The organism is Streptomyces sp. NPDC058195 (assembly GCF_042883525.1).
Classification (GTDB): domain Bacteria; phylum Actinomycetota; class Actinomycetes; order Streptomycetales; family Streptomycetaceae; genus Streptomyces.
The window spans coordinates 171,657-280,659 of record NZ_JBHVVM010000005.1 but is presented as its reverse complement, the minus strand read 5'-3'; the positions used below and the strand labels follow the sequence as shown (position 1 = coordinate 280,659).

The following is a 109,003-nucleotide window of genomic DNA, read 5'->3' as shown; positions in this document are numbered from 1 at the left end:
GCCGATCGTGCGGTAACGCATGGTGATCCCCTCGTCAACAGCCCGTTCAGATCGGGGCGTTGACCGGGAGTCTGCATGCTGGAGTGCGCTCCAGGTCAAGGCCGCGCAACGGCGGCGGCGCACACAGCCGGGGCCGGGGAGTGTCCGCCGGGCCCATGGGCCCCCGCCGTCCCCGGCCCGTAGCGTCCGCGCATCCCCTCCGCACCGTCCGCCGGGCCGTCCCCCTCCCCGGGCTGTGCCCGATCCCCCACAGGAGGCATCCGTGCGCCCCTCGATCCTGCGACGCCTGCTCGGGCGCGTCGCGTCCATCGCCGCGCTGGCGCTCGTCGCCGCGCTGCTGAGCGTGGCCGGAACCGCGCGACCGGCCACCGCCGCCGGCGGCCTGCAGCAGGTCACCGGCTTCGGCTCCAACCCCGGCAACCTCCAGATGTACGCGTACGTCCCCGACGGGCTGCCCGCCGACGCCCCGCTGGTGGTGGCGCTGCACGGCTGCACCCAGACCGCGAACGCCTACTACACCGGCTCCGGCTGGCCGAAGTACGCCGATCTGTGGGGCTTCGCCGTGGTGTTCCCGCAGACCACGGCCGCCAACAACGCCCTGTCGTGCTTCGGCTGGTTCGACCCGGCCGAGAGCGGAAGGGGCCGGGGCGAGGCCGCCTCGGTGGCGCAGATGGTGGAGTACGCGAAGCAGCGGTACGGCTCGGACGGCCGCCGGGTGTACGTCACCGGCCTGTCGGCGGGCGGCGGCATGGCGGCCGATCTGCTGGCCGCCTACCCGGACGTGTTCGCGGGCGGTTCGATCGCCTCGGGGCTGCCCGCCCAGTGCGCGACCAGCCAGGCGGGCGCGTCCTCCTGCCAGTCGGGCACGGTGCGGCTGACGCCCGCGCAGTGGGGCGACCGGGCCCGCGGCTCCTACCCCGGCTACACGGGCCCCTGGCCCCGGGTCGCCGTCTGGCAGGGCACCGCCGACTACACGGTGAACCCGGCGAACGCCACGGCGCTGCGCGACCAGTGGACGGACGTGTGGGGCATCGGGCAGACCCCCTCGGCCACCGACACCCTGCCCGGCGGCACCACCCGCAGCACGTACGACGACGCCTCGGGCCGCCCCGCGGTGGTGACGTACTCGCTCGCGGGGATGGGCCACGGCCTGCCGGTCGGCCCCGGTCCGGGCACCGAGCAGTGCGGGGCGAGCGGCGCGTACTTCCTGGACACCGTCTGCTCGGCGTACCACACGGGCGTCTTCTGGGGCCTGGACCAGGGCACCCCCGGCGGGGGCGGCGACGGGCTGCCCGCCCCGTCCGGGCTGCGGGTCGCCGGGGTCACCGCGGACAGCGTCTCGCTGGCCTGGGACGCGGTCGGGGGCGCGGCCTCGTACGCGGTCAGCCGCGACGGTACGCGGATCGCCTCGCCCGCCGCGGCCACGTACACCGACACCGGTCTCGCCGCGGGCAGCAGCCACCGCTACACGGTGACGGCGCTCGACGCGGCGGGCACCCCCGGCACCGCGTCGGCCGCGGTGACGGCGACCACCACCGGCACCGCCCCCGCCCGCTGCTTCACCGCCACCAACTACGCGCACGTGGCCGCCGGACGGGCGCGGACCACGGGCGGGCTGGTGTACGCCGAAGGCTCGGGCCAGGCGATGGGGCTGTACAACGTGTTCCTCACCCACACCCTGCGCGAGTCCCCGACGGGGTACTTCACCCTCGCCGACACGGGGTGCGCCGCCTGAGCGTCCGGGATGACGGAGACGGCGTGCGCGCTCCTTCCCCTCCCCGCCCCGGGCGCCACCCGCTCCAGCGAGGTCCCACCACACCGCGCGCACGGCGCGCGGATGAGATCCGACGGGGAACCAGGCCGGATTCCGGCCCAGGGGAATCGACCCGCCGTCCCCACGGGAGCCGGGCGCACTCCCCGCCTCCCCCGCGGGGACGGCGGCCGTTCGTGAGTGAATGAACGGCATGCTCTCCGACTTCACGCACGACCACGACGGCGAACGGCTCAGCGGGGTGTACGGCGGTGAACCGTCCGGGGTCACCGCCGTCCTGCTGCACGGCGCGGGCACCGGCAGCAAGGAGCGACTGCTGCCGCTGGTAAGGGAGTTCGCGTCCCACGGCTGCCGCGCGGTCGCCTTCGACTTCTCCGGACACGGCGAAAGCACGGGGAAGCCCGGCGAGCTGAGTCTGCGTCGGCGGTTCGCGCAGGCGGTGGCGGTGACCGAGGCGTACGCGGGGCCGGACGGGCCGCTGGTCCTGGTGGGATTCAGCATGAGCGGGCAGACGGTGGCGGATCTCGCCCTGCACTACGGGGACCGTGTGGTGGCGCTGGGGCTGTGCGCGCCCGCCGTGTACGCCGACGAGGCGTGGGACGTGCCCTTCGGGGACGGGAACGGCCGCTTCAGCGGGATCATCCGGCGCCCGGACAGCTGGCGGGAGGCGCCCGCGCTCGACGCGCTGCGGGCGTACGGGGGCCGGGCCGTGCTCGCTGTGCCGGGCACGGACGCGGTGATCCCGCCAGCGGTGACCGAGGCCGTCCAGGAGGCGCTGACCGCGCGCTCCCAGTACACCCGGCTCGACCTGCCGGACGCGCCGCACCAGCTGGGCCTGTGGCTCCGCGACCACGGCGACGACCGGCGGGCGTTCGTGTCGGCCGTGCTGGCCGGCCTCGGCGACCGGGGCTGGACGGCGACGCGCCGGTGGGTGGCCAAGCGGCTCGCCCCCGGCCGCGCGGTCACCGGCTCCCGTCTCCTGTCCGGCGGCTGGAGCTCCCAGATGCGCCGCCTCACCCTCGACGACGGCACGGACCTGGTGCAGCGCACCTTCGTGAAGCCCTTCTTCCGCCGTCACGGGCCGGGACTGCTGTCCCGTGAGGCGTCCGTCCTGTCACTGCTCGCCGGACAGGACGGCGTCCCCGCGCCCGGCCTCGTCGCCGTGGACGCCACCGCCGAGCACTGCGACCACCCCACCCTGTTGATGTCCGCGCTGCCGGGCCGCGTCCGCGTCGACGCGGACGGCCTCGACCGGCGCATGGACCTGCTGGCGTCCCAGCTCGTCCGCGTCCACGGCGTCGTACCGCCCGAACGGCCGCGCACCTACCAGGCGTGGACCTCCCCGGAGCGCGTCCGCACCCCGGACGGGCCCCTGTGGGAGCGGGCCGTGGACGTGATCCGCCGCGACCCGCCGCCGTACGAGGGCCGCTTCCTGCACCGCGACTTCCACCCCGGCAACGTGCTCTTCTCCGGCTCCGGGCCCGAGCTGCGGATCACCGGCGTCGTCGACTGGGTCGAGACCTCGTGGGGCCCCGCCGACCTGGACGTGGCGCACTGCTCGACCGCCCTCGCCCTGCTGCACGGACCGGCGTACGGCCTGGACTTCCGCGACCGCTACGAGGCCCTGGGCGGCCACGGCCTCGCCGACGGCCCCGACCACCTGTACTGGCGCCTGCTCGACGCCCTGCACTACTGCCCCGACGCCGCGAAACTGGCCGGCCCCTGGCGCGAGCTGGGCCGGACCGATCTGACGCCCGCGGTACTGACGGCACGGCTGGAGGCGTACGTGGACGGCCTGCTGCGCCGCTACGCCTGACCCGGCCCCGCCTTTCCCCGCCCGGACGACCGCCCCCGCGCACGGCCTCAACCGGCTTCTCTCACCCCCTGGTTGACCGCCATGGGCCCGGGGGGCAGAGCCAGCGCCTCCGCACGAGGGGGCCTTCACATTATCGACATCTCGAAGTGGCGCGTTATCTCTACTTATGCGCCAGCTTTAGGGAGAAAATCGAACACTCTTGTCCCATTTTTGCGGCAGATAGCGCGCCCCTGGTGGCCCATTTCAAGCCATCCAAAGCTAACCCGAATGACCACCAACGGAACCATGTATCCACATTCCTCACACTTTCTACACGATCTAGGGTGCATATCGACCAGCCAGGAGAGGGTTTCACTTCATGCGATTTTCCAGAGGGAAAACTAGACAGACGAACATAAAGAACGTGACTGCTTCGCTTGCCTGCGTGCTGGCACTTGCGCTTGCGCTTCCGCAACACGCGGAGGCGTCCGACAGCGCGCCGGGCGGGGTAGCGCCCGGGAGCAGCCAGTCTCCCGAGCCCCGTTCTCCAGAGCCCCGCGATCCGCGGGCAGCGGCGCCCGCCGAGGCGGCCCGCCACGGCGAACCCGCGGAGGCCCGCTCGCGGCGGGCGGTACCTTCCGCCGCGCGCCACACCGCGCCCGACCGCCCGAGCGCACCACCGACCGTCGCGTCGGCCGACTTCCCCGACGGTGCGGACGGCTGGCCGCAGCAGACGGGAGAGGCCCGCAAGCCCGGCACGTTCGTCCTCGGCGACGGCGGCGTCGACGACATCGCCTCGTACGAGTACTGGACCGAGTGGGCCCCCTCCGTCCGCTCCGTCGTGCCCACCGCCGACCTCGACGGTGACGGGAGGAAGGACGGCGAGATCACACTCGTTCCGCCGTCGGCCGGTCCGCACACGCTGAACGTCCGCAGCCTCGACGCCGCCGGGAACCCGTCGGACCTCACCCACTACCTCTTCTACGCCAACGGCCCCGCCGCCCCGGACGGCCCCGGGGACCTCAACGGCGACGGGATCGCCGACCTCTACGGCGTACGCGCCAACGGCGAGCTGGTGTTCTACCCCGGTGAGGGAGACGGCCGCGTCGGAGCTGGCGTCGGAGCCGGGAGCACCGACTTCGACGGTGCCACCCTCACCCGTCGCGGTGACTGGACCGGGGACGGCTATGAGGACCTGATCGCCGCGCTCCCCGGCGACGGCGCGAAGTCGCTGTACCTGTTCCCCAACAACGGAGCGGGCTTCGCCTGCACGAGCCCCGGCGAACGGGCCGACGAGCAGTCGCCGTCCTGCACCGATGGCGCGCAGCAGCTCCAGGTGTTCGACGAGGGGAACAACCACTGGGCGGCGGCCGACCAGATCCTCGCGGTCGGCGACGTCGACGGACCGCCGGACACCGACGGCGACGGCACGGCGGATGCTCCGGGATTCCCCGACCTCCTGGTCAAGGAGGGCAACAGGCTCTGGCTGTACTTCGGTTCCCCGTCCTCCTACCTCGACATGGAGCGCGACCCGGTCCTGCTCGGTGAGGGCCCCTGGGCCGACTACGACCTCATCGCGCCGGGAGACCGCACCGGGAACGGACACGTGGACCTCATCGCCCGCGACAGGACCACCGGTCAGCTGCGCCTCTTCGAAGGCACGGGGTACTCCGGCGAGGGGCTCGGTTCCGAGACGGCCTCCGTCCTCCTCGGCACCGGCTGGACCCCCGCCGACCGGCCGCTGCTCATGGCCGCCCCGGGGGCGGACGGAGGCGCCGGGGCCGGACTCTGGGCGACCGGGAGCGATGACCGGCTGCGCTTCTACCCGAACATCTCGGGCGGCGGGGTCACCGTGGGCCCCGCGGGCTGGCTGGGTTTCCAGGCGCTGAGCTGATCCGGGCAGCGCGGAACCGGGGAGCCGGCCCGTACCGGAGGCGTTCCGGTACGGGCCGGGCTCGCGCGGCCGGCCTGGGTTCGGACACCCCTTAAGGTCCTGGTCATGGACGTGCATACGGCTACGGGAACCGAGCTGGCCGACATCCCGCCGGGGACGGTGACCCTGACGGACCGCCGGACGCGGCGCAGTTGGGCGGTCGGGCTGGCCCCGTACCGGCTCGCGGCCGTGCCCGTCACCCAGGCCCTGTACGCGGACGTCACCGGCGACCGCCCGAGCGCCGCGCACGGGGACCGGCTGCCCGTCGAGTCCGTGTCCTGGCGGGACGCGGTGCGGTTCTGCAACGCGCTGTCCCTGCGCGAGGGACTGGCCCCCGCCTACCGTCTCCCGGCGGGCGCCGGTGAGGGGCCCGTCGAGTGGGACGAGAGCGCCGGGGGGTACCGGCTGCCCACCGAGGCCGAGTGGGAGCACGCCTGCCGCGCCGGCACGACCGGTCCGCGCCACGGCGAGCTCGACGAGATCGCCTGGTACCGCGACAACGCGCGCGAGCGCATCCACGAGGTGGGCGGCAAGCAGCCCAACGCGTGGGGCCTGCACGACATGCTGGGCAACGTCTGGGACTGGTGCTGGGACGTCTACGACGCCGAGGTGTACGGCGCCTACCGGGTGCTGCGGGGCGGCGGCTGGTTCGACGAGCACTGGAGCTGCCGCGCCTCCGCCCGCCGCCGCAGCCATCCGGCCTTCCGCGTCGACGACGTGGGCTTCCGCCTCGCCCGCTCAGGCGGAGCGTGCCGCCCGGAAGGCGCGGGTGGACGTGACGAGCGCCTTCACCAGGAGCACGTTCAGCACTCCTCCGACCACCGCGTAGCCGAGATCGGAGACGACCTGCCCCACGGCCGGAGGAATCCCGGCGAAAGCCAGCACGGGAGCCACCACGAAAGCGAGAAGCGGTGACGTGAGAACGGAACACGGAAGGGACACCGCGAGGCAGACGAGGAACGTCACGTCCTTGTCGAACATCCCGCTGGCGTGCACCAGTCCGACGGCAGCAACCGCCGCCAGGTAGACCCTGACCATGGTGGTCCTCATGTTCTGCGGATGCCCTCTTCCAGAACGCGGCCGGAGCATGGAGTCCAGAGTACGGGGCACGGAGCAGCGGCCCGCACCGGGTTCGCTCCGGTACGGGCCGCCGCGCGGGCTCCGGTCACGTCCGCCGGGCCGCCCGCCTACTCCTCCGGCGGGAACACCACCTCGTCCGAACCGGTCAGGGTGATCGTGATCGCCTCGACCGGGCAGCCCTCGGCGGCCGTGAGGACCTTCTCGTCGGCGTCGGTCTCCGCGTCCACCGGGCGGGACTGGCGGGCGGTGTCCAGCGCGAAGCGGCCCGGAGCGTGGCTGAGGCACATGCCGGAGCCGATGCAGACGCCCCGGTCGACCTCCACGGACCAGCGGTCCCCCATCACGCCTCCCCGTATCCGGCCGGCAGGTGGATCATCTTGTGCTCGAAGTACTCGCCGTAGCCCTCGGGGCCGAACTCCCGCCCCAGTCCTGAGTTCTTGTACCCGCCGAACGGGCCGAGCATGTCGAGGCTGAAGGTGTTCACGCTGTACGTGCCGGTCCTGACCCGGCGGGCGATGTCGATGCCGTGCTCGGTGTCGGCGGTCCAGACGCTGCCGCTCAGGCCGTACTCGGAGTCGTTGGCGATCCGGACCGCCTCGTCCTCGTCGCCGTACGGCAGCAGGCAGATGACCGGGCCGAAGATCTCCTCGCGGGCGATGCGCATGGAGTTGTCGACGTCCCCGAAGAGGGTCGGCTCGACGTACCAGCCGCGCTCCTGGGAGGCCGGGCGGCCGCCGCCGGTGAGGATCTTGGCCCCCTCGTCCTGCCCGGTCCGGATGTAGTCGAGGGAGCGCTGCTGCTGGCGCCGGGCGACCAGCGGGCCCAGTTCGGTGGCGGGGTCGAGCGGGTCGCCGACCTTCAGCGCGCCCGCCGCGGCGGCGAACGCCTCGGCCGTCTCGTCGTAGCGGGAACGCGGTACGAGGATGCGGGTCTGGGCCACGCACGCCTGGCCGTTGATCATCCAGGCGAAGGGGACGATGCCCGCGACGGCCGCGTCCAGGTCGGCGTCGGGGAGGATCACGGCGGCGGACTTGCCGCCCAGCTCCAGGGTGACCCGGGTGAGGTTGCGGGAGGCGACCTCCATCACCCGGCGCCCCGCGGCCACCGACCCGGTGAACGACACCTTGTCGACGTCCGGGTGCCCGACCAGGTACTCGCTGACCTCCCGGTCGGCGGGCAGGATCGACAGCACCCCTTCCGGCAGCCCGGCGTCCGCGGCGATCCCGGCCAGCAGGTAGGCGTCCAGCGGGGTCTCCGGCGAGACCTTGAGCACGGCGGTGCAGCCGGCCAGCAGGGCGGGCGCGAGCTTGGCGGCGGCGGTGAACTGCGGAACGTTCCACGGCACCACGGCCGCCACCACCCCGACCGGCTCCCGGCGCACCAGCAGCGGCCCGAGCGCCCCGGCCCGCCGCTCCTCGTACGGGAAGGCGCGGGCGACGGTGAGCGCCGAGTCCCACACCATCATCGCGGCGAGCGCCTGCACCATGACGCTCGACGTGTACGGGGTGCCGTTCTGCGCGCTGATGAGCCGGGCGATCTCCTCGTACCGCACGGCGAACGCGTCCTTGATCCGGGTCACCACCGCGATCCGCTCGTCCAGCGTCATCCGCGGCCACGGTCCCTCGTCGAACGCCCGCCGCGCGGCGGCGACGGCCCGGTCCACGTCCGCCTCGCTCGCGTGCGGCACCCGGCCGATGACCTGCTCGGTGTGGGGCGAGACGACCTCGATCACGTCCCGGCCCAGCGGATCGACCAACTCGCCGCCGATGAACAGCTTTCCGTGTTCGACTAGCTCGGTCATGGCCTGCCGCCTCCCGCGAACGGTGCGATAACTGATTACCCGTCAAAACTGATACCAGTTCCAGTTCCAGGAGTCCACGGGCGCGCGCACGGATCGGGGATCCGGAACGTATGCCCGCGAACGAGGCGCCTGGAACGGAAGAGGTCGGCCGACTGGGGCTACTACTGGAACAAGTTCTCGTTACAGTGGGCGGGTTGGACCCGGCAGGCGGTGGGGCAGGGCGGCTGCCGTGGCCCGCCCGGAGAGATGGGGGACCGCATGACGCAGGTGACCGACCACGGCGGGGGCGTGCACAGCATCAAGGTGCCGATCCCGGACAACCCTCTCGGCCATACGCTCGTGCACGTCCTGGAGACCGGCCGGGGGCCGGTGCTGATCGACACCGGCTGGGACGATCCGGAGGCGTGGGACACCCTCGGGGCCGGGCTGGAGGCGGTCGGCACGGGGGTGGCCGAGATCCATGGTGTGGTCATCACCCACCACCACCCCGACCATCACGGGCTCTCCGGCCGGGTGCGGGAGGCGTCCGGGGCATGGATCGCCATGCACGCGGCGGACACCGCGATCGTGCGCCGTACCCACGCGTCCCGGCCCGGCACCTGGATGACGTACCTCGTGGCCAAACTGACCGCGGTCGGGGCGCCCGAGGAGCACCTCGCGCCGTTGCGGGAGGCCGCGGCGCACGGCGGCCGGACGCGTACGCTGCCGGGGCTGCGGGCAGCCGTGCCGGACCGGGAGATCGTGCCGGGCGAACTGCTGGACCTGGCGGGGCGCGCGTTGCGCGCGGTCTGGACCCCGGGGCACACGCCGGGGCACGTCTGCCTGCACCTGGAGGAGGAGCACCCGGGGAACCTGCCGGGCCGGGGGCGGCTCTTCTCCGGCGATCACCTGCTGCCGGGAATCAGCCCGCACATCGGGCTGTACGAGGACCCGGACGACGCCACGGTCACCGACCCCCTCGGCGACTACCTCGACTCGCTGGAGCGCATCGGCAGGCTCGGGGCCGCCGAGGTGCTGCCCGCCCACCAGTACGCCTTCACCGACGCGGCGGGGCGGGTAGGGGAGTTGCTGGCCCATCACGAGGAGCGGCTGACCGGGCTGCTCGGGCTGCTGGCCGAGCCGCTGACGCCGTGGCAGCTGGCCGAGCGGATGGAGTGGAACCGGCCCTGGGAGCGGATTCCGCACGGTTCGCGGAACATCGCGGTCTCCGAGGCCGAGGCGCATCTGCGGCGGCTGGTGAAGCTGGGGCGCGCGGAGGCGGTGCCGGGGAGCGAGCCGGTGGCCTACCTCGCGGTCTGAGCCCCCGGCGCGCTCCCCGGCCGGCCGGGTCCTACTGGCCCACGCGGCCGTCGATGCACTCGCGCAGCAGGTCCGCCTGGCCGCAGTGGCGGGCGTACTCCTCGATGCGGTGCACCAGCAGCTCCCGGACCGAGATCCGGTCCTTGCCGAGCCGTTCACCGAGGTCCGGGTGGGCGGCCAGGGCGGCGTCGGTCGCGGCCTGCTCGCGCTCCAGATCGGCGTAGGCGGCGTCGATCACGGCCGGGTCGGCGACGGCCCCGTCGAAGTCCGCGTCGCGCTTCCCGTACAGCGGGGGCATCGGTTCGCCGTCGCTGATCCAGTTGCGCCAGTCCCGTTCGTCCTTGGCGAGGTGGCGCAGGAGACCGAGCAGCGACAGCGTCGAGGGCGGGACCGAGCGGCGGGCCAGCTGCTCCGCGTCCAGGCCCTCGCACTTCATCCGCAGTGTCAGCCGGTAGTCGTCCAGGTACTGCGCGAGCGTCGCGAGCTCGCCCTCCGGACTCGACCCCTCCTCACTGCGGGGGTCGTCGTCCGGGTCCACCCACATGTCGGGGTAGACGGTCGCCTGGGTCCAGCGTGCGGGTTGATCACTCATGCGCGCCATCGTCGTCCCCGAGGACGTGGGCATGCCAGTGGTTTACGGGACGGAAGGACCCGCTCCCGGGCCGCCCGGTAGAGTGTGCGGGTCGTCATCATGCCCGTTCAGGGGGAAGCCGGTGGAAATCCGGCACTGACCACGCAGCCGTGAGCCGTCCCTCGCCGACGGCGAGTCGGAATGCCCTGTTCCCGGTCGTGACCGGCTCGGACCACCGGACCCCCGGTGGTCGGCACCGTCGAGGTATACGGAGCCGGAGCCTGGTGCCTCAGCGTGCCTGTGCCCGGTCATCCCGCAGGAGAGGCACCGCCCGCCATGACCGTACGCCGCAGCGCAGCAACGCTCGCCGCATCCGCCGCCGTGCTCTGCGCGGCCGCCGCGCCGGCCGCGGTCGCGAAGCCGTCCCCGACGCCCTCGCCGTCCGCCGCCCTGCCCGCCGGGCTGTACGGCACCAAGGACCCCACGTACGACGGGGTGTGGCGGCAGTCACTGTCCTTCCTGGCCCAGAAGCTCGAAGGGGTCACCCCGGCCGCGAAGTCGGTGGAGTGGCTGACCGGCCAGCAGTGCGCCGACGGCTCGTACGCCGCCTACCGCCCCGACACCTCCGTGGCATGCGACGGCAAGACGGTGCGGGACACCAACGCCACCGCCGCCGCCACCCAGGCGCTGGTCGAGATCGGCGGCCACGTGGACGTCGTGAACAACGGGGTGCGCTGGCTGAAGTCGGTGCAGAACGAGGACGGCGGCTGGGGCTACACCGCGGGTGCGCCCAGCGACGCCAACTCCACCTCCCTGGTGATCGGCGCCCTCGCGCGGCAGGGACAGCGGCTCCCCGACATCACGACTCCAAACGGCAAGACCCCCTACGATCCGCTGCTCGCGCTGGCGCTCCCGTGTGACGGCGGCGAGGACGGCGGCGCCTTCGCGTACCAGCCGGACAAGAAGGGGAAGCTCGTCGCGAACGCGGACGCCACCGCGGCCGCCGTGCTCGGCACGATGGGCAAGGCCCTGGCGGTGGGGAACAACGCCGCGGGCAAGGCGCCCGTCTGCCGCCCCGGTGCCGTGCGCACCCCCGAGCAGGCCGCGCAGAACGGCGCCCACTACCTCGTCGGCGCCCTCGCGAAGACCGGCCACCTGGACCTTCCGCCGATGCCCGGCGCCGCCGACACCACCCCGCTGCCCGATGTCGGCAACACCGCGGACGCGGTCGTCGCCCTCTCCGCCTCCGGCCACCAGGACAAGACGGCCAAGCCGGTCGCCTGGCTGAAGAAGAACTCCGCGGACTGGGCCGCGCAGGGCGGCCCGGCCGCCTACGCCCAGCTGATCCTGGCCTCCCACGCGGTCGGCGAGAACGCCCGGGACTTCGGCGGCGTCGACCTGGTCGCCCGGCTGAACGCGGCCGGTCCCGCCCCCGCCTCCGTCGTCACCCCCGACCCGTCCGCCGACACCGGCTACGTCTCCACGGAGAAGGACCGGGTGCACAGCGGCGACGACGTGATCGGCGGCGTGTGGTGGTACATCGGCATCGGCCTGGTCGTCGCGGCGGGCGCGTTCTTCGTGATCAGCGGCCGTCGGAAGAACCAGCAGTCGTGAGGCGCGCGGGAAGCGCCGCCGCGCTGCTGGTCCTCGGCGCCCTGCTGGCCGTGTGCGGCGCGGCACCGGCCCAGGCGGCCGGATACCGCTACTGGTCGTTCTGGGAGGGCTCCGGCTCCGGCTGGGCGTACGCCACCCAGGGCCCGTCGCTGGCGCGGCCCGACGACGGCGAGGTGCAGGGCTTCCGGTTCGCCGTGAGCGAGGACTCCCAGAGCGCCGCGAAGCCGCGCCGCGCCCCCGTCTTCGCGGAGATCTGCGGGGACACCCCGGCCGCCTCCGGCACCAAGCGGATCGCGGTGGTCCTGGACCCGGGCACGGCCTCGGACGCCCCGGGCGGGACGGCCCCGCCCGCGCCGCGCGCCGCGTGCGCGCAGGTCGCCCCCGACGCCAGCGCCGCGGAGGCACTGGCCAAGGTCGCCGAGCCGCTGCGCTACGACAGCAACGGGATGCTCTGCGGCATCGCCGGCTACCCGGCCACGGGCTGCGGCGAGCAGGTCTCCGGCGACGGGAACCCCGCCCCGGCCGGCACGGCCTCCGCGGACCCGTCCGCGGCCCCCTCCTCCGCCGGGACAGCGGCGGGCGGCGGCTCCGGCGGTCCGTCCGCCGGGGTGTACGCCGGGGTCGGCGCCGTGCTCCTCCTCGGCGTCGCCGGGGTCGTCCAGGCCCGCCGCCGCCGCGGATGACCGCCGCCCCGGCCGGCGGCGCGCTGCTGGCGCGCCCCGGTCCGCTGCGTGCCCCCGAGGCGACCCGGAGCAACGCACTGCCCGCCGGGGCGTGGTGGCTGTGGGCGCTGGGCCTGGCCACCGCCGCGTCCCGGACCACCAATCCGCTGCTGCTCGGGCTGCTGGTGGGGGTGGCCGGGTATGTCGTGGCGGTGCGCCGTACGGACGCGCCGTGGGCCCGTTCGTACGGGACGTTCGTGCGGATCGGGCTGTTCGTCATCGGGGTGCGGCTGGTCTTCTCCGCCTTCCTCGGTTCGCCGGTCCCCGGTACGCATGTGCTGTTCACGCTTCCCGAGCTGCCGCTGCCCGGCTGGGCGCAGGGCATCAGGCTCGGCGGCCGGGTCAGTGTGGAGCAGCTGGTGTTCGCCCTGTACGACGGGGCGAAGCTGGCCGCGCTGCTGATCTGTGTCGGTGCGGCGAACTCACTGGCCAACCCGGCCCGGCTGCTGAAGTCCCTGCCGGGCGCGCTGTACGAGGCGGGTGTGGCGGTGGTCGTGGCGATGACGTTCGCGCCGAACATGGTCGCCGACGTACTGCGGCTGCGTACCGCCCGGCGGCTGCGGGGCCGTCCGACCGGGGGCGTCAAGGCGGTCCTCCAGATCGGGCTTCCGGTGCTGGAGGGCGCGCTGGAGCGGTCGGTGGCCCTGGCCGCGTCGATGGACGCGCGCGGGTACGGGCGCACGGCCCAGGTGCCGCCCGCCGTCCGGCACACCACCAGCGTCCTCACGCTCGGCGGGCTGCTGGGGGTGTGCGCCGGTACGTACGGGCTGCTGGCCGCGCAGGGCGCCGTGTACGGGCTGCCGCTGGTGATCGCCGGGCTGGTCGCGGCGATGGCCGGGCTGCGGCTCGGCGGGGCGCGTTCGGTCCGCACCCGCTACCGGCCTGACCGGTGGGGTGTGCGGGCCTGGCTGGTGGCGGGTTCGGGGGCCGTGGTGGCGGTGTCGATGATCTGGGCGGGCACCGTCGACGGGGAGGCGCTGCACCCGGGTGTGGTGCCGCTCGTCGCGCCGGTGCTGCCGTTGTGGCCCGCCGCGGCGGTGCTGATCGGGCTGCTGCCCGCGGTGGTGGCTCCGGTGCCGCCGGTGGTGGGCGGCCCGCGTTCCAAGGAGTTGCGGTGATCCGGTTCGAGCAGGTCTCGGTACGTTACGAAGGGGTGGAGCACCCCACCCTGTCGGGGGTCGATCTGACCGTCCCGGAGGGTGAACTGGTGCTGCTGGTCGGCCCGTCGGGGGTCGGCAAGTCGACACTGCTGGGCGCGGTCTCCGGTCTGGTGCCGCATTTCACCGGCGGCACACTGGGCGGCCGGGTCACGGTCGACGGGCGCGACACCCGGACCCACCGGCCGCGCGAACTCGCCGACCTGGTGGGCACGGTGGGCCAGGACCCGCTGTCCCATTTCGTCACCGACACGGTCGAGGACGAGCTCGCGTACGGCATGGAGTCGCTGGGGCTGGCCCCGGACGTGATGCGGCGCAGGGTCGAGGAGACCCTGGACCTGCTGGGTCTCGCCGAGCTGCGGGACCGGCCGATCTCCACGCTCTCCGGGGGCCAGCAGCAGCGCGTCGCGATCGGTTCGGTGCTCACCCCGCATCCCAGGGTCCTGGTCCTCGACGAGCCGACGTCCGCGCTGGACCCGGCGGCGGCCGAGGAGGTCCTGGCCGTGCTGCAGCGGCTGGTGCACGACCTGGGTACGACGGTCCTGATGGCGGAGCACCGGCTGGAGCGGGTGGTGCAGTACGCGGACCAGGTCGTGCTGCTGCCGTCGCGGGGCGCCGCCCCGGTGATGGGGGCGCCCGCGGACGTGATGGCCCTTTCCCCGGTGCATCCGCCGGTCGTGGCGCTGGGGCGGCTGGCGGGCTGGGAGCCGCTGCCGCTCTCGGTGCGCGACGCGCGGCGCCGGGCGTCGGGGCTGCGGGAGCGGCTCGCGACGGCGGAGCCGCCCCCCTCGGGGCCGGTGGCCGCCGCCGCGCCGTCGCCGCTCGCCGCCCCGCCGGTGCGCCGGGGTGCGCTGGCGCGGCTGCTGGGACGTGCGCGGGCCGGGACCGGGGCCGGTGAGCCGGTCGCGGACACCAGGGCGCGGGTGGACCGGCTCGGGGTGCGGCGCGGCCGGGTCGAGGCGCTGCGCCGGGTGACGCTGGCCGTGGCGCCGGGCGAGACCGTGGCGCTGATGGGCCGTAACGGGGCGGGGAAGTCCACCTTGCTCGCCGCGCTCGTCGGCATGGTCGAGCCCACCACGGGCACCGTCCTGGTCGGCGGCCGGACCCCGCACCGTACCGAGCCGCGCGAGATGGTGCGCCGGGTCGGGCTCGTCCCGCAGGAGCCGCGCGATCTGCTGTACGCGGACACCGTGGGCGCGGAGTGCGCCGCGGCGGACCGGGACGCGGGCGCAGCGGCGGGCAGCTGCCGGGCCCTGGTGTCCGAGCTGCTGCCGGGCGTGGCGGACGGCACCCATCCCCGTGACCTCTCCGAGGGTCAGCGGCTGGCGCTGGCCCTGGCGGTCGTGCTGACCGCGCGGCCCCCGTTGCTGCTGCTGGACGAGCCGACCCGTGGCCTGGACTACGCGGCGAAGGCCCGGCTGGTCGGGGTGCTGCGCGCGCTGGCGGCCGAGGGGCACGCGATCGTGCTGGCCACGCATGACGTGGAGCTGGCGGCGGAGCTGGCGCACCGGGTGGTGATCCTGGCCGACGGGGAGGTCGTCGCGGACGGGGAGACCCGGCAGGTGGTGGTCTCGTCCCCGTCGTTCGCCCCGCAGACCTCGAAGATCCTCGCTCCGCAGGAGTGGCTGACCGTGTCGCAGGTGCGCACCGCGCTGGGAGAACCGTCATGAACACCGCCATGGGCGGGGACCGGGTGCGGCAGGCGCGGCCGGTACGGCTGGGGCCGCGGGCGATCGCGGCGCTCGTCCTGATCAGCGCGATCGGGGTGGCCGCGTTCGGCTGGCCGCTGCTGGCCGGGCCCGGCGTCGGGCCCGCGCACGCGCAGGACGCGCCGTGGCTGTTCGCCGCGCTGCTGCCGCTGCTGATCGGCGTGGTGGTGGCGATGATCGCCGACTCGGGTCTGGACGCCAAGGCGGTGGCGATGCTGGGGGTGCTGGCCGCCGTCGGGGCGGCGCTGCGTCCGCTGGGGGCGGGCACGGCGGGGCTGGAGCCGATGTTCTTCCTGATGGTGCTGAGCGGACGGGTGCTCGGGCCGGGCTTCGGCTTCGTCCTGGGGTCGGTGACGATGTTCGCCTCGGCGCTGCTCACCGGCGGGGTGGGGCCGTGGATGCCGTTCCAGATGCTGTCGATGGGCTGGTTCTCGATGGGCGCGGGACTGCTGCCGGGCGCGGACCGGCTGCGCGGGCGGGCCGAGTCGCTGCTGCTGGCGGGGTACGGGTTCGTGGCGTCGTTCGCGTACGGCACGGTGATGAACCTGTTCGGCTGGGTGACGGTGCCTCCGGCCGGGTCGGGGGTCTCGTTCGTCGCGGGCGATCCGCTGGCGGAGAACCTGGTCCGCTTCCTGGCGTACTGCCTGGCGACCTCCCTCGGCTGGGACCTGGGCCGGGCGGTGCTGACGGCGGTGCTGACGCTGGCCGTCGGCCCGGCGCTGCTGAAGGCGCTGCGGCGGGCGACCCGGCGGGCGAACTTCGAGGCCCAGGTCACATTCGACGCCCCCGGCGCGTGAGGGCCCCCACAGGACCTTCGTCCTCCACGACCGGGGCTAGTAGCCGCCACCGGAGCGGTCGGCCCCGTCGCGTACCGGCCGTGACCTGCGACGAGTCCCCGGGGGCCGGGCGGGCGGGCACCGGGTCGTGCGGCCCCGGGTGCGAGGCGGGCTCGTAACAGGGGTCGTTGCTTTGCCCGGACGGCATCGCTATCACTGGATGAGTCGCCGGGTACCGCAGGGTCCGCCCCACGGACCGCGGTCGGCGAAGCCCGGTCCACCCGCACGATCCGGACCGGTCCGCGACTCCCCCGTTCCCGACGTTAGGTCTCTCTGTGTCGTTCGCCCGTAACCTCCTCGCCAAGCCCCGCAACGCCCGTCGCAAGTCCGCCGTCGCCGGTGCCTCCGTGCTCCTCGGCGCCACCGGTCTGGCCCTCGGGGTCACCCCGGCCATGGCCGCGCCGGCCTCCGTCGCGACAGGCGCGCAGGCCACGGCGCAGGCGATGATCGGTGACGCCGCGCAGTTCCAGTGCTTCAGCAACATCGTCCAGCACGAGAGCGGCTGGAACCACACCGCGACCAACGCCTCCTCCGGCGCCTACGGCCTGGTGCAGGCCCTGCCCGGCTCGAAGATGGCCTCGGCCGGTGCCGACTGGCAGACCAACCCCACGACCCAGATCAAGTGGGGCCTGGACTACATGAAGTCCCGCTACGGCAGCCCGTGCGCCGCCTGGGCGTTCTGGCAGACCAACCACTGGTACTGAGCCGGCTCCTCCGCTCTTCCCCGCACCCCGCACCGGGGCCCGATCCGGGCCCGGTGCGGGGTGCGGCCTTTTCGCGGGCGGCCAGAACCCCCGGCGTGCTGGGGCTGGGAGCTCGCCGGTCCGAAGCCAGCGGGGTGACGCCGCTCATCGCGCTCCGCATCATCCGGGACCGCCCCGGCCGGTACGTCGTCGGCGCGCTGCTCGTCCTGGCCGGGCTGGTCGCGCCGTTCACCGTCCGCCGTTCATCGTCCGCCGTCCGCCGGGTCCAGCACCCCCGGACGTACCCCCCGCGCGGACGCGACCGTGCCCGGCCGGTCTCCGCCCGCCCGACTCATAAGGCCGATTCATAGCACCAGTGCTATCGCACTGGTCCATTCGAGCGCTTTTCGCTCATCCCTCCGTTCCCCCGGGTCGGCGGCGCGTTGTCCCTCTCGTGGAACCACGAGACTTCTGGGAGCGGAACAGCGTTCTGGCGGAAGCGTTCTGCGCCAGTGACGAGCGCATGCGCCGGGCGCAGGCGCTGCTGGACGAGATGCGGGCGGAGCGGAGCAGGACACTGGCCGCGTTCGCTGTCGCCGTCGGCGACGACGGATCGACCGCGGACCTGATGGGGCTGAACGAGCGCGAAGTGCGATTAGCGCGACGCGAGGTCGGCCGCAGCAAGGCGCGCTCGTTCGCCGAGAAGCTGCTGAGCCGGTCCCCCGCTGCGGCCCCTTCCCCGAGCGGGCCCGCCGCCGCGCCGGACCGCGGTGCGCCGCGCCCCGCCGATCCCTCGCCCGCCCCCGCGTCGGCCGTTGCTCCCCTGCCCGTGGTTCCTCCGATGCCGGCCGCTCCCCCGGCGGCGGCCGGCACCTCGGCACTGGACCCCGTTCCGGCTCCCGCTCCGGCCCACACCCACGTCCCCGTCCCTCTGCCACCCCAGGCTTCCCAGACGGCACAGACACCGCACACAGCGCACGCGGCGCAGACACCGCAGCCGACGCAGGGCGAGCTGGCGAACGCCGCCGTCTGGTCGTCGAGCATGGACTCCGTGCTGCTGTGGAGCTGGGAGTCCGGCCTCGACCTGCACACCGTGGCCGCCGAACTCGGCCTGGACGTACGCACCCTGCTGATGCGGGTGCAGGAGCTGGCCAATGACGGTCTGCTCACGCTCGCGACGCCGGTCGCCGAGGTCGGCCGGTCCGGGCGGCACCGCCGCCACCACCACGAGGAGGGATACGCGGCGCTGTTCAGCCCCACCGCCACCTTTCCCACCCATGTGCCGTACTGACGTCCACCGGCCGGCCGTTCAGCGGCGCGCCGCCAGGGCGTCGAACCAGCGCACGATCTGCGGCCCCGACGTCATGTACGTACCGTTGTGGCTGGTGGCCCCCTGGTCGATCACCCGAGCCTCGGCGCCCCGGGCGGCGAGGTCGGCGGCGCAGTGGCGGGCGTTGGCGATCACCACGTCGGTGTCCCCGGAGGAGGAGTAGAGCCGGACGGGGACCGCGGGCCGCCAGGCGCAGTTGCCGTCCTGGGCGCGGGCGGCCTCCAGCAGGCCCCCGGTGGGGTGCTGGAGCCTGCGGTAGAAGTCGTCGGTGAGCAGTTCCCTCACCGTCGCGGGCAGTGCCGGGATGATCTCCTCCTCGGTGTGCTCGCCGTCGAAGAGCTGGTCGACGACGGTCGCGTACGGCTCGCGGAACGCCTCGGCGGGGTCCTGGTAGACGGGGTGCAGCCGGCTCTGCGCGGTGAGGTAGTACGCCAGGTAGAAGACGCCGCTGGTGTCGTTGATCCCGCCGTCGAAGAGGGCGGGGGTCTCCGCGTGCTCGATGTCGTAGGGGCCCGATACGGGGGCCAGTGCCCGGAGCCGGAAGTGCCGGTCCGCGCCGTTGGCGAGCGCACGGCCCAGGGCCATCGCGACCTGGCCGCCCTGGGAGAAGCCGCTGGCGTACACCTCACCGGTGAGCGGCCTCTTCAGCCTTCCGGCGGCGGTGCGGGCGGCGCGCAGCATGTCGACGGAGGCGGTGACGGCCGACGCGGTGTCCATGTACGGATGACGCCCGGGGCCCTGTCCGAGGCCCAGATAGTCGGGGGCGGCGACGGCCCGGCCCGCCGACGCGTGGAGATACGGGGCGATGCGGCCGAAGTCCTCGCCGACGGAGGGCGCGTAGTCGCGGTGGGCCATGGTGCCGTGGGTGTCGGAGACCAGGTCGAGCCGGCGGGGCCCGCCCGTGGGCAGGACGAGCAGGCCGGTCGCGGTGGTGGGGGCGCCCTGCGGGGTGACGGTGCGGTAGGTGAGGCGGTAGCCGCGCAGGCCGTGGCGGACGGTGCCGGTGTCCATCCCGGCCTGGGCGAGGAAGCGGACGACGTCCGCGCGGCCGAGGCTGGCCACCGGGGTGACGCCCAGGAGGGTGCCCCTGCCGTCCGTGCCGTACGGGCTCGATGCCGCCGGTGCCCCGGCGGGCTGCTGCGCGACGGCGGGTGCGGTGCCCAGGGCGGCGAGGAGCAGGGCCGCGGCGGCGGCGACGGTCCGGTGGGCGGCGCGTCGCCGTCCGCGCCGCGCGGGCCGGGTGCTGTGTACCGCGTGGCTGATGTCGTTGTCCATGGCGTCGACGCTATGCGGGGGCGGGCCGCGCGGACATCGGCGTGGGCCCCCGCCCCGGGGTGTACCTGGCACCACCCCGGGGCGGGGGAAAGGCCCGTCCTCATCAGAGCCGCTGGATGATCGTCCCGGTCGCCAGCGCGCCGCCCGCGCACATCGTGATCAGCGCGAACTCCTTGTCCCGGCGCTCCAGTTCGTGCAGCGCGGTGGTGATGAGCCGGGCTCCGGTGGCGCCCACCGGGTGACCGAGCGCGATGGCGCCGCCGTTGACGTTGACCTTTTCGAGATCCTGCTCGAAGACCTGCGCCCAGCTCAGCACCACCGAGGCGAAGGCCTCGTTGATCTCGACGAGGTCGATGTCCTTGAGCGACATGCCCGCCTTGCCGAGCACCGCGCGGGTCGCGTCGATCGGGCCGTCGAGGTGGAAGTGCGGGTCCGAGCCGACCAGGGCCTGGGCGACGATCCGGGCGCGCGGCTTGAGCTTGAGTGCCCGTGCCATCCGCTTGGAGGCCCACATGATCGCGCAGGCGCCGTCGGAGATCTGCGAGGAGTTGCCCGCGGTGTGGACGGCGGTGGGCATGACCGGCTTGAGCCGCCCGAGCCCCTCCATGGTGGTGTCGCGCAGCCCCTCGTCCCGGTCGACCAGGCGCCACATGCCCTGCCCGGCCGCCTGTTCTTCCTCGGTGGTCGGCACCTGGACGGCGTACGTCTCCCGTTTGAAGCGTTCCTCGGCCCAGGCGACAGCGGCCCGCTCCTGCGAGATCAGCCCGAACGAGTCGACGTTCTCCCTGGTCAGCCCGCGCTTACGGGCGATGCGCTCGGCGGCCTCGAACTGGTTGGGCAGGTCCACGTTCCACTCGTCGGGCCAGGGCTTGCCCGGTCCGTGCTTGGAACCGCTGCCCAGCGGCACCCGCGACATGGCTTCGACGCCGCAGCTGATGCCGACGTCGATGACCCCGGCCGCGACCATGTTGGCCACCATGTGGGAGGCCTGCTGCGAGGAACCGCACTGGCAGTCCACGGTGGTGGCGGCGGTCTCGTACGGAAGGCCCACGGCGAGCCAGGCGTTACGGGCCGGGTTCATGGACTGTTCCCCGGCGTGGGTGACCGTGCCGCCGACGATCTGCTCGACGCAGTCGGCGTGGATGCCGGTACGGCCGAGGAGTTCTCGGTAGGTCTCACCCAGCAGGTAGCCGGGGTGCAGATTGGCGAGCGCGCCTGCGCGCTTTCCGATGGGGGTGCGTACGGCTTCGACGATGACGGGTTCCGCGGCCATGAGCTCGTCCTCTCCTCGCACTTCCGCAGGGGCGTCCCGGCGCCCGCGGGTGGAACGCGTTCTAGTTCTGCAAGCAGTCTTATGAGGCTTACCCGCGGTACGCAAGAGTGCTGCACCGACCTCGCGCCCGCTCCGCCCCGGTCTCACCGAGTCTTCACGCAACAGAACGGACCGCCGCTCTTGCCAGTTGTAGAACTCGTTACTACCTTTCCGTCAACTTCTGATGGGTCGTCAGGCAGCGTCCGGACGGCTCTCGGACCGACCAGGAGCTGCCGATGCCCTGCCCCCATCTGCCCGAAGGGTTCGACTTCACCGATCCCGATCTGCTCCAATCCCGCGTGCCACACCCGGAGTTCACACAGATGCGGCAGACCGCGCCGGTCTGGTGGTGCACCCAGCCGACCGGTATCTCCGGTTTCGACGACGCGGGCTACTGGGTCGTCACCCGGCACGCGGACGTCAAATACGTCTCCACCCACCCGGAGTTGTTCTCCTCGCACATCAATACGGCGGTCATCCGCTTCAACGAATCGATCAGCCGGGACCAGATCGACGTCCAGAAACTGATCATGCTGAACATGGACCCGCCCGAGCACACCCGGGTCCGGCAGATCGTCCAGCGCGGATTCACCCCCCGGGCGGTGCGCTCCCTGGAGCAGGCGCTGCGTGACCGGGCCCGTTCCATCGTCGACACCGCGCTCGCCTCCGCCGCCTCCGACGGGTCCTTCGACTTCGTCACCAACATCGCCGTCGAACTGCCGCTCCAGGCCATCGCGGAACTCATCGGCGTACCGCAGGAGGACCGGTCCAAGATCTTCGACTGGTCGAACAAGATGGCCGCGTACGACGACCCCGAGTACGCGATCACCGAGGAGGTCGGCACCGAGGCGGCCATGGAAATAGTGTCGTACGCGATGAACCTGGCAGCCGCCCGCAAGGAGTGCCCGGCCAAGGACATCGTCTCCCAGCTCGTCGCGGCGGAGGGCGAGGGCAACCTCTCCTCCGACGAGTTCGGCTTCTTCGTGATCCTGCTCGCCGTCGCGGGCAACGAGACCACCCGCAACGCCATCAGCCACGGCATGCACGCCTTCCTGACCCACCCCGACCAGTGGGAGCTGTACAAGCGGGAGCGCCCGGCGACGACCGCCGAGGAGATCGTCCGCTGGGCGACCCCGGTGGTCTCCTTCCAGCGGACCGCCACCCAGGACACCGAACTGGGCGGGCAGCTGATCAAGAAGGGCGACCGGGTCGGGCTGTTCTACTCCTCCGCCAACAACGACCCCGACGTCTTCGACCGCCCGGAGGACTTCGACATCTCCCGCGACCCCAATCCGCACCTCGGGTTCGGCGGTGGCGGTCCGCACTTCTGCCTCGGCAAGTCCCTCGCCGTGATGGAGATCAACCTGATCTTCAACGCGATCGCGGACGTGCTGCCGGACCTGCGGCTGGTCGGTGAACCACGGCGGCTGCGCTCGGCCTGGCTCAACGGGATCAAGCAGCTCCAGGTCAGCACCGGCCCCGCGGGAGGCTGAGGCGCGAAGGCGCGGCCCGGCGCACGGTGCAACCCCGTGCGCCGGGCGCTGGGATCCGCTCAGGCCGTCTCAGCCCACGCCCGCGTGGTGCAACCCCGTGCGCCGGGCGCCGGGCGGCGCGAGGATCATGGCGGGCATGTCCGCCCTGCTCACCGCCTTCACCCCGATCTGGATACTCACCGCGGTCGGCTACGGGGTCGGCCGCGGCGGGTTGCTCGGGCCAGGGGCGGAGGCGGTGCTCGGCCGGTTCGTCTTCCATGTGGCCATGCCCGCCGCCCTGTTCACCATGGTGTCGGGGGCGCGGCCGGGCGCCTTCGCCAACCCGTCGATGGCGGCCTTCGCGGCGGGCACCGCGCTGGTCTGCGGTCTCGGATTCCAGCTGACCGGGCGGCTGTTCGGGCGGGGCAGGGCGGACCGGGCGATCGGCGGCATGGTGTCGGGGTACGTGAACTCGGCCAATCTCGGTATTCCGGTGGCCGTCCAGGTGCTCGGGGACGCCTCGTTCGTCGCGCAGATCATCCTGTTCCAGGTGCTGCTGGTCTCGCCGGTGATCCTGACGCTGCTGGACTCCGGGACACGGGCCGGGGGCGGGACGGGGGCTGGGGCCATCGGGACTGGGACCGGAGCCGGGACCGGGGCGGAGTCCGGGATGCGGGGCCAGAGGTCCGTCGCACTGCGGCGGATGCTGACGATGCCGGTCCGCAACCCCGTCATCCTCGCCTCGCTGCTGGGACTGGCCGTCAGCACGCTCGGGCTGCGGCTGCCGCGCGCCCTCGCTCACTCCTGCGAGCTGCTCGGCTCCGCCGCCGTACCGACGGCGCTGGTCGCGCTGGGGCTCTCCCTGCACACCCGCCCGGCTGCCGGGATCCCCGCGGGCCGCTCCGGTCCGGTGCGGGCCGAGGTCGTGGTGACCGTGGCCCTCAAGACCGTGCTCCAGCCGCTGATCGCCTTCGCCGTCGGCGGCCCCCTGCTGGGGCTGCCGGAACCCCAGCTGCTCGCCGTGGTGCTCTGCTCGGCACTGCCGACCGCCCAGAACGCCTTCATCTACGCCCAGCAGTACGGGCTGGACACCCGGGTGGCCCGCGACGCCGTGGTGGCCTCGACCGTGGTCTCCATGGCCACGCTCTCGCTGGCCACCTGGGCGGTGGGGGCGTTCGGGACCTGAGCCGCCCGGAACCCGGGCCGCTACCGGCCTGAGCCGTTCGAGTGGCGGACCGGGGACGGCGGGCGGATGCTGGTCGGGCGGCGATCCACGCCGGAGGGGTGCCAGGACGATGTGCTCGTCCCGGCGCCCCTCCGGCCATCCCCTGGCCGTTGGGCCCTTCCCCCGTCCTTCCGCGTTCCCGGCCCGCTCGGGTCCGGGCCCGGATCAGCGGATCCTGCTGCGTACCGTTCCGTCCGGTGGCCTCGGTACCGGTACGGTCGCCGCCGGACGCGCCCGGTCGTCCCACGGCCGCGCCGCACCGGGCACGACCGCCGGGTCCGGCCGCCGCGCCCAGCCCAGCAGCCGGGCCAGCGCGAAGCCGAGCCCCACCACAGCGGCCCCGCCCACCGCGTCCAGCACCCAGTGGTTGGCGGTGGCGACGATCGCGCAGGCCGTGACGAGGGGGTGCAGCAGCCCCAGCGCCTTCATCCACGCCCTCGGCGCCAGCAGCACGGCCACCACCCCGCACCACAGCGACCAGCCGAAGTGCAGGGACGGCATCGCCGCGTACTGATTGGTCACGGCGGTCAGGCCGCCGTAGTCGGGCCGCGCGAAGTCCTGGACGCCGTGGACCGTGTCGACGAAGCCGAAGCCAGGCATCAGGCGCGGCGGGGCCAGCGGGTAGAGCCAGAAGCCGACGAGCGCGAACAGGGTGGCGAAGCCGATGGTGCTGCGGGCCCAGCGGTAGTCCGCGGGGCGCCGGGCGTACAGCACCCCGAGGATCGCCAGCGGCACGATGAAGTGGAACGTCGTGTAGTAGAAGCCGAAGAAGTCCCGCAGCCGGTCAAGGCCGGCCACGGCGCGGTTGGCCCCGTGCTCGATGCCGATGTGCAGCCACTGCTCCAGGGCGTGGATCTGCCGTCCGTGCCGCTCGGCGCTATCGCGCCCGGCCGTCGCCGCGAGCCTGACCTGGGCGTACACCGAGTAGACGACTCTGATCAGAAGGAGTTCGAGCAGCAGGCTGGGCCGGCTCAGCACCCGCCGCCGACGGGCCGGGGCCGCGTACACCGGAGGAAGCGGATCGTGCCAGTACGGCGAGGCGCGCGGCAGGAACGGCACGGCGCAGGCCGCGGCGAGCGCCGCGATCAGCGGCACGTTGTCGCGTACCGGGAGGAGCGCCCCGATGTCCGGCAGCAGCATCGTCCCCGGCAGGGTGAGCACCAGCACCACGACCACCGGCCAGACCCGCCGGTCACCGGCCCGTTTCCCGGCCCGGCCGACCGCCGCGAGCAGCAGCCACAACAGCTGGTACGGCCAGGTGGTCGGCGAGACGGCGACGGCCACGCATCCGGTCACGGCCACGGCGAGGAGCAGCTGCCCGTCCTTCGCGTACCGCACGGCGCGGCGCAGCCCGAGGACGCAGACGGCGACGGCGAGGAGCAGCAGGAGTGCCACCTGCGCCGGGCCCGTGACGCCGAACCGGAGCAGCGCGCCGTGCAGCGACTGGTTGGCGAGGCCCGCCGCGTCGCCGCCGAGCCCGGCGCCCGCGACATGGCGCACCCAGTACGCCCACGAGTCGTCCGGCAGCACGGCCCAGGCCAGCGCCGTGCAGCCGGCGAACGTGACGCCGCCGGTCACCGCCGCCCGCCGCCGCCCGGTGAGGCCGAGCAGCACGGCGAAGAGCACCACGGTGGGCTGGAGCGCGGCGGCCGCCCCGATCAGTGCGCCCGGGGCGCGCTCGCCCCGGACCACGAGGCAGCCCAGCAGCACCAGAAGGACCGGCACGACGCTGGCCTGCCCCAGGTGCAGCGCGGTGCGGACCGGCAGCGAGACCATCAGCAGGCTGATCGCGACGGGCGCGGCGAGCAGCGCGGTGCGGCGGGAGACCGGCCCCGGCAGCGCACGCGCGGCGACGACGCCCAGCGCGACGACGAGCAGCAGGGAACCGAAGGTCCAGACGACGCCCAGGTTCTGCTCCGCGGCGCGGGCCAGCGGCCTCAGCACCAGACCCGCGAACGGGGTGCCGGTGAACCGCCCGCCGTCGTACAGCGAGCCCGTCACGCGCAGCACGCCGCCGGGGCCGACCCAGGTCTCCAGTCCGGTGAACCGCTGCCCCGGCGGACGGCCCAGCGCCGCCGCCATCTGCCGTGCGGCCAGCACGGCCACCACCAGCCAGAGCGCGGCCCGGACCGCCCCCGTCCCGCTTCCGTTCCCCGCTGCCGCGTTCCCGCGCACCCTGCGCTCCGCATTCGCCACGCCGCGCCGAACCTTCCGCCGTTCCGGTGCCCGCCGCTCGATCCGGGCATCGGTGAAACCTTCGCATTGCGCAACGAGTCGTAAGCAATCCACCCTCTCTTCACTTGACCGACATCACGCACTGATCAGACATGAAGCCGAAAAGCGCTCGAACGTACGGATGTGTCGGCCTGCCGGGACGGCCGCCCCAGGCCGCGCGAAAGCCGCGGAGAGGCCACGGAGAGGCGGTACGGCAGCCGTGCGGCCCTCCTGCGGCAGCTCTACGGCAGTCGCGCGACGGCCCCTGCCGGATGTCCGTGCGGAACCGGAATATGAGTTCCCACGTCCTCCCCCGTGTTTGTCGATACCTCGATCAATCACGGTCGATCGGGGCCGGTCACGGGGGAAGCGGGCGTTCCATGCGGCGCACAGGAGTGAAACGGGGTGTCCGGGGTGACGGACGGGGCGAGGTCCGGGGCAACGTCCCTGACGATGTCCGGGACGGCGCCAGGGACGGCGCCCGGAGCGGCGGGCGACCTGGTGTCCGGGGCGGCAGACGCGGGTGGCCGGTGCGGCTGCTGTCGCTGCTGCTGATCCTGGTCTCCCTGCAACTCGGCTCGCTGATCAGTCCCGCGTACGCCTGTGGCTGCGGAGCGATGGTCCCGAGCCGCCAGACCCGGGTCGCGGTCGGCCAGGAGACTTCGGTGGTCAGCTGGGACGGGCGGACGGAGCAGATCGTCATGCGGCTCACGGTGCGCGGGAACGCCCCCGAGGCGGCCTGGATCATGCCGGTGCCGCACCGCGCGAGCGTGGAGCTCGGCGACCCCGCGGTCTTCTCCGAGCTCTCGGCCCTCACCACGCCGACCCGGGTGACCAGGCACTACTTCTGGCCGCGGTCCCACGACTGGCCGTTCGGCGGCAGTGGCGGGGACTCGGCCGCCGCACCCCTGCCCGGGGCACCGTCGGTCGAGGTCGTGGGGCGTGAGCGGCTCGGGCCCTTCGACGTGGCACGGCTGGCCGCGAACGACCCGCAGGCCCTCCAGACGTGGCTGGCGGACAACGGCTTCGAACTGCCCGACCGGCTGACGACGGCCCTGAAGCCGTACGTCGACCAGAAGTGGGAGTACGTCGCGGTCCGCCTCGCGCCCCAGGACGGCGCCAACCCGCTCCGCGGCACGCTCGACCCGCTCCGGCTGCGCTTCGCGAGCGACCGCCTGATCTACCCGATGCGGCTGTCGAAGCTCGCCGCGAACCCGCAGGAGCTGGGACTGTACGTCCTCGCCGCCCACCGGATGGAGCCGCGCGGCCCGATCGGCGGCAAGGCCCCGAAGGTGACGTACGCGGGCCGGATCGACACCCGGCCGGCGTCCGGGGGCACGGACGCGCTCGCCGGGCTGACGGGCGGCGGCCCGGTCTTCCTCACCGCGATCGAGCAGTCGTTCCCGCGCCCGGAGCTGATCAACGGCGATCACGAACTGCGCGCGGCCGACGCCGACACCCCGTACCGGACCGAGCTGTACACGGACCGGCTGCTGACCGTGGGCACCATGCCCGCCTGGGTGCTGACCCTGCTCGCGGCGGCGGCTGCGGCCGTGGGGGCGGTAGCGGCCCTGGTGCCGCGGGCCCGGCGAAGGGCGGCGGCGGTTCCCGGGACGCCGTAAAACCGTTGGCCGTGCGGGAGGGGGCCTTGTCACCATGCCCGGTATGACCTGGACGGTGGCCCCCGAACGCTTCGACTCCCCCGACGCCGCGCTGCTGCGCCGCGACTACTACGACGAGGTCGCCAGCCGTTACTGGGGACGGCCCGCCACGGCCGGGGAGATCGAGGAAGGGCTCGCCGACGACGGGGCCGACCTGCTCACCGGCCCCACGGGGCGGTTCGTGGTCGGCCGCCACGGCGGGAAGGCGGCGGCCTGTGCCGGACTGCTGGTGGTGGACGCGGACACCGCGGAGCTGACCCGGGTCTACGTACGGCCGGAGCACCGGGGCACGGGCGGCGGCGGGCTGCTCCTGGCCGCGCTGGAGGAGGCGGCGCGCGCCTTCGGCGTCCGCACTCTGCGGCTCGACACCCGCCACGACCTGGTGGAGGCACGGGGGCTCTACGCCAAGCACGGCTACCGGGAGGTCCCGGCGTTCCACCGGCGGCAGTTCGCGGAGCACTGGTTCGCCAAGGAGCTGCCCGCCGGGGAACTGACCGCACCAGGCGTCTGAGCGGACCCGGCCGGGGCCCAGCCAGGTACGACCGGGGCCCAGCCGGGTACGAGCAGACCTGCGGGGTACGAGCGGACCAGCCGGGTACGGCTGGGCTCGGGCCGGTCGTAGCGGCGGCCTGGCTCAGACCGGGCCCCGGTCGGGCTCGGGCCTTCCTCTGGCCGCGTGGTCACGTACCGGGCCGGGGCTGTACGGGCGTTCCGCGCTCGATCCGCACATCTCGGTGGTCAGCTCCTCCACGAGTCTGACCAGGTCGGTCGGCCGGTCCGGCCCCCACCAGTCGCCCAGCAGCTCGGCCATGGCCTCCTCCCGGGCCTCCGCGAGCTTCGCGACGGCCCGCGCACCGTCCTCGGTGAGCACCAGTTGCACGCCCTCGCGCCGGGCCAGTCCGCGTTCCTCCAGCTGCCGGGCCGCGTCGGTGACCGCCCGCAGCGGCACCGGGGTGGTCTCGGCGAGCATCGCCGGCTCGACCGTCCCGTGCCGCCGGATGCGCAGCAGCATCCAGCTCGCGGCGGGCAGCAGGTCGTACCCCGCCCGCTCGGTGATCCGTACGTAGATCTCGCGGCGCCCGGCCCGGGTCGCGAGTACGGACAGGGCGCGCGCGCACTCGTCGTACGAGGACCGCTCGACCGGGTTCGACGCCAGCGTCTCGGTGACCTCCGGAGCCGTCACCGAGCCGCGCAGCTTGTCCTCCTTGAGGAACCAGGCGAAGGCGAAGGCGACCAGCACGACGGGTGCCGCGTACAGGAACACGTCCGTGATCGACGTCGAGTACGCGTGGAGCACCGCGGGCCGCAGCGTGGGCGGCAGCTGTCCGATGGCGCGTGGGTCGGAGGCCAGCCCCTCCACCCCGGCGCCGGGCGGCAGCGGATGTCCGGCGAGCGCGTCGGTGAGCTTCTCGGTGAGCCGACTGGTGAAGATGGTGCCGAAGACGGCGACGCCGAACGAGGCGCCGATCGACCGGAAGAAGGTGGCCCCGGACGTGGCGACGCCGAGGTCCTTGTACGCGACGGCGTTCTGCACCACCAGCACCAGCACCTGCATCACCAGGCCGAGCCCGGCGCCGAAGACGAAGAAGTAGCCGCTCATCACCCAGGTGCTGGTGGTCTCGGTGAGCCGGTGCAGCAGCAGGAGACCGATGGCGGTGAGGCCGGTGCCCGCGATCGGGAAGACCTTCCAGCGGCCCGTACGGCTGACGATCCAACCGGACACGGTCGAGGTGAGGAGCAGCCCCAGCACCATCGGCAGCATGTGCACACCGGACATCGTCGGCGTGATCGAGTGCACCACCTGGAGGAAGGTCGGCAGATAGGTCATCGCGCCGAACATCGCGAAGCCGACGACGAAGCTGATGACGGCGACGAGCGTGAAGGTCCTGATCCGGAAGAGCTTCAGCGGGATGACCGGCTCGACGGCCCGCCGCTCGGCGTACACGAAGGCGGTCAGCAGCAGCACGCTCAGCACGGAGAGGGCGACGATCTGCGCCGAGCCCCAGGCCCAGGTGGTGCCGCCGAGCGAGGCGACGAGCACCATGCAGGTGGCGGCGGAGGCGATGAGGAAGGTGCCGAGGTAGTCGATGGTGTGCTTCTCGCTGCGGACCGGGATGTGCAGCACGGCGGCGATCACCAGGAGCGCCACGACACCGATCGGCAGATTGATGTAGAAGACCCATCGCCAGGTCAGGTGCTCGGTGAACAGGCCGCCCAGAAGCGGCCCGAGAACGCTCGTCGCGCCGAAGACCGCCCCGAACATGCCCTGGTACTTACCCCGTTCGCGTGGTGGCACGATATCGCCGACGATCGCCATCGAGAGCACCATGAGCCCGCCGCCGCCGAGCCCCTGGAGCGCCCGGAAGCCGATGAGCTGCGGCATGTTCTGCGCGATCCCGCAGAGCGCCGAGCCGATGAGGAAGATGACGATGGCGGCCTGGAAGAGCTTCTTGCGGCCGTACAGGTCTCCGAGCTTGCCCCAGAGCGGGGTCGCGGCCGTCGACGCCAGCAGATAGGCCGTGACCACCCAGGACAGGTGCTCAAGGCCACCGAGGTCGCTGACGATGGTCGGCAGCGCGGTGGAGACGATGGTCTGGTCGAGTGCCGCCAGCAGCATGCCGAGAAGCAGTGCCCCGATGGCCACGAGCACGGACCGCCGGGAGCGCTCCGCACCGGGGGCCGGGGCAGGGACGCTCACATTCTGGGCCATGGACACCTCCTCGGGTCCGCTACATCCCTATCCTGTCCTTTCCGTACGGTTATGGCCTGCTGAGCGGGTACGCACCGGAAGCGGGCTGCATAATCGCAGGGCTATCAAGGGGAGGGGCCACCATGACCGGACGTATCTGCCCGGAATGCGGTACGGACGACGGACCCGGCGGTACGCCCGGGGGCGGGCCGGAAGCACGGACCGGGGACCGGCCCGGAGCCCGGTCCGGGTGCGCCTGCGGACGGCCGCTCGCCGGACAGCAGGCCGCCGGACGGCCGGGTGGCACGGGGTGGCGGTACGACGCCGAGCGGCGCCGGGCCGAGCGGGCCGAACGGGAGGCCGCCGAGGACTTCGACCCGCTGCGGATCCGGCCCTACGTGAACCTGGGGAACGACATGGCTCCGGGCGGGGCCGACGGACAGGGGCGGGGGCAGGGGCGTCCGGCAAAGGCGGCGGAGCCGCCGGGCGCGGATGACCCGGCCACGACGATGCCGCTCCGCCTCGGCCCGGCGACGGCGGGCCCGCTGCCGGACGCCGCACCGACCGTCGCCGTCCCCGCGTTCGGCACCCCTGACGCCTCGGGCTCCTTCGGCCGCGTCGGCGCCTCCGGCACTTCTGGTTCCTCCGGTTCTACTGGTTCCTCTGGTCCCCCCGGTTCCTCCGGCCCCTCTGGTTCCTCCGGTTCCTCCGGTTCCTCCGGCCGCGCGGCTGTCACGGCCGTCATGGCGGTCACTCCGTCACCTCTCGACGCGTCCGAGCCGTCGCGTCGCCGACGCCCCTTCACGGCCGCCGCGATGGGGGTGGCACTGATCGCCGTGGTGGGCACGGCGGCGTTCGCGACCGGGCTGCTCAGCGGCGGCGACGCCGGGGACGCGCAACTTCCGCAGGCGCTGCCCAGTACGGCGGCCGGCCTCCCCGGCACGGACGTCCGCGCCACGGACCCGGCACCGGCCTCCAGCCCGGCCGCGGCCTCCCCCTCGGCCCCCGCCTCGCCGTCCGCGTCCGCCTCGGCCTCCACGTCCGCCACGGCACCCGCGTCACCGTCACCCTCCGCGCCCGTCACCCCGTCCCGGACGGCGGCCCACACCCCCTCGGCGCCCGCCAGCGGCCCGGCGTCGGAGCCGCCGCCCGCCTCCCTGGCCGGGCCCGCGCTGCGCCCCGGGGACCAGGGACCTGCGGTGGCCGAACTCCAGCGGCGGCTGACGGAGATCTGGCTCTACCACGGGCCCGACGACGGCGACTACTCGCGCCAGGTCGAGCGCGCGGTACTCGTCTACCAGTCGTACAAGTCCATCAAGGGCGACCCGGCGGGGGTGTACGGAGCCCACACGCGCAGCGCCCTGGAGGCGGAGACATCGGGCCACTGACCTTCCGGGCGGAAGGAAGAGGGATTGGCTTTCTCGGACGGCTCTTTGTATCGTGATGAAACAAAGTAGCCTCCGCCCGCCATCCCTGACCGGCGGGCGAGGCTGCTTGTTCCCCTTCTCCCGCGTTCTGGAGCCCGCCCATGCCGGCCACCGTCCTCACCGCCCGCGCCCTCCTCCTGGACATGGACGGCACCCTGGTGAACTCCGACGCCGTGGTGGAGCGCTGCTGGCGGCGCTGGGCGCTGCGCCAGGGCCTGGACCCGGAGGCCGCGCTCAAGGTCGTCCACGGTCGGCAGGGGTACGCCACCATGGCGGTGCTCCTCCCGGACCGCCCGATGGAGCAGAACCACGCGGACAACCGGGCCATGCTCGCCGAGGAGACCGCCGACACCGAGGGCGTCGTCCCGATCGGCGGCGCCGCCGCCTTCATCGACGCGATCGGCGACCTCCCGCACGCCCTGGTCACCTCGGCCGACGAAGCGCTGGCCCGGACCCGGCTCGCCGCGTCGGGCCTGCCCCTGCCGGAGGTCCGCGTCACCGCCGAGAGCGTCGGCGCCAGCAAGCCCGATCCGGAGGGCTTCCTCAAGGGCGCGGCCGAGCTGGGCTTCGCCCCGGCGGACTGCATCGTCTTCGAGGACTCGGAGGCGGGCATCGCCGCGGGCCGGGCGGCGGGCATGCGGGTGGTGGGCGTAGGCCCGCGCGCCGCCGCGCTCTCCCCCGACGCCCACGTGGCGGACCTGACGCAGATCCGGGTGGAGGCGGCGCCCGACGGCTCGATCCACCTGCACATCGCCGCGCGTTAGAGCCGGTCGCCACACCGCCCCGGTCCCGTACGCGGCGGACCTCGCGCAGGACGACGGGCATCGCCTCACCTCCGGTGCAGCCGCCCCCGCGCCACCAGTTCGAGCACCACCGTCACGGCCACCGCCTGTACGGCCATCAGCGCCACCAGCACGAACAGCTGTACGGCGCCCGCCTGCACCGGCGAGGCGCCGCCCAGCAGCATGCCCACGAAGGCGCCGGGCAAGGTCACCAGCCCGACCGTCCGGGTCTGATCGAGCCCCGGGAGCAACGCGTCCGCCGCCGCCGGACGGGCGATCTCCATCCGCGCTTCCCGGTCGAGCAGCCCGAGCGCCATCGCCGCCTCCACCTCCCCGCGACGGGTCGTCAGCTCGTCCAGCGCGCGCCTTCCGCCGAGCACGGTCGCGGTCAGCGCACCGCCGATGAGAATGCCGGCCACCGGAATCAGCGCGATGCCCCGGGGCGAGAGAAGCCCGGTGACCAGGAGCAGCGCGACCACCGGCGCGACCCCCGCCGCGATCGGCAGCGCCGCCCACCACCAGGAGCCGTTGCGTGTGACCCGGCGGCCCGCGGTCCACGCGGCCACGGCGTACATCAGCGCCACGAACGCCAGCGTCGGCGGCAGCGAACCGACCACCCAGCCGAGGAGCAGCGAGACCGCGGCGAGCTGAACGGCCGCCCGCAGCCCTGCCAGCAGGATCTCGCGGGACCGCCCGAGCGAGGCCAGCGCGGCGACCCCGGCCGCCGCCACGAGCAGCGCGGCGAGCACGACCCCGAGGGTGACGCCGACCGGTAGCAGCACGCCGCAACTGTAGGGCCGGGAACGTCCGGAGCACCCTCACGAACCGGCCGTCCGCATCGGTGAACTGCCGTCACGTCAGCACGTACGCCCGCGCAGATGTGGACGTACGCCCCCACGCCCCAGGCTTGTCGGCCAGAACTCTTGATTGTGTCGTGCTCATGTCGTCACTCTGTTACCTGGCGCCCACCCCACGGAAACCCGGCGCCGTCACGATGGCCGGGCCTCATGGATCGCCCGTCCACGTTCCCCCCACATCAAGGGAGTTCGCATGTCAGGTGTCTACGCGCGTCGTATCGCCGCCGTCACCGCGTCCGTCGCCATGGCCGCGACCGCCGCCCTGTTCACCGCGCCCACCGCCCAGGCGGCCATGCCCACGCCGGTGTCCGCCGCGACGGCCCGCACCTACCTGAGCCAGCTGACCGTCTCCGCCGAGGGCTCGCTGGACGGTTACAGCCGTGACAAGTTCCCGCACTGGATCACCCAGTCCGGTACCTGCAACACCCGCGAGGTCGTCCTGAAGCGCGACGGCACGAACGTGGAGACCAACACCAGCTGTGCCGCCGTCAGCGGCAGTTGGTACTCGGAGTACGACGGCGAGACCTGGACCGCCGCCTCCGACCTGGACATCGACCACATGGTGCCGCTCGCCGAGGCCTGGCGGTCGGGCGCCAGCGGCTGGACGAACGCCCAGCGACAGGCGTACGCCAATGACCTGACGCGCCCGCAGCTCATCGCGGTCACGGACAACGTCAACCAGTCCAAGGGCGACAAGGACCCGGCCAAGTGGATGCCGCCGCGGGCCGCGTACGCATGCACGTACGTGCGGGCCTGGGTGCACGTGAAGCACTACTACGACCTGACGGTCGACTCGGCCGAGAAGAGCGCCCTGCAGTCCCTCCTGAGCGGCTGCTGAACCACCCCGCACCCCCTGCTCCGCCCGCCACCGCCCCCTCGCGCAGGCCCGTGCGAGGGGGCGCACGCGTACCTCCGGGCGCGCCACGGCCACTCCCGCGTTCACCTGCCCCGCGTACCGCGGCCACCCCCGCATCACGCCGCGGTCATCTATGCATTTTCGGCCGAGTACGGCCACCCACCGGCCGGTACGCGTCCACCCCGCACCCCCTCCGCCGACGGCACTGGTTCCCCGGCACCCCGGAAGGCCCGCCGGGGTCACGCCTCCCCCTCCTCGCCCCCGCCTCCTCCGGCCCGCGCCCCGCCGCGGGGAGCGCCACCGCCATTGGTCCACCCCGCCGGGACGGGGGAGCCGCCCTCTTCCACCTCTTCCACCTCTTCCACCGGGCCGCACTCCCGCCGGAGGGGCACCGCGCCACCCCAGTGGTACAGAACCGGTGGATCATCACCCGGCGACCGCGCGGGCGTCGCTCACCGCTCCGCCCGCATGGCCGGAAAGCTGCGCCGCCATTGGTTCAGGCCAAGCCGAGGTGGAGAGGTTCGCAGATGGCAGGGGGTCCAGAACGAAGGGTGCCCGATTTACGCGAGACATTTTTCGGTCAGCCGCCATAAATGTTGAACTTGCAAGCATTGGTGAGGTTTCCCTAATCTGAGGCGCCCGATCGGTTCACGTCCCCACTAGACCGAAGGAGCCTCCCCCCATGCAGACCCATTTGCGCCAGGCTCAGCCCTACGCCCTCGGCCTCTTCCGGATCGTCATAGGCCTGCTCTTCGCCTGCCACGGTGCCGCCTCGCTCTTCGGCATCCTCGGCGGCGCCATGAACGGTGGCTCCATACCCGTCGGCACCTGGCCCGGCTGGTACGCGGCGGCCATCCAGCTCGTCGGCGGCACCCTGGTGGCGCTCGGACTCGGCACCCGCGTCGCCGCGCTGGTCTGCTCCGGCTCCATGGCGTACGCCTACTTCACCGTCCACCAGCCCGAGGCGCTGTTCCCGCTCCAGAACGGCGGCGAGCCATCGGCCGTCTTCTGCTGGACGTTCCTCCTGCTGGTCTTCACCGGCTCCGGCGCGCTCGCCCTGGACGGACTGTTCAGCCGGACCGGCTCGGCCCGGGACAAGGACCGCGCCTCCGAGCAGGCGCCCTCCGTCGCGGTCTGACCGCACCGCCCCGGCATGACCCGGACCTCACGTGCACCTGGCCGGTCACACCCCGTCCGCACATCCGCCCGGAAGCAAAGCTTCCCATTCCGGGTGTACGTGAGGTTCCCAACATCATTCGTATTTATAGATCACCGGATGAACCGCGGGCGTACGCTGTACAGCTGACCCTGCCGCCCCTGCCGCTCCCCCGCGACGTCGCGGCGATGTTCCGAATCGGGGAGTAGAAGGTGCTTGAGAGTCTGGGCGCGCTGACCAGTAGTCCATGGATCTATGCCGTGGTCGCGCTGTCGGTACTCCTGGATGTCTTCCTCCCCCTGCTGCCCAGCGGCGTGCTGGTGATCACCGCCGCCACGGCTGCCGCCGCCGGTTCGACGACCGTCGCGGGAGCGGGCGCCCCGCAGGCGACGGAGGTCCCCTCGCTCCTCGCGCTGATCCTCTGCGCGGCCACCGCCTCGGTGCTCGGCGACCTCGTCGCGTACCGGCTGGCCTGGCGCGGCGGGGAGCGCCTGGACCGGGCCATCGCCCGCTCCCGCCGCCTCACCTCCGCGCAGGAACACCTCGGTGCCGCCCTCGCCCGGGGCGGAGGCATCCTCGTCGTCATCGCCCGGTTCGCCCCGGCCGGGCGCTCGGTGGTCTCGCTGGGCGCGGGCGCCGCACACCGCAAGGTCAAGGAATTCCTGCCGTGGTCCGCCCTGGCGGGCGTGGCCTGGGCGGGCTACAGCGTGGGCCTCGGCTACTTCGGCGGCCAGTGGCTCGGCGCGACCTGGGTGGCCACGGCCATATCCGTCCTCGCCCTGTTCATGGCGGGTGCCCTGGCCGCGTACTTCATGCGCCGCCCGGCGGCGGAAGCCGCAGCCGCGGCGGCCACTACGGCGTCCTGACCGCGCCCCGGACCTCCAGGCCGTCCAGCAGTCTGGCGGTCGCCTCGGCGATCTCGGTGACGGCCCGGTCGAACACCTCCTGATTGTGCGCGGCCGGGGCCCGGAAGCCGGACACCTTGCGTACGAACTGCAGGGCGGCGGCCCGGATCTCCTCCTCGGTGGCCTCTTCGGGGAGGGCGGGCGGACGCAGAGTCTTGATGCTTCGGCACATGCCCCCAGTGTGAACCGCCCCACTGACAGCCGCCCCGCCCCGCCGCGGCCCCTCCTGCCCTACTGCGAGGGAAGCCGGGTCACCTCCGCGACCTTGCAGGTCATCCTGCCCGGGACCTTCGCCAGCCCCTGGGCCTTCTCCACCGACTTCTTCCCCGCCGCAAGGTCCGGCGCCGTAGCGAGCCCGGAGGTCCGGCGCGTACCGTCCCCGTCCACGAACTCCACGGTGACGATGTACGACGCCTGGTCGTCGGACCGGTTCACGATCTCCACGTCCGCGTCCGGCCACTCGGTCAGCGAATCGACCTGGCACCGGGTGATCCGGACATCGTCCTCGGCATCCACGCCACCGAGCGGCGGCAGCTCCGTGGGCGTCCCGGAGGCCTCCCCCGGCACCTCGCTGCGCGTGACCTCCACGTCCGCCGGCTTCAGCCCGCCCGAAGAACTGCCCCTGCTGCTCAGCACCGCGATCGCCACACCGACGGCCAGCAGGACAACCACCCCACCGACCACGGACAACGAAACAATCAGCCCGGTGCGCGACTTCCCCGGCGGCTGCGCGGAGCCGTACGACATGTGTCCCCCCTGGAACAGCACTGACGTGAACAAACACGTATGACCCGCACACGCTACGGTGCGCACCCACCACGAACCGAACGGCCCCTCCCAGTCCCGCCCCGGCCGCCACCGGTTCAATCCGGCGGCACCAGATCACGGATTCAGCATCTGCTCGTCGGAAGCCCTGCGCGGTCCGGCCATGAAGTCCGCCGCACGCCTGTCAGCCGCGTGCTTCTGCTCTATCGATACCCGCAACTCCTCAGGAGTCGGCCACGGTGAGCGCCGGTGGATCATGCGGTGACAATTAGCGCATATCAGGGCCAGGTCGCTGAGCTTGGTCGTCCCTTCCCCTGCTACGTGAAGCGGAAGGACGTGATGGCATTCGATGTACCCGGCTCCGCGGTCCCCGTAGACCCTCTCGAAGTCAAAACCGCACGCCTCGCATGCGAGCCGCCCACCACGCTGGAGAACCGAGGTGATCTTCTTCGTGCGCAGGTTTTTGTTCCGTTCACGCGCCCTGTGCCAGCGCAGGAGCAATCGCCCTTCGGGTGCGCTGTAGTCGTCGAACTCCTCATCCTCCGTCGGTGCCAGGCCCTGTAGCTCGCCTGCTGCCAGACCGTGGCGGATGAGTCGTGCAGCCTCGGTCATCTCTTGCGGCCGGGCAAGGAACTCGTTCAGCACCGCAACGTCCAGAGCGCCACCGTTCGTGGGCTTCCCCAGGTATGCCGGGTGACGGGTAGCAATGTCGAACGTCTTGCGAGCGACGCCATTGGCATTGCGGAACTTCTCGTTGCGCTCCGCTTCAGCGTGAATGGGCAGCATCTGGAGCAACTCAGACAGCTCAGCAACTCGGCTGTCCTGGGCGTCCAGCCCCTTCCAGTTGTTGCCCATCACCAGGTGACAGGCCAGGATGATCTCATCACGGGCCCAGTCCGGGTTCTTGATCGCCTTGACCTGGAACCCGGCCCGCTTCAGCCAAGCCACCGCGTGATCCTTACCCCCGCTGAACTCACCTGGTGTGAGGGCCCGCCCTTGATCCCCCTGGTGCGCCACCCCGGCGACCGCCTTGGAGTCGTATTCCCGCCCTTCGTGCACTAGGACGTAGGACCGCGCCACCCCAAAGCCGTACTTCGCCAGGAAGGCATCACGCCCCAATGCGTCGTACTCAGTCAAAGTCTTGAGCACAGAATCTCGTGTGATCGCTCCTCTACGCATGCCCGAAGCGTACGGCCGGACACTGACAGCACCGAGGGGAATACCGACCGTGCAGCCCACACCTGCTCAGCGCGGGGCCAGAAGGTGAACATGAAGAAACCCCAGGTCCAATGAGCCCCGACCTGGGGTTTCTCTCCGTACTGGTGGGCGCGGACGGTTTCGAACCGCCGACATCTGCTTTGTAAGAACGGATCTAATCTTTGCCTGACCTGCAACGACTCAGAGATTAGAGATCATTTAGGAGAGATTTAGGAGACGAGGTCTACTCCCACACCGTCGCCCACCCGAGCGACCGCATCGCGCTCTCGTAGATCTCCTGAAGCCCTTCCAGCCTATCGCGCCGCATGTCCGGAGTCGGGTGCTGATACACCGCCTTGATGCCCGGCCGCCGATGCCCAGCCTGCTCGAAGGCCAACGCCGCCTTCACACCGATCTGCTCCTGGTACGTGTCGTGCGTGTGCCGGAGCGCCCGCATCGTCAACCCCTTCATGATGGGCTCGACAGCGGGCTTCGCCGCTCGCCCGCGCACCTTCGTCACAGCCTTCCGCCCGTCCGCGCAGGGACGCATCACCTGCCGGCCGAAGTTGCCACGGCGCCAGTGATCGCCCCCGCGGGGCGTGAACAGGAACTCACCCTTCGTCCGCGCCGCGTGGGCCACAAGTAGCTCGGCGAGGAAGGGCGGCAAGTCGATCTGCCGACGCGACTCACGAGTCTTCACCGGCTCCAAGTCCAGCACCATGCCCAGCCGTTCCCCGGCCGGGCCGCGCTTGGCGTACTCCGCGACCTCTTCGGCCACCACGAGGGTGGGGCAGGTGTAACCGGACTCGACGCGCGCGCTCAGCGACGACGGGCGGAGCGCCAGGCTCTCGCCCCAGCGAACACCGGTGAACGCGGTCGTCAGGATGTGCATGCCGTCGAGCGGCCCGGCCCGTCGAGCGATGCGGAGCACCACGTCGGGCGGTGCCCAGAGTTCGGTCTCTTCTCTCGTGGCCTGCTCGGCCTTCGCCGCGGCCGTGCGGGAGCGGCGCCGACCGAAGAGCGGGTTGACGGGGATCATCCCTTTGTCGACCGCACCTGTGAGGATCTGCGACATCAGCGTCAGACAGTGCGTGGCCGTGACGTCGTCGCAGGCCAACCCATTCGCCCACTGCTCTGCGTCGAACCACGTGATGCTCCGGATCGGGGCGTGCTCCCACTTCGGCAGGATGTGCGCCTCCAGGCGGGCCCAACGTGTCGTCACCGTGCGGCCGCGTGGCGACTTCGCCTCCATCCACTCCCGCGCCCAGGTACCAAACGCGGTCTGTGCCAGGGCCGGGTCAGTCCACCGACCGGCCCGGATCGCAGCCTCCTGCTGCTCGCCGTACTCCTCGGCCAACCGCTTGGTCGGGAACCCCGGCTCGGTCCCCTTGCCGCCGTCCGGCTTCTTGTAGCAGGACCGCCACGTGAACTGCTTGGTCTTCTGCCCGCCACGGACCTTGTAGACCTTCTCCGCGTACGCCATGCCCGCCCCTCAGCCCGCGAGCCGGAGCGGGCACGGCCCGGCGGTGGCGAGGCGCTCGCCGCCGACCGCCGCAAGCGCGATGTCGACGGCAGTCCGGCCCGCGGCGGTCAGTCGGCCGCCGCGGGTCAGGGTGGGGCCCGCGTACACCAGGGTGTGCCCTGCCGTCCGATCTACCCAGGTGAGGACGCCGTCCGGGAGGCCGGTGGCGAGGTGTACGTGGACGCACATGGTCTGCTCTTCTCCCCGTTGGTGTGCCGTCGTGGTGCGGGTAGCGATCAGCCCCAGCCGAGGTCCCCGTTCGGTGTGGTCGTGGGGCTGGGTGTCGGGCTGCTCTTGGGGCCGGTGACACCCCATCCGAGGTCGTCGGTGGTGGTGGGTGCCGGGGGCGGGGCGGCGGCCTCGTCGGCAGAGGCGGCGGCGGCCGGGATGGACAGTGCTGCGGCTGCGACGATCGCGGCGGCTGCGATACGGATTCTCATGGGGGGTGCCCTTCACGCGAGAGTGATTCGAACGCACGATCGAGTAACGCGCGGTGACCATATCGTCACATGTGATTGACGCGTGAACAAAGTGCTGAGGCATGCCAGAATCGGCACCCGCGTGAACCGGCATCATCAACCAACGGGGGTTGTACGAATGTTGAGTAAAAACCTGGGCGCCGCCGAGGTATCCGCGTACCAGGCGATCGCCTCCGGGGAGCACCCCGAGCCGTGCCTCGCCACCGACCGACTCACGGCCCTTGGCCTGGTCGAGCGCCGTGCACACGATGGCGAGTGGGTGGCGCACGACCCCCGCTCGATCGCTCACGGGCTGATGGGCTCCGCCCTCACGGAGCTGCGTGACCTCGTTGACCGCATCCATCACATCCCCGCCCTGGAGTCGCTCGCGGAGGACTACGACCCGCACCGGATGTACGGCGGCCCGGCCTCCGAGTACCTCCCGACCAGGGACGCGATGAACGGACGCATCGGCGACGTCGCGGCCGGGGCGTCCACATCCATCCTCACGGCCCAGCCCGGGGCACCGGCCGACCGTGACCCGCGCGTCGTCGCCCTTGGTGCGCAACGGGTCGTCGACACGCTGGAGGCCGGTGCCGAGGTGCGCTCCCTGTACACCAGCGCCGCGGTGAGCCACGGCCAGACGGCCGCGTACGTGCGGCAGATCGTGGACGCTGGCGCCCAGGTGCGGACGCTGTCCGGGACGTTCCCCCGGATGATGATCGTGGACTCGAAACATCTGTTCGTGGACAACCACGTCGTCGCCGGAGCCGACGGCAACGCGGGCTGGCACGTAACCGACCGCGGGTGTGCGGCCTGGGCTGAGAGCGTCTTCGACGCGCTGTGGGACCGGGCCGCGCGGTGGAGTGCTGCGGGTGCCCGGCCGGGCACGGTGACGACGGGGCGGCAGCGGCAGATCCTGGTGGAGCTGGAGGCTGGGTACACCAAGCAGCAGGCAGCGAAGCGGCTCGGGCTCGGGGAGCGCACGGTGACCGGGGAGTTGTCCTCGCTGCGGACGGAGCTCGGGATGCGGACGCTGTATCAGGTTATGGTGTGGTGGGCGACGTCCCGTGATCGCGATCTGCCGTAGCACCTGACCCCCTGCTCAGATCCTGCCGAGGGTGCACCCTGCCGTACAAGATCAAAAAATGCTGCTACATAGCTGCTGACATCAGCTTATGCGGGCCGAAGTGTTTGTCGAGTGCCGCACCATGATCATCCGACCTGGCTCGACGACGAGCGCCGCCGCCTCGGCGACCGGATACGCACCCGACGGATGTGGTGCAACCTCACCCAGGAGAAACTCGCCGACCGGGCCGGGATCTCCCGCGACACGGTGCAGAGGATCGAGCACGCCACCAACAACCCGAGACTGAGCGATCTGTTGCGGATCGCCCGTGCCCTCGACACCCCGCTCGCCGACCTCCTGCGGGAGTAGCCCCGGCCGGCCGACGGGAGACGGTGCGACCGGGGCGGTCAGTGACGCTGCCACGCAGGTTCCAGCGACCGTAGGTAATCGCGGTACTCCCTCACCCACGCGAAGAACTCATCTTCGTCAGCGTCCGCCCGGACCATCAACGCCTGGTGGAACTCCCACGCGTCGGCGCTGATCTCATACGAGCACCCGGAACACAGGTACCAACCCCTGCGCGACGGGCTCAGCTGTCCAGGACAGCGAGGGCAACTCATTGGTCTCCGTGTATCCGGGCTGCGTGTTGCCGCAGCCCCAGCATGTCCACCAGCCGCCGACGTTTTGGCTCATCTGGCCGCCGCATTTGCCACACTGCATAGTGCCTCCTGCTCGTACGGGTGGGCGGTACTCCGCCTCGGCCGCGGTCCTGCCAGGGAATGAGCGGCTGAGGCGGGGCTATTGGGTGTTGCTGCAACAGGGGCCAGCCCACGCCTCTACATCGAGGACGTGGGCGCCCTGCCGGATAGGGATGACGCCAACTCGGACGGAGCCGGTGGTGAGGAGGCGCCTGCACCAGATGCAGGCCCGTCCGGTGGCCTGGTCCCACGTCAGCGTCTCTGGGGCGGGGAGCGAGCGGCCGGTCACTGCGGTCCTTCCGTGCACTGCTCGCACTGGCATGCCGGGTAGTCGTGGGAGGTGGGGATGGTCTTCACCGGGGCAACCTCGGCCTTGGGCTTCACGACGCGCGTGCACCCGTACTGGTCGACCTCGTACACCTTGATAGTCATCACGGGTAAACCCCCCGTCGCGGTCAGCGAGATGCGTCAGACCGTAGGGACCTGGTGTGCGCGCACACCAGCCATGTGCAGATCTGTGCGCACAACTACTCTCCCGGGGGAAACTGGTGCGATGTCCCCTTGACCGCGCTCTCGCCATACCCGACGGTGTTGCACACAACTGCACAACCCCGAATCGGAGGCACCACATGTCGTTACAGTTCATCGGAATCGACCCGCAGACTGGCGACGAAGAGAGCCCCACTGTGTGGGTCGACCAGGATAAGAAAGAGCTTGTCTTTCAGGGATGGAAGCCAGGCCCCGAGCTCGAAGCCGAGTGCGCCGCCCTCGAACTCCCCGGGCACGCCATAGGAATCCCGGACACCGAGGCCGTCGTCCGCATCCCCGCCAGGATGGTGGACATGATCAGGGAGGCGTGCGATGCCGTCGAACGTGCCGACCAGGTTCGCTGACCTGCTGGCCCATTGTGAACGATCCGCCGTCCACCTGGAGATGCGGGATGTCTACGCCGTCGACAAAGAGAAGGGCCCGTTCGCCGAGTGGCGGAGCGGCTTCCGTCACGACCCGGCAGACCGTGCATCCTGGTGGCGGCCGTGGCTTGACCTGGTCTCCGACACCGTGGGCCGCGGCGTCGTCATGCGCCGCGCCCGCATCGTGTCCGAGCCTGTCAGCGAGTACATCCAGTACGAGCACTCCGGCACCTTCACGAATATCGCAGCTGGCGAACAGGTGCGGTGGCTGCCCCGCCGCCGCGCCTCCGACATCGCCCTGCCCGGCAACGACTTCTGGCTGTTCGATGACTGCCTCGTGCGATGGAACCACTTCGCTGGCGACGGCTCGTCACAGGGCCCGGAGCCGACCGCCGACCCGGCAGCGGTGAAGCTGTGCAGTGAGGCGTTCGAAGCTGTGTGGGACCGAGGCGTACCTCACGACCAGTACGAGATCCGCTGACGGCTGCACCCGGACAGGCCAGCACATGACCGCATCGCCCTCCTCCTCGGCCCAGACCGCGCGCGAAGTCGTCGCAGGACGGCTGCGTGACCTCCGTAAGGGAGCCGGGCTCACGGTCACCGAGCTGGCCGCCGGATGCGGCTGGCACCACTCCAAAACGTCCCGCATCGAGAACGCCCGTACCGCCCCCTCCGCAGGCGACATCCGCCGCTGGTGCCGGGCTGCTGGTGCGGAAGGGCTCGCCGAGGACCTCGTCGCTCAGTCGCTGCACGCCGAGTCGATGTACACCGAGTGGCGGCACCAGGTTCGCCACGGGCTCAAGCAGCTCCAGAACAGCTCCGTTGCCTTCTTCCGGCAGACCGAGTTGTTCCGTATCTACTCCTCCTCGCTCGTCCCCGGCCTGCTCCAGACCGAGGGGTACGCGGCAGCCGTACTCAAGATGAGCGCCCGCTTCCGCGACTTGCCCGTTGACGACAGCGCCGAAGCCGCTCGCGCCCGCGTTGACCGCTCCCGCGTCATCCACGAGCGAGGCCACCGCTTCGTCCTCCTCATTGAGGAGGCAGTACTGCACTACCGGATCGGCGACGCCGATGCCATGGCCGCCCAGCTCGGCTACCTCCTCACCGCCGGGGCCCTGCCCGCCGTCTCACTCGGCATCATCCCGACCACCGCGAGCCGCACGCAGTGGCCTCGCGAGACGTTCCACGTCTACGACAACTCGCTCGTCTCCGTCGAGCTGGTATCGGCCCGGATTCGCATCACCCAGCCCAGCGAGATTGCCGTGTACACGAAGGCTTTCGAGGAACTACGCCAGACCGGGGTGTACGGCGCGGCAGCACGAGGCCTGATAGTGAAGGCAATCGACGCGCTGGACGACGCCCGGTCCCGCAGGTAGTCAGGGCCTAGTCATACGATTCCACCCGTGGCGATCGAACTGAGTGACGAGCTGATCGAGCTAGAACGGGCGGCCTGGGCCGAGCAGCAGCAGAACCGGCTGACAGTGGAGACCGCACAGGCCGTGCAGGCGGCGATCACCGCGCACGCCGAAGCGACCGGACAGTCCCGGTACGAGGTTGAGCGGGCGCTGAAAATCGCCGTCCGGCACCCGGCCGAGGGCGACGACAGCTGACCCTCAGCGGCTACGCGTCCGCGGCGATATGCCCGTGCCCGTCGCACGTCATGCACTCGATGACCGGCTGATCCGGCTGGCACAACGGCCCGTCGCACTCGTGCGCGTACGGGTTGGCGACGGTCCGTGTGCCGTGGCTACAAGAGGTCACGGACCAAGCGGATCACGCTCACACACGTCGAGACCACTGATATGACTACCCGCCATCCAGATGCCCGGTCCTTGGCCATGATGCGTCACCCTTCTGCCTGCTCCGTGAGCGCCAGCTAGACCGCTGACGTTCTCTGACACCGGAGTTATGTGGGGGTGAGGCGGGTTTCTTGCACGCAGTTCGGAAAAAATGCATCGGAACACAGAACGTCCCCCTCCCGCATCTGCGGGAGGGGGACGTTCTGTACGTAGATCCCGGCTGCGCCAGGAGCCTGACGGGCACGAAGAGTGAAGCGCTATCCAGAGCGTTACTACATGCCCCGATTTTCCCTCCATCGAGTGACGCCCTAGCTGAACGGCGACCAGCGGACGACCATTGTCGTTGATTTGACTGGAGCGCAGCAGCGCTTCACGGTTGCGTCACCTCTCGCCCATCCGCCAGCCAAAGCAATCGAGCGAGAGGTGACGCCTCACAGAGGAGTCAGCAGTGGAACTCTCCCCTGCGGGCCAGGATGAGCGTCCTGGCCGCAATCGACCGGCATCGATCGACCGCAGTCTTCACTCAACCACCGACGTCGTGTTGGCGGCGATGGGCGGAGCGGCCTTTGCGATGCTCGTCATCGTCCGCACCGCAGATGTATGGCAGTCCATCGCGCAGGCGGTAGCGCTTACTGCGGGCCTGCGATTGGCGCTCAGCACCTCACCGGCGGCCGCGCGGGTATGGGACAAGATCCGCCGGTTCATGCGCTCGTAGCCTCCGCTTCACCGTAGCTCGGTCCCCCCTGACTACCTCGGGGTACTTGGCGTGCACGGTAATTCAACGGCAGCAGTGAAATCAGGTTCCCTGAATTGTGATCCCGTCACCCATTTGGGTGGCGGGATTTTAGTTTCCTGATGCGTCAACGTGGGATGAAAATGCCTTTGGCATATGCGAACTGCTCCAGCTGATATTTCGGTGGTGGGCTCGCCAGACGGGCCAGCCGCAAGGTCATGACCTGCGGCGGTCCGGCGGGAGGCCAACCACGCTCCGGCTGCTCGGCGCAGGATCTGGGGCACTCGGCGTAGTCCGACGGCACACCAGGGCATCCGAATCACCTGGTGGTGGCTGGAGCGAGTAGCCAGCCGGGCATGTTTGCCCGTCGCGGCCGTCCCGCCCGGCCGTGCCGTCCTTCCCCGCGGGCCCGGCTGGTCCGACGGGTCCGGCCGGGCCCGGCACGGTGGAGTCGACGCCGTCCCTCCCGTCCGCACCAGCCGGTCCGGTCGGGCCCGGCGACGCCGACGGCCCGGCGGGTCCGCGCTCGCCACGGGCGCCGGTCGGTCCCGGCGGGCCCGGGATCTGCACTGGGACCGCGGCCCGCTCCGGCAGGTCGTCGACTGCCTGCTCGGGGTCCGGGGCGGCCGGTACGTCCCCGCGGGCCCGGATCTGCGACCGGAGCGTACGGACGTCCGTAGCCAGCGTCGAGACTGCGGCGCCGCGGCGGTCGGCCTCTGCCGCCATCCGGTCCGCGCGCTGCTCGGCGGCGTTGATGCGGAGGAACGCCAGCGCCAGGCCACCGCCGAGGAAGAGCAGACCAGCGACGACCCAGAGCAGGGCCCGGCGGCGGTAGAACAGCCGCTCGGTGCGCGTCACGGCGTCCCCCCCAGCTGCGTCACGAGCAGGCGCAGCCGCGCGCTCTCCGCCCGCTCGGCCGCGAGGTCGCTGCGCAGCGTCGCCAGCTCGGATCGCAGTTCGGTCCGTTCCTCCTGGAGCTGGTCGGTCAGGCTGTTGTAGCCGGTCAATGCTCCGCCCTCCCGGGCCGCTCGCGTGGCGCCCCGGGAGCCGTAGATGGCGGCTGCGGCTGCCACCGGGCTGGCCAGCAGTGCGCCGAGCGCGGTGAGCATCGCAGCATCCATCAGGCCCCCTCGTGGCGCTGTGCGGGCAGGTCAGGCGCCCCGGGCGGCGGACGCCGGGTCAGCGGTAGCGGACAGGGTGGACGCGGTGCCCGCGCGGCCGAGCCGACCAGCCACCCAGCCCTTCGCGGAGGACAGAAGCAGCGCGGCCGGGGCCGCCCACCACACCGGCAGGTCCGCCAGCTCGACGGCGACCAGGCCGAGCGCGGCCTGCGCCCCGGTCCACCCGGCCCGCTCGGCGAGGTCCAGCAGCAGAGGCGTGCTCGCCATCGTTCAGCCCTCTCGGGTGTTGATGTTGACGTCGATGACGGCGCGCTCAATCGCTGTCTCCACCGCGGCGACGATCGTCGCGGTGTCGGCGCCGCTGCCGAGCTGCCCGGCGAGTGTGGTGATCGCGGCGGTCTGCGCGGCCATCCGCTTGTCCATCGAACGGATGCGGGCCTGCATGTCCTTGAGGATGGACTGCGCCTGCCACGTCGGGTTCGTCGAGTGGTCCGCCGCGTCGGCCGGGCCGCCGATCGCGTCGGTCTTCCACACCGCGTCGAAGATGTCGCGCTTGGTCATTCCGGCCACGGGGTCCTCCGTACTCGGGGTGGTGGGGTTGGGGGTGTTGCTGCTGGGGTTCCAGCTGGCGGGGTGGGCCAGGCGCTCGGCCACGTCGGCCCGCAGCTGCGCCATGCTGAAGCCGCGGGGGTCGACCTTGTCGCTCGACCACTCCAGGTGGCCGATCACGGACCGGGCCGACCAGCCGTGCGCCCGGCACAAGGCGGCCTGCACCCGGACGATCGCGTCGTACTGCGCAGCGGGCCACGGGTCCTTGCCGTCGCCGAGGTTCTCGCACTCCCAGCCGTAGAACCGGGCGTTGCCGTCGACCCCGTTCGCGTTGCCCTTCGTGGGCGGGGTCGGGCGGGTGCCGTACGACTCCGCGGTGACCTGCGCGAGCACGGCCGGGTCACCGCCCCCAGCGTGGTTGGTGCGGCCCCAGCCGACCATGTGCACCCGGCCGTCCTTCGCGATCATCCCGTGGCACAGCGGACCCGGCAGGGACGCGTACCCGTCGCGCACGATGCGCACGGTGGCCGCGGTGCCGGACGAGACGGTGTGGTGCACGATCGATCCGTTGACCGGACCCCACGGGCCCTTCGAGTTCCGGTTGTGGGTGCGCCAGTTCCCGACCTCGACGACGCGCACACCCTCGGCGCGGAGAGCAGCGAGGACGGCGGCGGCGGACAGGGGTACGGCCATGTGGCCTCCAGACATGGGAAGGCCCCGGCTGTGACAGCCGGGGCCGGGATGGACAGGTCAGGGGGTGTGCGTGATCGTCGTCGAGGTGGCGCTGCGCTGGTTGGTCCAGCGCTTCTCCACTGCCACGTAGTACGTCGGGTACGCGGCGGCCAGCCGGGCGCTCAGGACCGCGGCGATCGAGGTGATGTCCTGATCGGTCAGCACGTCGGCCATGTAGCCCGGCACCGGGAGGGTGATCTGCGGGCCGTCCATGTCGGTGTCCGAGGTGGCGGCGACGACGCGGAGGGTGAAGTCGTCGCCGCTCGAACCGGAGTAGGTGGGGCGGGTGAGCGCCATGGGTGCCTCCTGGGCATGAAGAAGCCCCGGCCGCGGGCGCGGCCGGGGCGAATGAGGGTGTGCCCCCGCGCCATGGCGGGGGTACCTTGATCAGGCGGTGGTGACGTCCTGGGTGGTGATGGTGGCCGGGACCTGAAGGCCGGGCAGGGCCGCCCGTATCCCGGCGATGGCCGCCTCCAAGAGGGCCTGTCGGTCGGCCGAGCTCAGATCGCCGTAGACCGGCTGGCCAGACGTGATGCTGATCATCACCGTGGCCTTCACCTTGTCCGGGTCCGAGCCGCCGTACGGGCGGAGCTCGGCGCTGACGGGGATGGACATGCGGTTCTTCCTTTCGATCACCTCGCCCGTGCGGCGAGGAAGCTTGAGGCCTAGACCAGGGCGAGGGCCATGACCGGCACGTCGTGGTCCGTGAGCACTCCGGCCGCCGACTGGTCGAGCGACGGCGGGGTGGTGGTCTGAGCTGGGAGGTACCAGGCCCGCGCGAACGGCGCCCCCAGGAAAAAGTTCGCCGCGGCTACGGGTGCTTCGTTCTGCACGTGGTAGAACGCGTAGTCGGTCGCGGCCCCGGTGGTGAGTACCCAGGTGATCCAGTACCGGCCGGGCGGCAGGGTCACGGTCGACGGCATCGCGATCGCGGTCGCGCCGATGTGGCTGCTGATCATCTGCGGCGGGCTGCCCGCCGTTTGCCCGGCGGCGGCCAGCGCGACGGGGGCTCCGGTTGCGGTGACGTTCGTTCCGTCTTCGCGGTAGATCCCAGCGGCGAACCGAGCGGACGGGACACCGCCGTACCCACGGGCGAACATCACCACCGAGTTGACGTTGGTCGGCTCGGTGATGTTGATCCCGCACACGTACAGCCGCTGCGGCGCCAGGTACTTCGTGCTCGGGTTGGCGACCGTGGCCGGGTCGCACGTCCACGCGGCGAACCCGAGGCTCTGCGGGGTCCAGGTGTTCTGCGGGGAGCTGCCTACGGTGACGGTTCGGCCGTCGCCCTGGAGGACGCGGAGTCGGCCGGCTTGCGCGTAGGCGACCACTCCGGCGGCCGGGGTGGTCGTCGGGACAACGGACGCGTTCTGCATGCCGAGCACGTACGTGCCGCCACCAAATGGCGCCGACGTGGGGCCGATGCCGAGGTTGTAGAGGGTGTTCGCCGTGGCGTCGCTGTAGATGCTGCCGCTCGGCAGCACAGAGAACCGCTGGCCGCCCGTTGGCGCCCCGTAGACGGTGAGCGGGGGGTTCGTACCTCCGCCCCGGATGATGGTCCAGACGCCGTTCAGGGTGCCGACCGTGGGCCAGCCGCCCGTTCCGGCCGGGCCGCGGATGTTCGCCTTCAACGACCACATGGTGGTGCCGTATGAGTACAGGTCACCGGTGCTGGTGTTCAGGTAGATGTCGCCCCGTACCGGGGTGATCCCGGTGGCCTCATCGGGTGAGGACGCGCCGAAGAGCCAGTGTGCCCCGGGGTTGCCCGGTTCGCCCTTGCCGCCGCTGTGCGCGTACAGCCAGGCACGGCGCCCGTCATCGGCCCCGGCGTCCGCCCACATCCCGAACACCCCATCCGGGCCAGAGAAGCCCGGGAGCTGGCCGCGGTCGTCGGATGTCACCGAGGTGACCGGGGTGCCGCCGAGGTCGAGCAGGTCTGTGTACTGGGTGCCGTCGACCGGGGAATCCCAGAACGTCACCAGCCGGTTCGGGGTCACCATCCAGATGCCGTCTGCCGGGGCCACGATGAAGTCTGAGACGCCGCGCCCGAACTCGAAGCGTGCCATGTCAGTTCACCACCCAACTCACAATGGACCCGAGTACGTTCTGGTTGGTGTTGACGCCGGGGTGCTGCGTGAGCCACACCTGCCCCGGCCGGTCCGATGCTTTCGAAAAAATGGTGACCCTTCCGATCTGCGAGCCGGTGATCCAGACGATGCCGTACTGGTCGCGGGTGGGGTGCCGGTACGCGGCCGGAACGAGCATCGGTAGACGGCTCTCCGTCTGCGCGCCCAGGTTCCCGGCTGCCCGGGTGCAGGACCCCAGCCGGAAATGCACGCTCCCCGACTGCGCCTCGATCACTGCCTGCGTGCCTGCGGTCCAGGCCGTGACCGCGGAGTCGACGGATACCGGGGCAGCCGGGTCGTAGATGGCACGCCACGCCGAGCCGTCCCACAGCCGTACCCGGCCGGAGTCCGTCTCGTAGGCCATCTCTCCGACTGCCGGTATGGGGTTGAGGTGGGAGGACAGGCCGGGGCGGACTCGGGCCCCCACGTACAGTTCGGAGCGGATCACGGACACGGACGTGGCCCCGGCCGGAACGGTGACCCCGGCGAGCAGAATCTCCCACACACCGGTGTCGCCCGGGTTCTGGGTGAGCGGCGGAGTCGCGGGAGTGCCCTGTTTGACGACCGCGCGCACCGTCCACGTCGTGCGGTCCAGGCGGAGTACCACCCGGTCGGTGCGCGCCACTGTCCCGGTGTTCGGGGCGATGTTGAGGGTGTCGCCGGTTGTGCCGGATGTCCAGGCGTGCCCGCGGACCGACGCGGTCACCCCGGCCCGGATGGTGACGGTGAGCCCGACACCTGCGGTCGCTACCGCTGGGGCGGCCGGAGAGCCGTATACCCCGTCGCCGGAGAAATGCGCGGCCAGTTGCTCGTACTCGGCATCGGTCACCGCCCGCGCGTTGTGGGCCGGTGACGGCCAGGAGTCCTGTGCCATCTGTGCTACCTCGTTTCCAGTCGGCCCAGGCGGCGGGCCAGATCGCGTACGGTCCGCACCGTGGCGGACGTGGTGGTGCGGTCGTTGTTGCCGATCACGGACGTGACCAGTTCGCCGGTCTCGGGCGTGGCCTCCAGCCGGATCGTCTGCACGATGTCGGCGACCTCCAGCCCGGTCGGAAGCACGACGGTGACGCGGTCGCCGAGCTCGTAGTCACGACCGGCCCGCAGGTCGTCGGTATCGACCGTCACCGTGGCCAAGCTGGCTTGGGGGTTGTCGTCGCCGAGCGCGAGCGTCCCGGCCTGCGTCAGCTCACCGCCGGTGTCGTCGAGCACGCCGGTCCGGTCCACCAGGCGCTCGACCCGGTACCAGTCCGCCGCCGCCCCGCTGGCCACCTCGACGTAGACGCGGACGTTCGGCGGGGTCGCCGCCGAGCTGGGGTCGCCACCGCCCTGCACCAGTTCAGACGTGGCGAGCGGCGCCCCCATGGTGAACGAGACACTGCGCAGGTTGCCGAGCCCGGCAGAGAAACGGGCCGTCCTGGTGCGGTCAACCGGCCGGTACACCCCGAACCGAATCTCGGTGCCAACCTGCCGGGTCCGGAACCCGAGCCCGTCGATCGCCGCGGCGGTGCGGCATGCGTCGAGCAGGGGCTCGAACCGTGTGCGCAGCGATCGGGCACCACCGACGCCCGCCACGTCGTCGAGCATCAGGCGCTCGATGCGGCGGGCCGCCACCGCGCCGGGCCCGCAGTTCTCGTTCACCAGCGCGCGGATGACGGCTTCGGCGTTCTGGTTGGTGAACGTCCGGGCCCGGTCGGTGACGGTGTCCTGCGCCGTGAACGCCTTCCCGGGTTCGGGGTAGGTGAGGTATCCGGCGACCCGCGCGAGGTCGTCGGAGAACGTCACCGTGACGCTGCCCCCGGCGTTCTGCGCCAGGTCCCAGGTGTAGTCCTGCGGTTGCTCCATCGGGCCCGCGCACCACACCTGCCCGTCCCGGATCACTACGAGCCGGTGGCCGGGCTGGAGCAGCTGCATGTACTCGGGCCGGGCCGGGAGGGACACCGACCCGGACGCGGGGGCGTTGTGGTTCAGATCGCACGTGAGCCGCGTCCACCCGTCGAGCGGATCGCCGACGACGCGCAGGTTGCGATCGGTCACCAGAAAATGAATCGTCATGCGGTCTCGTACCTCGGCTGAAAGATCAGGTCGACGGCCGACCCTGTCTCGGCGCCGTCGAGCTGGAACACGACCGGGGTCTGTCCTGGTGGGATGCCCCACAGGGTGGCGGTCGGCCAGTTCAGCCCGCTGATCAGGTTCTCCCCGGTGCCGGAGCGGACGCGCAACGGGTCGGTCGAGACCGTCACGGTCTCGCCTGCGAGGAGCGGGCCGTGAACGGTGTCGGCCATGGTCAGAGTGAAGGACTCGCCGGTGGTCTCCTGGGTGAACGTGATGGCCGACGCGGGCCCAGTGATGGTCCACTCCGGCCACACGTCGGTGTCGCCGGGGTTGGTGACCGTGGTCGCGCCGAGCACCTGCCCGGACGACAGGGACGGGTACGGCACCAGGAAATCCACCTGGGCGCCGGTCTCGCGGTGCACGGTCACGGCGGCGGCATCGACCCAGTACGGGTCCTCGCACCACAGGGTGAGCACCGCGCTGTCCCAGGTGATGCCGGTGGCGTGCTGGCCGCGTCCGTCCCATCCGTCCGAGTAGTGCACGGCGATGCGCCGCGTCGACCCGCTCGGCCGGGTCACCTCCAGCACCCCGGGGCCCTCCCGCAGCGTCCGCGTGAACGCCCGTGCCAGCCGCCGCCAAGTCGCCGTGAACTGCCCGTGGTCGCTCCCCTTGACGAGTACGGGCCACACGATCGTGCGGGGCTGCGGCTGCACGTGGCGCAGCCGAGCCCCGCCCCGAGGATGCGGGTCCGACGTCAGCTCGTACGGAACCGCACCCATCCCGGACACCCCGTCCGCGAGGGTGTACCAGTCCGCCGTCAGGTCGGTCATCGGCCACCTGGTCCCGGTCGGGTCCACGTAGGTGACCGTCGCGAACCCGACCTCGGGGATCTCCACCGGCGGCCCGCCGGGCTCCTCGGGGACGTCGGCCCGTGCCGCGATCAGGGGCATTTACCTCGGCCTCCCTATCCGCTCGCGCGCTTCTTCCTGCCGCTGGATCAGCCGCAGGTCCTGCACGTCGATCACGCTGCTGCGGGGGTAGATGTTGTAGGTGACCGGCGGCCGGTCGGCGGCGGGCGCCGCGGCGGCTCCTTGCGCTGCGGGCAGGCCGGGCCGGGCGGCCCGACCCACCGGCAGCTTCCCGGCGTTCAGGTTGTCCATGAACGCCACGCCGTACCGGGCGACGGCGGCGGCCTTCACCATGTACTCGCCGGTCGAGCCCCACACCGGCACGGAGTCGGACGTCGATGTACCCGGGCCCTGGACCAGTCCGCCGCTGGCCAGCGCGATACCGCGTTCCTTCATCCCCGCCACGAATGCGCCAGAGCCGGGCAGGGCCTTGATCTGCTTGGCGTACATCGGCGCCAGGTGCGCGAGCATCGGCCAGGACACCCCGGCCGCCACCACGTCCTCGACCGTGGCGTTCTTCTTCCCGGACAGAGCGCCCATCAGCTGCGCCGCCGCGGTCAGTTCCTCGGTCGACAACAGCCCGGCATTCGCCTTGAGCGCGGCGTTCGCCTTCTTCGCACCCGAACCCGATTTCACCGCGGCGGCAGCAACCGCCATCGCTTCGGCGTCGCCCTGCGCCGCGAGCTGCGTCGCCAGGTCCCCGTACCCGCTGCTTGCCAGCTTGACCAAGTCGTCCTGGAACTTCTTGCTGGTGCTGGTCGTGGTGGTCAGCTGCCGGGTGTAGTCGGCGAGCGTGGCCGCCGCCGTTGGACCCAGCTTCCGCAGGTTCGCAACGATGCTGTTGAACTGCTTCGTGCTCGCCTTCGCGAGAGCCGCGACAAGCGCCATGCCCGACTCGCCCATGCCGCGCAGCGTCTCCTCCACGTCGGCCCCGGCCTTGCCGCCGATCTTCTGTAGGTTGCGCTCCCACGCAGCGCTCTTCTTCACCGCGTCGTCCAGGTTTTTGCCGTACCCGGTGAGGCTGAACCCGGACGGCGCCCGCGTGCCGGACTTGAGCCCAAGGGCCCGGTCTGCGGCGTTCACCACCGCCCGTGCATCGGCCACCGCCCGCCGGGTCGCCGCCGTCGATTGCTTCGCCTGAGCGCGCAGCGCATCGTTCAGCTGCGCCCACGCGTCCCGCAGGCGCTGCATGTCCTGGTCGTACCAGCTGCTCACCGTGGACGTGCCGATCTGCGCAGTGCTCGGCTGGTAGGCGAACCCGCCGGACGCGAACCGTCCGACCGGGCCGCCGGACGCCAGGCGCTGCGCGTTGATCGCGTCGAGCAGGGGCAGACCGTACCGGTCAACCGCCGACGCCCGCACGACGTACTCGCCGTTGGAGAGCATCGCGGGGATGGAGTCGGACGTCGATGTGCCAGGACCGTTCACCTGCCCGCCCCCGGCCCGGAACACGTACTTGCCCGCGTACGGGCCCGGGGTCGGGTTGGTGTACCGGCTCTGGACCGTGATGTACGCCGTCGCGCTCTTCCCGTCGAAGGACGCCAATCGTCCTTCGGCTTCGGCGATCTTCCGTTTCAGGTCGGCGATCTCGCCCTTGATCCGGGCAGTCTTCGACGACGGGGCCGACGCCAGCCGGTCCCGAGCGTCGGCCAACTTGGCTTTCAGGTCGTCGATGTCACCGCGCAGGAACGCGGTCTTGTCCGGGGTCTGGAGAATCTGATCAGCCAGGGCACGGGCTTGCGCCCGCGTGAGTCCCATCTGCTGCGCGTTGGCGATGAGCTGCTGCCGCCCGCGCTCGTAGATCCCGGACACCTCGGACCAGGACGCACCCGAGTCCCGGGCGGATGCCGCAGCTTCGTCCGTTTTGGCCGCAAGGTCGGAGAGTGCACTCGCCGCGGTGCGGGCCTTCTCCGTGCCGAGGTCGAGCTGCCCGCCGGACATGCTCAACGCGCCCGCGTTCTCCTGCGCGGCCTTCGTTGCGGCATCGATCGCTGCTTCGAACCCGATCATCCCGGAGAGGCCGCTGCGGTGTACGTCGTTCAGGGCCTTGATGCTCTCGCGCAGCCCATCAGCGGATCGCTTCTGCGCGTCGAGCTTGGCCTGCACCTCCTGCGACTGCTGCCCGAACAGGCCCATGCTCTCGGCGGCCAGCTGCTGTTCGAGCGCCTGCCCCTTGAGCGCGGTCGCGTACTTGTCCATCTGCCCGCGGATCTCCGCGCTGGACAGTCCCTGCTTCTCCAGACTCGCCACGATGCGGTCCAGGGCGGCGGCGGCAAGGTCGGCTTGGCCCCGCGAAACCATGTCGGCCAACGACTGGTCCAGGGCCTGAACGTCGCTTTTGGCGTTCTTCACCGGCGTGGAGTCCATGCCGATCAGCGACGTAAGACTCTGCTGGACCTGGTCCCAGCCTTCCGGGTCGATGGCCAGCTGCATCGCGTCCGCCAGCCCCGACAGGTCCCGGCCCCACGCCTGCAACGCCTCGCCGGACACGGCACCGGTACGGGCCAGCGTCGCGAGCGAGATGTTCAGCTTGTCGACGTCCGGGGCGCTGGTCTGGCTCTTCGAGCTGATCGCGTCGAGACCGACCAGCAGCAGCCCGAGCCCCGTACCAGCCATCGCCAGCTTGGCGCCGCGGGACAGTCCGCCGATCGCGGCCGTCATCCCGCTCAGCACACCGGGCGCACCGGCCGCCGCCGCCCGCAGCGCCACCACCTGCGTCCCGAGCGCGAGCAGCGCCGCCCGCGCGGCACCCGTGCCCACGGCGGCCAGGCGCACGGCCTTGATCGCGATGGCCACCTGTAGCAGCGTCGCGATCGCGTCGGGCGGTACGGCGGAGGCCACGCTCGCCAACGCGTTGACGACGTCGAGCATGCCGACACCGACGTCTGCCCCGGCCTCCAGTACGTTGAGGAGAGCATCGCCGATCTGCTCCAGCGTGTCCCAGACGGCGGGGCCCTGCTGGCGGGCGTAGTCCATCCAGCTGTTCAACCGGCTGTTGTCCAGCTCTCCAGCCTGCGCCCGCGCCAGGAACACCGTCAGGGAGTCGACGCCGTGGCGCATGGTCCGCTCGGTGAACTCGGTGAAGCGGGCGTTCAGGGCGTCGAATCCGGGCGTCGAAATGGCGCCGCCGAGCAGCGTCACGAGCCGGTCGAACTGGCTGCCCGCTCCCTTGGCGAGACCGGTGGTCCGGGGCAGCAGCGCGTTCGCGATGGCCAGGCTCTTGGTCACCGGGGCCATGACGTCGTCCGACACGGAGTCGGACCACTCCTGGTACCCGTCGCGCAGCAGCCCGAACGCAACGGCGGCCTGCCGGGTCGCGGGCGGCAGGGACGCTAGTTTCCGCTGGTACGCGACCTGCGCGGCGGCGGCCTCCTGCGACGCTGCGCCCGACTCCTCCACCGCGTCCTGGTACGCCGTCTGTGCCTCGGCGGCGGCGGCGATGGCGCCGATCTGCGGGCCGAGCGCGAGCGCGTACGCGCCCGCTGCGACCGTCACCGCACCAAGCTGCCCGGCGAGCACGGTCGCCGAGCTGGCGAGTCCTGCCACGGCCGGGATCGCTGCCGGGGCCAGGCTGATCAGGGACGCACGCAGCGACTCCCCGAGCCGGTGGCTCTCGTCGCGCAGGTTCGCGAGGGAATCCCGCGTCGCGGACGATGAGTCCCGCAGACGGCGAGCCGCTTCGTCGGCGGCGAGGAACCGGCCGCGCAGGTCCCGCAACTGCCCGTCCGCGTCAGCCGTCACCCCGGACAGCCGCAGCCGCAGCCGGTCCGCGCTGTCGGCGGTGCCGTTCAGGACACGGGACAGCTCATCACGACCGGCCAGTGTGAAGGTGAGACGCTGCGCCACGGTCACCCCCTATGGTCTGCTGGTGCTACTGGGCGGCCCGTAGGTGCTGGTCGATCCAGGCCACCGCCGACGCCAGCTCATCCGGCGACAGACGGTGGATCTCCCACGGGCGGATGTGCAGGTAGTGCGCGAGGAGCCACCGGTACTCGGTGATCAGTCCTCGGAGACTGTCCGGTCGGGTACCAGGTGGCCTTTTCCCACGGCGTCGAGCGCCCGCTCGACGTCGGCCGGGTCCGCGGCCAGCTTCCGCAGGTGCGGAAGCATCGAGTCGATCGCGGAATCTTCGTTCTTTGCCAGGGCCTCGGCGAGGATGTTCGACAGGACTTCGTCGATCTCGGTCCGCTCGATGCGCGCCGTCAGCCGACGCCGCCACCCGGGGACATCGAACGACGCGAACGCCAGGGTCTTCTCGGTGCGGCGGCGGTACGCCCACAGGACGGCGCGCATCGCGGTGGGGTCCTGCCCGCGCAGCCGGTCCTCAATCGCCCGCCACGGCACATCGCCCATGGCTTCCTCGATCGCGGCGGCTTCGATCGCCGACAGGTCGTCGGTCGTCACCCGCTCCGCGGTGCCGTCGTCCTGCGTGTACGTGATGATCACGGTGGTGTTCTCCTCTACTCCAGGTCTCTGCGCACGTCGCGCAGAACCCGCTCGATCTCGGCCCGCATCCGCGGGGTACCTGCCTGCACGGTGCGCGACCACCAACCGGACGGCCGCGCCCACTGCGTCGCCCACCGGCGCCGGTGCCCGAACACCGGGTGACGCACCCGGCCGTTCTCGATGACCCAGGGCATGTTCCGCAGGTCCGGGGGCAGCCGGGCCCGGTCCATCCACACCCGGGCCCCGGGCTGCGCACCCTGCCGGACACTGATACGGATACCCCGGGCGAGCGTCGCCCGGAGCGGCCGGGTCGTCGGCGACGGGCCGCCCCGGCCACTGCGCCCCGAGCCCGGGAGCTGCACGGTTCGGATGGCCTGTTGCAGGTCCCGGTGCAGGGGCTCGGCCGCCCGCCGGGTCCGGCGGGCCAGGTTCTGCCGCAGCCTCGGGCCACCGGCCGCGCGCAGCCGCCGGGACAGTGTCACCAGCTGCCCCGTGCCCAGAATCTGTACCGAGCCCGCCATCAGATCAGCCGCCTGCCGCCGGGATCGTGACGTTCTCCGCGGGCTCCGCAGTGATGGCGACCTGCACCATGATCTGCGCGGCCGAGTCCAGCTCACGCACCTTCGCCTGCGAGGTGATCGTCACGGGGTACACGTCCATCGTCTGTGTGGGCACGTCACCCTCGTCCATCCACACGATGAACCCGGTCGACTCCCGGACCAGGAGCGACCGCACGTCGTCGCCGTCGCGCGAGGCCCAGAACGTCAGCGAACTGTCGGCGGCGGTGATCGCGCCGCCCACCACCGGCGTGAACCGGGAACCGAGCGCCGGAGTTGCAACGGTCTCGCTGGTGGTCTGCCAGCCCGCCATGGCGCCGGTCTCGCCCTCCAGCGCCGTACCCGCGTCCAGCTCACCCCTGGTCGGGGCCGCCTTGCTCGCGATCGTCGGCACCCACAGAACCCGCGTCACGCCACGGCGGTAGTACCGCACCGACGCGTTGATGGGAGTCGCCATATCAGTTCTTCTCCTCGCTGCTACGCCGACGGCCCTGCGCCGCGGCGATAGTTCTGCCGGGCTGGCCATCCACGACCTGCCACCCCGATCGCTCGTACTGAGGCACGGAGATCTCCGCCACCTCGATCTCCTGCTCCACTCCGGCGTGCCGCATCCGCACCATGACCTGCTCCGTTCTCTACGTGAATCCCCGGCCGGCCACTGTCAGCAGCAGTACCGCCGTCGCGCCCCGGTCCGACTGGTCCTGTACCAGCTGCGTCGCCACGATCGCGGCCTCCACCGACCGCAGACCCACGGTCGGATCGGCGCGCAGCCACTCCTCGACCCGGGCGGCGATCTTGTACGCCCGCCGCCGGGCGGCCGGTATGTCGGTGTCGCCGCGCTGCGCGATCGCTGCGACGGTGACCTGCCATTCCTCCTCGCGGCCGGTGCCGAGGTCGGACCAGCCGCCCACGGACTGCGCCGCCTGGAAATCGCCCTGGGGGTCGCCGTCGAACCCGACGATCAGCCAGTCTCGGATGTTGTCGTTGGTGACCTCGGGCCCGTCCGACACCCGCACCTCTGCCAGGCCCGGATCTGCCATGCCGAGCTGCACCAGGCGGTCAATGACCTCGGGTACTCGTGATCCCATCTACGCCACTCCTGGCGGCAGTCGGTCCGGCTCCAACAGATGCAGGGCCCGGTTCGGGACGGCGTAGCCGAGCCCCGGTATGGGCTCGGTGACGCTGTAGTCCTGGCCACCACCGGCCAGGCCCCCGCGGGCGCCGCGCTGCGTGAGCCAGAGGTGTTCGAGGATGATCCGGGCCCCGGCGGAGACGTTCTCCGTGACGGCGGTACGCCCGGCCCGGTAGGTGATGCGCAGCCGTCCGGCCATCCGCCCGCCGTCGAGCCGGAACAACTCCCCGGTGGCCGGGTCGACGGACAGTCCGTCGACCGGGTAGGCCGAGGCCCCGGACGCCACCGAGTCGACCGCGGTCACGGCGATGACGGGGGTGCGCAGCAGCACGACGGCGGCAGCGTCCCGAACGTCGTGTTGCTCGACGAACGTCCGGGGGACGACCGGCCCGACGTAGTACTCCACCGCCCGGGTGGTGGCCGCGTTCCAGAACTGCACCTCGGCGTCATCCCGGGTGCTGGTGAGGTTGAGGTGTTGCCGGGCGTCGGCCAGCGACAGGATCGCGGCCGGGGTTTCGTCCTGGACGTCGAGCACGTCGACCGACGCGGCGGCCGGGCCGGTGAACTGCCAGCGGACCGTGTGCCGACCGGCCGCCGTGGTGACGTAGTCGGCCTGGTAGCGGCCGGGCTCCGATTCGACGGCGGCCGGGGTGGCGGTGGTGCCGTCCGGCAGGGTGACCGTCACGGTCGCGGTGGCGGCGGTGGTGAGGGTGCCGCCCGGGTCGCGGCACTCCCCGGTCAGGCGCGCGGTCGCGCCGAGCGCGTACGGCACGGCGCCCGCCTACTTCGTGGAGCGGCTGCCGCGCGGGCGCCGCTTCGGTGTGCCGTCGTCGACCAGGGACAGGCTGCGCGGTTCGCCGGGCTCGGCCGTGGCCTGCTCGACCTGCGGGCGCCGTGCGGCCAGGTGGTCATCCACGGACTCGAACGCGGACTCGCGGCCGGTCACGATCGGGTCGTTGTCATCGAGCAGCTGTCCCGCCCGTACGACGCGCGGCACGCCACCGTCGTAGGCCGAGAACGAGCGTATGCACCGCAGTGCCATGGGGTTCTCCTCTCCGGACGACGGTGGCCCCACCCCAGTGGTGCAGGGGTGAGGCCACCGTGGTGATCAGGTCAGACGCTGGTCGCGACGTTGAGCATCCGGAACGCGGAGTCGAGCACCGAGTCAGCGCCGACTCGGTACCAGGCGTACCAGCCGCGCTGCCCGGTCGGGCGTCGGTTCGCGCCGACCAGGTGCGGCAGGAACTCGATCGACATGCCGATGCGGTCCGCGATGACGTAGTTCTGGAAGTCGCCGTAGATCGCGATGCGGTTGTCACCGGCGGTGGCCGGGTCGAACCCGGACGCCATGGCCTCGGCCTCCAGCGCCGGACGGCCGACCAGCTGCGGCGGCACGTCCGCGCCGATCCGCTCCCACAGGTCCGCACCGCCCTGGGTGTCGAACTGCCTGATCAGGTTGTAGATGCTGCGGTTCGCCAGCCACGACGCTCCGGCACGGTGCCGGGCGGGCAGGGCCCCGTCCATCGCGTAGATGTCCGCGGCGCTGAACGTCTCCGCCGTCGCCGGGCCCATCTCGGCCGCGGTACCGGCCAGCGCGGTCACGATGCCGGTCGGCTGCCCGGTGCCCGTGCCGGAGATGAACGCCCCGGCCTCCAACGAGTCTTTACCGAACGCAAGGAGGCGGCCGACCTCGGTCGTGACGTTCTCGGCGTCGTCCATCGCCTCGATGCTGATCGGCACGAACCCGTCAGCCTTGTGTACGGCGATCGACGGCTGCCCGAACTCGGAGGCGTTGTCTCCGGCCTCGGTGCCCTCGGCGGCCCACCGCCACTGCACGGCACCGGCGGAGACGCCATGCCACACATCGCCGGTGGCGACCACCTGCCGGGCCACCTGGCGGATCTGGTTCCGCGAACCGTCGCTGGTGATGATGACGGTCGGGTCGAGCTGGAACGGCACCAGGTAGCCGCCCTGGTTGTCCGTGAGAGTCATCGCCCGTTCGAGCGCGCGCTGCTCGTCCGGGCTGACCATGTGCGAGCGGCCGGACGCCAGCTTGGACCAGGCGCGCATGTACTCCGGCGAGGACGTCGCCAGGGCCTGCCGCGCGATGCTGCCGCGCTTGTCGTCCCACCGCTCGATGATGTCCGTCGCAGCGCTGCGGATGCGGTCGTTCGTCCCGGCCATCTTCTCGATGGCGCAGAGCGCGCGGGCCCGCAGCTCCTGGCCGACCTGCTCGGGGGAGCGGTCGAAGGAGCGCATCTCGCCGAGGTCCCAAGGGTTTCGGAACCGGCGGTCCTCCACGCTGTCGGGGTTCAGGATCGGGTCCAGGTCGTAGGCGCTGCCCGAGCTGGACGGGGTGCCCCGCTCGACGGAGAGCGCGGCCGGGCGCCGCTCGGTGGCCTGCGTCGCCGACCGGACCCGCTCCAGCGCGGAGCGGCGCTCCAGCTGGCGGCGGTGGTCGTCGACCTCGGCGAACTCTCTGGTCAGCTCGTCGAACTGCTGCTCGTCCTCGGCGGTGAGGGTGTCGCGCTTCTCCAGGTCTTCGAGCTGGGCGCGGATGTCGCGCAGACGGATGACCGCCTGGCCGTGCGAGAGCTGAAGTGCCTTGGGCATCAGCTGGTCTCCTTCGTGGTGTCGATGGACGCCAGTACGCCGTCCATCAGCGCACCGATTTCGGCGAGCTGCGGGCGCATGCGTTCTGTGCGCGGGGAGGGTGACGGGTGCCCATCGGCGGGCGGCGCGTCGGTGGTGCGGTCGGCGTCCGGGTGCCCTGGGGCGAGCGGCGCGGACGGGGCCAGGCTGCGCACGGCGGCCGGGCCCTGGTCGGTGGTGGGGTAGAGGAGCGCGGCCGCGACCTCGCGGCGCAGCTCCGGATCGTCGGGTACCTGCGCGGTGGTGGCCGCATCGCGGGCAAGGGACGCGCGGATGCGGCGGGTCATCTCGCCGTCGCGGGTCAGACCGTCCGCCATGTCCCGGGCCCGGACGGACACGCTGGTGCCGCCGTACGCCGGGAAGACAACCGGCCCCAACTCGCGCATACGAACTTCGATCAACTCCCGCTGGAGCGGGCCCCGGTCGCCCGGCATCCACAGCAGCTCGCCAACCTCTTCCGGCTTGACGACCTTCCCGGCGGCGTCGCGCCACTCCTCGCGAACGACCTCGAACCGGAACGACATGCCGTTCACGGTCTGCTCGGCGATCGCGTCGCGGATCGGCTGCATCAGCCAGTTGTCCGTGATGCGTCCCTCGATGAACAGACCCTGCTCGTCCTCCCGCAAGGTGGTGATCGAGCCGATGGGGATGCTGCCGATCAGGGGGTGACGGCCGTGGTCGAACTGCATGACCGGGGCGTTCTCGCGAATGGTCTTGCGGAACGCACCCCGGCGGATTGTCTCGGTGAACGTTCCTTCCCACGAGTTGATCTCGGTGGCCTCACCGAAGGTGGCGGCGTACCCGGACAGGGTGCGGCCGTCGTCCTCGCCGGTGTCGTCCTCGGCTCGGGCCAGAGTGAAGGGCGCGGACCGCTCCAGGTCCCGCGCCACAGCGGTCATGGTGGGCATCAGGAACCCTCCTCGGTAGGAACTGAGAGCGCGCGCCCGGCAGCCTCGCCGGGGCGTTGGAGCTGGACGGAGAACAGACCGGTGTGCACCAGCAGGGACCAGTCCGACGCGGTCACGGCGGCCATGACGGACTCCGGGGTGTACCCGGCGTCGACCAGCGTGCGGATCGTGCGGGACTGCACGCCCTGGATCTCGGCGGCGTCCCGGGCGTCCTCGCGGAGGAACGGCACGTCGCGGGCGTCGTACCAGAGCCGCACGGCCCCGGACGTGCCGCCGCCGGGCGGCCGGACCAGGTGGCCGAAGGACCCGGCGGCGTTCTGCCACAGCGGGTGAATCGTGCCGTCCGCAAACCGCCTACGGGCCTGCCCGTAGTTCGAGTAGGTGGCGGCCTTCAAGCCCTCGGACAACCCGACGATGATCGGGGGCACTCCGGCCGCCGCAGCGATCCGGGTCTCGCCCGCACCCTGCACCGAGCTGAAATCCAGCTGCTTGAAGTCGGAGCCGACGACCGTCACATCTGCGCCGCCGCCCAAGTAGAGCGTCTTGTACGCGTTCTCCACGCCCCGGTGCGAACTCTCCATCCGGGCCTTGAACTTCGCGAACGCCTCGGGCGACACCTCACGGGCCAAGCGCACGACCATATTCGGCGTGGCCGCGTTCTCCATGAACTTCTTCTTGTGCGCGGCCATCAGGTTATCGTTCTGCGTCTCCCGGATGACCGGAGTCAGCCACGACATGCCCCGGTACGTGGCAAGCGGGTCCGGGACCGGCGCGAAGTGCACCACCTCGTCCGCAAGGAGCGGCACCGGGTCCTCGCCGGGCTCCTGGTAGACGAACCCGACCTTCCGCCAGCCCAGGTTCCCGCCGCGGTACTCGCGCCGCTCCAGCACGATGGACACCCAGTCGGGCCGCAGTCGCACCAGCTCGTCACCGGCCCGCGTCCAGTAGCTGTTGCCGGTCAGGTCGGCGTCCTGGATGACGCGCGAGAGCAGGTCCTGTGTCGTCCCGCCCGCCCACGGCTGCTCCAGCACCCGCAGGTCCAGTGATCCGAACATCTCAGACGGGGTGCCGTTGTTGAGGCGCTGCCAGATGAACCGCGGCGCGGAGAACACCATCTGGCGGGCGACCATGCACGCCCACACCACGGGGTTCGTCGCGAACAGGTTCGCGTACCCGGGTAGGTCCCCCGGGGCCCGCTCAGCAGCCTGTCCAGGCTGCGTCTGCGTGATCCCCAGCGCCGACCACCCGCCGTACCCCAACGTCTGCTGGAGCGCGGCCGCGTAGTCGTCGATGGTGCCGAGCGCGCGCTCCTCCGTACGGCGGCGGGCCTGCCACAGGTTCGTCACGGGCCACCTCCATCACCGGGGTCGCCTACGTCCATCAGGACCAGGCAGTACGTCACGAGCAGCACGCCAGCCGCCATGAGCGCGGCCGAGAGGTCGACCGCGAGTCCGACCCCGGTGGTGAACAGTCCGCCGCCCGCGATGACGCCCGTGCGGGCGAGAGCGGCGCGTGTCAGCCGAAGTCGATCCACGGCTCCACCTCCTCGTCTGGTTCTTCGATCTCGGTGTGGAGTCCCCAGCGGGCGAGCGTCACGGCGACCAGGGGCGTGATGTCGACGCCGACCGTGCGGCGCGACCACGCCCACGCCTCGCCAAGATCCCGTTTCCGTGCGCCCGCCAGCGCGGTCGCCAGCGGTGCTTGGTCCAGGTGCACGAGCTGCCCGGACGCCACAGCGTCGTAGAGCTGGCCCGTCGCCTGCGCGATCTCCCGGACCCTCGGCGACACCACCGGGGCCAGGAGCAGTTCGTCATCCGCGTCGCCCCAGGACTCGTCCACGTCGGGCCGCAGTGCCCGTTTCAGGTCGTCCAGGAGCGACCCGGCCGGGCTGCCCGCATCGACAACCCAGCAGCGCGGGTTCCACTTCTCCGTCAGCTCCCGGGCACGCTCCGCCACCCATCCGGTGCCGGGGCGGTTGTCGATGACCTCCACGTGCACGGACTCGCCGTTGTACCCGGCCGCGCAGATGCTGGCGTGCGTCCGCTCCGGGGTGACGTCGATGGCGAACACGACCGGGTCCGACATGCTGCTGTCGCCGTCCGCCAGGGCCCGCCAGGCGTCCTCGGCGATGACCTGCCACGTGTCGGTTCCGTCGCTCGGGTACGTCCCGACGCCCAGCCGTTCCCGCTCGAAAATCCCGCCGCTGCCCATCGACAACCGCTCGTTACGCACGTGCTCGCTGCTGATGCGGATGCCGAGCGCCGGGTTCGCGACGGCCCACGCCTGCGGGTCGTCGGCGCTGGCGTGCTCGGTGCAGCCGGGGCCGCACTCGTCCCGGTGAAGGTCCGCCGACCACTCGAAGTAGGCCAGGCTCGGGTCAGGTTCGCCGGACTCCACGGCGGCCATGGCGCGGGCCCGCAGTCGGCCGAGCTGCATCGACGGCGCCCCGATGCCCGCGCTCCCGAGGTACCAGAGCTGCGGGTTCGGCACGGCGGACATCGTGGGCATGAGCGCGCCCATGGCGTCGTCGCCGAGGATCATCGCTTCGTCGAGAATGTTGCAGTCGCCGGTGAAGCCGCGGCCGGAGCCGCCGGACCGGGCCAGGAAACGGAGGATCTGCCCGGTGACCAGCTCAATCGCTTCTTCGCCAGTGGTGCGCCTGACTCGCAGGACGCGTTTCCGCAGGTCAGGGCACCCCATGACCAGCTGTTCAATCCGGCGGAACGCGACGATGCTGGTCTTGAATTCGTGGGCGCTGTGCAGGATCAGCTTTTCGCCGAGGAGGAACAGCCCGGCCAGCTGGCGGGCCTCGATGATGCCACCCTTGCCGTTCTGCCTCGGGACGTTCACCGCGACCTCGAACGCGGCCCACTTGCCGTCTGCCCGCTCGGACAGGCCCATGTCGAGTACGTGTTGCTGCCACGGGTCCAGGTCCAGCCCGGCGAGCGCGGCCAGCTCTACGGCCTCTTGCCCGGAGGACGAAAGCCGGGTCGGCGGCACGGTCGTGATCCGGGGCCGCTGTGAGCCGAGGAGCGGGGCGTCAGGCGCCGCGGCGGGCGGCCCGCCGTGCGGCGAGGTCATCGAGCGCGTCTCCCTCCACGGCGGGTGGCGCGAGCGCGCGCAGTTTCGTGAGGACCCCGGCGAGCTTGTCGGCGACGACGGCCTGTGAGGTCGGGGCGTCTCCGGCGTCGATGGCGTCGAGCGCGGCGGCGAGCTTGAGGGCAACGGCGGCGAGGCCCGGGGCGGTGGCCAGCACGCCGAGTTCGTCGAGTTCGGCCCGCACGTCGTCAGCGATCACCACCGCACCCCCGTCACTCTGCGTTACGTCACTATGGGTAGCGGCTCAACTTGCAGCGATCCGTCAGATCGGTGCGAGTTCGTCTTTAGATTCGGTCGCGCAAAAAAACGGGCGACAAGGGCTTTTGGGTCGCCCGCTTCCCGGTTTTCACGATGGGGTCGGGCCCCCCTCCCCTGCCGGGTGGCGGGGTGCATCGCTGCTGGTCAGAGCGTGATCGCTGCGGTGCGTGGCGCGTGGTGGCGGTGGGGTCCGGGTGATGGTCGGCTGGTGGTGGGCCCGGTCTCGCGGGGCCCGGTCGCCCAGGGTGGCCGTGTGGGGTGGTCGCTACCAGTTACGGGATGCCTGGCGCCCGGCTGCGCGGCCGATCGGCGCGCGCTTCGCGTGCTGCGTGTACCAACGGGTCGCTACGGCGAGTAGTCCAGGTGACCGCATGTCCCGGACGCGCTGGAGTACGACGTCGCGGCCGGGGTCCACGGTGACGATCTCGGCGCGGTGTCGGCGGTAGCGGGCGAGCCATCGCGCGCTCGGCATCGTGTGGATCAGGTAGACGTCGGTCTCTCCGGTGTGCTTGAACGCTTCGTCGATGGCGGCGTAGCGGGCTCGGTGCGCAACCTGGACCGCGATGGTGTCTTGGCTCCATGCGGGGGCGCCGGGGCCGGTGAGGGCCTGCGTGATGCGGTCCAGGTCTATGACGATGTCGGTCGCGCGGGCGCGGGCGGTGATCCAGGAGGATTTACCCGCGGCAGGCGGGCCGGTGACGACGTACAGCACGGCGTCGTCACCACCTTCGTGAGTGTCGGGTGACGGTGGCGGTGGTGCTGCGGTTGCCCCGTGCGCTGTTGCAGCTGCGGTGTGCGCTGCGAGCGTTGGCGGGGTCGAGCAGTGCGCCGCCGCGTGAGATCGGTACGACATGGTCGAGCGTGAAGCTGAGCGGATGCCGAGCGTCAATGCCGGGCGGGATGTCGTGGCCGCAGATCCAGCAGGGGTCACCGCGGCGGCGCAGTTCGGCGACGAGTCGGCGGTAGGGGCGTCCGTTGCGGGGGTTACCGGCCACGGGTGCCCCCTTCTTACATGTCGTCGCCGAGGACGTTGCGGCGGGCGGCGTTGGACCGGCGGTTGAGAGCGTTGCTCATCCGTACGGCGGTGATGGTGGCGAGGATGCCGAGGATGGCCCAGAGGATCTGCGCGCCCGTTCCGACGTATGCAACGTCGCGGACCGCTCCGCAGATGATCGCGCCGCCGATGGCTCCGGAGAGCCACGCGAACCAGATGCGCAGCTTCTCGGTTCTCACGGCGGACTGCACGTCACGGTATTCACTCATCTGTCTCCCCAGGACTGGCCGGTGGGGGGAAGTGTGTCATGCCCGCGGAGAGGAGGTGACGGGCTCGGGCCGGTCGATTTCGGTGATGGGTCGGCGCATGGGCGTCACCCTTGCTGCTGCGGTGGCCTGGTATGCGAAGCGCCCGCCACTCTGGAGGTGACGGGGCGCTCTCGTTAAATCGGAATCGGTAGCAGCAGGCAACGTCAGGGGCAGAGGGTCTTGCGCAGAGCGGCGTTCAGCTGCTTTCCCTGCTCATCCGTGAGCGGTCTGGTGTCATTCCCGAACCGCTGCGCTGCTGCCCAATCCAGCTTCTTGCCACCGCCCTTGAGCGAGGCGCACTGGTTGCGCCCGGCGTCAATGGCCTTCTGCTCGTCCACGATGATCTGCGGGTCCACCGCGGCGATCGCGTCTAGGTAGGCATCGCGGTCGGCGCCGACCGGGGCGGGCGGGATGCCCGCGGCGCGCTCGGCGGCGGCGTGGTCGACGGTCGTCGCTTCCGGCGCGGGCGTCTTGATGCCTTCCTCCGCCGAGCAGGCACTCAGCGCGAGCAGCGCGACGGCGGCGATCAGGATACGGGCGGGTCTCACGGTGGCACTCTCCGTACGTAGGTCTGTGCTCTGTGAGACAGGCGAGGAGAGTGAACGGTTGTGGCGACCTCTCGCACGTGGAACGGGGTGCATGGGGAACGCGAAGACCCGCCGCGTCGGGCGGGTCTGCATTTGTCCGGGCATGCCTGACGTGCGGTCAGTCTGGACGATCTCTGCCCAGGATGCAACTACTGGTGCAGTGGACGTGGCGAGGACCACCCCACCCTCTCGATACCACCTTGCCCTAACGGGCCACTTGGGCAGTTGTCGGCAACCAGAGGTTCCGGGCGAAGTGGGTGACGGCATGATGGTCTTGTGGAAATCGCGAAACTGGTTCTGGAGTACGTCAAGGTCCTCGCGTGGCCGCTTACGGCACTTGGGCTGGTGTGGGCCCTGCGCACCCAGATCAAGGATGCGTTCGGGAGACTTACCAGGGTTGAAACCCCGGCCGGAACTGCCGAGTTTGCGCAGGACGTGCGAGATGTTCGCGACGAGGCAGAGGAGTTGGCTCATGCCAGCACTATTGACGAGCCGAAGACGTCTTCGGCAGCAGTGCCTGCACCTGCCAGTCCGCCCGATGCCGAGTCTGGGTCCGGGCCCGGACCCGAAGCTGAAGCTGAAGCTGAAGGAACCTCAAGGGTGCTCCCTGCTGATCAGAATTCGGGGCAACCGGAGCACCCGCATTCCCCAAATGCGCTAACTCAATGGTTGGCGGAGGAGACGCGCAGAAACGGACCCGGGGCTCTACAACTCATGCTGGATTATCTCACGCAGGCACGCGTAAACAGTACGGCGGCTTACCGCGTCTCACACGATGACCCTTTCCATGAAGCGATGGTTGCGGCGCCCGCGTCACCTGTGGGTGCTGTGATCACTGCGTGGACGACGTTGGAGTTCCTGTGCCTGGACCTGTTGCGTGAACGTGGGCAACAGGAGCCCGAACGGGTTCACACCCCTGCCGATCGCCTGATGCAGGAACTTAGGAGGCTGGGGCTTGGGGAAGGGGTCTTGGACGTCTTCCGCCAGTTGCGCGAACTACGTAATCAGGCAGTGCACAAACCGAAAGCAGTAACGACCTATGCTGCTCAGGATTTCGTGCGTAGTTGCCGAAATGTCGCAGCGGCGGTGCGGCAGCTCAGCCAAGACTTGTCCCGTAAGTGATGGTCGAGGCAGGTGGGTTATGACTGGCCCGGATTCGGCTGCGGCGAAGGTCCAGTGGCAGGATAGCGGCTTCGACCATCTTGAGAGGCCATCCTCGTGCCGACGCCTGCCGACTACCTCGCACTGGCACGTGCCGAGAGAGACAGCTTTGTCCTGCAGCGTCTCGCGAAATGTCCGTACCCTTTTGTCTGGCAAGCCCTGGCCACCAATCCCCACACGCCGCCCGAGGCCCTCCAGGAACTGAGCGCGGCCCGCGACAGCGTCTGGAACGACAACAAGCTTCTTCGCCTGCTCGCAGACCATCACAGTGCGAACCCTGTCGTTCTTCGAGCTGTCCTCGAAGCCGTTGCAGCGAAGCTCGACGAGGGCGAGCGGCCCTACGCCGCCGTACTCGCTCTCGCCGACCGGCTGGAGCTTGAGGTGGATGAGGTAAGGAGGCTCGGAACCCTTCGTGGCGCCTCTGCTCGTCTACGCCATCTGCTTGACCTTCGGCTGAGCGCCCGCATCTGAGGTGCCCCCTCTGACCGCGGGTGAGATGATCTTGTTGTGGCTGGTGTGATCACGGCGTCTGAGCCGTCCTGGATAGCCCCATTCACCGGGCTGAGCCCGCGTTCGTTCGGCAAGCTGGTGAACGCTCTGCGTCGCGAAGGTGCAGATCCGGTCCGCAAGGGCCGCCCGTGGTCTCTTTCCCTGGAGGACCGGGTGCTGCTCGTGGCGGCCTACTGGCGCACGAACTTGACGATGCGCCAACTCGCACCGCTCTTCGGCGTTTTGAAGTCCGCGGCCGACCGCATCATCGACCACCTCGGCCCGTCTCTCGCGCTGCAGCCCCGCAAGCGGTTCGCCAAGGACACCGTGCTCATCGTGGACGGCACCCTGGTGCCCACCCGCGACCACACCATCGCCGAGCAGTCCAAGAACTACCGACACTCCACCAACCACCAGGTCGTCATCGACGCCGACACCCGGCTCGTCGTGGTGGTCGGTCGGCCCCTGCCAGGCAACCGCAACGACTGCAAGGCATGGGAGGAGTCCGGCGCGAAGGCCGCCGTCGGCAAGACCATGACCATCGCCGACGGCGGCTATCCGGGCACAGGACTCGTGATGCCCCACCGCCGCCGCAAAGGCGAAGAACTGCCCGCCTGGAAACAGGCCCACAACACGTCCCACAAACAGGTCCGCGCCCGCGTCGAGCACGTCCTCGCCCGCATGAAGACCTGGAAAATCCTCCGCGACTGCCGCCTCAAAGGCGCCGACGTCCACCACGCCATGCTCGGCATCGCCCGCCTCCACAACCTCAACCTCGCCGGACAGGCGAGCAGCCGGACTGGCCAACAACCACGTCCACACCCAACCGGAGATCATTTACGGGACAACCCTTAGATGTCCGTGACACGGTGATGCCCCACCCAGAGGATGTTCGGGCGGGGCCTCAGGTCCGTAGCAGCGCCGCACCTATGAGGCGCGAATCGGACACGTCCACGGTAGGGGCGGGGTCCGACACTGGGGGCGGTTCAGCTCGGCACCGGGTCGGTGGCGCTCGGGTAGTAGTCGGCGAATGCGCCAGCATGCGCCACGAGTTGCTCGGAGATGGCTCGTAGTTCGGAGTGCCAGCGCCGGGCCGTCACGTCGTCGGTCGGGGTATATGCCGGCCTGGCCGCGTCGAGGGCCTGAGCTGCGGCGCTCAGCTGGCGCATGGCCTTCTCGGTCTGCGCCGCCCTGCGCGCCAAGCGCTCGGACATCGGCTCAACGGGCTCCAGGGGTGCCAAGAGATCGCGGCGGACGGTGTCCTTGCTGATGCCGAGCTGCGCCGCGATCTGCCGATTGGATGCTCCGGTCTGCGCCAGCTGGCGCACGCGGGCGCGTCGGTGCGCCACGGCGGTCATGCGGCGAGCTGCCCGGCGAAGTATCGGCCGCAACGGGAGCAGATGAGGTGCGGGAGGGCGCCGTCGCCGCCGTGGAGGAGGATGCGACCCCCGCACGCGCACGGGACATCGACCGCTGTGGTTAGACGGGTGAGTTGGAGTGCCCGGTCGATGCGGTTCAGGGCGTCTCGTGCGGTGTCGGCGACGAGCAGGTGGGCGCGGCCGGGGAGCGGCCGGAACGGGCCGCCCGCGCCGGTGACACGGCCGTAGAGCCAGAGGGCGGTGTACTGCGGGTCTGGCCGGGTGCCGGTCCATCGCCACCGTCGGGGGTCGCGCGTGCTGCGGAGCCGGGCCAGTTCGTTACCGGCGGGGGTGATCTGCACTATCTCGGCGACGGCGTCGGCGGTGTCGAGCAGCAGGTCGTGGACGGCGGTCATGGTGTCGAGGATGTCGATGCGGAGCGGGGCCGGGGATTCGCCGGTGCCGGAGCCGTCGCGGGCGCCGCGCTGGGGGGTGTCGTCGAGGCCGCGGTCGCGAAGGTGGGTGGTCATGCGGGCGGCGGGGGGCCAGGTGTCGCCGGTTTGGGTGGTGAGGGCGTCGGTGAGTGCGGGCCAGGTGGTGATGACGGTGTGCAGGTCGCGGGCGGCGGTCACGGTGGCTCCTGTCGGTTGGGGTGGTGGGGGCCGGGCGGGGTCAGGTGGTGTGCGGCCCGTCGAGGGCAGCGCGGACGCGGGCGACGGCGTCGCGGCGACCTGCCATGGCGGCGGGGTTGAGTCGGGTCTCGGAGTTGAGAGCGTGCAGCTCGGCCCGTACGCGGGCGACGGCGGCCTCGGCACCCTGGTACCGGTCTGCGAGTTGGTCGTCGGTGAGGTCGTCGAGGCGGATGCGGTCGCTCATCGGCCCGGCTCCTCGGTCACGGCGGTGGCGGGCTGGTGGGCGCGTTCGGCTGTGCGCCACCAGGCGGCCCAGGTGGCGTCGTCCCAGTCGTCACTGTTGTCGCTCGCAGCGCGAAGCAGGGCAGCGTCGGCGGCGGGTGTGGTGGTCATCGGGTCCTCCTGGTGGTGGGTACGGTGGGTGGGCGCCCGCCCGGCTACGACCCGGGCGGGCGTACTGCTGGTCACGCGGGGATGCCGTCGGGCTCGTCGCCGAAGAGGCTGAGTCGGCCGGCGAGTACGCGGTTGGACCACAGCACCTCGGTCCGCCCCTTCGCGGTGGTCGCGTTGCCGGTCATGGTCTGCTCGTCGGCGCGGTGCCAGCCGTCGTAGAGCTCGTTGTAGAGCGGGCTGGCGTAGCCGGAGAGGACGACCGCGGCCTTGCAGTCGTGGAGCGCGGCCGCGAGCTCGCGGTGCGAAGCCTCGTCCTTCATCTCGATGCGGTAGTTCGACCATGGGCGGGTCGTGCCGAGGTACGGCGGGTCGACGTACAGCAGCACGTCCTCCTGCTGCCCGTACTTCGTGATCAGGTCAAGTGCGGGCAGCGACTCCAGCGAGATGCGGCGCAGGCGCTCAGCTGCGGCGGCGAGCCGGTCGACGTAGGCGGCCGTGTAGCCGGGCATGGACGTGGCCGAACCTGCGGGGTCGACGTAGTGCCGCCACCCGGTGTTGCGGAGCGTGCCGGACCGGCCCTGCGCAAGGCGGCACCAGATGCGGCGGGCCAGTTCCAGTTCATCGGCTGCCGGTTCGTGTGCGGCCGCAAGTTCGTCCCTGCTGTGCGGGGTGAGGGCGCATGCCCGGATGAGGTCGGCGGGCCGGTCACGCAGGACCCGCCAGAACGTCATGAGTTCACCGTCGAGGTCGTTGACGGTTTCCATCGGCGACGGGGACTTGGCCAGCAGGACGGACAGGCCGCCGCAGTACGGCTCGACGTAGTGCTGGTGCGGGGGCAGGACGGACACGATCCAAGGGGCGGTGCGGCCCTTCGCGCCGAAGTACGGGACGGGGCTTTTCATCAGTGGCCGTCCTCGTTCTGCATGGCGTCGTAGCAGCCGACGCACATGTCGATGACGCCGCCGTTCTCGGGCCCCATGTCGACGGTCACGAGGGTGTTCTCGTCGTCGCAGGTGCACGGGTTCGGGGTGTCAGCCTGGCGCGGGTGGCCGTCGGCTTCGTCGAGCTCGATGGCGTTCATGTCGGGGTGGTAGGTCATGGCGTTCTCTCCTTCGTGGTGGTCACAGGGACCAGAGGGTGGTGGTGGACGAGTGGGAGTTCGGCTTGTCCGTCGATGTGGTGGTCGGGTCGCGGGGTGGGGATTTGGGGTGTTGTGCGGGCGCCTGCGGCCTTGGCGCAGATGGGGCCGATGCCTCGGGCCCGCCATCGTTCGGAGCGCAGGAGGCGCCCGCAGACGCGGCACGTGGCGGTCATGGGGTCTCGTCGAGGTCGGGGCGGATCTCGTAGCCGGATGACAGGAGGTACTGCCCGATGCGGTCGACGAGTCCCTCGGGGGTCTGCTGCTCGGCCGGGGTGGTGGTGCGGTAGTCGTCGGTGGCGGCGGCCATGACGGCGACTGCGGCCAGCGGGATCGGCATCACGTGCGGGCCTCCAGTTCGGCGATGCGGGCTTCGAGGGCGGCGATGCGGGCGTTGGCGTTGTCCTCGGCGGGCAGTGACCGGTTCGCGGAGCAGGTGCACCAGGTGAGGAGTCGGGCGGTGGCGGGGGTGCCTTGGTTGGTGGCGGTGCCCATGCAGCCGGGCATGACGTCGTCGTCGAGGTCGGGGCAGCGGTGGCAGTTCGGCGGGCATCGGTGGCTCATGCGGCGCGACCTTGCTGTTGGGCGGCGCGGTCGGTGCGGGAGGGGTGGGGTGCGGCGAGGCGGTGGCGGCGGTGGTCGCGGGCGGGGCGGCTGCAGGGCTGGCCGGTCGCGGCGCGGCAGGTTTCGACGGGGCAGTCGACGCCGAGGGCGTCGGGTCGTCCTTCGCGGATGACGGCGATGCGTGCTTCGGCGGCGGGCCGGTAGGGGGCGAGGGCGTCGCGGACGGTCGGCGGCATGTAGCTGCCGAGGGCGGCCATGCGGCGCTCGACCTCGGCGGCGGCGGGCCCGGTGGTGAGGGCGTGGTGCTCGACGGGTGCCTGCTGGCCGGTGGCGACGGCGCGGCGGTGTGCGGCGAGCGCGTGCCGGTAGGCGGTTGCGTCGTCGGGGTCGACGGGCGGGGCGGGGTCGACGTCGCGGGCCATGCGGTCGCGGACGGTGGCGGCCCACTGGGTGGCGATGTCGGCGGGGAGGATCGGCCACGTGCTCTTGGCGTAGTGCCGGTGGGCGGCGGTGACGGCGAAGTCGTACGGGACGTCGGCAAGGATCCCGGCCCACATGAGGGCCTGGGCGCGGCGTTCGGTCCGGTCGTCGCGCTTCACGCGGGGGTCGGCGAGGGCGATCTCGGCGATGAGCTGGGGGATCTGCTCGGTCTCCATCAGGCGCCTCCCATCTTTCTCTGGCGCAGTTCGTCAGCGATTGCGGCCATGTCGTCGAGGTACTCGGTGGTCTTGCTGGGGGGCCCGGCGGTGAGAGAGCGGGGGCCGGTGTACTGCGGGGCGTCCTGGAGGCCGGTCCAGCCGGGGAGGAAGTATCGGGCGGAGTAGGGCGTGGTCTTCGCGGCTTGCCAGACGCGGGCGGCGTGGTCGACGAGGGCGGGGACACCAACGCGTCGTACGGCGTCGCGGAGGTCGATCCACTCGGTGGCGCCGAGGCCCCAGGAGACGCGCATCTGGCGGGCGCCCATCGCGTCGATGAGGGGCTGGACTTCTCCTCTTCCGCTGACGGTGGCCACGGCGGTGCCGGGCGTGCTCACGGAGGGGGTAGGGGGAGGAGGTACTTCCGTAGGAAGTACCTGGCTAGGCGTGGTAGAGGCTTGGGCAGGCGTAGCACCGTCAGCGGGCGTGCGGTGTGACAGACCCTCCTGACCTGCTACGGAGTCTGAAAACCCGGTCTGATTCTGAACCGGATCCGTGTCGTTCTCGGAGCCGATTGCATCCTGAATGTTGTTCGATTCCGGATCGGATCCGGTGCGCTTTCGGCTCGCCCGGCTCTTCGCGGCCCTCTCCGCGGCGCTCTTCTTGTTCGCCTCGTGCTGGGCCTTGGTCGTGTTCCGCCCGCCCTCGAAGAAGTCGTGGATCATGTAGCCGCTGGCAGGCTGCGGGCATCTGGTGCAGGCGTGTCCGGCCTCGTGCCACAGCCCGGCTTCGATCAGCTTTTGCACCTGGGCCGGGGTGCCCTTGAAGGGCTTCACGATGTCCTTCGGGACGAAGCCTTCAAGCAGGTGCTGGGCGGAGTAGGAGCCGCACCGCAGCCACAGACCGAGCGCAGCGTTCCCGGCCCGCATGAACTTCGGGTGGGAGTGCGCTGAGTCGTCGATCTTGAACCAGGGCATGTGCGGCTTCTTCCGGTCGAGTTGCGGTGGTGCGGGTGGTGGCCCGGGGCGCGGTGGCCCCGGGCCGGGTGGGTCAGGCGGCAGCGCGGCGCTTCCCGGTGAGCTTCTGGTTGTGGGCGGTGTTCGCTTCCCGGCACGCGTCGTCGACGGGCTCGTGGCGACGGATGTGCCGCTCGTACGCGCCGCGGGTGCCGCACGGGGCGAGGCGCCGCCCGCCGCCGCTGGGCATGGCCCGGCTGCGGGTGGTCTTGTCCTCTTCCCACCGTTCCTTCGGCGTCAGCCCGGCCCGGATTCCGTACCGCGACTCCTTGCCGGAGCCGGATTCCTCGCGGGCGACGGCGTCCCGGCACTGGGTGAGGACGGGGCAGTCGCGGCAGATCGCGATGGCGCGTTCACGGTCGGCGCGGGCGCCACCATCGACGAACCACAGTTCCGGGTCCATGCCGATGCGGGTGCAGGCGGCGCGGGTGCGCCACGTGTCCGACGGTTCGAGGGTTTCGGGTGCGTAGGTCACTGGCCCTCCTTGGTGGTTCCGCAGCGGGTGCACTGCCAGGCGGTGGTGGGGCCCGCCCCTGCCTGGTCGCAACAGGCAGGGACGGGGGTGTGGCGGGTGGTGAGGTGGGCGCAGACGGTGGTGTCGCAGACGAGCCATCGGGTGCCGTCCGTGACGCCGGTCGGGCTGAACGTGGCCGGGGTCGGGGTCGGGCGGCGGCGGAAGAAGTGGCGGAGGTTCACTGCTCGGCCCCCGATCCGGGCTGCGCGGTGGTCGGCCAGCCAGCCGAGTCGCCGGGCGCCGCGTTGGTGATCTCGTCGACCGTCACCCTCGGGGCCGGGAACTCCTCGTCGGCGGTGACCTCGCCACGCTGGATCGACTGGTAGATGACCTGGAGCTGGCCGAGGTCGATGTCGGTCCACTTCGCGGACGGGCGGCCGAGCTTGGTCTCGATCTGGTCAGCGGTAATTCCGATGCCGTCGAACGCGGCAACGCAGTCGGCGATGCGCTGCGAGCGGGGAACGTCACCGGTCCCGTTGGCGAGGGTCTTGGTGCAGGCGGACTTGGCCTGCTCGATGTACCAGACCGGCAGAACCGTGAAGATCATTTCGCGGAGGCGGCGAGCCCCGTTGTTTGCGTTGTTCTCGTATACGTCGCGGAAGTCGGCGAGCTTCTGCGCCCTGCCGTTTGCCCACCGGGCGTGAGGCACGATGAACGTGGTCGACGAGCGTTCGTTCGACTCCATATCCCAGGCCCACGCCTGCATTTCCGACTCGCCGTACTCCTCGTCGCGACGCAGCTCGGCGACTCCGAACTGGATGTTGCCCCAGCACCGGGCCAGCTCCTTCGCGAGCTGGATGGTCTCGCCCGACACGTTCGAAGTGCCGCGGGGGAAGCGGAAGAACGCCCGCTGTGCCAGCTCCTGCTGGGCGCAGGCCGTCCGCATCTTCGCGATGGCCACCGCCTCGTCGCGGGGGAACTGGCGGGCCACCAGAACGGCGGCCTGGACCTCGGCGACGGCGCGGGACTGCTCGACGGCAGTGCCCTGCCCGACCCGGGCCGGGGCCGCGACCGGGGTCATGCGCTCGATCTGCTGGTAGCTCACAGGTACTCCTCTTCATCCCGCCGCTCGGCGTACGGGGGCAGGGACAGGTACTCGATGTCGTCGGAGTAGCCGGGCCAGCGGCCGGACTCCGTGCACTCGGCGAAGGTGTTGATCGCGCGGCGGTTCTTCGCCGCGGCGATCCGGAGAGCGGCCATGTCCGGCTCGAACACGGTGATCAGGTACGGGGCTGTCTTCTCTTGGCAGACGAAGACGAACGCGGTGTGCTCGTCGCCGATCCCGAGGGCGCGCGCACCAGCCCGGTACCAGTCGGCCTGCTGGTGGTAGCCGTACTCGTCGACCGCGCGGGCCAGGGCACTGGGCTCGGCGCTGCGGCAGGTCTTGTAGTCGGGGATGATCAGGCGGCCGTTACGCGGATCGGGCATCCAGTCGAACCGGGCCCGCCGCATCACATCGGTCTGCCGATCGCGCCAGAACAGCGACGTTTCGGGGCGCCCCGAACCCGGCGCGAACAGGGCGGAGGCGACGGGGTGTCGGCGGATCGCGTCGGCCATCGCCTGCACCTGGTCGTACTCGTCGGCCAGCAGCGGCACCCCGCCCGCGGCACGGATCGCGTCACGCTCCTCGCGGGCCGCTTTCGTCCGCCAGTCCGGCGCTTCGACGGCGACCAGCTCGGGGCCGTCGCCGAGGACGAGCCGGTGCGCGGCGTTCCCCATGTCGAACGTCCGCTTCGGCGGCCGGGGGTTGTCCTGCTCGTGCCGGAACAGGGCCGGGCACGACGGCGGCAACAGGCGGCGGGCGCCGGACGACGACAGCGAGGCACGGTCCGCGTGGTACTGGTCCATCGGGAGGTTGGGGTAGATGCCGGGGTCGATCCCGGCGGCCGGGGCCGAAGCCCCGGCCAGCGCGGTGATGGTCATGCGGTGGCTCCGGTGGTGTGGAGGAGGGCGGCCAGCAGCAGCCCGGTGGCGGGGAGGGCGAGGATGAGGGCGCAGGACGCCCCGGCCGCGGGCGCGGTGTCGAAGGACGCGCGGTCCTGCAACTCCCGCCGGGACCGGCCGATGCCGTCGGCGGGCGGGCGGGTCCAGGTACCGGCGAACACGCTCGGGCGGTCGCTCACTGGGCACCGCCCTGCTCGCGGGCCTGCTGGAGGGTGTGCCGGGCGTCCTCAAGGCGAGCCAACCGGGCGGCGGCAGCGGTCTTGTTGGCCAGGCGGCGGAGCAGCGCGGCGGCCCAATTGGCGCCCCTGTTGGCCTCGGAGGTGCCGAGTCCCCGGGAGTTGACGATGACGTCGGCGGCCTCGCGCAGTACCTCGGCGTCGTGCGCGGCGATCAGCCGCTCAGCCTCCGCCCGGTCCTCGCCTGCCACTCGCAGCACGGCGTACAGCTCGTCGCGGGCGTTCACGCCACACCGCCGATCGGGTCGACGTGGGTGAGGTGGATCCCGCCGGACTCGCCCTCGACGGACACCACGGCGGCGCCGTGGCCGAGCGTCCACGCCCGGGATCGGGTCACCGTGTCGAGCGGCTCGTCGTCGCGGGTGCCGGGGTACGCGATGACCGGCGTGCCGACCGGGTAGCGCTCGTTCCACTCGTCGGCCGTCATCGACGGCGCCTTCGGGCAGCCGTCCGCATGCCGCTCGAACCGGGCCGGGCAGCCGCACGTGCGGACCGGGTCCTCGTCTTCGTCGTCGTGGGTAAGCACCCAGCGCTTCGCCTTCAGGTCCCACTCGATGTGCTCGTCGCTGAAGGGCGCGGAGATGTGCCCGTCCGGCTCGACGTGGAAGATCACATCTGCGTCGACCAGGGCATTCAGCCCGGCCACTGCCCGCTCCCACGGGGACAGGGCCTCCGGCGGGGTGGGGCCGCCCGCAGGGGCACCGGCGGCCATGCGCTTCTTGAACTCGCAGACAGCGCAGGGCTGGCCGAGCGTGTAGCCCGCACCACACGCCTGGCACGTCTGGATCGGAGCGGGCGTCAGCGCCTCCAGCTCGGCGCCCCGGGCCCGCAGCTGGCTCTCGATCAGGGATGCTCCGCGAACGACCCGGCGGTAGTCCTCCTCGGCCAGCGCGGCGGTGAACTTCAACCGCGCCACCTGGGCCCGGAGTTCACGCCGCCCGCGACGCGCCGACTCCAGCGCCAACCGCAGCCGGGCGCCGTCCTGTTCCTCCTCGTGCCGGTCCAGAAACGCCCCGGTCAGGTCGTTGGACAGCTGGTTCACCTCAGCGGCCAACGTCAACGCGATCTCGTGCAGTGACCGTTCCGTGCCGCTGTCGTACGTGGCGGTCGACCAGGTCGACGTGCGCTCGCCGTATTGCCGCAGCCGGATCAGCGCCGTGTTCGGCGTCATCGGGGCGCTCATGCCGCCACCGCCGACATCGCCTGGTACGCGGCGACCTCGACCTCGTCGCCGTATCCGGTGAGACGGACCAGCACGTCGTCAACGACCCCGTCGACCGTCACCCACGACGAGCCCTTGTGGCTCCGGGCGTCCAGCTCGGACAGGTTCAGGCCCAGCGCCTCCCGCCACGCAGTGAACGCGTCGAGGCTGTCGTGGAGCGAGATCTCCAGCACGGTCGGGTAGACCGGCGTGACGTGGAACGACGCGGCGGGAAGGCGCTGCATCGTGGCGTGCAGGTGCGCGAGGAGCAGGATCGGGGATCCCTGCCGCTGCAACGTAAGATCGGTGTTCACGGTGACCTCTTCTTTCTGATGGGTTGAGGTGTGCCGAGGGGTCGCCGGACCGGGCTAGGGTCTGTGCGGCCCCGCTGTACGTGATGGGTCAGGCGGCGGGGCCCTGGAAGGGCGTGATCTCCCCAAGGGCCGACGTGCGCCGGACGTCCTCGCGGGTGAGCGTGATCCGACCACCGTCGCGGTGCGCGAAGATCTCGCGGGCGTAGGCCAATTCCTTGATCTTGCGAGCGGACCACGGGAGCCACCCCATCGCCGCAATCTGCTCGGGGGAGTAGCGCTTCAGCTCGTCGTCGAGGTCGACAGGCACCTCGATGGCCTCGGCGGTCACGGGTTCTCCTTCGGCTATGGCTTCGGTCGGCACCCCGAGGGCACCGGCGAGCGCGTCGGCCCGGTCCGCCTCGATAGCGTCGACCTCCGCTCTCTCCAGCCGGGAGAGGTAGCGGCGATCTATGCCAGTGACGTCCTGGAGACTCCGGAGGCTCAAATTATGCGCCTTGCGGAGGGCTCTGAATGCGGGTCCGTGCGGTCTCACGGCTTAAACATTAGGCCCTATGGCACACCTAGGCAACCCCTGATGCCTACTTTCTGAGCCCTATCTGGCGTCGGTGTAGGCACCAGGGAGTCAGGAGGGCGTACTGGTGAGCCAGATCATGCGCCTCACTCCGGGGCATATGCCTACTTATATGCAGGTCAAAGACTTAAAGCTGAGCTATCGGTAGGCCCAACCGATGGGGCATGATGCTCACCATGGATTGGGTACGCCTGGGCACGGCCCTCAAGGCCGCGCGCACCACACATGAGCCGCGGCTGACGCAGGACGATGTCCAGCGAGCCCTCGACGTCTCGCGCGCCACCGTCCAGAACATTGAGCGCGGCAAGCCGTTCAGCAAAGCCACCCCGACGCACCGCGCGTACGGACGCCTTGTTGGTTGGACAGAGGAGAGCGTGGACCGCGTCCTCGGCGGCGGCGACCCGACCTTGGAGGCCGACTCCCAGCCCCCGGCCCAGCCGGAGCCGAGCGCCCCTGTTCCTGACGGCCTTCCCCTCCGCGTTGCCGAGGAACTGGCGGCCGGTCCGCTGCTGGACACGATGGTGATCCGGCTTCCCGGCGGCGGACAGGCTGTGGTGGTCGCCCGCGGCAAGGAGGGCGGGTCGCCCGAGGAGATCCAGGCCGCACTCGAAGCATGGCGGGCGGCGCAGCCCCGCCTTCAGGAGATCGAGGTGCGCGCGGCAACGGACGAGCCGCCGGAGTCTGCCGCATAGCCTGAACGCGAAGAAGCGGCCCACCCCCATCAGGGGGTGGGCCGCTTCGTTGTCTCGAAATCCGTCCTCTGACCTGCGCGGTTGCCCTGGTCTCATAGGAGAGATTTAGGAGACGTCACGCCGTACCGGGTGGGTAGTCATCACGTACTCAGCACGTGGCCAAAGTGTAGGCATGACGAAACCCCAGGTCGGGAAGCTGTCGACCTGGGGTTTCTCTCCGTACTGGTGGGCGCGGACGGTTTCGAACCGCCGACATCTGCTTTGTAAGAGCAGCGCTCTACCCCTGAGCTACGCACCCGTGGATGAGGCAACAGCGTACATGGACTGCGGGCCCTGGTCACAAACGGTATCCGGCCCGGAGGAGAGAGGGCATGGGCGTGCGGGGGATATCCCCACCCTCGTACGGTGGCCCGCCTGATTCTGCTGGAGCGAGGGCGCTCGTACGGTGAGGCGTGCGCCGTCGGAGGCGTGCGTCGTCCGAGCCTGGGGGAAAGATCATCATGGCAGCCCGCACCCGTACTCTCGCCGCTTCCGGTGGCGCCGTGCTCATGGTTCTGATGCTGGCCGGGTGCGGGAGTACGGATGTGAGCGAGGCGCCCACCGAGCACAAGTCGTTCGCGCTGAGCGGGAAGACGCTGACCATTCACGCTCGGGCGTCGTCGCTGGAGCTCGTACCGGCCGATGTCCCGAAGGTCGAGGTGACGCGTCAGGTCGACGGCTGGGTGATGTTCGGGGACGGGCCCGAGCCGCAGTGGGAGATGCGGGACGACACCTTGTCGCTCCGGGTGAGCTGCGATGCCCTGATCAGCGACTGCGCCGCGGCGCACCGGGTGAAGGTGCCTCGCGGGGTGGCGGTGGTGGTCGACGGGGACAACGGAAAGGTCACCGCCACCGGCTTCAGTACGCCGCTCACGCTGCGCGCCGACAACGGCACGCTGTCCGTCCGGAACTCCACCGGGCCGCTCGACCTGACCAGCGACAACGGCGACATCCTCACCGAGGGGGTGTCGGCCGCGTCCGTGTCGGCGCGGAGCGACAACGGCAGGATCCGGCTGCGGTTCGCGACCGCCCCGGACCGGGTGGAGACCGTGAGCGACAACGGCTCGACCACCATCGAGCTGCCGCCCGGTTCCGTGAAGTACGCCGTGGACGCCGTCGCCCGCAACGGGCGCACCTCGGTGGACGTGCCGCGGGCCGAGGGGGGCGAGGCCAGTGGCCATGTGGTGAAGGCCCGCAGCGACAACGGCCAAGTCACCGTCCGAAGCGCGAACTAACCGGCCCGTGTGTTCGTCCTTACCTGGTGGGAGAATGTACCGGGCAGGGCTGAGCAGCACGGGAGAGGGATGTGACGGCGACAGACGCGCGGCCGCGGGCGAGAGCGGGCGGGGGCTCCGCCGTCGGCGATGTCCTCGCGTTGGTGCTGTTGCCAGTGCCGCTGCTGGCTGCCGCGCTGCCCGCCGCCTTCGCCGGTGGTGGTACGAGACGCTGGTTCGGCGGGCGCGGGGAGAGCCAGCGCGCCGAGGCACAGGCCGCCAAGGACGCCGCCGCCTCGGCCTTCTACGAGCTCGACACCGCCCAGCGCGACCTGCGGATCTCGATCGAGACGATCACCGCGGTGGACAGCTCGCCCGCCGCACGCAGGGTCGTGGACGAGTTCGCCGCCCTGGGCCAGCGGATCGACGAGGCCAGCCGCACGTACATCACCGCGGTCGACGCGCACGATCTGGACCGGGACGACCTGGAGTCCTCGGCCGCCGCCCGCGCGCGGGCCGAGCTGACCGGGGCCAAGGACGAGCTGATCCGGGTCAAGGCCGAGCTGGACCGGTTCGCGCAGGGGCTCGGCCCGCTGCTGGGCAGTGCGGAGACGCAGCTCGCCCGGCTCGCGCCCGCCGTGGAGCGGGCCCGGCAGGCGCTGCTCGGCGCGAGCAACGCGCTCGACGCGGCGCGCGCCTCCGGGCTGCGGGCGGACGATCTCGCCGCCCGGCTGGCGGCCCTCGCCCCCGAGCTGACCAAGCTCAACGAGGGCGCCGGACGGCACGGCGTCCCGGAGACCCTCCAGCGGGCCGACCGGGTGCTGCGCGATGCCGAGACGGTGAAGGCCGAGGCGGAGAAGCTGCCCGAGCGGGCCGCCGAGATAGATCACCGGCTGGTGTCGCTGCGCACGCGCGCCGAGGCGCTGACGACCCGGGCGGGCTCGGTGGAGCCGGTGCTGAGCGAGTTGCGGCGCCGTTTCACGGCCGCGTGCTGGCAGGACCTCCAGCCGGTTCCGGAGCAGGCGGCGGTCAATGTGCGGCAGGCCGAGGAGAAGCTGAAGGAGGCCGCCAAGGCGCGCGACGAGCAGCGGTGGGCGGACGCGACGTCCCGGCTGAGCACGGTCCGCGCCCTGCTGAACGCCACGGACGAGGCGGTGTCAGCGGCCGGTGACCGGCTGCACCGGCTGGACGCGGTGGCCAAGGACCCGCAGCAGGAGATCCAGCGGACCCGGTTCGCGGTCCGGGACGCCCAGCGTCTGGCGATGGAGGGCCGCAGTACGCCCGATCCGCGCCACGCCCGTCCGCTGGACGACGCGGTGGCCCGGCTGGACCGCGCCGTCGCCGCGCTCGACGGGCGGCACCCCGACTACTGGCACTTCCTGACCGAGACCGAAGCGGTGCGGCAGACGGCCGCGCGGGTGGTCTCCGGGATTCGAGAGGAGCGCGGCGCGGGCCGGGGCTGAAGTCCTGCCCCTCCGTGCACGACGTACCTCATGCGCGGGAGCCCTCCACGTACAAAGCTCCGCCGCGTACAGGAGCCCTCCGCGTACGAGGCTCCTCCATGCGCGAGGCTCCTCCTTGCGCGAAACTCCGCCATGCGCTGGAGCCCTCCACGTACAAAGCTCCGCCGTGCACGGGAATCCTCCATGTGCGGTGGTACGGGCGCGGGCGGATGCTGGGGATACGGGTGGAAGGAGGCTGCGCGATGGCCACCCACCACGTACCGCACATCAGGGGACGGCACTCCCCTCACCGCCGCACGGCCGCCCGGCTCGACCGGCATCTGCCGGTCGATCACCGGCTCAACCGCGTCTACCGGGTCGGGGCGGGGCTGATGGGGCTGGTGCTGCTGGCGTTCGGGGCCCTGGGGCTGATGAACAGGATCGGCTTCTTCAGCACCGGCGGGGCCACCGTCGCGGGCCTCAACACCAACGGCGCGCTGAGCGTCCTCTCCCTCTGCGTCGGTCTGCTGCTGTTCGCCGGGATGGTGATCGGCGGCAATGTCGCCTCGACGCTCAACATGGTTCTGGGCATCGCCTTCGTCCTCAGCGGATTCGTGAACCTCGCGCTGCTGGGGACCGCGTACAACTTCCTCGCCTTTCAACTCCAGAACGTGCTGTTCAGCTTCGTGGTCGGGCTGATGCTGATGGTCTTCGGGATGTACGGGCGGATCAGCGGCGGCCTTCCGCACGACAATCCGTACTGGCGGGCCCGCCATCCCGAGGAAGCCGAACGGGAGCTGCGACTCCGCCGGAAGGAGGACCGGCCGCCGATGCCGGTCGTCCGCCGGCCGCCTTGAGCCACCGCTAATCTGAGGGCATGCCTCGATACGAATTCCGCTGCCGCTCCTGCGGGGACACGTTCGAACTGAGCCGTCCGATGGCCCAGTCCTCCGATCCGGCCTCCTGCCCCGCCGGTCACGCCGACACCGTGAAGCTGCTCTCCACCGTGGCCGTCGGCGGCTCGTCCGCCAAGTCCGCGCCCGCCGCCCCGGCGGGCGGAGGCGGCGGAGGCTGCTGCGGGGGCGGCTGCTGCGGCTGATCAACCGTTACGGCTGCTGCGGCTGGCCAACCGTTACGTCTGCTACGGCTGACCGGCTGCTGGTGCCGCTGCTGAGCAGGGCGGGCGTTACCGCTTGCGGGAGAGCGTCAGGCCGTCGGACACGGTCAGCAGCACGCTGTCCATCCGCGTATCGGCGGCCACGTGGTCGTTGAACTCCTTGATCGCTGCCGCCGCGCCGGTCGCCTCCGGGTCGGTCACGCGGCCGTGGAAGAGCACGTTGTCCGAGACGATCAGGCCGCCCTGCCGCATCCGGGGCACCAGCTCCTCCCAGTACGGGATGTAGTTGCCCTTGTCCGCGTCCAGGTAGGCGAAGTCGATGTGCGGCTCGTCCGGCATCGCCCTCAAGGTGTCGAGCGCGGGGGCGATGCGCAGGTCGATCCGGTCCGCGACGCCCGCCTTCTGCCACGCCTCCCTGCCGTACGCGGTCCACTCCTCGGAGACGTCGCAGGCGATCAGGCGGCCGTCGGCGGGCAGCGCCTGCGCCATCGACAGCGCGGAGAACCCGGTGAACGTCCCGACCTCCACGATGTGCCGGGCGCCGGTCAGCCGGACGAGGAAGGCCAGCAGCGGCCCCTGCTCCTCGGCCGACTGCATCCCGGCGTGCTCGGGCAACCGCGCGTAGGTGGTCTTCACCAGCTCGCGCTGCACCGCGTCGAGCGGAGGGTTGTGCGCCAGCATGTACGCGTACAGCTCGTCCGTGATCTTCGTTTCGTTGCCCTTGGTCATGCGGTGCTCCTGGTACGTCCGGCGACCGGCGCGGTCACGTCCGGTATCAGGACGATCTTTCCACCGCGCGGTGCCCGTGTCCGGACGACGGGGCAGGGCGGTCCCTCCCCACGCGGTGTCCGGACCACGGGTCAGGACGGTCTTCCCTCGTGGGCCGCGCGGAGGAAGGCCCGGAGGATCTCCTCGCCCGCCGCGACGCCCTGGGCCGCCGTCACCTCGGTGTGCGGGGCGCGCCAGTCCGCATCGGCCAGTTCGCCGTGGGCCGGGCGCCAGGCGCGGTCGGCGGCGAGCAGCAGATCGGCGTCGAGGAGGCTGTCGCCCGCGGCGAGGGTGAGTGTGGCGCCGGTGCGCCGGGCGACCTCCTCCATGGCGGCGCTCTTGGTGAGCGGGCCGGGTACGGCGTAGATCTTGCGGCCCTGGAGAGAGACCGTCCAGCCCCGGGCCCCCGCCCACGCGCCCAGCTCCTCGGCCCAGCCTCCGGGCAGCAGCGAGCGCTCCACCACGAGATAGGCGAAGAGGTCCTCGGCGACCCGTTCCTTGAGCAGCCAGGCGGGGTCGGCCGTGGCCAGCAGGTGGGCGCGGACCTCCGCGAGCGGGGCGCACTCCTCGGCGATCTGGCGGGTCACCCGCCGCTGCCAGCCGGCGTCGGACTCGCCGTCGACCAGCAGGTGTCCCCCGTTGGCGCAGATCGCGAACCGGGGCGCCGGGCCGGGCAGCCGGATACGCCGGTACTGCTCGCGGGTTCGGGTGGTCGTGGGGACGAAGACGGTGGTGCGGGCCAGCTCGGCGAGGAGCGTCGCGGCCGTCTCCGTCAGGTACGAGAGCGGCTTGTGGTCGTACACCTCCACGCAGAGCAGCCGGGGGGCCTCGGCGTCCGGCCCGGTGAGCCGGAGCGCCGCGGCGGAGTAGACCAGGGTGCGGTCGAGGTCGCTGGCGACCAGCGTCACGGGGGCGGCGGCGGCTGCCGCGGGAACAGGAGTCTGGGCGGCGGCGGGAGCCTCGGGCGTGGTCACTTCGTGTCCACCGTCCGGCCGTCCGCGCCCGTCGCACCCCGGGTGTACTTCGGGTGGATCAGGCCGACACAGCTGTACGGGAGGCCGTCGACCTCCTCCACCGGTACGTCCCGCTGTTCGGCCAGCATGCGGATGTGTTCGAGGTCCGCGCCCGCGTCGCGCCGGGTCAGGATCTTCCAGGGGACGCGGCGCAGCAGCACCCGGGTGGTCTCGCCGACGCCCGGCTTGACCAGGTTCACGTCATGGATGCCGTACTCCTCGCTGATCCGCTCCACCGCGGCCCAGCCCTCCCAGGTGGGCGCCCGGTCGGCCGCGAGCAGGTCCTTGGCCTCGGCGTCCACCGCGTCGGCGACCGCGTCGAAGTGCGCGGCGACGGTGTCGAGGAAGAGGCCGGACACGTCGGCGTCCGCCAGCTCACGGTAGAACTTCGCGCCGTGGAAGTCCTCGGGGCCGACCAGGTCCGCGCGGAGCACGGTCCGCGAGATGAGCCCGGAGACGGTGGAGTTGAGGCAGGCGGACGGGATGAGGAAGTCCTCCCGGGTGCCGTACGTGCGGACGCAGCCGCCGGGGTCGGCCAGCACCGCGATCTCCGGGTTGAAGCCCTCGAACCCGCCGAGCGCCGCGGAGAGTTCCCGCGTGATCGCGCCCTTTCCGGTCCAGCCGTCCACGAAGACGATGTCCGCCGGGTCGTGGTGGGCGGCCAGCCATCGCAGGGCGTTGGCGTCGATGCCGCGGCCGCGCACGATGGAGACGGCGTAGTGGGGCAGCTCGATGCCGTGCCGCCGCTGGGCCCAGCGGCGCATCAGTACGCCGACGGGCGTACCGGCGCGGGCCAGCGAGACCAGGACCGGACGGGGGCCGCGCTCGGCGAGGACCGTCTCGGTGACGGTGCCGACAGCGCGGGCGATCCGGGCGGCCGACAGCTCCAGCGCCGCCCGGAACAGTTCCTGGTACGCGGCGGAGGGCTGGTACTCGACGGGCAGCGATTCGGCGTAGTGGGCGCCGCCGCTCTGTATCGCCTCCTCGCGCTCCTCGGTGGGCGCCTCCAGCTCGGTGTCCGAGAGGTCCTGGAGCAGCCAGCCGACCTCCTGTGGCGCGTAGGAGGAGAAGGCGGGGCCGCGGAGGGGCTCGGGCAGCATGGGGGCTTCCTGCCGTTCGGGGAGGTGCGTACGGGGGTGCGGGACGTACGAGGGGACGTACGAGGGGACGACCGCGAGCAGTACGTGTGCGGTGTGCGCGGCGAGCTGTGCCAACAGGCCGCCGGGAGCGTGAAGTTCAGGGGTGTCGGCGACGGAGTCGACGACGAGCAGCACGGCGTCGAAACCGGCGCCCGCGACGTTGTACGCGTACCGGTCTCCGGGCCCGTCGTCCGGGTCGTCGTGGGCCGGGAAGACCAGCCGGGTCCGTATCGCGTAGCCCGGGTCGTCCACGGCGAGGACGGGGGAACGCGTGGTGGTGGAGTAGCGCACCTCTGCGTCGGTGAGCTGCTCCAGGGCCGTGCCCAGGCGCAGGGGGGCGTACATCAGCTCCTCGAAGCCGAGGACCAGGACGCGCCGGGCGCCTCCCAGCTGTCCGGCGAGGCGGGCGGCCATGGTGGGGAGGGCGTCCTCCAGGACCGCCCGGTGGCCGGGGGTGAAGCCGTGCCGCCCGCCGTCGGGCACCCCGGCGGGCCACCGGAGGTCCACCCGGGTGCAGGGGCGGGGGGCCGGGGCGCCCGGCGCCGGTTCGTGCGCGGAGGGGGGCCCGGGTATCTGCTCATGCGCGGCGACCAGGGCCTGGCCCTTCTCCAGGACGCCCTCCGGAAGGGTGACCGTGCCCGAGCCGTACGCCACGAGGTCGACCCGGGCGCCGATCTCCTCGGCGAACACGGCCAGCCTGTCCCGGTCGGCCGGGGAGCGCATGTCCATCAGGGCGACGATCGTGTAGCGGTCGCGCGGGTACCGCTCGTGCAGGGCGCGGATGGTGTTGAGCACGGTGTTGCCGGTGGAGAACTCGTCGTCGACCAGGACCAGCGGGGCGCCGGAGACATGCCTCCCGGTGTCCGCCCCGCCGCGGCCGCCGGTCAGCAGCCCGGGGTCCTCCGGGAGCAGCAGGTGCGAGGTGGCGTGCGAGTGGGACTCCTCGAAGCCTCCCGCCCGTGCCACGCCCGCCACGGGGCGGCGCGTCGAGTGGAGGTACGGTGCCACGCCCAGACCGTCGGCGACCGCGTGGCCGAGGGCGGTGGCGGTCTCCGCGTAACCGAGCACGACGGCCCGGCCGGCCTCGGTCTCGCCGAGGAGAGCGCGCACCCGGCGGCCCAGCTCGAATCCGGTGCGGTAGACCACGGAGGGCTTCTGCGGGACGTGCTTGCCGAGCACGTTCGACACCAGCAGGTGGGCGCGCTTGGGGTTACGGCGCAGGGCGAGGCCCAGCAGGGCGCGCAGTTCCCCGTCGCCCTCGGGCCTGCCGTCCCCCGCGAGCTCCACACCCAGTCGCTCCGCCACCCAGCTGCCCGACCACACCACGTCCGCCGCACCCTTCCCTTCACCTGTACCTGCGCCTGCGCCCGCGCCTGTGCCCGTACCTGTACCCGTGCCCGTACCTGCGCCCGTGCCCGTACCTGCGCCCGCGGCTGTCTTCCGTTCCTCCGCCGTCCGTCCCTCCGCCGTCCGTTCCGGCGTTCCGGCCGCCCGCTGCGCGCTCACTCGGCGACGCTCGCGGACAGCAGTTCCACGAATCCGACATCCGGCCCGGCCACCCCGAAGACCTCGGCCCGCAGCAGGGTCCGCTCGGCCCAGGCCCGGTGCGGCTTCACCTCGTTCATCTTGTTCGTGTAAGCGGAGCGCATGACGCCACCGCCGCCGCGCTCCGGGCGCAGGATGTCCTCGGCGTCGCTGAACTCCTCGTGGCTGACCACGGACAGAGCGTGCACGGGTGCGACGTGCGAGGGGTGGATGCAGGTCTTGCCGAGCAGGCCATTGGCCCGGTCCAGCTCGATCTCGCGCAGCAGGCCGTCCAGGTCGTGCTCGATCAGCGTGGTGCGCAGTTCCTCGGCCCGGCCCTCCAGGAAGGGGCTCTGGCGGAGCTGGGGTTTGAACATGCGCTCCTGGAGCCGGAAGTACTCCCAGACCGGCCCGGTGATGGTGAATCCGGTGCCGTCCGCGCGGCCCAGCACATTGACCACGTCGGCGATCACCGCACCGACGATCTGCACGTCGTACGCGGTCATGTCGGGCGCCCTGCGCAGTCCGTACGCCGAGCAGAAGTCGGTGACGCCGAGCCGGAGCGCGAGCACCCGGTCGCGGTACGTGTCGACCGTGCGGGCTATGCCGCGGAGCGCGTCCCGCCGGGTCTCCAGGTGGAGCAGTTCAGGCGATTCGAGCACGGGCATCGCGAACAGCCGGCGCCCGCTGTCCTTCTCCGCCTCGGCGAGCGCCTCCATAAAGGGGACGCCACGCTCTTCGGTGAACTTCGGAAGTACGAAACCGGACAACATTCGGACAGTGGCGCCGAGCCGACGCACCAGGTCGCCGATCTGCCCCGGCTCCCGGACCCGGATGAAGAGCAGCGGCACCTCGGCGCCGCGGGCGTCGAGGTCGGCGAACTGCCGGACCAGATTCCCCTCGGCGCCGACGACCTCGGAGTCATCGATCGAATCCTCCAGGCAGAGCACCATCGAGACGACACCGCGACCAGCCTGCTTGATGATGTCGTCGGCGAGCCTCGGCCGGGTGGCGGGGCTGTACAGCGTCGCCCCCAGGGCAGCCGAGAGGACCCGGGCCGGTGAGTCCGGGCCGAACTCGCACGGCTCCCGGAAGAACAGCCGCCTCTTCACCGCGGGCGCAATGTGCCCGAAATGTCGCATGTAACTCCCCCGAACTGCCTGACTGACCGAAGAATGCATGGCCGGTAATAGTACGTATGGGCGAGTGTCAAGAGTTCCCCATGTGCATGAACTGCGGGCAACTCGACCATTTCCCGATGGGTCGCCGCGTGCCGGAACCAGTACTTCCGAAAGATCATCGGGAGAATCGCTACGACCCCCGCGTTGTCCGCGCGGGCCGCCAGCAGGCAGGATGACGGGCATGACGCACGCGATGGTGAAGGGCTCGAACGTCCCTCTGGACACCCTGGCCGTACGGGCCGTGCTGTGCTGGACCCCGGGCACCGGAGTGCCGGACGTGGATGTCTCGGCCCTGCTGCTCGGATCCGGCGGACGCGTGCGCTCGGACGAGGACTTCGTCTTCTACAACCAGCCCCGCCACCCCTCCGGCCTGGTACGGCACCTGCCGAAGCGGAGCGTCACCGACGGGCTCACCGACACCGTGGAAGCCGAACTGGGCGGGCTCGACCCCTCGGTCGAGCAGGTGGTCGTCGCCGCCTCCTCGGACGGCGGCACCTTCGCCCAGGTGCACGACCTGCGCATCCTGCTGTACGACGCCACGGCGCCCGGCGCGGAGCCGCTCGCGGTCTTCGACGTACGGCCGGAGACCGGCGAGGAGACGGCCATCATCTGCGGCGAGCTCTACCGGCGCGGCGATGGCTGGAAATTCCGCGCGGTGGCACAGGGCTACCCGACCGGGCTGATCGGACTGGCGACCGACTTCGGCATCTCGGTCGACGAGACCTCGCCCGAGCCCGACCCGGCGCAGGCACAGGCACAGACCACTCCCGCTCCCGTCTCCCCGGCCGTGCCGGTACCGGCGCCCGCCGTCCCGCCCGCACCTGGCTTCCCCCCGGCCACGGCCCCGGGGCCCGACGCGCAGGCCACGGTCCAGCACCGGCAGCCCGCGTACGGCTACCCTCAGCCGGCCCCCGCCCAGCCCTCGTACGGCTACCCCCAGTCCGCCGCGGCCCAGCCGTCCTATGGCTACCCGCAGCCGGCCGCGGCCGCCGCGCCCGCCCCGGACCCGAATTTCGCCCTGCCGCCGATGGGCCCGCAGTTCGTACGGTCCTGAGGACGGCGGCGGCTGCGCGTACGACAGCCCCGCGAGCGGCGGCTCCGCGAGCGGCCGGGCTCAGGTGCGGGACTTGTAGCCGCGGCCCCACTGCATGCCGTAGCCGTACATCCGGTCCAGCTCCGACTGGAACCCGTACACGAACTTCACCTCGCGCCGCACGACCAGGTCGTCCTTGACGTTCTGCACCGTGAACACGGCGCAGGAACGGGCCTCCGGGGCGTCCTCGTCGAGCTCTATCTCGATGCGGGGCCCGTTGCCCGGGTAGAGCGTCACCTTGGCGTGCGTCCGGTCGAAGGCCGGTGTCTGGTCGTAGATGTAGACGAAGAAGAGCAGCCGTTTGATCTGGTCGCGCTGGTCGAGATTGACGTAGACGGTCTCACCCGAGGGCGCGCCGAAGCGGTCGTCCCCGCTGAGCCGGATGTACGGCGGGCCGTGCAGGTCGCCCAGGAGATTGCCGAGCGGCTGGACGACGCCCCTGGAGCCGTCCTTCAGCTCGTACATGCAGCCCAGGTCCAGGTCGACGTTGACCATGCCCTGGGTGTGGGCCTGGACCACGTCCGGCTTGAAGAACTCCATCGGCCGCAGCAGCCGGCCGCTCTGCCGCGACCGGCCCATGATGTCCGAGGTCCGCATCTGCCAGGACAGGTTGACCCGCAGATTGCCGGTCAGCGCGCCTTGCTTGCCGAGCGAGACCGTGGCGTGCCGCCGGGAGAGCACGATGGAACTCGTCGCCGCGCTGCCCGACTCGAACTGTGCCTGCCGCCGCGGCCGCAGGTTGTCCCAGAACGCCATCCCAACCCCCATATGTAGAAGAACGCCCGGACCCCTGGCCGCCCCGGGTCCGGTCCCCGAACGCCCGCATCACTGCGGGGCGGCCGCGGGGCCGGGTCCGGATGCCTCCGGAGAACCCTTGCCTCACGAACCGCCCCGCAGAAGAGCGTTCCTCAATCCCTACCGGGTCACACCCCGGACGGGACTTCCGCCTTGGAACCGGCGTCATCCCCGCCGCCCTCGGCCGCCAGCGCCTTGTTCCGCCGGACCGAGGACCAGAAGGACAGAGCGATCAGGAGGACACCGACGGAGCCGGTGATGAGCTCGTGGATCTGGTACTGGATGGTGATGAGCAGGATCGCGGCCAGCGCGCCGATGGCGTAGTGGGCGCCGTGCTCCAGGTAGACGTAGTCGTCGAGGGTGCCCTGGCGGACCAGGTAGACCGTGAGCGACCGGACGTACATGGCGCCGATACCGAGGCCGAGCGCCATGAGCACGATCTCGTTGGTGACGGCGAAGGCACCGATGACACCGTCGAACGAGAAGGAGGCGTCGAGCACTTCCAGGTAGAGGAACATGAAGAACGCGGCCTTGCCCGCGAGCGCGACAGAGGAAACCTTCTTTCCGCTTCGCTTGGCGGCTTCCTCGGCCTCGTGCTCGCGCTCTTCTTCCTCTTCCAGCCGGTTCTCGAAGAAGCCGGAGAGACCACCGACGATGAGGTACGTGATCAGACCGGCGACACCGGCGAGCAGGACCGTCTCCGTCTTGTCCGCGTGGCCACCGCCGTGCTGGTGCGCGTTGCCCGCGACGGTCAGGGCCGAGATGAGCAGCACGATGAGCGCGATGCAGACCGACAGCATGTCGACCTTGCCGAGCTTGGCGAGCGGACGCTCGATCCAGCGCAGCCACTGGATGTCACGGTCCTCGAAAATGAAGTCGAGGAAGATCATCAGAAGGAACATGCCACCGAACGCGGCGATCGCCGGGTGCGCGTCGGTGACGAGCTCCTGATAGCGCTCGGGCTGGTTGAACGAAAGATCGACGGCCTCGATCGGACCGATCTTCGCGGTGATGGCCACGATCACGACGGGGAAGACCAGTCGCATACCGAAGACCGCGATGAGCACACCGATCGTGAGGAAGATCTTCTGCCAGAAGGCATTCATCTTCTTCAGGATTCCGGCGTTGACCACCGCGTTGTCGAAGGACAGCGAGATCTCCAGAACGGAAAGGATCGCTACCACCCCGAAGGCCTGCCACCCCCCGTAGAACACAGCTGCGACCAGGCCGAGCGCGGTAACCGCGAACGACCAGCCAAAGGTTTTCAAAAGCACTGGCTACCCCATCGTGTATGTAACGGGTCTCCCCCGCGCCGTACGCGGCTTTACGAAACGTTGACCCCGAAGTCTAGAGCGATACCGCGAAGGCCTGACGCGTACCCCTGTCCAACTGCACGGAACTTCCACTCGCCGTTGTACCGGTAGAGCTCTCCGAAGATCATCGCCGTTTCCGTCGAGGCGTCCTCGGTGAGGTCGTATCGCGCGAGTTCCTGGCCGTCCGCCTGGTTCACCACGCGGATGAACGCATTGCTGACCTGGCCGAAGGTCTGGCCCCGGCCGTCGGCCTCGTGAATGGAGACCGGAAAAATGATCTTGTCGCAGTGCGCGGGGACCTGGTCGAGGTGGACGATGACCGACTCGTCGTCGCCGTCGCCCTCGCCCGTCAGGTTGTCGCCGGTGTGCTCGACGGAGCCCTCGGGGCTCGTGAGGTTGTTGTAGAACACGAACCACTCGTCGCCGAGGACCCGGCCCGACTGGCACAGCAGTGCGCTGGCGTCGAGGTCGAAGTCGGCGCCGGTGGTGGATCGTGCGTCCCAGCCGAGCCCGACCAGCACCTGGGTGAGGTTGGGTGCGGCCTTGGAGAGGGAGACGTTGCCTCCCTTGGCGAGCGTGACGCCCATGGTGTGTCCTCCCCGGATCAATGAACCGTCTGCTGGGCCCGTCGGAGCCGCACAGAGCCCCCGAGCCGCCTGTTGAGCGCGTCCGGCGCCGCACAGAGGTGCGGCGCCGGACGGGTGGTACGTACGGGGGGTGACGCGGGCCACAGGCCGACGGCCCGGCCCGGTCACACCCAGGATCCCCTGCCCGGCCGGGGCCGGAGGAATCTCGGTCAGACGTTGACGCCGAAGTCCTGCGCGATGCCGCGCAGCCCCGAGGCGTACCCCTGACCGATGGCGCGGAACTTCCACTCCGTCCCGTGGCGGTACAGCTCGCCGAAGACCATGGCGGTCTCCGTCGAGGCGTCCTCGCTCAGGTCGTAGCGGGCCAGCTCGCTGTTGTCCGCCTGGTTCACCACGCGGATGTACGCGTTGCGCACCTGCCCGAAGCTCTGCTGACGGGTCTCGGCCTCATAGATCGAGACCGGGAAGACGATCTTGTCGACATCGCCCGGGACCGTGGCCAGGTTCACCTTGATGACCTCGTCGTCGCCCTCGCCCTCACCGGTGAGGTTGTCACCGGTGTGCTCGACGGAGCCGTCGGGGCTCTTCAGGTTGTTGAAGAAGACGAAGTTCCCGTCGCCGCTGACCTTGCCCTGGTCGTTCGTCAGCAGGGCGCTGGCGTCCAGGTCGAAGTCGCCACCGGTGGTGGTGCGAGCGTCCCAGCCGAGACCGACGATGACCGCCGTCAGGTTGGGCGCGGCCTTGGTCAGCGAGACGTTGCCGCCCTTGCTGAGGCTGACTCCCACGAGTCCTCCCATTGGTTTCTTGGGGGCCGGCGGACCGCCGGCGCCTCCACTTGCGTTGGCATCCGAATCAACGACTGGATCCTAGTGACCGGTTCCCGCCCGAGCAGGCTTTTCGCCGGGTCCACCACGGATCGTCCGGTGCCGGATCAGAGTGCGCCGAGCGCCTTGACGTAGTCGTTGAGGTCGCGCGCGTCCGGCAGACCGTTCACGACGGTCCAGCGCACCACGCCCTCCTTGTCGATGATGAAGGTGCCGCGCACGGCGCAGCCCTTGTCCTCGTCGAAGACGCCGTACGCCCGCGAGGTCTCTCCGTGCGGCCAGAAGTCCGAGACCAGCGGGTACTCCAGGCCCTCCTGCTCGGCGAAGACGCGCAGGGTGTGGATGGAGTCGTTGGAGACGGCGAGCAGCTGCGTGTCGTCGTTCTCGAACTTCGGCAGCTCGTCGCGGAGCGCGCAGAGCTCACCCGTGCAGACGCCCGTGAAGGCGAACGGGTAGAACAGCAGCACCACGTTCTTCTCGCCGCGGAAGTCCGACAGCCGCACGGTCCGGCCGTGGTTGTCCTTCAGCTCGAAATCCGGGGCCTTGGTGCCGACCTCGATCGCCATGAAAAGCGTCCCTTCGCTACGTTCACCGGGCTGGACCGTCCGGGTGGCTCCCACCCTACGCAGAGTCCGCGCCGGTCCGTGCGGCGCTCCCGAAGCCCGCGCCCCGGGCCCCGGACGGTCCTGGCCCGGACCCCGTGGCGGGCACACGAAGGCCCCCGGGCGGCTCATGTGCCACCCGGGGGCCTGCGGGACGAATAACGCGCCGGGAGCGTCTCTCAGCGCTTGGCCCGTGCCGTCTTCGGCGTCGCCAGACGGCTGCCCGTCCAGTCCTTGCCCGCGTTGATGCTCTTGGTCTGGGCGAGACCGGCCGTCTGGGCGGCCTCGTTGATGTCGCTCGGCTCGACGTATCCGTCACGGCCGGTCTTCGGCGTCATCAGCCAGACCGTGCCGCCGTCCTCGATCAGACCAATGGCATCCACCAGCGCGTCCGTAAGGTCGCCGTCCTCGTCACGGAACCACAGCAGTACGACGTCAGCGACGTCGTCGTAGTCCTCGTCGGCGAGTTCCTGGCCGATTGTGGCCTCGATGGCTTCACGGAGTTCCTGCTCGACGTCGTCGTCGTAGCCGATCTCCTGGACCACCTGTCCGGGCTCGAACCCCAGGCGTGCTGCCAGGCTGGTCCGCTCCTCCGCGTGGTCCGCGGTCGCGCTCACGGGTTGCCTCCTGATCATGTTTCGGAAAATGCTTCAGCCACGCGCGTGCGCGGGGCATTGGCCGTAGTCCACACGGGAGTGGCGGATCGCGCAAGTACCCGGCGTGCGAGACCGCCTAAACGGTGACGTTCCCTGCCACGTCTCCGCACTGTCGGCAGATCCCCTCCGGGGTCCGGCGCTACCGTCCACACCCTTTACGTCCTTCCACAGCTTATGCCGTTTCGGTCCGCCATTCGGAGTCGAACATCCTTTGGGAACGCTTGGACGGCTTGGGCGTATGGTTGCGCTTTGGGCCGTACCATCCCCTCGCGCCGGACGCGAAGCGCCGCAACACGGCGGTTACCCCTCGGTAGAGATGACGTTTGCGTCCTCGCGGTACACGATGGTGACGGCGTACTAGCACGGCCCGTAGTACCAGCAGCACGGCCCCGTAGGCACCACCGAACAGCGAAGGAACAGCGTGGCTTCCGGCTCCGATCGCAACCCGATCATCATTGGCGGCCTGCCGAGCCAGGTCCCGGACTTCGATCCCGAAGAGACCCAGGAATGGCTCGACTCGCTCGATGCCGCAGTCGACGAGCGGGGCCGCGAGCGGGCCCGTTACCTGATGCTCCGGCTCATCGAGCGCGCGCGGGAGAAGCGTGTCGCCGTGCCGGAGATGCGCAGCACGGACTACGTGAACACGATCGCCACGAAGGACGAGCCGTTCTTCCCCGGTGACGAGGAGATCGAGCGCAAGGTCCTCAACGCGACCCGCTGGAACGCGGCCGTGATGGTCTCGCGCGCCCAGCGTCCGGGCATCGGCGTCGGCGGCCACATCGCCACCTTCGCCTCCTCGGCCTCGCTGTACGACGTGGGCTTCAACCACTTCTTCCGGGGCAAGGACGACGGTCTGGGCGGCGACCAGATCTTCTTCCAGGGCCACGCCTCGCCGGGCATCTACGCCCGCGCCTATCTGCTCGACCGGCTCAGCGAGGCGCAGCTCGACGGCTTCCGCCAGGAGAAGTCGAAGGCGCCCAACGGCCTGTCCAGCTATCCGCACCCGCGGCTGATGCCGGACTTCTGGGAGTTCCCGACCGTCTCGATGGGCCTCGGCCCGCTCGGCGCGATCTACCAGGCCCGGATGAACCGCTACATGGAGGCGCGCGGTATCGCCGACACCTCCCAGTCCCACGTGTGGGCGTATCTGGGCGACGGCGAGATGGACGAGCCGGAGTCGCTCGGACAGCTCTCCCTGGCCGCCCGCGAGGGGCTGGACAACCTCACCTTCGTCGTCAACTGCAACCTCCAGCGGCTCGACGGACCGGTACGCGGCAACGGCAAGATCATCCAGGAGCTGGAGTCGCAGTTCCGGGGCGCCGGATGGAACGTCATCAAGCTGGTCTGGGACCGCTCCTGGGATCCGCTGCTCGCGCAGGACCGCACGGGCATCCTGGTCAACAAGCTGAACACCACGCCGGACGGCCAGTTCCAGACCTACGCCACCGAGTCGGGCGCGTACATCCGCGACCACTTCTTCGGGGACGACCCGCGGCTGCGCGAGATGGTCAAGGACATGTCCGACGACCAGATCCTGCACCTGGGCCGCGGCGGTCACGACCACAAGAAGGTCTACGCGGCCTACGCGGCGGCCAAGGCCCACAAGGGCCAGCCGACGGTGATCCTGGCGCAGACGGTCAAGGGCTGGACCCTGGGGCCGAACTTCGAGGGCCGCAACGCGACCCATCAGATGAAGAAGCTCACGGTCGAGGACCTGAAGCGGTTCCGCGACCGGCTGCACATCCCGATCACGGACAAGGATCTGGAGGACGGCCTCCCGCCGTACTACCACCCGGGCCGCGACTCGGAGGAGATCCAGTACATGCACGACCGCCGCAAGGGCCTGGGCGGTTACGTCCCGACCCGTGTGGTGCGCGCGAAGCCGCTGGCCCTGCCCGGGGACAAGACGTACGCGACCGCGAAGAAGGGCACCGGCCAGCAGTCGATCGCCACCACCATGGCGTTCGTCCGCATCCTGAAGGACCTCATGCGGGACAAGGAGATCGGCAAGCGTTTCGTGCTGATCGCGCCCGACGAGTACCGCACCTTCGGCATGGACGCCTTCTTCCCGAGCGCGAAGATCTACAACCCGCTGGGCCAGCAGTACGAGTCGGTGGACCGCGATCTGCTGCTCACGTACAAGGAGTCGCCGACCGGGCAGATGCTGCACGACGGCATTTCGGAGGCGGGCTGCACGGCGTCGCTGATCGCCGCGGGTTCGGCGTACGCCACGCACGGCGAGCCGCTGATCCCGGTGTACGTCTTCTACTCGATGTTCGGTTTCCAGCGCACCGGCGACCAGTTCTGGCAGATGGCCGACCAGCTCGCGCGCGGTTTCGTGCTGGGCGCGACCGCCGGACGCACGACGCTGACCGGTGAGGGGCTCCAGCACGCGGACGGCCACTCGCAGCTGCTCGCCTCGACCAACCCGGCCTGTGTCGCCTACGACCCGGCGTTCGGCTACGAGATCGCGCACATCGTCAAGGACGGTCTGCGCCGGATGTACGGCGAGGCCAGCGAGGACGTCTTCTACTACCTCACTGTCTACAACGAGCCGATCCAGCACCCGGCCGAGCCCGAGAACGTGGACGTCGAGGGCATCCTCAAGGGCGTCTACCGCTACCGGGCGGCCGACCGGGGCGAGATCCCGGCCCAGATCATGGCGTCCGGCGTGGCGGTCCCGTGGGCGATCGAGGCGCAGCGCATCCTCGCCGACGAGTGGAACGTCCGGGCGGACGTCTGGTCGGCGACCTCCTGGAACGAGCTGCGCCGCGAGGCCGTCGAGGTGGAGCGGTACAACCTGCTGCACCCGGAGGAGGAGCAGCGCGTCCCGTACGTGACGCGGAAGCTCTCCACTTCCCAGGGCCCGTTCGTGGCGGTGTCGGACTGGATGCGTTCGGTGCCGGACCAGATCGCGCGCTGGGTGCCCGGCGCGTACCAGTCGCTGGGTGCGGACGGCTTCGGCTTCGCGGACACGCGCGGCGCGGCCCGCCGGTTCTTCCACATCGACGCGCAGTCGATCGTCCTCGCGGTGCTCACCGAGCTCGCGAAGGAGAACCGGATCGACCGCTCGCTGCTGAAGCAGGCGCTCGACCGGTACGAGCTGCTGGATGTCGCGGCGGCGGACCCGGGCGCGGCGGGCGGCGACGCGTAGGCGGGCACGTACGCGTGTACGCGGAGGGCGGTGGGGCCGGGCGGCCTCACCGCCCTCCGCGTTTCCGGGCGGTCTCCCCGCCCCGCCCGGTCAGCTCTCCCAGATCTTGAAGGCCCTGACCTGGTAGGGGGAGCGGGGCACCCAGGTGCCGCCGCCCGGGTAGGTATCGAACTCGCCGGTCTCGGCGCACTCCGCCGACTGGTACGTGGTGACCGGGCGGCCGGTGCGGTTGGCGAGCGCCTGGACGCGGCTGCCCTTCGGCAGCGGTACGCAGCTCTCGATGTCGGTCGAGGCGAGTTCGTGGGTGCGGCGGGTGCCGGTGAAGTCCGGTGCGTCCCAGAGGCAGAGCTGCCCGGCGCCGCAGCCCCCGAGCGGGGCGGGCGGTGCGGAGTGGGCGGCGCTCTGCGGGAGCAGGGCGGCGGCGGCCAGCGAAGCGGCTGCCAGGACACCGGCGAATGCGGTCTTGCGCATGGAAGACGACCCCCGTGGTCGGTTGCGAATCGGTTGTCCGCACCCTGACCTGCGGCGCGGTGCCCGGGGAAGGGGGTCTGGAGCACACCACCCTGATAGGCGACAGCCCCGCCAGAAGCTCCGGCGGGGCTGTCGTACGCGGGGTGTTGACGGTCAGATGTGTCCGGCGCCCGCGCCCGCTTCGGCGTTCTCCCCGCGCTTGGTGAAGGTGGCGACCACCGCGGCGAGGACCGCGACGCCACCGGCGACCATGAACGCGGTGCTCATGCCCGACACGAAGGTGTCATGGGCGACACCCGCGATCTTGCCCGCGATCTCCGCCGGGACGTCCCCGCCAACTGGCGGAATGCCGACTTCCACGGCCGAGGACGCCTGGTCCAGCTGGTCCGGGGCGAGCGGCGGAAGCTGCGCCGCCGTCCAGTTGTCGGCGAGCTTGGAGTCGACCTGGGAGGCCATGACCGCGCCGAGCACCGCCGTGCCGAGGCTGCCGCCGACCTGCATGGCGGACTGCTGGAGGCCGCCCGCGACGCCGGAGAGCTCCAGCGGGGCGTTGCCGACGATGACCTCGGTGGCGCCGACCATCACAGGTGCGAGACCGAGGCCGAGCAGACCGAACCAGATGGACATGGTGAGGGTGCCGGTGCCGATCTCCAGCTGTGACATGCCGAACATGGCGGTGGCCGTGCACACCATGCCGCCGACCAGCGGAACCCGCGGGCCGAACTTGGTGATCATGGCACCCGCGATCGGCGAGGCGACGATCATCATGCCGGTCAGCGGCAGCAGGTGCAGACCGCTGTCAACAGGGCTCAGGCCGTGCACGTTCTGCAGGTAGAAGGTGACGAAGAAGAGCCCTCCCATGAACGCGAAGGCCATGAGCACCATCAGGACCACGCCCGCGGAGAGCGGCACGGACCGGAACATGGAGAGCGGGATCAGCGGCTCGCGGACGTTCTTCTGGGAGAACGCGAAGACCACGAACAGGGCGACGGCGGCGCCCAGGAAGCCGAGCGTCTTGTAGTCGCCCCAGCCCCACTCGGAGCCCTTGATGAGCGCCCAGATCAGGCAGAACATCGCCTGCGAGAGCAGCACGATGCCGCCGATGTCGAAGGAGCGCGGCGCGTTCTCGGCGCGGTGGTCCTTGAGGATCACCAGACCCAGCAGCAGTGCGATCACACCGACCGGCACGTTGATGAAGAAGACGGACTGCCAGCTGACGTGCTCGACGAGTACGCCGCCGAGGATCGGGCCGCCCGCGGTGGAGGCGCCGATCACCATGCCCCAGATGCCGATCGCCATGTTCAGCTTCTCGGCCGGGAAGGTGGCGCGCAGCAGGCCGAGCGCGGCGGGCATCAGCAGAGCGCCGAAGAGGCCCTGGAGCACCCGGAACGTGATCACCAGGGCGGCGCTGTGGGACAGCCCGATGGCCCCGGAGGCCGCGGCGAAGCCCACGACACCTATGAGGAAGGTCTGCCGGTGGCCGAAGCGGTCACCGAGCTTGCCCGCGGTGATCAGGGAGACCGCGAGGGCGAGCATGTAGCCGTTGGTGATCCACTGGACGTCCGCGAGCGAGGCGTTCAGGTCCTGCTGGATGGCGGGGTTGGCGATCGCGACGATCGTGCCGTCGAGCGCGACCATCATCACGCCGATGGCCACGGAGAAGAGCGTCAGCCAAGGGTGGCCGCGCAGCCCCTTGGCAGGTCCGGGAGCGGCGGCCTCGCGCGGCTCCCGCGACGCCTTGTCGACGGTGGTCTGACTAGTCATACGAAGGACAGTAGTGACAGTCGCTGACAGTTGACAAACCATTTCACAAGTCGGTAACTGTCACGTAGCTCACAGGTACGCTGAGCTGGACAAAGCAGGAGAAAGAAGGCCAGTGAAGTGACCGATGGGCAGCGGGTCGCGCATCCGACCGGGCCGCGCGGGGGAACGTCCCCCCGGCTCCGCGAGGAAACGGTCCCCGGGCTGCGTGAGCGGAAGAAGCGACGCACCCGGGACGCCCTGCTGCACACCGCGCTCGACCTCTTCACCACCCAGGGGTACGACGAGACCACCGTCGACGAGATCGTCGAGGCCGTCGAGGTCTCCCAGCGGACCTTCTTCCGCTACTTCGCGGGCAAGGAGGAGGCCGCCTTCGCCCTTCAGGACATGGTGGAGTCGCACTTCCTCGCGGAGCTGCGCCGCCGCCCCGCGGCGGAGGCCCCGTTCGACGCCCTGCGCCGGGCGGCGCTCAGCGTCTGGGACCGGATCGGTGAGACCTTCGAAGAGATCTTCACCGTCGAGCTCCACATGCGGATGTACCGGATGATCGAGTCGACGCCCTCACTGCTCGCCGCCCATCTGCGGCGGTGCAGCGCGCTGGAGAACCAGATCGCCCTGCTGATCGCCGACCGCGAGGGACTCGACGTGAACGAGGACCCGCGCCCCCGGGTCGCCGTCGCCGCGTTCTGCGGGGTGATGCGGGTGACCGGTCAGCTGTGGGTCCAGGGCCGCGACTGCGACGTGGACTCGCTGCGCGACCTGACCGAGGCGTATCTGGACCGGCTCGGACCGGCGCTGGCCGGCGACTGGCGGGCGGCGCACGGACCGGAGGCCGGCACGCGACCCGCGTGACGCCTTGACCCCGCGCGGCACCTCCAGCCCGCGTGACGCCTTCACCCCCGCGCGGCACCTCCAGCCCGCGTACCGACGGGCGCCGCCTGTCCCGCGCCGGAGCCGTCGCCCCGCTCCGCCACTCCGTCCGGACGTCCGCCCGGCACATGCCGACCCGGGTGTGCCGAACGTCTCGGCGGCGGGCATGGCCGACGTCACAACACCCCTGCGCCGAGGGCGACATGCGGCGCGGCCGAGGCAATCCGCGCACCTCAGCGTACGAGTGACGACCACACAGGGTGAAAAGCGGGGGATGGAATTCCTCGCAGCCGAGTGATGTGCGTCACCCTCTTCACGGCTGCCGTCACGCGTCTCCTAATGTGGGCCGGAGTGACTTCCTTCGACTCCTCCCCGACCCTCACCGCGTGGCGCGCGCTGCTCGCCGTGGCGGTCGTGTTCGTCATGCTGGCGACCACCGGCTGGACCGCCGTCCGCCATCAACGCTCCGACGAGCCGCGCACCGTCGCACTCGCCGCCTGGGCGCGGGGCAGGGTGGCCGGTCACGCGCTGCCGGACGCCGACGCGCCCTCGTACCGGCTGGCCCGTTTCTTCGCCTCGCTCAGCGCCGCACAGCGCACCGCGCTCGCCGACACGTACCCCTTGGTCGTGGGCAACCTGAACGGTGCCCCCGTCACCCTGCGCTACCGGGCCAACCGGCTGGCCGTGTCACAGGCGCGCGGGGTCGAACAGCGGCGTACACACGACGCCCGGCTCTCCCCGGACGGCCGCGCCCAGGCCGCCCGCCGGATGCAGCGCTTCGATTCGATGCTCGCCCAGGGCCGCCGCTTCCTGGCTTTCGACCCGTCCGGCAGGGGCCGCGCCGCCGAGGTCTTCGGCGACCTCGACCGGGCCGACCGGATCTCGGTGATCGTCCCCGGCGTGGACACCGATCTGCTGACCCTGGAGCGGCCCGCGCCCAAGGTGAACGCCGCCCCGGTCGGCATGGCGAAGTCGCTGTACGCGGCGGAGCGCGCCGCCGGTCCCGGTACGCGTACCGCCGTCATCGCCTGGGCCGACTACACCACGCCCGCCGGTATCGGCATGGACGCCGCCCTGGGCAACCTCGCCGCCCGCGGCGCGCTGCGGCTGAACGCGCTGCTGGGCGCGTTGCCCGGCGCCGCACCCGTCTCGCTGTTCTGCCACAGCTACGGCTCGGTCCTGTGCGGGGTCGCCGCGCACGAACTGCCCGCCAGGGTCCGCGACATCGCGGTGGCCGGCAGCCCCGGCATGCGGGTGGAGAGCGCCGCGCAGCTGCGGACCGGGGCCAGGGTCTGGGCGATGCGGGACCGCGACGACTGGATCGAGGACGTACCGAATCTGGAGTTCGGCGGTCTCGGCCACGGGGCCGACCCCGTCGATCCCGGCTTCGGAGCACGGATCGTCTCGGCGGGTGACGCGATCGGGCACAGTGGCTATTTCGTGCCGGGTACCGAGAGCCTGGACAACTTCGCCGCGATCGGTGTGGGCGCCTACGCAACGGTGAGCTGCGCGGCTTCCGGCAGCGACTGCCGCGAGCGGATCGCCGAGGACCAGGGAGTCTGACGGAATCGGGGGTTCAGGGCAGACCGCCGGAGCCCGGGTGGTTTCTAGGGGGGACATGCAAGGCAAGTGCCGCATACGATGAGGCACATGGGTGATGTGCTGGCCGGAATTCATGCCACCTGGGAGTTCGAGACCGACTCCGTGCTCATCCGCTTCGAACGGGGAATCCGCACTCCCAGGCTCTTGCAGAGTCTGCGGGAACGACGCGTACCGCATGCGGCGCTGTCGTCGGTGACGCTGACCCCGGGCAAGCGCGGCACGGTGGTCCTGCGTGCCGTGCCCAGACCCGGCGCCGACCCTCTGATCGAGGCCGCCGCCGGGCAGCTGAAGGACGGCTGCGACCCGTACCGCCTGGTGCTTCCCGGCGACCGCGGCACACTCGCCGAGTACTACGCGGACGAGCTGCGCGCCCGGCTCGGTCCCGACGCGGCGGAGCCCGCCGACCGCTTCCTGGTCACCGCGCCCGAGCCGCCCCTGCACTTCAAGGCGTACGACGGCCGGGCCGGGTTCGACGGGCAGCGGGTCTCCTTCCGCTGGTTCTGGACGGGCGCCTCGTCGGCGAAGTGGAAGGCCGGGGACCAGACCTTCGCGGTCACCGAACTGAGCGGCGTGGAGTGGCGGCTGCCCGAGGGGCTGGACGGCTACCTGCGGCTGCTGCCGAGGGGAGGGGAACCGCTGCGGGCCGATCAGGACCCGGCGGCGGTCGTCTTCAGCCTCGGTTACGGGGCGGTGCACGAGTCGCTGCCGTTCGCCGCGGCGGTCCTGGAATCGGTGCGCAGGAACCATTCAGCAGTGCCGGTGCCCGCCACCGTCCTGGTGGGCGCGGCACGCCGTGACCCCGCCGACATCGCGGAACGCATCCGGCACCTCGGGGAGCTGCACCGGGCCGGACTGGTGACGGACGACGAGTTCAGCGCCAAGAAGGCACAGTTGCTCGCCGAGCTGTAGCGCTCTTCCCCGCGAGAAGCCCGGCCGGTGGCGCCCCGCACGGGAAGGCGGGCCGGTCATACTCCCGTACGAGTGGCCGGGCGGCGAACCGGAACCGGGGTATGACGCGTCCGGGCAGGCCCACTGCCTAGGCTCGTGCGGCCATGACCACTTCCCTGCCCACGCCCCAGCCGTCACAGCCCGCCGCCGACGGGCTGATGAGCGCCGCCCGCCGCAATCTGCGCGAGACCGCCCACGGACTCGCCCATCCCTCGCACCCCTCGGTCCCGCCGTTCGCGGGCGCGCGCAAGCGGTGGCGGCGGCTGGTCCCGTACGTGATCGTGTTCGCGCTCACGGCGCTCTTCCTGCCGGTCACGATCACCGTGCTGACCAATCAGTACGGGGTGGACGACTGGCCCGCGGGTCTGCTGGCCGTGGTCCAGACGCTGCCGCTGCTGATGCTGGCGCACCGCCCCCTCCAGGCCTGGTGGATCATTCTTCCCGCCGATGTCCTCGGGGCGTTGGTCCTGCTCATGTACGCGCAGCCCCCGCAGGACATCTGGCCGTGGCCACCGCCCACACTGTTCTGCCTCCTCTTCCTGCTGCTGGCGGTGGCGCTGCGCGAGACCCGGCGCACCACCATCGCCGTGTGGGCGCTGACCGCCGCGGCCGGTCTGGTCCTGCACCTCTCCGTCACGGAGCGCAGCAACGGCAGCGCGGGGCTGGTCGCGGCCTTCGGCGCGATCGTGACGGTGATCGGTGCGGTGGTACGGGAACGGGGCGTGGCACAGCGCAGACTGGCGGAGCAGGAGACCATCAGCGAGGCCGAGCGGGCGCAGCGGACGCTGCTGGAGGAGCGCACCCGGATCGCCCGCGAGCTGCACGACGTGGTCGCGCACCACATGTCGGTGATCACGGTCCAGGCGGACTCCGCGCCGTACCGGATCAACGGGCTGTCGCGGGAGGCCCGTGAGGAGTTCGAGGCGATCGCGGCCAGTGCCCGGGAGTCGCTCACGGAGATGCGGCGGCTGCTGACGGTGCTGCGCAGCGAGGATGCACAGGGCGAGCGGGCGCCGCAGCCGGGCCTCGACCGGGTGCAGCAGTTGGTGGAGGCGACGGTACGCGCGGGGCTGCCGGTGGAGCTGTCGCTGGCCGCCGGGCTGCCGGACCTTCCGCAGGCGGTGGATCTTTCGGCGTACCGCATCGTGCAGGAGGCGCTGGCCAATGTGATCCGGCACGCGCCGGGGGCGCGGACCGGGGTGTCGGTCACGTCGGACGGTGCGCATCTGACGGTGCTGGTGGTCAACGACCCTGCGGAACAGCCCCGTTCGCCGCTGGAGCCGGAGGCTTCCGGGACCGGGCACGGGCTCGTCGGGATGCGGGAGCGCGTACGGTTGACGGGCGGCACGCTGGACACCGGGCCGCTGCCGGACGGGGGATTCCGGGTGGCCGCGCGGCTGCCACTGTCCCCTGTCACGCCCACCGCCCCCGCCACCGCCGCCGCCCCGGAGGACTCGTGACCATCCGCGTGATCATCGTCGACGACCAGGCCATGGTGCGGGCGGGGTTCGCGGCTCTGCTCGCCGCGCAGAGCGACATCGACGTGGCCGGGGAGGCGCCGGACGGACGCCGCGCCGTCGAGGTCAGCCGGGCCACCCTGCCGGACGTGGTCCTGATGGACGTCCGGATGCCCGAGATGGACGGCCTGGCGGCGGCCCGCGAGCTGCTGAACCCGCCGCCCGGGGTGGCGCACCGGCCGAAGGTCCTGATGCTCACGACCTTCGACGTGGACGACTACGTGTACGAGGCGCTGCGCGCCGGGGCGTCCGGCTTCCTGCTGAAGGACGCGCCGCCCGCCGACCTGATCGCCGCGGTGCGGGTGGTCGCGGCGGGTGAAGCGCTGCTGGCGCCCTCGGTGACCCGCCGCCTGATCGCGGACTTCGCCCGGCAGGGGCCGTCCGGCGCCACCCGGAGCGGCCAGGCGCTGCGGCTGAACGGGCTGACCCCGCGGGAGACCGAGGTGCTGGAGCTGATCGCGCGGGGGCTGTCCAACCAGGAGATCGCGGGGAAGCTGATCCTGGCCGAGCAGACGGTGAAGACGCACATCGGCCGGGTGCTGGCCAAACTGGACCTGCGCGACCGGGCGCAGGCGGTGATCTTCGCGTACGAGGCGGGAGTGGTGGTCCCGGGCGAGGCCTGAGCCCCCTGGAGTCCCTGGAGCTGCATGAGCTGCATGAGCTGCATGAGCTGCATGAGCTGCTTGAGACCCTCGCACCGCATGCGCGCGGACAGTGTCGCCGCGCCGCGCACCCGGGCCCGGGTGTGGCCGCCCAGGTACGCAGCGGGCCGGGTCGACCGGGTGGCGGACGTCGAGGTGGCGGGAGTGGGCCACGGCCCGGACCCGGCCGCCCCGGAGTTCGGCGCGCGCCGCGTCCCGGCCGAGGACGCCCACGGGCACACCGGCTGCTTCGCTCCGGGCCCGGACTCGCTCCGCGCCTTCGCCGCGGTCACCGAGGGAACGGCACGGTGAGCACGACCGGCTATTCGCGCGCGGTGGCCGTGTTGCTCATGTCCGGGTAGCGGTCGCCCGCCACCTGGCCGGCGATCGGCTCCAGCAGGGCCAGCTCCCCGGCGCTCAGGACGAGCCGGGTGGCGGCGACGTTCTCCAGCAGCCTGCTGCTCCTGCGGGTGCCCGGGATCGGCACCACGGTCAGGTGGTGCACCTGGGCCCGCTGCTGCACCCAGGCGAGGGCCACCTGCGCGGCCGACGCCCCGTGCGCGGCGGCGATCTTGTGGACGGGCTCCAGCAGGGCGGCGTTCTTGCGCGCGTTGTCGCCGGTGAAGCGGGGCTGGTACGCGCGGAAGTCGCCGTCCGGCAGTTCCTTGGCCGCGTCGGTGAACGCCCCGGTCAAAAAGCCCCGGCCGAGCGGCGAGTACGGCACGAGCGCCACCCCGAGCTCGGCGGCGGCCGGTACGGCACTGCGCTCCGCGTCCCGGCTGAACAGGGACCACTCCGACTGGAGTGCCGCGATCGGGTGCACCGCGTGTGCCTCGCGCAGTTCGGCGCCGGTCACCTCGCTCAGCCCGAGGTGCTTGACCTTGCCCTGCTGGACCAGCTCGGCCATCGCGCCGACGGACTCGGCGAACGGGACGGCCGGGTCACGGCGGTGCATGTAGTAGAGGTCGATGACATCGGTGCCCAGCCGCCGCAGGCTGGCCTCGACGGCCTGGCGGATGTACGCGGGGTCGTTGCGCACCCCCCGGTAGTGCGGGTCGTCGTCCCGGCGCTCGATGGCGAACTTCGTGGCGAGGGTGATCTCGTCCCGGTGCGCGCTGGCGAACGGGGCGAGGAAGGTCTCGTTGGCGCCGCTGCCGTAGATGTCGGCGGTGTCGAAGAGGGTGACCCCCGCCGCCAGCGCCGTCTCCAGCGTCTCGCGGGCGGACCGTTCGTCGGTGGGTCCGTAGAACTCGCTCATGCCCATGCAGCCGAGCCCCTGCACGCCGACCCGCGGGCCGCCGTCGCCGAGCTCCACCGTGGTGATCCTGTCGTCAGTCATCAGGCACTGGGCCTTTCCTGCGCCGTCCGGGCGCTCGCGTAGAAGTCGATCTTGTAGTCGAGTACGGCGAGGGTGTCCTGGAGCTCCGCGATCCGCGTCCGCACGTCGCGCCGGGTCGCTTCCAGCAGCTCCTGCCGTTGCTCGAAGGTGTGCTCGCCCTCGCGCAGCAGTTCCGCGTACCGGACCATGTCGGCGACCGGCATCCCGGTCATCCGCAGCTTGCCGACGAAGGCCAGCCAGTCGAGGTCGCGATTGGTGAAGCGGCGCTGACCGGTGTGGGACCGGTCGACGTGCGGCATCAGCCCGATCCGCTCGTACCAGCGCAGGGTGTGTGCGGTGAGTCCGGTGAGGGCCGCGACCTCGCTGATGGTGTACCGGTCCCGTCCCTCGGGACGCGGATGCGCCCGCGGGGGCGCTGCGCAGACGTCCACCTTCGCCGAAGTGCTCTCCATCACCGTCATGACCTCCACGCTAGAACCTTGGAGTGCACTCCAAGCAAGCACGGACGGACCGGATTACGGGTGCGTCCCGCCTCGGGAACTGGCTACGATCAAGAAAATTCGATACGGGGGACGGCGGGGGACATGATGGCTCGACAGCCCGGTCAGCGGGAGCGGCTCCGCCGCGTGTCCGAGCGGCGTCGGGCCGCGGGGCGGCCCGAGTCCCGTGGAAACGCGACGCGAACGGCGGTGGCGGCGGCCGTCGTGACCGGTCTCTCCGCTGTCATCGTGAGCCTCATCACCGGTCTGGGGTCGTCGCTCCAGGCGTTCGTCACCGACTCGCTGTCCGGTGGGAAGAAACCGGCCGCCGCGTCAGCGTCAC

The 109,003-nt window shown here is 71.2% G+C and carries 124 protein-coding genes, 1 tRNA gene, 1 pseudogene and 1 riboswitch (2 of these 127 only partly in view); of the genes and pseudogenes, 46 read left to right on the top strand and 80 right to left on the bottom strand.

Features of this window, described 5'->3' with window-relative positions:
• Positions 1-21: the 5' portion of an aldo/keto reductase gene (locus tag ACFVWY_RS09170; protein ID WP_389868883.1), read on the bottom strand. The gene continues 966 nt to the left of window position 1, outside the view; only the first 21 of its 987 coding nucleotides appear in the window; it begins with the start codon at positions 19-21; the stop codon falls past the left edge of the window.
• Positions 22-262: 241 nt separating this feature from the next.
• Here ACFVWY_RS09170 and ACFVWY_RS09165 point away from each other — a divergent pair, with 241 nt between their 5' ends.
• The 4 genes and pseudogenes from ACFVWY_RS09165 to ACFVWY_RS09150 form a co-directional block, all read left to right on the top strand.
• Entirely contained in the window at positions 263-1,735 is a 1,473-nt protein-coding gene (locus tag ACFVWY_RS09165) for a PHB depolymerase family esterase (RefSeq protein ID WP_389868880.1), read from the top strand.
• Positions 1,736-1,964: 229 nt separating this feature from the next.
• Complete coding sequence (locus ACFVWY_RS09160) at positions 1,965-3,587, top strand: alpha/beta fold hydrolase (protein ID WP_389868878.1); 1,623 nt, start codon at positions 1,965-1,967, stop codon at positions 3,585-3,587.
• Between the two features lie 403 nt (positions 3,588-3,990).
• Positions 3,991-5,460, top strand: coding sequence for an FG-GAP repeat domain-containing protein (locus tag ACFVWY_RS09155; RefSeq protein WP_389868876.1), 1,470 nt, complete (start codon positions 3,991-3,993; stop codon positions 5,458-5,460).
• Between the two features lie 105 nt (positions 5,461-5,565).
• A pseudogene (locus tag ACFVWY_RS09150) lies at positions 5,566-6,240 on the top strand (formylglycine-generating enzyme family protein); the annotation flags it as partial.
• Between the two features lie 446 nt (positions 6,241-6,686).
• Here ACFVWY_RS09150 and ACFVWY_RS09145 read toward each other — a convergent pair.
• Positions 6,687-6,920 (bottom strand): ferredoxin, encoded by a 234-nt coding sequence (locus ACFVWY_RS09145; RefSeq protein ID WP_389868873.1) that lies wholly within the window; start codon positions 6,918-6,920, stop codon positions 6,687-6,689.
• A complete protein-coding gene (locus ACFVWY_RS09140) occupies positions 6,920-8,380 on the bottom strand; it encodes an aldehyde dehydrogenase (protein WP_389868870.1) in 1,461 nt (486 codons plus the stop codon). Before ACFVWY_RS09140 ends, ACFVWY_RS09145 begins: the two co-directional genes overlap by 1 nt.
• A gap of 258 nt (positions 8,381-8,638) precedes the next feature.
• Between ACFVWY_RS09140 and ACFVWY_RS09135 the strand changes: the two genes are divergently transcribed.
• Positions 8,639-9,679, top strand: coding sequence for an MBL fold metallo-hydrolase (locus ACFVWY_RS09135; RefSeq protein ID WP_389868869.1), 1,041 nt, complete (start codon positions 8,639-8,641; stop codon positions 9,677-9,679).
• Positions 9,680-9,710: 31 nt separating this feature from the next.
• Here ACFVWY_RS09135 and ACFVWY_RS09130 read toward each other — a convergent pair whose 3' ends face one another.
• Positions 9,711-10,280, bottom strand: coding sequence for a DUF664 domain-containing protein (locus tag ACFVWY_RS09130; RefSeq protein ID WP_389869028.1), 570 nt, complete (start codon positions 10,278-10,280; stop codon positions 9,711-9,713).
• Positions 10,281-10,380: 100 nt separating this feature from the next.
• A riboswitch (cobalamin riboswitch) is annotated at positions 10,381-10,457 on the top strand.
• Between the two features lie 129 nt (positions 10,458-10,586).
• On the opposite strand from ACFVWY_RS09130, the gene ACFVWY_RS09125 reads away from it, so the two are divergent.
• The 8 genes from ACFVWY_RS09125 (at position 10,587) to ACFVWY_RS09090 (ending at position 18,262) form a co-directional block, all read left to right on the top strand.
• A complete protein-coding gene (locus tag ACFVWY_RS09125; protein WP_389868867.1) occupies positions 10,587-11,864 on the top strand; it encodes a prenyltransferase/squalene oxidase repeat-containing protein in 1,278 nt (425 codons plus the stop codon).
• Positions 11,861-12,547: an SCO2322 family protein gene (locus ACFVWY_RS09120; RefSeq protein WP_389868864.1), complete on the top strand. Its 687-nt coding sequence runs from the start codon at positions 11,861-11,863 to the stop codon at positions 12,545-12,547. Before ACFVWY_RS09125 ends, ACFVWY_RS09120 begins: the two co-directional genes overlap by 4 nt.
• Complete coding sequence (locus ACFVWY_RS09115) at positions 12,544-13,704, top strand: energy-coupling factor transporter transmembrane protein EcfT (protein ID WP_389868861.1); 1,161 nt, start codon at positions 12,544-12,546, stop codon at positions 13,702-13,704. Before ACFVWY_RS09120 ends, ACFVWY_RS09115 begins: the two co-directional genes overlap by 4 nt.
• Positions 13,701-15,413 (top strand): ABC transporter ATP-binding protein, encoded by a 1,713-nt coding sequence (locus ACFVWY_RS09110; RefSeq protein ID WP_389868858.1) that lies wholly within the window; start codon positions 13,701-13,703, stop codon positions 15,411-15,413. Before ACFVWY_RS09115 ends, ACFVWY_RS09110 begins: the two co-directional genes overlap by 4 nt.
• A complete protein-coding gene (locus ACFVWY_RS09105; protein WP_389868856.1) occupies positions 15,410-16,249 on the top strand; it encodes an ECF transporter S component in 840 nt (279 codons plus the stop codon). Before ACFVWY_RS09110 ends, ACFVWY_RS09105 begins: the two co-directional genes overlap by 4 nt.
• 314 nt (positions 16,250-16,563) lie before the next feature.
• Positions 16,564-16,992, top strand: a complete 429-nt coding sequence (locus ACFVWY_RS09100) for a transglycosylase SLT domain-containing protein (RefSeq protein WP_389868853.1) — start codon at positions 16,564-16,566, stop codon at positions 16,990-16,992.
• A gap of 134 nt (positions 16,993-17,126) precedes the next feature.
• Positions 17,127-17,342: a hypothetical protein gene (locus ACFVWY_RS09095; RefSeq protein WP_389868851.1), complete on the top strand. Its 216-nt coding sequence runs from the start codon at positions 17,127-17,129 to the stop codon at positions 17,340-17,342.
• A gap of 83 nt (positions 17,343-17,425) precedes the next feature.
• Entirely contained in the window at positions 17,426-18,262 is an 837-nt protein-coding gene (locus tag ACFVWY_RS09090; protein WP_389868848.1) for a hypothetical protein, read from the top strand.
• Between the two features lie 18 nt (positions 18,263-18,280).
• On the opposite strand, the gene ACFVWY_RS09085 is transcribed toward ACFVWY_RS09090, so the two are convergent.
• Together ACFVWY_RS09085 and ACFVWY_RS09080 are read right to left on the bottom strand one after the other, a co-directional pair.
• Positions 18,281-19,576, bottom strand: coding sequence for an alpha/beta hydrolase (locus ACFVWY_RS09085; protein WP_389868847.1), 1,296 nt, complete (start codon positions 19,574-19,576; stop codon positions 18,281-18,283).
• 103 nt (positions 19,577-19,679) lie between these two features.
• Positions 19,680-20,849 carry a steroid 3-ketoacyl-CoA thiolase gene (locus tag ACFVWY_RS09080; RefSeq protein WP_389868844.1) on the bottom strand — a complete coding sequence of 390 codons (1,170 nt, stop codon included), beginning with the start codon at positions 20,847-20,849 and terminating at the stop codon, positions 19,680-19,682.
• A gap of 275 nt (positions 20,850-21,124) precedes the next feature.
• Between ACFVWY_RS09080 and ACFVWY_RS09075 the strand changes: the two genes are divergently transcribed.
• Together ACFVWY_RS09075 and ACFVWY_RS09070 are read left to right on the top strand one after the other, a co-directional pair.
• Positions 21,125-22,381, top strand: a complete 1,257-nt coding sequence (locus tag ACFVWY_RS09075) for a cytochrome P450 (protein ID WP_389868842.1) — start codon at positions 21,125-21,127, stop codon at positions 22,379-22,381.
• A 136-nt stretch (positions 22,382-22,517) separates the two neighbouring features.
• A complete protein-coding gene (locus ACFVWY_RS09070; RefSeq protein ID WP_389868840.1) occupies positions 22,518-23,546 on the top strand; it encodes an AEC family transporter in 1,029 nt (342 codons plus the stop codon).
• 204 nt (positions 23,547-23,750) lie between these two features.
• Here the strand turns inward: ACFVWY_RS09070 and ACFVWY_RS09065 are convergent, their stop codons facing one another.
• Positions 23,751-25,781: a bifunctional glycosyltransferase 87/phosphatase PAP2 family protein gene (locus tag ACFVWY_RS09065; RefSeq protein ID WP_389868838.1), complete on the bottom strand. Its 2,031-nt coding sequence runs from the start codon at positions 25,779-25,781 to the stop codon at positions 23,751-23,753.
• 554 nt (positions 25,782-26,335) lie between these two features.
• Between ACFVWY_RS09065 and ACFVWY_RS09060 the strand changes: the two genes are divergently transcribed.
• Both ACFVWY_RS09060 and ACFVWY_RS09055 read left to right on the top strand, forming a co-directional pair.
• Positions 26,336-27,421: a DUF2330 domain-containing protein gene (locus tag ACFVWY_RS09060; protein WP_389869027.1), complete on the top strand. Its 1,086-nt coding sequence runs from the start codon at positions 26,336-26,338 to the stop codon at positions 27,419-27,421.
• 43 nt (positions 27,422-27,464) lie between these two features.
• Positions 27,465-27,971: a GNAT family N-acetyltransferase gene (locus ACFVWY_RS09055; protein ID WP_389868835.1), complete on the top strand. Its 507-nt coding sequence runs from the start codon at positions 27,465-27,467 to the stop codon at positions 27,969-27,971.
• Between the two features lie 123 nt (positions 27,972-28,094).
• Here ACFVWY_RS09055 and ACFVWY_RS09050 read toward each other — a convergent pair whose 3' ends face one another.
• Positions 28,095-30,170 (bottom strand): MFS transporter, encoded by a 2,076-nt coding sequence (locus ACFVWY_RS09050; RefSeq protein ID WP_389868833.1) that lies wholly within the window; start codon positions 30,168-30,170, stop codon positions 28,095-28,097.
• A gap of 722 nt (positions 30,171-30,892) precedes the next feature.
• On the opposite strand from ACFVWY_RS09050, the gene ACFVWY_RS09045 reads away from it, so the two are divergent.
• A complete protein-coding gene (locus ACFVWY_RS09045) occupies positions 30,893-31,537 on the top strand; it encodes a peptidoglycan-binding protein (RefSeq protein WP_389868831.1) in 645 nt (214 codons plus the stop codon).
• 140 nt (positions 31,538-31,677) lie between these two features.
• A complete protein-coding gene (locus ACFVWY_RS09040; RefSeq protein WP_389868828.1) occupies positions 31,678-32,340 on the top strand; it encodes an HAD-IA family hydrolase in 663 nt (220 codons plus the stop codon).
• 65 nt (positions 32,341-32,405) lie between these two features.
• On the opposite strand, the gene ACFVWY_RS09035 is transcribed toward ACFVWY_RS09040, so the two are convergent.
• A complete protein-coding gene (locus tag ACFVWY_RS09035) occupies positions 32,406-33,140 on the bottom strand; it encodes an ABC transporter permease (protein ID WP_389868826.1) in 735 nt (244 codons plus the stop codon).
• A gap of 268 nt (positions 33,141-33,408) precedes the next feature.
• Here ACFVWY_RS09035 and ACFVWY_RS09030 point away from each other — a divergent pair, with 268 nt between their 5' ends.
• The 3 genes from ACFVWY_RS09030 to ACFVWY_RS09020 all read left to right on the top strand — a co-directional run bounded on the left by ACFVWY_RS09030 (position 33,409) and on the right by ACFVWY_RS09020 (position 36,093).
• A complete protein-coding gene (locus ACFVWY_RS09030) occupies positions 33,409-34,053 on the top strand; it encodes an HNH endonuclease family protein (RefSeq protein ID WP_389868825.1) in 645 nt (214 codons plus the stop codon).
• A 700-nt stretch (positions 34,054-34,753) separates the two neighbouring features.
• Positions 34,754-35,209 (top strand): DoxX family protein, encoded by a 456-nt coding sequence (locus tag ACFVWY_RS09025; protein WP_389868822.1) that lies wholly within the window; start codon positions 34,754-34,756, stop codon positions 35,207-35,209.
• A gap of 230 nt (positions 35,210-35,439) precedes the next feature.
• Positions 35,440-36,093: a DedA family protein gene (locus ACFVWY_RS09020; RefSeq protein WP_389868819.1), complete on the top strand. Its 654-nt coding sequence runs from the start codon at positions 35,440-35,442 to the stop codon at positions 36,091-36,093.
• Here ACFVWY_RS09020 and ACFVWY_RS09015 read toward each other — a convergent pair.
• The 6 genes from ACFVWY_RS09015 to ACFVWY_RS08990 all read right to left on the bottom strand — a co-directional run bounded on the left by ACFVWY_RS09015 (position 36,080) and on the right by ACFVWY_RS08990 (position 40,056).
• The gene (locus ACFVWY_RS09015; protein ID WP_389868817.1) at positions 36,080-36,304 is read right to left on the bottom strand and encodes a DUF2277 domain-containing protein; all 225 of its coding nucleotides are present in this window, start codon (positions 36,302-36,304) and stop codon (positions 36,080-36,082) included. The genes ACFVWY_RS09020 and ACFVWY_RS09015 overlap by 14 nt on opposite strands.
• 59 nt (positions 36,305-36,363) lie before the next feature.
• Entirely contained in the window at positions 36,364-36,879 is a 516-nt protein-coding gene (locus tag ACFVWY_RS09010) for a hypothetical protein (protein WP_389868814.1), read from the bottom strand.
• Positions 36,880-37,014: 135 nt separating this feature from the next.
• Positions 37,015-38,076 carry an HNH endonuclease gene (locus ACFVWY_RS09005; protein ID WP_389868811.1) on the bottom strand — a complete coding sequence of 354 codons (1,062 nt, stop codon included), beginning with the start codon at positions 38,074-38,076 and terminating at the stop codon, positions 37,015-37,017.
• A 262-nt stretch (positions 38,077-38,338) separates the two neighbouring features.
• Positions 38,339-39,577 (bottom strand): hypothetical protein, encoded by a 1,239-nt coding sequence (locus ACFVWY_RS09000; protein ID WP_389868809.1) that lies wholly within the window; start codon positions 39,575-39,577, stop codon positions 38,339-38,341.
• Positions 39,578-39,586: 9 nt separating this feature from the next.
• Entirely contained in the window at positions 39,587-39,805 is a 219-nt protein-coding gene (locus ACFVWY_RS08995) for a hypothetical protein (protein WP_389868807.1), read from the bottom strand.
• Positions 39,806-39,852: 47 nt separating this feature from the next.
• Positions 39,853-40,056 (bottom strand): hypothetical protein, encoded by a 204-nt coding sequence (locus tag ACFVWY_RS08990; RefSeq protein WP_389868805.1) that lies wholly within the window; start codon positions 40,054-40,056, stop codon positions 39,853-39,855.
• Positions 40,057-40,213: 157 nt separating this feature from the next.
• Here ACFVWY_RS08990 and ACFVWY_RS08985 point away from each other — a divergent pair, with 157 nt between their 5' ends.
• Positions 40,214-41,164, top strand: coding sequence for a hypothetical protein (locus tag ACFVWY_RS08985; protein ID WP_389868803.1), 951 nt, complete (start codon positions 40,214-40,216; stop codon positions 41,162-41,164).
• A 111-nt stretch (positions 41,165-41,275) separates the two neighbouring features.
• Entirely contained in the window at positions 41,276-41,512 is a 237-nt protein-coding gene (locus ACFVWY_RS08980; protein WP_389868800.1) for a helix-turn-helix domain-containing protein, read from the top strand.
• A gap of 614 nt (positions 41,513-42,126) precedes the next feature.
• On the opposite strand, the gene ACFVWY_RS08975 is transcribed toward ACFVWY_RS08980, so the two are convergent.
• Positions 42,127-42,273 carry a hypothetical protein gene (locus tag ACFVWY_RS08975; protein ID WP_389868797.1) on the bottom strand — a complete coding sequence of 49 codons (147 nt, stop codon included), beginning with the start codon at positions 42,271-42,273 and terminating at the stop codon, positions 42,127-42,129.
• A 197-nt stretch (positions 42,274-42,470) separates the two neighbouring features.
• Here ACFVWY_RS08975 and ACFVWY_RS08970 point away from each other — a divergent pair, with 197 nt between their 5' ends.
• The 4 genes from ACFVWY_RS08970 to ACFVWY_RS08955 are packed head-to-tail and all read left to right on the top strand — an operon-like array spanning position 42,471 to position 44,362.
• The gene (locus ACFVWY_RS08970; RefSeq protein ID WP_389868794.1) at positions 42,471-42,734 is read left to right on the top strand and encodes a hypothetical protein; all 264 of its coding nucleotides are present in this window, start codon (positions 42,471-42,473) and stop codon (positions 42,732-42,734) included.
• Complete coding sequence (locus ACFVWY_RS08965) at positions 42,703-43,233, top strand: DUF6879 family protein (RefSeq protein WP_389868792.1); 531 nt, start codon at positions 42,703-42,705, stop codon at positions 43,231-43,233. The genes ACFVWY_RS08970 and ACFVWY_RS08965 overlap by 32 nt, the downstream gene beginning before the upstream one ends.
• A 25-nt stretch (positions 43,234-43,258) precedes the next feature.
• Positions 43,259-44,128: a helix-turn-helix domain-containing protein gene (locus ACFVWY_RS08960; RefSeq protein ID WP_389868789.1), complete on the top strand. Its 870-nt coding sequence runs from the start codon at positions 43,259-43,261 to the stop codon at positions 44,126-44,128.
• Between the two features lie 27 nt (positions 44,129-44,155).
• Positions 44,156-44,362, top strand: a complete 207-nt coding sequence (locus tag ACFVWY_RS08955) for a hypothetical protein (protein ID WP_389868786.1) — start codon at positions 44,156-44,158, stop codon at positions 44,360-44,362.
• Positions 44,363-44,372: 10 nt separating this feature from the next.
• Here the strand turns inward: ACFVWY_RS08955 and ACFVWY_RS08950 are convergent, their stop codons facing one another.
• Positions 44,373-44,513: a hypothetical protein gene (locus ACFVWY_RS08950; RefSeq protein WP_389868783.1), complete on the bottom strand. Its 141-nt coding sequence runs from the start codon at positions 44,511-44,513 to the stop codon at positions 44,373-44,375.
• A 486-nt stretch (positions 44,514-44,999) separates the two neighbouring features.
• On the opposite strand from ACFVWY_RS08950, the gene ACFVWY_RS08945 reads away from it, so the two are divergent.
• Entirely contained in the window at positions 45,000-45,266 is a 267-nt protein-coding gene (locus ACFVWY_RS08945) for a hypothetical protein (protein WP_389868780.1), read from the top strand.
• 234 nt (positions 45,267-45,500) lie between these two features.
• Here the strand turns inward: ACFVWY_RS08945 and ACFVWY_RS08940 are convergent, their stop codons facing one another.
• From ACFVWY_RS08940 to ACFVWY_RS08805, 28 genes are all read right to left on the bottom strand, one after another.
• The gene (locus ACFVWY_RS08940) at positions 45,501-46,142 is read right to left on the bottom strand and encodes a collagen-like protein (protein WP_389868777.1); all 642 of its coding nucleotides are present in this window, start codon (positions 46,140-46,142) and stop codon (positions 45,501-45,503) included.
• A complete protein-coding gene (locus tag ACFVWY_RS08935) occupies positions 46,139-46,405 on the bottom strand; it encodes a hypothetical protein (protein WP_389868774.1) in 267 nt (88 codons plus the stop codon). Before ACFVWY_RS08935 ends, ACFVWY_RS08940 begins: the two co-directional genes overlap by 4 nt.
• A 30-nt stretch (positions 46,406-46,435) precedes the next feature.
• Positions 46,436-46,672 carry a hypothetical protein gene (locus ACFVWY_RS08930; RefSeq protein ID WP_389868772.1) on the bottom strand — a complete coding sequence of 79 codons (237 nt, stop codon included), beginning with the start codon at positions 46,670-46,672 and terminating at the stop codon, positions 46,436-46,438.
• Between the two features lie 3 nt (positions 46,673-46,675).
• Positions 46,676-47,647, bottom strand: a complete 972-nt coding sequence (locus tag ACFVWY_RS08925; protein WP_389868769.1) for an N-acetylmuramoyl-L-alanine amidase — start codon at positions 47,645-47,647, stop codon at positions 46,676-46,678.
• Positions 47,648-47,704: 57 nt separating this feature from the next.
• Positions 47,705-47,983, bottom strand: a complete 279-nt coding sequence (locus ACFVWY_RS08920) for a hypothetical protein (RefSeq protein WP_389868766.1) — start codon at positions 47,981-47,983, stop codon at positions 47,705-47,707.
• Positions 47,984-48,073: 90 nt separating this feature from the next.
• Positions 48,074-48,301, bottom strand: coding sequence for a hypothetical protein (locus ACFVWY_RS08915; protein WP_389868763.1), 228 nt, complete (start codon positions 48,299-48,301; stop codon positions 48,074-48,076).
• A gap of 50 nt (positions 48,302-48,351) precedes the next feature.
• Positions 48,352-49,752, bottom strand: a complete 1,401-nt coding sequence (locus ACFVWY_RS08910) for a hypothetical protein (protein WP_389868760.1) — start codon at positions 49,750-49,752, stop codon at positions 48,352-48,354.
• Position 49,753: 1 nt separating this feature from the next.
• Complete coding sequence (locus tag ACFVWY_RS08905) at positions 49,754-50,686, bottom strand: hypothetical protein (RefSeq protein WP_389868757.1); 933 nt, start codon at positions 50,684-50,686, stop codon at positions 49,754-49,756.
• A gap of 5 nt (positions 50,687-50,691) precedes the next feature.
• Entirely contained in the window at positions 50,692-51,864 is a 1,173-nt protein-coding gene (locus ACFVWY_RS08900; RefSeq protein WP_389868754.1) for a siphovirus ReqiPepy6 Gp37-like family protein, read from the bottom strand.
• The gene (locus ACFVWY_RS08895) at positions 51,861-52,814 is read right to left on the bottom strand and encodes a phage tail protein (RefSeq protein WP_389868752.1); all 954 of its coding nucleotides are present in this window, start codon (positions 52,812-52,814) and stop codon (positions 51,861-51,863) included. The genes ACFVWY_RS08900 and ACFVWY_RS08895 overlap by 4 nt, the downstream gene beginning before the upstream one ends.
• Positions 52,815-56,618 (bottom strand): hypothetical protein, encoded by a 3,804-nt coding sequence (locus tag ACFVWY_RS08890; RefSeq protein WP_389868750.1) that lies wholly within the window; start codon positions 56,616-56,618, stop codon positions 52,815-52,817.
• A 153-nt stretch (positions 56,619-56,771) separates the two neighbouring features.
• Positions 56,772-57,218: a hypothetical protein gene (locus ACFVWY_RS08885; RefSeq protein ID WP_389868748.1), complete on the bottom strand. Its 447-nt coding sequence runs from the start codon at positions 57,216-57,218 to the stop codon at positions 56,772-56,774.
• Positions 57,219-57,232: 14 nt separating this feature from the next.
• On the bottom strand, positions 57,233-57,739 hold the full coding sequence (locus ACFVWY_RS08880) for a hypothetical protein (RefSeq protein ID WP_389868746.1): 507 nt from the start codon (positions 57,737-57,739) through the stop codon (positions 57,233-57,235).
• 4 nt (positions 57,740-57,743) lie between these two features.
• Entirely contained in the window at positions 57,744-58,232 is a 489-nt protein-coding gene (locus ACFVWY_RS08875) for a hypothetical protein (protein WP_389868744.1), read from the bottom strand.
• Between the two features lies 1 nt (position 58,233).
• A complete protein-coding gene (locus ACFVWY_RS08870; protein WP_389868741.1) occupies positions 58,234-58,395 on the bottom strand; it encodes a hypothetical protein in 162 nt (53 codons plus the stop codon).
• Between the two features lie 15 nt (positions 58,396-58,410).
• Entirely contained in the window at positions 58,411-58,863 is a 453-nt protein-coding gene (locus tag ACFVWY_RS08865; protein ID WP_389868738.1) for a hypothetical protein, read from the bottom strand.
• Positions 58,864-59,679: a hypothetical protein gene (locus ACFVWY_RS08860; RefSeq protein WP_389868737.1), complete on the bottom strand. Its 816-nt coding sequence runs from the start codon at positions 59,677-59,679 to the stop codon at positions 58,864-58,866. It abuts the gene before it with no gap.
• A 9-nt stretch (positions 59,680-59,688) separates the two neighbouring features.
• On the bottom strand, positions 59,689-59,949 hold the full coding sequence (locus tag ACFVWY_RS08855; protein ID WP_389868735.1) for a hypothetical protein: 261 nt from the start codon (positions 59,947-59,949) through the stop codon (positions 59,689-59,691).
• Between the two features lie 71 nt (positions 59,950-60,020).
• Positions 60,021-61,520, bottom strand: a complete 1,500-nt coding sequence (locus tag ACFVWY_RS08850; RefSeq protein WP_389868732.1) for a phage major capsid protein — start codon at positions 61,518-61,520, stop codon at positions 60,021-60,023.
• A complete protein-coding gene (locus ACFVWY_RS08845) occupies positions 61,520-62,467 on the bottom strand; it encodes an HK97 family phage prohead protease (protein WP_389868730.1) in 948 nt (315 codons plus the stop codon). The genes ACFVWY_RS08850 and ACFVWY_RS08845 overlap by 1 nt, the downstream gene beginning before the upstream one ends.
• On the bottom strand, positions 62,467-63,813 hold the full coding sequence (locus ACFVWY_RS08840; RefSeq protein WP_389868728.1) for a phage portal protein: 1,347 nt from the start codon (positions 63,811-63,813) through the stop codon (positions 62,467-62,469). The genes ACFVWY_RS08845 and ACFVWY_RS08840 overlap by 1 nt, the downstream gene beginning before the upstream one ends.
• Positions 63,810-64,001, bottom strand: a complete 192-nt coding sequence (locus tag ACFVWY_RS08835; protein WP_389868725.1) for a hypothetical protein — start codon at positions 63,999-64,001, stop codon at positions 63,810-63,812. The genes ACFVWY_RS08840 and ACFVWY_RS08835 overlap by 4 nt, the downstream gene beginning before the upstream one ends.
• Complete coding sequence (locus tag ACFVWY_RS08830; RefSeq protein ID WP_389868723.1) at positions 63,983-65,548, bottom strand: terminase; 1,566 nt, start codon at positions 65,546-65,548, stop codon at positions 63,983-63,985. The genes ACFVWY_RS08835 and ACFVWY_RS08830 overlap by 19 nt, the downstream gene beginning before the upstream one ends.
• Positions 65,508-65,765 carry a hypothetical protein gene (locus ACFVWY_RS08825; RefSeq protein WP_389868721.1) on the bottom strand — a complete coding sequence of 86 codons (258 nt, stop codon included), beginning with the start codon at positions 65,763-65,765 and terminating at the stop codon, positions 65,508-65,510. The genes ACFVWY_RS08830 and ACFVWY_RS08825 overlap by 41 nt, the downstream gene beginning before the upstream one ends.
• Before the next feature lie 324 nt (positions 65,766-66,089).
• Positions 66,090-66,536 carry a hypothetical protein gene (locus tag ACFVWY_RS08820; protein ID WP_389868718.1) on the bottom strand — a complete coding sequence of 149 codons (447 nt, stop codon included), beginning with the start codon at positions 66,534-66,536 and terminating at the stop codon, positions 66,090-66,092.
• A 7-nt stretch (positions 66,537-66,543) separates the two neighbouring features.
• Positions 66,544-66,819, bottom strand: coding sequence for an HNH endonuclease (locus tag ACFVWY_RS08815; protein WP_389868715.1), 276 nt, complete (start codon positions 66,817-66,819; stop codon positions 66,544-66,546).
• 13 nt (positions 66,820-66,832) lie between these two features.
• Positions 66,833-67,087: a hypothetical protein gene (locus tag ACFVWY_RS08810; protein WP_389868712.1), complete on the bottom strand. Its 255-nt coding sequence runs from the start codon at positions 67,085-67,087 to the stop codon at positions 66,833-66,835.
• A gap of 203 nt (positions 67,088-67,290) precedes the next feature.
• Positions 67,291-67,674, bottom strand: a complete 384-nt coding sequence (locus tag ACFVWY_RS08805; RefSeq protein WP_389868709.1) for a hypothetical protein — start codon at positions 67,672-67,674, stop codon at positions 67,291-67,293.
• 315 nt (positions 67,675-67,989) lie between these two features.
• Here ACFVWY_RS08805 and ACFVWY_RS08800 point away from each other — a divergent pair, with 315 nt between their 5' ends.
• The 3 genes from ACFVWY_RS08800 (at position 67,990) to ACFVWY_RS08790 (ending at position 70,218) form a co-directional block, all read left to right on the top strand.
• A complete protein-coding gene (locus tag ACFVWY_RS08800) occupies positions 67,990-68,835 on the top strand; it encodes a hypothetical protein (protein ID WP_389868707.1) in 846 nt (281 codons plus the stop codon).
• 96 nt (positions 68,836-68,931) lie between these two features.
• The gene (locus tag ACFVWY_RS08795) at positions 68,932-69,345 is read left to right on the top strand and encodes a hypothetical protein (RefSeq protein WP_389868704.1); all 414 of its coding nucleotides are present in this window, start codon (positions 68,932-68,934) and stop codon (positions 69,343-69,345) included.
• A gap of 36 nt (positions 69,346-69,381) precedes the next feature.
• Positions 69,382-70,218 carry a transposase gene (locus tag ACFVWY_RS08790; protein WP_389868702.1) on the top strand — a complete coding sequence of 279 codons (837 nt, stop codon included), beginning with the start codon at positions 69,382-69,384 and terminating at the stop codon, positions 70,216-70,218.
• A 131-nt stretch (positions 70,219-70,349) separates the two neighbouring features.
• On the opposite strand, the gene ACFVWY_RS08785 is transcribed toward ACFVWY_RS08790, so the two are convergent.
• The 20 genes from ACFVWY_RS08785 to ACFVWY_RS08690 all read right to left on the bottom strand — a co-directional run bounded on the left by ACFVWY_RS08785 (position 70,350) and on the right by ACFVWY_RS08690 (position 79,840).
• Entirely contained in the window at positions 70,350-70,721 is a 372-nt protein-coding gene (locus tag ACFVWY_RS08785; protein WP_389868699.1) for a helix-turn-helix domain-containing protein, read from the bottom strand.
• Complete coding sequence (locus ACFVWY_RS08780) at positions 70,718-71,353, bottom strand: hypothetical protein (protein WP_389868696.1); 636 nt, start codon at positions 71,351-71,353, stop codon at positions 70,718-70,720. The genes ACFVWY_RS08785 and ACFVWY_RS08780 overlap by 4 nt, the downstream gene beginning before the upstream one ends.
• A gap of 40 nt (positions 71,354-71,393) precedes the next feature.
• The gene (locus tag ACFVWY_RS08775) at positions 71,394-71,597 is read right to left on the bottom strand and encodes a hypothetical protein (RefSeq protein ID WP_389868694.1); all 204 of its coding nucleotides are present in this window, start codon (positions 71,595-71,597) and stop codon (positions 71,394-71,396) included.
• Positions 71,594-71,821 (bottom strand): hypothetical protein, encoded by a 228-nt coding sequence (locus ACFVWY_RS08770; protein ID WP_389868691.1) that lies wholly within the window; start codon positions 71,819-71,821, stop codon positions 71,594-71,596. Before ACFVWY_RS08770 ends, ACFVWY_RS08775 begins: the two co-directional genes overlap by 4 nt.
• The gene (locus ACFVWY_RS08765; protein ID WP_389868689.1) at positions 71,818-72,648 is read right to left on the bottom strand and encodes a DNA adenine methylase; all 831 of its coding nucleotides are present in this window, start codon (positions 72,646-72,648) and stop codon (positions 71,818-71,820) included. The genes ACFVWY_RS08770 and ACFVWY_RS08765 overlap by 4 nt, the downstream gene beginning before the upstream one ends.
• Complete coding sequence (locus ACFVWY_RS08760) at positions 72,648-72,845, bottom strand: hypothetical protein (protein ID WP_389868687.1); 198 nt, start codon at positions 72,843-72,845, stop codon at positions 72,648-72,650. The genes ACFVWY_RS08765 and ACFVWY_RS08760 overlap by 1 nt, the downstream gene beginning before the upstream one ends.
• Complete coding sequence (locus ACFVWY_RS08755; protein WP_389868684.1) at positions 72,842-73,060, bottom strand: DUF6011 domain-containing protein; 219 nt, start codon at positions 73,058-73,060, stop codon at positions 72,842-72,844. Before ACFVWY_RS08755 ends, ACFVWY_RS08760 begins: the two co-directional genes overlap by 4 nt.
• The gene (locus ACFVWY_RS08750; protein WP_389868682.1) at positions 73,057-73,224 is read right to left on the bottom strand and encodes a hypothetical protein; all 168 of its coding nucleotides are present in this window, start codon (positions 73,222-73,224) and stop codon (positions 73,057-73,059) included. The genes ACFVWY_RS08755 and ACFVWY_RS08750 overlap by 4 nt, the downstream gene beginning before the upstream one ends.
• On the bottom strand, positions 73,224-73,448 hold the full coding sequence (locus tag ACFVWY_RS08745) for a hypothetical protein (RefSeq protein WP_389868680.1): 225 nt from the start codon (positions 73,446-73,448) through the stop codon (positions 73,224-73,226). The genes ACFVWY_RS08750 and ACFVWY_RS08745 overlap by 1 nt, the downstream gene beginning before the upstream one ends.
• Positions 73,445-74,104 (bottom strand): hypothetical protein, encoded by a 660-nt coding sequence (locus tag ACFVWY_RS08740; protein ID WP_389868677.1) that lies wholly within the window; start codon positions 74,102-74,104, stop codon positions 73,445-73,447. Before ACFVWY_RS08740 ends, ACFVWY_RS08745 begins: the two co-directional genes overlap by 4 nt.
• Complete coding sequence (locus ACFVWY_RS08735; RefSeq protein ID WP_389868675.1) at positions 74,104-75,060, bottom strand: mucin-2; 957 nt, start codon at positions 75,058-75,060, stop codon at positions 74,104-74,106. Before ACFVWY_RS08735 ends, ACFVWY_RS08740 begins: the two co-directional genes overlap by 1 nt.
• Positions 75,061-75,133: 73 nt before the next feature.
• A complete protein-coding gene (locus ACFVWY_RS08730) occupies positions 75,134-75,574 on the bottom strand; it encodes a WhiB family transcriptional regulator (protein WP_389868673.1) in 441 nt (146 codons plus the stop codon).
• Positions 75,571-75,795 carry a hypothetical protein gene (locus ACFVWY_RS08725; protein ID WP_389868671.1) on the bottom strand — a complete coding sequence of 75 codons (225 nt, stop codon included), beginning with the start codon at positions 75,793-75,795 and terminating at the stop codon, positions 75,571-75,573. Before ACFVWY_RS08725 ends, ACFVWY_RS08730 begins: the two co-directional genes overlap by 4 nt.
• The gene (locus ACFVWY_RS08720; protein ID WP_389868669.1) at positions 75,792-76,658 is read right to left on the bottom strand and encodes a hypothetical protein; all 867 of its coding nucleotides are present in this window, start codon (positions 76,656-76,658) and stop codon (positions 75,792-75,794) included. Before ACFVWY_RS08720 ends, ACFVWY_RS08725 begins: the two co-directional genes overlap by 4 nt.
• A complete protein-coding gene (locus ACFVWY_RS08715; protein ID WP_389868666.1) occupies positions 76,655-77,536 on the bottom strand; it encodes a PD-(D/E)XK nuclease-like domain-containing protein in 882 nt (293 codons plus the stop codon). Before ACFVWY_RS08715 ends, ACFVWY_RS08720 begins: the two co-directional genes overlap by 4 nt.
• Positions 77,533-77,736 carry a hypothetical protein gene (locus tag ACFVWY_RS08710; protein ID WP_389868663.1) on the bottom strand — a complete coding sequence of 68 codons (204 nt, stop codon included), beginning with the start codon at positions 77,734-77,736 and terminating at the stop codon, positions 77,533-77,535. Before ACFVWY_RS08710 ends, ACFVWY_RS08715 begins: the two co-directional genes overlap by 4 nt.
• Positions 77,733-78,020, bottom strand: a complete 288-nt coding sequence (locus ACFVWY_RS08705; RefSeq protein ID WP_389868660.1) for a hypothetical protein — start codon at positions 78,018-78,020, stop codon at positions 77,733-77,735. Before ACFVWY_RS08705 ends, ACFVWY_RS08710 begins: the two co-directional genes overlap by 4 nt.
• Positions 78,017-78,976, bottom strand: a complete 960-nt coding sequence (locus tag ACFVWY_RS08700; protein ID WP_389868658.1) for a hypothetical protein — start codon at positions 78,974-78,976, stop codon at positions 78,017-78,019. Before ACFVWY_RS08700 ends, ACFVWY_RS08705 begins: the two co-directional genes overlap by 4 nt.
• Positions 78,973-79,308 carry a hypothetical protein gene (locus tag ACFVWY_RS08695; RefSeq protein WP_389868655.1) on the bottom strand — a complete coding sequence of 112 codons (336 nt, stop codon included), beginning with the start codon at positions 79,306-79,308 and terminating at the stop codon, positions 78,973-78,975. Before ACFVWY_RS08695 ends, ACFVWY_RS08700 begins: the two co-directional genes overlap by 4 nt.
• 88 nt (positions 79,309-79,396) lie before the next feature.
• Positions 79,397-79,840 carry a helix-turn-helix domain-containing protein gene (locus tag ACFVWY_RS08690; protein WP_389868652.1) on the bottom strand — a complete coding sequence of 148 codons (444 nt, stop codon included), beginning with the start codon at positions 79,838-79,840 and terminating at the stop codon, positions 79,397-79,399.
• Between the two features lie 215 nt (positions 79,841-80,055).
• Between ACFVWY_RS08690 and ACFVWY_RS08685 the strand changes: the two genes are divergently transcribed.
• Positions 80,056-80,571 carry a helix-turn-helix transcriptional regulator gene (locus ACFVWY_RS08685; RefSeq protein WP_389868649.1) on the top strand — a complete coding sequence of 172 codons (516 nt, stop codon included), beginning with the start codon at positions 80,056-80,058 and terminating at the stop codon, positions 80,569-80,571.
• Between the two features lie 223 nt (positions 80,572-80,794).
• Here the strand turns inward: ACFVWY_RS08685 and ACFVWY_RS08680 are convergent.
• Positions 80,795-80,869, bottom strand: a tRNA-Val gene (locus ACFVWY_RS08680).
• A 202-nt stretch (positions 80,870-81,071) separates the two neighbouring features.
• Here ACFVWY_RS08680 and ACFVWY_RS08675 point away from each other — a divergent pair.
• From ACFVWY_RS08675 to ACFVWY_RS08660, 4 genes are all read left to right on the top strand, one after another.
• Complete coding sequence (locus ACFVWY_RS08675) at positions 81,072-81,845, top strand: DUF4097 family beta strand repeat-containing protein (RefSeq protein ID WP_389868647.1); 774 nt, start codon at positions 81,072-81,074, stop codon at positions 81,843-81,845.
• A 71-nt stretch (positions 81,846-81,916) separates the two neighbouring features.
• Positions 81,917-83,287, top strand: coding sequence for a hypothetical protein (locus ACFVWY_RS08670; RefSeq protein WP_389868644.1), 1,371 nt, complete (start codon positions 81,917-81,919; stop codon positions 83,285-83,287).
• A gap of 242 nt (positions 83,288-83,529) precedes the next feature.
• Positions 83,530-84,123 (top strand): DUF4383 domain-containing protein, encoded by a 594-nt coding sequence (locus ACFVWY_RS08665; RefSeq protein WP_389868642.1) that lies wholly within the window; start codon positions 83,530-83,532, stop codon positions 84,121-84,123.
• 20 nt (positions 84,124-84,143) lie between these two features.
• Positions 84,144-84,365, top strand: coding sequence for a zinc ribbon domain-containing protein (locus tag ACFVWY_RS08660; protein WP_389868640.1), 222 nt, complete (start codon positions 84,144-84,146; stop codon positions 84,363-84,365).
• 87 nt (positions 84,366-84,452) lie between these two features.
• Here ACFVWY_RS08660 and ACFVWY_RS08655 read toward each other — a convergent pair whose 3' ends face one another.
• From ACFVWY_RS08655 to ACFVWY_RS08640, 4 genes are all read right to left on the bottom strand, one after another.
• Positions 84,453-85,112 (bottom strand): O-methyltransferase, encoded by a 660-nt coding sequence (locus ACFVWY_RS08655; RefSeq protein ID WP_389868638.1) that lies wholly within the window; start codon positions 85,110-85,112, stop codon positions 84,453-84,455.
• Positions 85,113-85,243: 131 nt separating this feature from the next.
• Complete coding sequence (locus ACFVWY_RS08650; protein WP_389868636.1) at positions 85,244-86,125, bottom strand: HAD family hydrolase; 882 nt, start codon at positions 86,123-86,125, stop codon at positions 85,244-85,246.
• The gene (locus ACFVWY_RS08645) at positions 86,122-88,629 is read right to left on the bottom strand and encodes a phosphoribosyltransferase (RefSeq protein WP_389868634.1); all 2,508 of its coding nucleotides are present in this window, start codon (positions 88,627-88,629) and stop codon (positions 86,122-86,124) included. Before ACFVWY_RS08645 ends, ACFVWY_RS08650 begins: the two co-directional genes overlap by 4 nt.
• Positions 88,630-88,805: 176 nt before the next feature.
• Complete coding sequence (locus tag ACFVWY_RS08640) at positions 88,806-89,969, bottom strand: HpcH/HpaI aldolase/citrate lyase family protein (RefSeq protein ID WP_389868632.1); 1,164 nt, start codon at positions 89,967-89,969, stop codon at positions 88,806-88,808.
• Positions 89,970-90,189: 220 nt separating this feature from the next.
• Between ACFVWY_RS08640 and ACFVWY_RS08635 the strand changes: the two genes are divergently transcribed.
• On the top strand, positions 90,190-91,062 hold the full coding sequence (locus tag ACFVWY_RS08635; RefSeq protein ID WP_389868630.1) for a TerD family protein: 873 nt from the start codon (positions 90,190-90,192) through the stop codon (positions 91,060-91,062).
• Between the two features lie 60 nt (positions 91,063-91,122).
• Here the strand turns inward: ACFVWY_RS08635 and ACFVWY_RS08630 are convergent, their stop codons facing one another.
• The 6 genes from ACFVWY_RS08630 to ACFVWY_RS08605 form a co-directional block, all read right to left on the bottom strand.
• Positions 91,123-91,857 (bottom strand): Tellurium resistance, encoded by a 735-nt coding sequence (locus ACFVWY_RS08630; RefSeq protein WP_389868628.1) that lies wholly within the window; start codon positions 91,855-91,857, stop codon positions 91,123-91,125.
• A 167-nt stretch (positions 91,858-92,024) separates the two neighbouring features.
• A complete protein-coding gene (locus ACFVWY_RS08625; protein ID WP_389868626.1) occupies positions 92,025-93,170 on the bottom strand; it encodes a DUF475 domain-containing protein in 1,146 nt (381 codons plus the stop codon).
• Positions 93,171-93,220: 50 nt separating this feature from the next.
• Entirely contained in the window at positions 93,221-93,796 is a 576-nt protein-coding gene (locus tag ACFVWY_RS08620; RefSeq protein WP_389868624.1) for a TerD family protein, read from the bottom strand.
• A 209-nt stretch (positions 93,797-94,005) separates the two neighbouring features.
• Positions 94,006-94,581: a TerD family protein gene (locus ACFVWY_RS08615; RefSeq protein ID WP_389868622.1), complete on the bottom strand. Its 576-nt coding sequence runs from the start codon at positions 94,579-94,581 to the stop codon at positions 94,006-94,008.
• Positions 94,582-94,727: 146 nt separating this feature from the next.
• Positions 94,728-95,186, bottom strand: a complete 459-nt coding sequence (locus tag ACFVWY_RS08610; RefSeq protein ID WP_389868620.1) for a peroxiredoxin — start codon at positions 95,184-95,186, stop codon at positions 94,728-94,730.
• A 215-nt stretch (positions 95,187-95,401) separates the two neighbouring features.
• On the bottom strand, positions 95,402-95,839 hold the full coding sequence (locus ACFVWY_RS08605) for a DUF3052 domain-containing protein (protein WP_389868619.1): 438 nt from the start codon (positions 95,837-95,839) through the stop codon (positions 95,402-95,404).
• Between the two features lie 460 nt (positions 95,840-96,299).
• Between ACFVWY_RS08605 and aceE the strand changes: the two genes are divergently transcribed.
• Positions 96,300-99,032 carry a pyruvate dehydrogenase (acetyl-transferring), homodimeric type gene (aceE, locus tag ACFVWY_RS08600; protein ID WP_389868617.1) on the top strand — a complete coding sequence of 911 codons (2,733 nt, stop codon included), beginning with the start codon at positions 96,300-96,302 and terminating at the stop codon, positions 99,030-99,032.
• Positions 99,033-99,122: 90 nt separating this feature from the next.
• Here aceE and ACFVWY_RS08595 read toward each other — a convergent pair whose 3' ends face one another.
• Together ACFVWY_RS08595 and ACFVWY_RS08590 are read right to left on the bottom strand one after the other, a co-directional pair.
• Positions 99,123-99,503 (bottom strand): peptidase inhibitor family I36 protein, encoded by a 381-nt coding sequence (locus ACFVWY_RS08595; protein ID WP_389868615.1) that lies wholly within the window; start codon positions 99,501-99,503, stop codon positions 99,123-99,125.
• A 153-nt stretch (positions 99,504-99,656) separates the two neighbouring features.
• Positions 99,657-101,267, bottom strand: coding sequence for an MFS transporter (locus tag ACFVWY_RS08590; protein ID WP_389868613.1), 1,611 nt, complete (start codon positions 101,265-101,267; stop codon positions 99,657-99,659).
• Positions 101,268-101,384: 117 nt separating this feature from the next.
• Between ACFVWY_RS08590 and ACFVWY_RS08585 the strand changes: the two genes are divergently transcribed.
• From ACFVWY_RS08585 to ACFVWY_RS08560, 6 genes are all read left to right on the top strand, one after another.
• Positions 101,385-102,116, top strand: coding sequence for a TetR family transcriptional regulator (locus tag ACFVWY_RS08585; RefSeq protein ID WP_389868611.1), 732 nt, complete (start codon positions 101,385-101,387; stop codon positions 102,114-102,116).
• Between the two features lie 369 nt (positions 102,117-102,485).
• Positions 102,486-103,697 carry an alpha/beta hydrolase gene (locus tag ACFVWY_RS08580; protein ID WP_389868609.1) on the top strand — a complete coding sequence of 404 codons (1,212 nt, stop codon included), beginning with the start codon at positions 102,486-102,488 and terminating at the stop codon, positions 103,695-103,697.
• Between the two features lie 87 nt (positions 103,698-103,784).
• Positions 103,785-104,645, top strand: a complete 861-nt coding sequence (locus tag ACFVWY_RS08575; protein ID WP_389868607.1) for a DUF4429 domain-containing protein — start codon at positions 103,785-103,787, stop codon at positions 104,643-104,645.
• A gap of 143 nt (positions 104,646-104,788) precedes the next feature.
• Positions 104,789-106,144 carry a sensor histidine kinase gene (locus ACFVWY_RS08570; RefSeq protein ID WP_389868606.1) on the top strand — a complete coding sequence of 452 codons (1,356 nt, stop codon included), beginning with the start codon at positions 104,789-104,791 and terminating at the stop codon, positions 106,142-106,144.
• Positions 106,141-106,824 carry a response regulator gene (locus tag ACFVWY_RS08565; protein WP_389868604.1) on the top strand — a complete coding sequence of 228 codons (684 nt, stop codon included), beginning with the start codon at positions 106,141-106,143 and terminating at the stop codon, positions 106,822-106,824. Before ACFVWY_RS08570 ends, ACFVWY_RS08565 begins: the two co-directional genes overlap by 4 nt.
• A 78-nt stretch (positions 106,825-106,902) precedes the next feature.
• A complete protein-coding gene (locus ACFVWY_RS08560) occupies positions 106,903-107,154 on the top strand; it encodes a hypothetical protein (RefSeq protein WP_389868602.1) in 252 nt (83 codons plus the stop codon).
• 10 nt (positions 107,155-107,164) lie between these two features.
• Here the strand turns inward: ACFVWY_RS08560 and ACFVWY_RS08555 are convergent, their stop codons facing one another.
• Positions 107,165-108,181 carry an aldo/keto reductase gene (locus ACFVWY_RS08555; protein WP_389868600.1) on the bottom strand — a complete coding sequence of 339 codons (1,017 nt, stop codon included), beginning with the start codon at positions 108,179-108,181 and terminating at the stop codon, positions 107,165-107,167.
• Complete coding sequence (locus ACFVWY_RS08550) at positions 108,181-108,642, bottom strand: MerR family transcriptional regulator (RefSeq protein ID WP_389868598.1); 462 nt, start codon at positions 108,640-108,642, stop codon at positions 108,181-108,183. The genes ACFVWY_RS08555 and ACFVWY_RS08550 overlap by 1 nt, the downstream gene beginning before the upstream one ends.
• 267 nt (positions 108,643-108,909) lie before the next feature.
• On the opposite strand from ACFVWY_RS08550, the gene ACFVWY_RS08545 reads away from it, so the two are divergent.
• On the top strand, positions 108,910-109,003 hold the start of the coding sequence (locus ACFVWY_RS08545; protein WP_389868596.1) for a hypothetical protein. Its footprint extends 656 nt past the window's final position; 94 of the gene's 750 nt are visible here — the first part of the coding sequence; it begins with the start codon at positions 108,910-108,912; its stop codon lies beyond the right edge, outside the window.

What these genes read in the sequence shown, in the direction of transcription:
- ACFVWY_RS08675 (WP_389868647.1), top strand. Translation starts at nt 81,072, where the DNA reads ATGGCAGCCCGCACCCGTACTCTCGCCGCTTCCGGTGGCGCCGTGCTC.
- ACFVWY_RS08715 (WP_389868666.1), bottom strand. Translation starts at nt 77,536, where the DNA reads ATGACCATCACCGCGCTGGCCGGGGCTTCGGCCCCGGCCGCCGGGATC.
- ACFVWY_RS08740 (WP_389868677.1), bottom strand. Translation starts at nt 74,104, where the DNA reads ATGGAGACCGAGCAGATCCCCCAGCTCATCGCCGAGATCGCCCTCGCC.
- ACFVWY_RS08830 (WP_389868723.1), bottom strand. Translation starts at nt 65,548, where the DNA reads ATGACCTCGCCGCACGGCGGGCCGCCCGCCGCGGCGCCTGACGCCCCG.
- ACFVWY_RS08875 (WP_389868744.1), bottom strand. Translation starts at nt 58,232, where the DNA reads ATGGCGACTCCCATCAACGCGTCGGTGCGGTACTACCGCCGTGGCGTG.
- ACFVWY_RS09105 (WP_389868856.1), top strand. Translation starts at nt 15,410, where the DNA reads ATGAACACCGCCATGGGCGGGGACCGGGTGCGGCAGGCGCGGCCGGTA.
- ACFVWY_RS09055 (WP_389868835.1), top strand. Translation starts at nt 27,465, where the DNA reads ATGACCTGGACGGTGGCCCCCGAACGCTTCGACTCCCCCGACGCCGCG.
- ACFVWY_RS08985 (WP_389868803.1), top strand. Translation starts at nt 40,214, where the DNA reads ATGTTGAGTAAAAACCTGGGCGCCGCCGAGGTATCCGCGTACCAGGCG.
- ACFVWY_RS09140 (WP_389868870.1), bottom strand. Translation starts at nt 8,380, where the DNA reads ATGACCGAGCTAGTCGAACACGGAAAGCTGTTCATCGGCGGCGAGTTG.
- ACFVWY_RS08700 (WP_389868658.1), bottom strand. Translation starts at nt 78,976, where the DNA reads ATGAGCGCCCCGATGACGCCGAACACGGCGCTGATCCGGCTGCGGCAA.
- ACFVWY_RS08855 (WP_389868735.1), bottom strand. Translation starts at nt 59,949, where the DNA reads ATGGCACTGCGGTGCATACGCTCGTTCTCGGCCTACGACGGTGGCGTG.
- ACFVWY_RS08575 (WP_389868607.1), top strand. Translation starts at nt 103,785, where the DNA reads ATGGGTGATGTGCTGGCCGGAATTCATGCCACCTGGGAGTTCGAGACC.
- ACFVWY_RS08655 (WP_389868638.1), bottom strand. Translation starts at nt 85,112, where the DNA reads ATGACCAAGGGCAACGAAACGAAGATCACGGACGAGCTGTACGCGTAC.
- ACFVWY_RS08735 (WP_389868675.1), bottom strand. Translation starts at nt 75,060, where the DNA reads ATGCCCTGGTTCAAGATCGACGACTCAGCGCACTCCCACCCGAAGTTC.
- ACFVWY_RS08975 (WP_389868797.1), bottom strand. Translation starts at nt 42,273, where the DNA reads ATGACTATCAAGGTGTACGAGGTCGACCAGTACGGGTGCACGCGCGTC.
- ACFVWY_RS08880 (WP_389868746.1), bottom strand. Translation starts at nt 57,739, where the DNA reads ATGGCGGGCTCGGTACAGATTCTGGGCACGGGGCAGCTGGTGACACTG.
- ACFVWY_RS08560 (WP_389868602.1), top strand. Translation starts at nt 106,903, where the DNA reads ATGCGCGCGGACAGTGTCGCCGCGCCGCGCACCCGGGCCCGGGTGTGG.
- ACFVWY_RS09135 (WP_389868869.1), top strand. Translation starts at nt 8,639, where the DNA reads ATGACGCAGGTGACCGACCACGGCGGGGGCGTGCACAGCATCAAGGTG.
- ACFVWY_RS09115 (WP_389868861.1), top strand. Translation starts at nt 12,544, where the DNA reads ATGACCGCCGCCCCGGCCGGCGGCGCGCTGCTGGCGCGCCCCGGTCCG.
- ACFVWY_RS09005 (WP_389868811.1), bottom strand. Translation starts at nt 38,076, where the DNA reads ATGCGTAGAGGAGCGATCACACGAGATTCTGTGCTCAAGACTTTGACT.
- ACFVWY_RS08595 (WP_389868615.1), bottom strand. Translation starts at nt 99,503, where the DNA reads ATGCGCAAGACCGCATTCGCCGGTGTCCTGGCAGCCGCTTCGCTGGCC.
- ACFVWY_RS08745 (WP_389868680.1), bottom strand. Translation starts at nt 73,448, where the DNA reads ATGAGCCACCGATGCCCGCCGAACTGCCACCGCTGCCCCGACCTCGAC.
- ACFVWY_RS09000 (WP_389868809.1), bottom strand. Translation starts at nt 39,577, where the DNA reads ATGGCGTACGCGGAGAAGGTCTACAAGGTCCGTGGCGGGCAGAAGACC.
- ACFVWY_RS09045 (WP_389868831.1), top strand. Translation starts at nt 30,893, where the DNA reads ATGGCGGTCACTCCGTCACCTCTCGACGCGTCCGAGCCGTCGCGTCGC.
- ACFVWY_RS08665 (WP_389868642.1), top strand. Translation starts at nt 83,530, where the DNA reads ATGGCCACCCACCACGTACCGCACATCAGGGGACGGCACTCCCCTCAC.
- ACFVWY_RS08765 (WP_389868689.1), bottom strand. Translation starts at nt 72,648, where the DNA reads ATGAAAAGCCCCGTCCCGTACTTCGGCGCGAAGGGCCGCACCGCCCCT.
- ACFVWY_RS09015 (WP_389868817.1), bottom strand. Translation starts at nt 36,304, where the DNA reads ATGTGCCGAAGCATCAAGACTCTGCGTCCGCCCGCCCTCCCCGAAGAG.
- ACFVWY_RS09145 (WP_389868873.1), bottom strand. Translation starts at nt 6,920, where the DNA reads ATGGGGGACCGCTGGTCCGTGGAGGTCGACCGGGGCGTCTGCATCGGC.
- ACFVWY_RS08995 (WP_389868807.1), bottom strand. Translation starts at nt 39,805, where the DNA reads ATGTGCGTCCACGTACACCTCGCCACCGGCCTCCCGGACGGCGTCCTC.
- ACFVWY_RS08850 (WP_389868732.1), bottom strand. Translation starts at nt 61,520, where the DNA reads ATGCCCAAGGCACTTCAGCTCTCGCACGGCCAGGCGGTCATCCGTCTG.
- ACFVWY_RS09010 (WP_389868814.1), bottom strand. Translation starts at nt 36,879, where the DNA reads ATGTCGTACGGCTCCGCGCAGCCGCCGGGGAAGTCGCGCACCGGGCTG.
- ACFVWY_RS08810 (WP_389868712.1), bottom strand. Translation starts at nt 67,087, where the DNA reads ATGAGTGAATACCGTGACGTGCAGTCCGCCGTGAGAACCGAGAAGCTG.
- ACFVWY_RS08775 (WP_389868694.1), bottom strand. Translation starts at nt 71,597, where the DNA reads ATGAGCGACCGCATCCGCCTCGACGACCTCACCGACGACCAACTCGCA.
- ACFVWY_RS08895 (WP_389868752.1), bottom strand. Translation starts at nt 52,814, where the DNA reads ATGCCCCTGATCGCGGCACGGGCCGACGTCCCCGAGGAGCCCGGCGGG.
- ACFVWY_RS08610 (WP_389868620.1), bottom strand. Translation starts at nt 95,186, where the DNA reads ATGGCGATCGAGGTCGGCACCAAGGCCCCGGATTTCGAGCTGAAGGAC.
- ACFVWY_RS08635 (WP_389868630.1), top strand. Translation starts at nt 90,190, where the DNA reads ATGACGCACGCGATGGTGAAGGGCTCGAACGTCCCTCTGGACACCCTG.
- ACFVWY_RS08865 (WP_389868738.1), bottom strand. Translation starts at nt 58,863, where the DNA reads ATGGGATCACGAGTACCCGAGGTCATTGACCGCCTGGTGCAGCTCGGC.
- ACFVWY_RS08755 (WP_389868684.1), bottom strand. Translation starts at nt 73,060, where the DNA reads ATGACCGCCACGTGCCGCGTCTGCGGGCGCCTCCTGCGCTCCGAACGA.
- ACFVWY_RS08900 (WP_389868754.1), bottom strand. Translation starts at nt 51,864, where the DNA reads ATGACGATTCATTTTCTGGTGACCGATCGCAACCTGCGCGTCGTCGGC.
- ACFVWY_RS09075 (WP_389868842.1), top strand. Translation starts at nt 21,125, where the DNA reads ATGCCCTGCCCCCATCTGCCCGAAGGGTTCGACTTCACCGATCCCGAT.
- ACFVWY_RS08590 (WP_389868613.1), bottom strand. Translation starts at nt 101,267, where the DNA reads ATGACTAGTCAGACCACCGTCGACAAGGCGTCGCGGGAGCCGCGCGAG.
- ACFVWY_RS09130 (WP_389869028.1), bottom strand. Translation starts at nt 10,280, where the DNA reads ATGGCGCGCATGAGTGATCAACCCGCACGCTGGACCCAGGCGACCGTC.
- ACFVWY_RS08750 (WP_389868682.1), bottom strand. Translation starts at nt 73,224, where the DNA reads ATGCCGATCCCGCTGGCCGCAGTCGCCGTCATGGCCGCCGCCACCGAC.
- ACFVWY_RS09080 (WP_389868844.1), bottom strand. Translation starts at nt 20,849, where the DNA reads ATGGCCGCGGAACCCGTCATCGTCGAAGCCGTACGCACCCCCATCGGA.
- ACFVWY_RS08760 (WP_389868687.1), bottom strand. Translation starts at nt 72,845, where the DNA reads ATGACCTACCACCCCGACATGAACGCCATCGAGCTCGACGAAGCCGAC.
- ACFVWY_RS08620 (WP_389868624.1), bottom strand. Translation starts at nt 93,796, where the DNA reads ATGGGCGTCACGCTCGCCAAGGGAGGCAACGTCTCCCTCTCCAAGGCC.
- ACFVWY_RS09030 (WP_389868825.1), top strand. Translation starts at nt 33,409, where the DNA reads ATGTCAGGTGTCTACGCGCGTCGTATCGCCGCCGTCACCGCGTCCGTC.
- ACFVWY_RS08640 (WP_389868632.1), bottom strand. Translation starts at nt 89,969, where the DNA reads ATGCGACATTTCGGGCACATTGCGCCCGCGGTGAAGAGGCGGCTGTTC.
- ACFVWY_RS09125 (WP_389868867.1), top strand. Translation starts at nt 10,587, where the DNA reads ATGACCGTACGCCGCAGCGCAGCAACGCTCGCCGCATCCGCCGCCGTG.
- ACFVWY_RS08910 (WP_389868760.1), bottom strand. Translation starts at nt 49,752, where the DNA reads ATGGCACGCTTCGAGTTCGGGCGCGGCGTCTCAGACTTCATCGTGGCC.
- ACFVWY_RS08970 (WP_389868794.1), top strand. Translation starts at nt 42,471, where the DNA reads ATGTCGTTACAGTTCATCGGAATCGACCCGCAGACTGGCGACGAAGAG.
- ACFVWY_RS08925 (WP_389868769.1), bottom strand. Translation starts at nt 47,647, where the DNA reads ATGGCCGTACCCCTGTCCGCCGCCGCCGTCCTCGCTGCTCTCCGCGCC.
- ACFVWY_RS08920 (WP_389868766.1), bottom strand. Translation starts at nt 47,983, where the DNA reads ATGGCGCTCACCCGCCCCACCTACTCCGGTTCGAGCGGCGACGACTTC.
- ACFVWY_RS08785 (WP_389868699.1), bottom strand. Translation starts at nt 70,721, where the DNA reads ATGACCGCCGTGGCGCACCGACGCGCCCGCGTGCGCCAGCTGGCGCAG.
- ACFVWY_RS08870 (WP_389868741.1), bottom strand. Translation starts at nt 58,395, where the DNA reads ATGGTGCGGATGCGGCACGCCGGAGTGGAGCAGGAGATCGAGGTGGCG.
- ACFVWY_RS08845 (WP_389868730.1), bottom strand. Translation starts at nt 62,467, where the DNA reads ATGCCCACCATGACCGCTGTGGCGCGGGACCTGGAGCGGTCCGCGCCC.
- ACFVWY_RS09070 (WP_389868840.1), top strand. Translation starts at nt 22,518, where the DNA reads ATGTCCGCCCTGCTCACCGCCTTCACCCCGATCTGGATACTCACCGCG.
- ACFVWY_RS09085 (WP_389868847.1), bottom strand. Translation starts at nt 19,576, where the DNA reads ATGGACAACGACATCAGCCACGCGGTACACAGCACCCGGCCCGCGCGG.
- ACFVWY_RS08685 (WP_389868649.1), top strand. Translation starts at nt 80,056, where the DNA reads ATGGATTGGGTACGCCTGGGCACGGCCCTCAAGGCCGCGCGCACCACA.
- ACFVWY_RS09025 (WP_389868822.1), top strand. Translation starts at nt 34,754, where the DNA reads ATGCAGACCCATTTGCGCCAGGCTCAGCCCTACGCCCTCGGCCTCTTC.
- ACFVWY_RS08935 (WP_389868774.1), bottom strand. Translation starts at nt 46,405, where the DNA reads ATGGATGCTGCGATGCTCACCGCGCTCGGCGCACTGCTGGCCAGCCCG.
- ACFVWY_RS08915 (WP_389868763.1), bottom strand. Translation starts at nt 48,301, where the DNA reads ATGTCCATCCCCGTCAGCGCCGAGCTCCGCCCGTACGGCGGCTCGGAC.
- ACFVWY_RS09050 (WP_389868833.1), bottom strand. Translation starts at nt 30,170, where the DNA reads ATGGCCCAGAATGTGAGCGTCCCTGCCCCGGCCCCCGGTGCGGAGCGC.
- ACFVWY_RS08570 (WP_389868606.1), top strand. Translation starts at nt 104,789, where the DNA reads ATGACCACTTCCCTGCCCACGCCCCAGCCGTCACAGCCCGCCGCCGAC.
- ACFVWY_RS09040 (WP_389868828.1), top strand. Translation starts at nt 31,678, where the DNA reads ATGCCGGCCACCGTCCTCACCGCCCGCGCCCTCCTCCTGGACATGGAC.
- ACFVWY_RS08630 (WP_389868628.1), bottom strand. Translation starts at nt 91,857, where the DNA reads ATGGCGTTCTGGGACAACCTGCGGCCGCGGCGGCAGGCACAGTTCGAG.
- ACFVWY_RS08990 (WP_389868805.1), bottom strand. Translation starts at nt 40,056, where the DNA reads ATGAGAATCCGTATCGCAGCCGCCGCGATCGTCGCAGCCGCAGCACTG.
- ACFVWY_RS09160 (WP_389868878.1), top strand. Translation starts at nt 1,965, where the DNA reads ATGCTCTCCGACTTCACGCACGACCACGACGGCGAACGGCTCAGCGGG.
- ACFVWY_RS08905 (WP_389868757.1), bottom strand. Translation starts at nt 50,686, where the DNA reads ATGGCACAGGACTCCTGGCCGTCACCGGCCCACAACGCGCGGGCGGTG.
- ACFVWY_RS08960 (WP_389868789.1), top strand. Translation starts at nt 43,259, where the DNA reads ATGACCGCATCGCCCTCCTCCTCGGCCCAGACCGCGCGCGAAGTCGTC.
- ACFVWY_RS08660 (WP_389868640.1), top strand. Translation starts at nt 84,144, where the DNA reads ATGCCTCGATACGAATTCCGCTGCCGCTCCTGCGGGGACACGTTCGAA.
- ACFVWY_RS08550 (WP_389868598.1), bottom strand. Translation starts at nt 108,642, where the DNA reads ATGACGGTGATGGAGAGCACTTCGGCGAAGGTGGACGTCTGCGCAGCG.
- ACFVWY_RS08965 (WP_389868792.1), top strand. Translation starts at nt 42,703, where the DNA reads ATGCCGTCGAACGTGCCGACCAGGTTCGCTGACCTGCTGGCCCATTGT.
- ACFVWY_RS08930 (WP_389868772.1), bottom strand. Translation starts at nt 46,672, where the DNA reads ATGGCGAGCACGCCTCTGCTGCTGGACCTCGCCGAGCGGGCCGGGTGG.
- ACFVWY_RS08555 (WP_389868600.1), bottom strand. Translation starts at nt 108,181, where the DNA reads ATGACTGACGACAGGATCACCACGGTGGAGCTCGGCGACGGCGGCCCG.